The organism is Pseudomonas frigoris (genome assembly GCF_047758635.1).
GTDB lineage: Bacteria > Pseudomonadota > Gammaproteobacteria > Pseudomonadales > Pseudomonadaceae > Aquipseudomonas > Aquipseudomonas frigoris.
Genome location: NZ_CP180479.1, coordinates 3,141,592 through 3,256,934, shown reverse-complemented (window position 1 = coordinate 3,256,934; position 115,343 = coordinate 3,141,592). Strand labels below are relative to the sequence as shown.

86 protein-coding genes and 12 pseudogenes (2 of these 98 only partly in view) are annotated in these 115,343 nt (G+C 59.5%); 66 read left to right on the top strand and 32 right to left on the bottom strand.

Annotated features, from left to right (window positions below; genetic code table 11):
• Both ACMXYH_RS14910 and ACMXYH_RS14905 read left to right on the top strand, forming a co-directional pair.
• Positions 1–285, top strand: the end of a protein-coding gene (locus ACMXYH_RS14910) for an ABC transporter ATP-binding protein (RefSeq protein ID WP_415767547.1). 480 nt of this gene lie to the left of the window's left edge; the window shows 285 of its 765 coding nt (coding positions 481–765); its start codon lies beyond the left edge, outside the window; it ends in the stop codon at positions 283–285.
• A 325-nt stretch (positions 286–610) separates the two neighbouring features.
• On the top strand, positions 611–1,531 hold the full coding sequence (locus tag ACMXYH_RS14905) for a MurR/RpiR family transcriptional regulator (RefSeq protein WP_134421518.1): 921 nt from the start codon (positions 611–613) through the stop codon (positions 1,529–1,531).
• 12 nt (positions 1,532–1,543) lie between these two features.
• Here the strand turns inward: ACMXYH_RS14905 and ACMXYH_RS14900 are convergent, their stop codons facing one another.
• A complete protein-coding gene (locus ACMXYH_RS14900) occupies positions 1,544–2,467 on the bottom strand; it encodes a helix-turn-helix domain-containing protein (protein WP_415767546.1) in 924 nt (307 codons plus the stop codon).
• Positions 2,468–2,628: 161 nt separating this feature from the next.
• Here ACMXYH_RS14900 and ACMXYH_RS14895 point away from each other — a divergent pair, with 161 nt between their 5' ends.
• The 7 genes from ACMXYH_RS14895 to ACMXYH_RS14865 all read left to right on the top strand — a co-directional run bounded on the left by ACMXYH_RS14895 (position 2,629) and on the right by ACMXYH_RS14865 (position 10,245).
• Complete coding sequence (locus ACMXYH_RS14895; protein ID WP_415767545.1) at positions 2,629–3,987, top strand: glutamine synthetase family protein; 1,359 nt, start codon at positions 2,629–2,631, stop codon at positions 3,985–3,987.
• Positions 3,988–4,168: 181 nt separating this feature from the next.
• Positions 4,169–5,257 (top strand): polyamine ABC transporter substrate-binding protein, encoded by a 1,089-nt coding sequence (locus tag ACMXYH_RS14890; protein ID WP_415767544.1) that lies wholly within the window; start codon positions 4,169–4,171, stop codon positions 5,255–5,257.
• On the top strand, positions 5,254–6,555 hold the full coding sequence (locus ACMXYH_RS14885; RefSeq protein WP_134421522.1) for an NAD(P)/FAD-dependent oxidoreductase: 1,302 nt from the start codon (positions 5,254–5,256) through the stop codon (positions 6,553–6,555). The genes ACMXYH_RS14890 and ACMXYH_RS14885 overlap by 4 nt, the downstream gene beginning before the upstream one ends.
• Positions 6,556–6,781: 226 nt before the next feature.
• Positions 6,782–7,378, top strand: coding sequence for a paraquat-inducible protein A (locus ACMXYH_RS14880; RefSeq protein WP_129443993.1), 597 nt, complete (start codon positions 6,782–6,784; stop codon positions 7,376–7,378).
• Complete coding sequence (locus ACMXYH_RS14875) at positions 7,375–8,031, top strand: paraquat-inducible protein A (RefSeq protein ID WP_129443991.1); 657 nt, start codon at positions 7,375–7,377, stop codon at positions 8,029–8,031. The genes ACMXYH_RS14880 and ACMXYH_RS14875 overlap by 4 nt, the downstream gene beginning before the upstream one ends.
• Positions 8,012–9,667 carry an intermembrane transport protein PqiB gene (locus ACMXYH_RS14870; RefSeq protein WP_415767543.1) on the top strand — a complete coding sequence of 552 codons (1,656 nt, stop codon included), beginning with the start codon at positions 8,012–8,014 and terminating at the stop codon, positions 9,665–9,667. The genes ACMXYH_RS14875 and ACMXYH_RS14870 overlap by 20 nt, the downstream gene beginning before the upstream one ends.
• Positions 9,668–9,684: 17 nt before the next feature.
• On the top strand, positions 9,685–10,245 hold the full coding sequence (locus ACMXYH_RS14865; protein ID WP_415767542.1) for a PqiC family protein: 561 nt from the start codon (positions 9,685–9,687) through the stop codon (positions 10,243–10,245).
• A 5-nt stretch (positions 10,246–10,250) separates the two neighbouring features.
• On the opposite strand, the gene ACMXYH_RS14860 is transcribed toward ACMXYH_RS14865, so the two are convergent.
• Positions 10,251–11,522: a sensor histidine kinase gene (locus ACMXYH_RS14860; protein ID WP_129443985.1), complete on the bottom strand. Its 1,272-nt coding sequence runs from the start codon at positions 11,520–11,522 to the stop codon at positions 10,251–10,253.
• 237 nt (positions 11,523–11,759) lie between these two features.
• Between ACMXYH_RS14860 and ACMXYH_RS14855 the strand changes: the two genes are divergently transcribed.
• The gene (locus ACMXYH_RS14855; protein ID WP_415767541.1) at positions 11,760–12,440 is read left to right on the top strand and encodes a histidine phosphatase family protein; all 681 of its coding nucleotides are present in this window, start codon (positions 11,760–11,762) and stop codon (positions 12,438–12,440) included.
• 174 nt (positions 12,441–12,614) lie between these two features.
• Positions 12,615–14,336, top strand: a complete 1,722-nt coding sequence (gene arnT, locus ACMXYH_RS14850) for a lipid IV(A) 4-amino-4-deoxy-L-arabinosyltransferase (RefSeq protein WP_415767540.1) — start codon at positions 12,615–12,617, stop codon at positions 14,334–14,336.
• 142 nt (positions 14,337–14,478) lie between these two features.
• Here the strand turns inward: arnT (ACMXYH_RS14850) and ACMXYH_RS14845 are convergent, their stop codons facing one another.
• Positions 14,479–14,760 (bottom strand): hypothetical protein, encoded by a 282-nt coding sequence (locus ACMXYH_RS14845; RefSeq protein WP_415767539.1) that lies wholly within the window; start codon positions 14,758–14,760, stop codon positions 14,479–14,481.
• On the opposite strand from ACMXYH_RS14845, the gene ACMXYH_RS14840 reads away from it, so the two are divergent.
• The 6 genes and pseudogenes from ACMXYH_RS14840 (at position 14,759) to ACMXYH_RS14815 (ending at position 20,027) form a co-directional block, all read left to right on the top strand.
• Positions 14,759–15,163 (top strand): hypothetical protein, encoded by a 405-nt coding sequence (locus tag ACMXYH_RS14840; protein ID WP_415767538.1) that lies wholly within the window; start codon positions 14,759–14,761, stop codon positions 15,161–15,163. The two genes, ACMXYH_RS14845 and ACMXYH_RS14840, sit on opposite strands and share 2 nt — an antisense overlap.
• Positions 15,164–15,313: 150 nt before the next feature.
• On the top strand, positions 15,314–15,760 hold the full coding sequence (locus tag ACMXYH_RS14835; RefSeq protein WP_415767536.1) for a sensor histidine kinase: 447 nt from the start codon (positions 15,314–15,316) through the stop codon (positions 15,758–15,760).
• Positions 15,744–16,148 (top strand): annotated as a pseudogene (locus ACMXYH_RS14830) (ABC transporter ATP-binding protein); the annotation flags it as partial. The gene ACMXYH_RS14835 and the pseudogene ACMXYH_RS14830, both read left to right, overlap by 17 nt.
• Positions 16,149–16,344: 196 nt before the next feature.
• Entirely contained in the window at positions 16,345–17,358 is a 1,014-nt protein-coding gene (locus ACMXYH_RS14825; RefSeq protein WP_415767535.1) for an iron ABC transporter substrate-binding protein, read from the top strand.
• 3 nt (positions 17,359–17,361) lie between these two features.
• A complete protein-coding gene (locus ACMXYH_RS14820; protein WP_415767534.1) occupies positions 17,362–18,960 on the top strand; it encodes an ABC transporter permease in 1,599 nt (532 codons plus the stop codon).
• Positions 18,957–20,027, top strand: a complete 1,071-nt coding sequence (locus ACMXYH_RS14815) for an ABC transporter ATP-binding protein (protein ID WP_129443975.1) — start codon at positions 18,957–18,959, stop codon at positions 20,025–20,027. The genes ACMXYH_RS14820 and ACMXYH_RS14815 overlap by 4 nt, the downstream gene beginning before the upstream one ends.
• A gap of 10 nt (positions 20,028–20,037) precedes the next feature.
• Here the strand turns inward: ACMXYH_RS14815 and ACMXYH_RS14810 are convergent, their stop codons facing one another.
• Positions 20,038–20,976, bottom strand: a complete 939-nt coding sequence (locus ACMXYH_RS14810; RefSeq protein ID WP_371928194.1) for a site-specific integrase — start codon at positions 20,974–20,976, stop codon at positions 20,038–20,040.
• A gap of 391 nt (positions 20,977–21,367) precedes the next feature.
• On the opposite strand from ACMXYH_RS14810, the gene arnB reads away from it, so the two are divergent.
• The 11 genes and pseudogenes from arnB (at position 21,368) to ACMXYH_RS14755 (ending at position 33,066) form a co-directional block, all read left to right on the top strand.
• Complete coding sequence (arnB, locus tag ACMXYH_RS14805; protein ID WP_415767533.1) at positions 21,368–22,516, top strand: UDP-4-amino-4-deoxy-L-arabinose aminotransferase; 1,149 nt, start codon at positions 21,368–21,370, stop codon at positions 22,514–22,516.
• On the top strand, positions 22,513–23,532 hold the full coding sequence (gene arnC, locus ACMXYH_RS14800) for an undecaprenyl-phosphate 4-deoxy-4-formamido-L-arabinose transferase (protein ID WP_129443969.1): 1,020 nt from the start codon (positions 22,513–22,515) through the stop codon (positions 23,530–23,532). The genes arnB and arnC overlap by 4 nt, the downstream gene beginning before the upstream one ends.
• On the top strand, positions 23,529–25,520 hold the full coding sequence (gene arnA, locus ACMXYH_RS14795) for a bifunctional UDP-4-amino-4-deoxy-L-arabinose formyltransferase/UDP-glucuronic acid oxidase ArnA (RefSeq protein ID WP_415767532.1): 1,992 nt from the start codon (positions 23,529–23,531) through the stop codon (positions 25,518–25,520). Before arnC ends, arnA begins: the two co-directional genes overlap by 4 nt.
• The gene (gene arnD, locus ACMXYH_RS14790; protein WP_129443965.1) at positions 25,520–26,404 is read left to right on the top strand and encodes a 4-deoxy-4-formamido-L-arabinose-phosphoundecaprenol deformylase; all 885 of its coding nucleotides are present in this window, start codon (positions 25,520–25,522) and stop codon (positions 26,402–26,404) included. Before arnA ends, arnD begins: the two co-directional genes overlap by 1 nt.
• Positions 26,401–28,050 (top strand): lipid IV(A) 4-amino-4-deoxy-L-arabinosyltransferase, encoded by a 1,650-nt coding sequence (gene arnT / locus ACMXYH_RS14785; RefSeq protein WP_415767531.1) that lies wholly within the window; start codon positions 26,401–26,403, stop codon positions 28,048–28,050. Before arnD ends, arnT (ACMXYH_RS14785) begins: the two co-directional genes overlap by 4 nt.
• On the top strand, positions 28,047–28,391 hold the full coding sequence (gene arnE, locus ACMXYH_RS14780) for a 4-amino-4-deoxy-L-arabinose-phosphoundecaprenol flippase subunit ArnE (protein ID WP_415767530.1): 345 nt from the start codon (positions 28,047–28,049) through the stop codon (positions 28,389–28,391). The genes arnT (ACMXYH_RS14785) and arnE overlap by 4 nt, the downstream gene beginning before the upstream one ends.
• Complete coding sequence (arnF, locus tag ACMXYH_RS14775) at positions 28,388–28,789, top strand: 4-amino-4-deoxy-L-arabinose-phosphoundecaprenol flippase subunit ArnF (protein WP_415767529.1); 402 nt, start codon at positions 28,388–28,390, stop codon at positions 28,787–28,789. The genes arnE and arnF overlap by 4 nt, the downstream gene beginning before the upstream one ends.
• A complete protein-coding gene (locus ACMXYH_RS14770; protein WP_129443957.1) occupies positions 28,786–30,165 on the top strand; it encodes a UDP-glucose dehydrogenase family protein in 1,380 nt (459 codons plus the stop codon). Before arnF ends, ACMXYH_RS14770 begins: the two co-directional genes overlap by 4 nt.
• The gene (locus tag ACMXYH_RS14765) at positions 30,162–31,757 is read left to right on the top strand and encodes an ArnT family glycosyltransferase (protein WP_415767528.1); all 1,596 of its coding nucleotides are present in this window, start codon (positions 30,162–30,164) and stop codon (positions 31,755–31,757) included. The genes ACMXYH_RS14770 and ACMXYH_RS14765 overlap by 4 nt, the downstream gene beginning before the upstream one ends.
• A 112-nt stretch (positions 31,758–31,869) precedes the next feature.
• Positions 31,870–32,365: pseudogene (locus ACMXYH_RS14760) on the top strand (Hcp family type VI secretion system effector).
• Positions 32,353–33,066 carry a DUF4225 domain-containing protein gene (locus ACMXYH_RS14755; protein WP_415767527.1) on the top strand — a complete coding sequence of 238 codons (714 nt, stop codon included), beginning with the start codon at positions 32,353–32,355 and terminating at the stop codon, positions 33,064–33,066. The pseudogene ACMXYH_RS14760 and the gene ACMXYH_RS14755 overlap by 13 nt, the downstream one beginning before the upstream one ends.
• A gap of 522 nt (positions 33,067–33,588) precedes the next feature.
• Here the strand turns inward: ACMXYH_RS14755 and ACMXYH_RS14750 are convergent.
• Positions 33,589–33,716, bottom strand: a pseudogene (locus tag ACMXYH_RS14750) (LysR family transcriptional regulator); the annotation flags it as partial.
• A gap of 15 nt (positions 33,717–33,731) precedes the next feature.
• On the opposite strand from ACMXYH_RS14750, the pseudogene ACMXYH_RS14745 reads away from it, so the two are divergent.
• From ACMXYH_RS14745 to ACMXYH_RS14720, 6 genes and pseudogenes are all read left to right on the top strand, one after another.
• Positions 33,732–34,006 (top strand): annotated as a pseudogene (locus ACMXYH_RS14745) (glycosyltransferase); the annotation flags it as partial.
• A gap of 115 nt (positions 34,007–34,121) precedes the next feature.
• Positions 34,122–34,274 (top strand): annotated as a pseudogene (locus ACMXYH_RS14740) (GNAT family N-acetyltransferase); the annotation flags it as partial.
• A gap of 264 nt (positions 34,275–34,538) precedes the next feature.
• Positions 34,539–35,717: pseudogene (locus ACMXYH_RS14735) on the top strand (MFS transporter).
• A gap of 159 nt (positions 35,718–35,876) precedes the next feature.
• Positions 35,877–36,572 carry an HPP family protein gene (locus ACMXYH_RS14730; RefSeq protein ID WP_415767526.1) on the top strand — a complete coding sequence of 232 codons (696 nt, stop codon included), beginning with the start codon at positions 35,877–35,879 and terminating at the stop codon, positions 36,570–36,572.
• A 145-nt stretch (positions 36,573–36,717) separates the two neighbouring features.
• Complete coding sequence (locus ACMXYH_RS14725; protein WP_415767525.1) at positions 36,718–37,824, top strand: enoyl-CoA hydratase/isomerase family protein; 1,107 nt, start codon at positions 36,718–36,720, stop codon at positions 37,822–37,824.
• 3 nt (positions 37,825–37,827) lie between these two features.
• Positions 37,828–38,979, top strand: coding sequence for an acyl-CoA dehydrogenase family protein (locus ACMXYH_RS14720; RefSeq protein ID WP_129443945.1), 1,152 nt, complete (start codon positions 37,828–37,830; stop codon positions 38,977–38,979).
• Between the two features lie 140 nt (positions 38,980–39,119).
• Here the strand turns inward: ACMXYH_RS14720 and ACMXYH_RS14715 are convergent, their stop codons facing one another.
• The 6 genes from ACMXYH_RS14715 to ACMXYH_RS14690 all read right to left on the bottom strand — a co-directional run bounded on the left by ACMXYH_RS14715 (position 39,120) and on the right by ACMXYH_RS14690 (position 46,243).
• The gene (locus ACMXYH_RS14715; protein WP_123361197.1) at positions 39,120–39,893 is read right to left on the bottom strand and encodes an enoyl-CoA hydratase; all 774 of its coding nucleotides are present in this window, start codon (positions 39,891–39,893) and stop codon (positions 39,120–39,122) included.
• A 128-nt stretch (positions 39,894–40,021) separates the two neighbouring features.
• Complete coding sequence (locus ACMXYH_RS14710) at positions 40,022–41,149, bottom strand: acyl-CoA dehydrogenase (protein ID WP_415767524.1); 1,128 nt, start codon at positions 41,147–41,149, stop codon at positions 40,022–40,024.
• Between the two features lie 164 nt (positions 41,150–41,313).
• Entirely contained in the window at positions 41,314–42,507 is a 1,194-nt protein-coding gene (locus tag ACMXYH_RS14705; RefSeq protein ID WP_415767523.1) for an acetyl-CoA C-acyltransferase, read from the bottom strand.
• A 12-nt stretch (positions 42,508–42,519) separates the two neighbouring features.
• Complete coding sequence (locus ACMXYH_RS14700) at positions 42,520–43,281, bottom strand: SDR family NAD(P)-dependent oxidoreductase (RefSeq protein ID WP_033054749.1); 762 nt, start codon at positions 43,279–43,281, stop codon at positions 42,520–42,522.
• A gap of 16 nt (positions 43,282–43,297) precedes the next feature.
• Positions 43,298–44,962, bottom strand: a complete 1,665-nt coding sequence (locus tag ACMXYH_RS14695; protein ID WP_415767521.1) for an AMP-binding protein — start codon at positions 44,960–44,962, stop codon at positions 43,298–43,300.
• Between the two features lie 264 nt (positions 44,963–45,226).
• Entirely contained in the window at positions 45,227–46,243 is a 1,017-nt protein-coding gene (locus ACMXYH_RS14690; RefSeq protein ID WP_415767520.1) for an AraC family transcriptional regulator, read from the bottom strand.
• Positions 46,244–46,397: 154 nt separating this feature from the next.
• Here ACMXYH_RS14690 and ACMXYH_RS14685 point away from each other — a divergent pair, with 154 nt between their 5' ends.
• The 6 genes and pseudogenes from ACMXYH_RS14685 to ACMXYH_RS14660 all read left to right on the top strand — a co-directional run.
• Positions 46,398–48,101: a molecular chaperone HscC gene (locus ACMXYH_RS14685; protein WP_415767519.1), complete on the top strand. Its 1,704-nt coding sequence runs from the start codon at positions 46,398–46,400 to the stop codon at positions 48,099–48,101.
• Positions 48,098–49,777 carry a J domain-containing protein gene (locus ACMXYH_RS14680; RefSeq protein WP_415767518.1) on the top strand — a complete coding sequence of 560 codons (1,680 nt, stop codon included), beginning with the start codon at positions 48,098–48,100 and terminating at the stop codon, positions 49,775–49,777. The genes ACMXYH_RS14685 and ACMXYH_RS14680 overlap by 4 nt, the downstream gene beginning before the upstream one ends.
• The gene (locus ACMXYH_RS14675; protein ID WP_415767517.1) at positions 49,774–50,781 is read left to right on the top strand and encodes a DUF3829 domain-containing protein; all 1,008 of its coding nucleotides are present in this window, start codon (positions 49,774–49,776) and stop codon (positions 50,779–50,781) included. Before ACMXYH_RS14680 ends, ACMXYH_RS14675 begins: the two co-directional genes overlap by 4 nt.
• Before the next feature lie 117 nt (positions 50,782–50,898).
• Positions 50,899–51,237: pseudogene (locus ACMXYH_RS14670) on the top strand (FTR1 family protein); the annotation flags it as partial.
• 5 nt (positions 51,238–51,242) lie between these two features.
• Positions 51,243–51,769 (top strand): annotated as a pseudogene (locus tag ACMXYH_RS14665) (Dyp-type peroxidase); the annotation flags it as partial.
• Positions 51,767–52,132: pseudogene (locus tag ACMXYH_RS14660) on the top strand (imelysin family protein); the annotation flags it as partial. The pseudogenes ACMXYH_RS14665 and ACMXYH_RS14660, both read left to right, overlap by 3 nt.
• Positions 52,133–52,237: 105 nt before the next feature.
• On the opposite strand, the gene pssA reads toward ACMXYH_RS14660, so the two are convergent.
• Positions 52,238–53,581: a CDP-diacylglycerol--serine O-phosphatidyltransferase gene (gene pssA, locus ACMXYH_RS14655; protein WP_415767516.1), complete on the bottom strand. Its 1,344-nt coding sequence runs from the start codon at positions 53,579–53,581 to the stop codon at positions 52,238–52,240.
• A gap of 217 nt (positions 53,582–53,798) precedes the next feature.
• Between pssA and ACMXYH_RS14650 the strand changes: the two genes are divergently transcribed.
• Both ACMXYH_RS14650 and ACMXYH_RS14645 read left to right on the top strand, forming a co-directional pair.
• Positions 53,799–54,362 carry a TetR/AcrR family transcriptional regulator gene (locus ACMXYH_RS14650; protein ID WP_415767515.1) on the top strand — a complete coding sequence of 188 codons (564 nt, stop codon included), beginning with the start codon at positions 53,799–53,801 and terminating at the stop codon, positions 54,360–54,362.
• Positions 54,363–54,418: 56 nt separating this feature from the next.
• A complete protein-coding gene (locus ACMXYH_RS14645; RefSeq protein ID WP_008152708.1) occupies positions 54,419–54,895 on the top strand; it encodes a DUF1348 family protein in 477 nt (158 codons plus the stop codon).
• Between the two features lie 119 nt (positions 54,896–55,014).
• On the opposite strand, the gene sfnG is transcribed toward ACMXYH_RS14645, so the two are convergent.
• Positions 55,015–56,109: a dimethylsulfone monooxygenase SfnG gene (gene sfnG, locus ACMXYH_RS14640; protein ID WP_415767514.1), complete on the bottom strand. Its 1,095-nt coding sequence runs from the start codon at positions 56,107–56,109 to the stop codon at positions 55,015–55,017.
• 383 nt (positions 56,110–56,492) lie between these two features.
• Here sfnG and ACMXYH_RS14635 point away from each other — a divergent pair, with 383 nt between their 5' ends.
• Together ACMXYH_RS14635 and ACMXYH_RS14630 are read left to right on the top strand one after the other, a co-directional pair.
• The gene (locus ACMXYH_RS14635; protein ID WP_415767513.1) at positions 56,493–57,731 is read left to right on the top strand and encodes an acyl-CoA dehydrogenase family protein; all 1,239 of its coding nucleotides are present in this window, start codon (positions 56,493–56,495) and stop codon (positions 57,729–57,731) included.
• A 197-nt stretch (positions 57,732–57,928) separates the two neighbouring features.
• Positions 57,929–58,708, top strand: coding sequence for a TSUP family transporter (locus ACMXYH_RS14630; RefSeq protein ID WP_046046975.1), 780 nt, complete (start codon positions 57,929–57,931; stop codon positions 58,706–58,708).
• On the opposite strand, the gene nudC is transcribed toward ACMXYH_RS14630, so the two are convergent.
• Together nudC and ACMXYH_RS14620 are read right to left on the bottom strand one after the other, a co-directional pair.
• Positions 58,676–59,506 (bottom strand): NAD(+) diphosphatase, encoded by an 831-nt coding sequence (nudC, locus tag ACMXYH_RS14625; RefSeq protein ID WP_415767512.1) that lies wholly within the window; start codon positions 59,504–59,506, stop codon positions 58,676–58,678. The two genes, ACMXYH_RS14630 and nudC, sit on opposite strands and share 33 nt — an antisense overlap.
• A 6-nt stretch (positions 59,507–59,512) precedes the next feature.
• Positions 59,513–60,325 (bottom strand): crotonase/enoyl-CoA hydratase family protein, encoded by an 813-nt coding sequence (locus tag ACMXYH_RS14620; RefSeq protein ID WP_129443916.1) that lies wholly within the window; start codon positions 60,323–60,325, stop codon positions 59,513–59,515.
• 562 nt (positions 60,326–60,887) lie between these two features.
• Here ACMXYH_RS14620 and glgA point away from each other — a divergent pair.
• From glgA to ACMXYH_RS14570, 10 genes and pseudogenes are all read left to right on the top strand, one after another.
• The gene (gene glgA, locus ACMXYH_RS14615) at positions 60,888–62,474 is read left to right on the top strand and encodes a glycogen synthase GlgA (protein ID WP_415767511.1); all 1,587 of its coding nucleotides are present in this window, start codon (positions 60,888–60,890) and stop codon (positions 62,472–62,474) included.
• A 13-nt stretch (positions 62,475–62,487) separates the two neighbouring features.
• Positions 62,488–64,284, top strand: a complete 1,797-nt coding sequence (treZ, locus tag ACMXYH_RS14610) for a malto-oligosyltrehalose trehalohydrolase (RefSeq protein ID WP_415767509.1) — start codon at positions 62,488–62,490, stop codon at positions 64,282–64,284.
• Positions 64,281–66,359 (top strand): 4-alpha-glucanotransferase, encoded by a 2,079-nt coding sequence (gene malQ, locus ACMXYH_RS14605; RefSeq protein WP_415767508.1) that lies wholly within the window; start codon positions 64,281–64,283, stop codon positions 66,357–66,359. Before treZ ends, malQ begins: the two co-directional genes overlap by 4 nt.
• Positions 66,356–69,142, top strand: coding sequence for a malto-oligosyltrehalose synthase (locus ACMXYH_RS14600; RefSeq protein ID WP_415767507.1), 2,787 nt, complete (start codon positions 66,356–66,358; stop codon positions 69,140–69,142). The genes malQ and ACMXYH_RS14600 overlap by 4 nt, the downstream gene beginning before the upstream one ends.
• A 21-nt stretch (positions 69,143–69,163) precedes the next feature.
• Entirely contained in the window at positions 69,164–69,481 is a 318-nt protein-coding gene (locus ACMXYH_RS14595) for a DUF2934 domain-containing protein (RefSeq protein WP_129443906.1), read from the top strand.
• A 114-nt stretch (positions 69,482–69,595) separates the two neighbouring features.
• Positions 69,596–71,755: a glycogen debranching protein GlgX gene (gene glgX, locus ACMXYH_RS14590; RefSeq protein WP_134421559.1), complete on the top strand. Its 2,160-nt coding sequence runs from the start codon at positions 69,596–69,598 to the stop codon at positions 71,753–71,755.
• A gap of 259 nt (positions 71,756–72,014) precedes the next feature.
• Positions 72,015–72,773 carry a PIG-L deacetylase family protein gene (locus ACMXYH_RS14585; protein ID WP_415767506.1) on the top strand — a complete coding sequence of 253 codons (759 nt, stop codon included), beginning with the start codon at positions 72,015–72,017 and terminating at the stop codon, positions 72,771–72,773.
• Positions 72,774–73,031: 258 nt separating this feature from the next.
• On the top strand, positions 73,032–73,832 hold the full coding sequence (locus tag ACMXYH_RS14580; RefSeq protein ID WP_046053575.1) for an endonuclease/exonuclease/phosphatase family protein: 801 nt from the start codon (positions 73,032–73,034) through the stop codon (positions 73,830–73,832).
• Positions 73,833–74,372: 540 nt separating this feature from the next.
• On the top strand, positions 74,373–74,741 hold the full coding sequence (locus ACMXYH_RS14575) for a DUF6124 family protein (protein WP_415767505.1): 369 nt from the start codon (positions 74,373–74,375) through the stop codon (positions 74,739–74,741).
• 49 nt (positions 74,742–74,790) lie between these two features.
• Positions 74,791–75,120 (top strand): annotated as a pseudogene (locus ACMXYH_RS14570) (autotransporter outer membrane beta-barrel domain-containing protein); the annotation flags it as partial.
• Here the strand turns inward: ACMXYH_RS14570 and ACMXYH_RS14565 are convergent.
• Positions 75,072–75,215 (bottom strand): hypothetical protein, encoded by a 144-nt coding sequence (locus ACMXYH_RS14565; RefSeq protein WP_415767504.1) that lies wholly within the window; start codon positions 75,213–75,215, stop codon positions 75,072–75,074. The pseudogene ACMXYH_RS14570 and the gene ACMXYH_RS14565 overlap by 49 nt on opposite strands.
• A gap of 229 nt (positions 75,216–75,444) precedes the next feature.
• On the opposite strand from ACMXYH_RS14565, the gene ACMXYH_RS14560 reads away from it, so the two are divergent.
• Positions 75,445–76,518, top strand: a complete 1,074-nt coding sequence (locus ACMXYH_RS14560) for an autotransporter domain-containing protein (RefSeq protein WP_415767503.1) — start codon at positions 75,445–75,447, stop codon at positions 76,516–76,518.
• A 134-nt stretch (positions 76,519–76,652) separates the two neighbouring features.
• Here the strand turns inward: ACMXYH_RS14560 and glgB are convergent, their stop codons facing one another.
• The 3 genes from glgB to ACMXYH_RS14545 form a co-directional block, all read right to left on the bottom strand.
• Positions 76,653–78,884, bottom strand: a complete 2,232-nt coding sequence (gene glgB / locus ACMXYH_RS14555) for a 1,4-alpha-glucan branching protein GlgB (RefSeq protein ID WP_415767502.1) — start codon at positions 78,882–78,884, stop codon at positions 76,653–76,655.
• A gap of 2 nt (positions 78,885–78,886) precedes the next feature.
• Positions 78,887–82,228 (bottom strand): maltose alpha-D-glucosyltransferase, encoded by a 3,342-nt coding sequence (treS, locus tag ACMXYH_RS14550; protein ID WP_415767501.1) that lies wholly within the window; start codon positions 82,226–82,228, stop codon positions 78,887–78,889.
• A gap of 162 nt (positions 82,229–82,390) precedes the next feature.
• The gene (locus ACMXYH_RS14545; protein WP_415767500.1) at positions 82,391–84,388 is read right to left on the bottom strand and encodes an alpha-1,4-glucan--maltose-1-phosphate maltosyltransferase; all 1,998 of its coding nucleotides are present in this window, start codon (positions 84,386–84,388) and stop codon (positions 82,391–82,393) included.
• A 229-nt stretch (positions 84,389–84,617) separates the two neighbouring features.
• On the opposite strand from ACMXYH_RS14545, the gene ACMXYH_RS14540 reads away from it, so the two are divergent.
• Positions 84,618–84,782, top strand: a complete 165-nt coding sequence (locus ACMXYH_RS14540) for a hypothetical protein (protein WP_165353285.1) — start codon at positions 84,618–84,620, stop codon at positions 84,780–84,782.
• Positions 84,783–84,850: 68 nt separating this feature from the next.
• Here ACMXYH_RS14540 and ACMXYH_RS14535 read toward each other — a convergent pair whose 3' ends face one another.
• A complete protein-coding gene (locus ACMXYH_RS14535; protein WP_129443892.1) occupies positions 84,851–85,351 on the bottom strand; it encodes an MgtC/SapB family protein in 501 nt (166 codons plus the stop codon).
• Between the two features lie 121 nt (positions 85,352–85,472).
• Here ACMXYH_RS14535 and ACMXYH_RS14530 point away from each other — a divergent pair, with 121 nt between their 5' ends.
• The 3 genes from ACMXYH_RS14530 (at position 85,473) to mapR (ending at position 88,904) form a co-directional block, all read left to right on the top strand.
• Complete coding sequence (locus ACMXYH_RS14530; protein ID WP_415767499.1) at positions 85,473–85,706, top strand: DUF3203 family protein; 234 nt, start codon at positions 85,473–85,475, stop codon at positions 85,704–85,706.
• 195 nt (positions 85,707–85,901) lie between these two features.
• On the top strand, positions 85,902–87,347 hold the full coding sequence (ccoG, locus tag ACMXYH_RS14525; protein WP_415767498.1) for a cytochrome c oxidase accessory protein CcoG: 1,446 nt from the start codon (positions 85,902–85,904) through the stop codon (positions 87,345–87,347).
• Positions 87,348–87,494: 147 nt separating this feature from the next.
• A complete protein-coding gene (mapR, locus tag ACMXYH_RS14520; RefSeq protein ID WP_129443886.1) occupies positions 87,495–88,904 on the top strand; it encodes a GntR family transcriptional regulator MpaR in 1,410 nt (469 codons plus the stop codon).
• A gap of 138 nt (positions 88,905–89,042) precedes the next feature.
• On the opposite strand, the gene ACMXYH_RS14515 is transcribed toward mapR, so the two are convergent.
• The 7 genes from ACMXYH_RS14515 to tpx form a co-directional block, all read right to left on the bottom strand.
• The gene (locus ACMXYH_RS14515; RefSeq protein WP_129443884.1) at positions 89,043–89,789 is read right to left on the bottom strand and encodes an SDR family oxidoreductase; all 747 of its coding nucleotides are present in this window, start codon (positions 89,787–89,789) and stop codon (positions 89,043–89,045) included.
• 93 nt (positions 89,790–89,882) lie between these two features.
• Entirely contained in the window at positions 89,883–91,964 is a 2,082-nt protein-coding gene (locus tag ACMXYH_RS14510) for a putative bifunctional diguanylate cyclase/phosphodiesterase (RefSeq protein ID WP_415767497.1), read from the bottom strand.
• 320 nt (positions 91,965–92,284) lie between these two features.
• On the bottom strand, positions 92,285–93,766 hold the full coding sequence (locus tag ACMXYH_RS14505) for an efflux transporter outer membrane subunit (RefSeq protein ID WP_415767496.1): 1,482 nt from the start codon (positions 93,764–93,766) through the stop codon (positions 92,285–92,287).
• Complete coding sequence (locus tag ACMXYH_RS14500) at positions 93,763–96,870, bottom strand: efflux RND transporter permease subunit (protein ID WP_415767495.1); 3,108 nt, start codon at positions 96,868–96,870, stop codon at positions 93,763–93,765. The genes ACMXYH_RS14505 and ACMXYH_RS14500 overlap by 4 nt, the downstream gene beginning before the upstream one ends.
• Positions 96,867–99,971, bottom strand: coding sequence for an MdtB/MuxB family multidrug efflux RND transporter permease subunit (locus ACMXYH_RS14495; protein ID WP_415767494.1), 3,105 nt, complete (start codon positions 99,969–99,971; stop codon positions 96,867–96,869). Before ACMXYH_RS14495 ends, ACMXYH_RS14500 begins: the two co-directional genes overlap by 4 nt.
• A complete protein-coding gene (locus tag ACMXYH_RS14490) occupies positions 99,968–101,284 on the bottom strand; it encodes an MdtA/MuxA family multidrug efflux RND transporter periplasmic adaptor subunit (protein ID WP_129443875.1) in 1,317 nt (438 codons plus the stop codon). Before ACMXYH_RS14490 ends, ACMXYH_RS14495 begins: the two co-directional genes overlap by 4 nt.
• A gap of 442 nt (positions 101,285–101,726) precedes the next feature.
• Positions 101,727–102,227, bottom strand: coding sequence for a thiol peroxidase (gene tpx / locus ACMXYH_RS14485; protein ID WP_008150862.1), 501 nt, complete (start codon positions 102,225–102,227; stop codon positions 101,727–101,729).
• Between the two features lie 317 nt (positions 102,228–102,544).
• Between tpx and ACMXYH_RS14480 the strand changes: the two genes are divergently transcribed.
• Both ACMXYH_RS14480 and ACMXYH_RS14475 read left to right on the top strand, forming a co-directional pair.
• Positions 102,545–102,970, top strand: coding sequence for a YciI family protein (locus ACMXYH_RS14480; protein WP_129443873.1), 426 nt, complete (start codon positions 102,545–102,547; stop codon positions 102,968–102,970).
• A 423-nt stretch (positions 102,971–103,393) separates the two neighbouring features.
• A pseudogene (locus ACMXYH_RS14475) lies at positions 103,394–103,609 on the top strand (DUF1254 domain-containing protein); the annotation flags it as partial.
• Positions 103,610–103,633: 24 nt separating this feature from the next.
• Here the strand turns inward: ACMXYH_RS14475 and ACMXYH_RS14470 are convergent.
• Positions 103,634–104,077 (bottom strand): annotated as a pseudogene (locus tag ACMXYH_RS14470) (DUF3313 domain-containing protein); the annotation flags it as partial.
• A gap of 109 nt (positions 104,078–104,186) precedes the next feature.
• Between ACMXYH_RS14470 and ACMXYH_RS14465 the strand changes: the two are divergent.
• Positions 104,187–106,538 carry a tetratricopeptide repeat protein gene (locus tag ACMXYH_RS14465; RefSeq protein ID WP_415767699.1) on the top strand — a complete coding sequence of 784 codons (2,352 nt, stop codon included), beginning with the start codon at positions 104,187–104,189 and terminating at the stop codon, positions 106,536–106,538.
• Positions 106,539–106,762: 224 nt separating this feature from the next.
• Here ACMXYH_RS14465 and ACMXYH_RS14460 read toward each other — a convergent pair whose 3' ends face one another.
• Positions 106,763–107,122 (bottom strand): DUF6124 family protein, encoded by a 360-nt coding sequence (locus ACMXYH_RS14460; RefSeq protein ID WP_415767493.1) that lies wholly within the window; start codon positions 107,120–107,122, stop codon positions 106,763–106,765.
• A gap of 540 nt (positions 107,123–107,662) precedes the next feature.
• Here ACMXYH_RS14460 and ACMXYH_RS14455 point away from each other — a divergent pair.
• Both ACMXYH_RS14455 and ACMXYH_RS14450 read left to right on the top strand, forming a co-directional pair.
• Complete coding sequence (locus ACMXYH_RS14455; protein WP_415767492.1) at positions 107,663–109,204, top strand: T6SS phospholipase effector Tle1-like catalytic domain-containing protein; 1,542 nt, start codon at positions 107,663–107,665, stop codon at positions 109,202–109,204.
• Positions 109,204–109,860, top strand: coding sequence for a DUF2931 family protein (locus ACMXYH_RS14450; protein ID WP_415767491.1), 657 nt, complete (start codon positions 109,204–109,206; stop codon positions 109,858–109,860). Before ACMXYH_RS14455 ends, ACMXYH_RS14450 begins: the two co-directional genes overlap by 1 nt.
• A gap of 112 nt (positions 109,861–109,972) precedes the next feature.
• Here the strand turns inward: ACMXYH_RS14450 and ACMXYH_RS14445 are convergent, their stop codons facing one another.
• A complete protein-coding gene (locus ACMXYH_RS14445; RefSeq protein WP_415767489.1) occupies positions 109,973–110,941 on the bottom strand; it encodes a hypothetical protein in 969 nt (322 codons plus the stop codon).
• A gap of 262 nt (positions 110,942–111,203) precedes the next feature.
• Here ACMXYH_RS14445 and ACMXYH_RS14440 point away from each other — a divergent pair, with 262 nt between their 5' ends.
• Positions 111,204–111,704, top strand: coding sequence for a hypothetical protein (locus tag ACMXYH_RS14440; RefSeq protein WP_415767488.1), 501 nt, complete (start codon positions 111,204–111,206; stop codon positions 111,702–111,704).
• Between the two features lie 51 nt (positions 111,705–111,755).
• Here ACMXYH_RS14440 and ACMXYH_RS14435 read toward each other — a convergent pair whose 3' ends face one another.
• Positions 111,756–112,238 (bottom strand): DUF934 domain-containing protein, encoded by a 483-nt coding sequence (locus ACMXYH_RS14435; protein WP_415767487.1) that lies wholly within the window; start codon positions 112,236–112,238, stop codon positions 111,756–111,758.
• The gene (locus ACMXYH_RS14430; protein ID WP_415767486.1) at positions 112,235–113,905 is read right to left on the bottom strand and encodes a nitrite/sulfite reductase; all 1,671 of its coding nucleotides are present in this window, start codon (positions 113,903–113,905) and stop codon (positions 112,235–112,237) included. Before ACMXYH_RS14430 ends, ACMXYH_RS14435 begins: the two co-directional genes overlap by 4 nt.
• A 425-nt stretch (positions 113,906–114,330) precedes the next feature.
• Between ACMXYH_RS14430 and ccoN the strand changes: the two genes are divergently transcribed.
• On the top strand, positions 114,331–115,343 hold the 5' portion of the coding sequence (ccoN, locus tag ACMXYH_RS14425; protein WP_415767485.1) for a cytochrome-c oxidase, cbb3-type subunit I. The gene runs 415 nt beyond the window's last position; only the first 1,013 of its 1,428 coding nucleotides appear in the window; it begins with the start codon at positions 114,331–114,333; its stop codon lies beyond the right edge, outside the window.

Below are 115,343 nucleotides of genomic sequence, written 5' to 3'. Positions count from 1 at the left end.
GCCCGGGCGCTGGCCATGGAGCCGGAAGTGATGCTGTTCGATGAGCCGACCTCGGCACTCGACCCCGAACTGGTCGGCGAAGTGCTGAAAGTCATGCAGGACCTCGCCCTCGAAGGTCGCACCATGGTGGTCGTTACCCACGAAATGGGCTTTGCCCGCGAGGTTTCCAATCAACTGGTGTTCCTGCACAAGGGTCAGGTCGAAGAACGTGGCGACCCGCGCGAAGTGCTGGTCAACCCGCAGTCCGAACGCCTCCAGCAGTTTCTTGCCGGCAGCCTGAAATAACCGGCCCGGCCTAATGCCAATCAGTTAAGCCGTAACGCGTTCCGTGTAGCAGCTGCCGAAGGCTGCGTTCGGCTGCGTAGCAGTCGTGAAATCAGGTAATGCGGTTCCTCAGGACTACCTCGCGGTCAGGTTTTACGACTGCTGCGCAGCCGAACGCAGGCTTCGCCAGCTGCTACAAAGTATGCGTTGTGGCTGAAATGGCTTAACTGATTGGCATTGCCCGACCGGCCCGATCACCGACCCTTGGCAGCCGCTGCACACCGAGGTGTCGGCTTCGGATACACTCCCGCCAGCTTATTAACCCTCAGGAAATGTTGAGCCGGATATGCCGACCCCATCGAAAAACACCACGGTCTATGCCGCACCGGTTATGCGCAAACTGGCGGAGATCGTTGGCGATTTGCAGCCGTCACTGCGCAAGGTGGCGGACTTTATTCTGCGTCACCCACTGAGGGCCGCGACGCTGACCATCGAGGAGATGGCTCACGAAACGTCCACCTCGCCAGCGGCGGTCAACCGTTTGGCCAAGGCCCTGAACCTGGGTGGCTATACCGGCATGAAGGCCGAACTGGTCGCGACATTGCAGCAAATGGTGTCGCCGGTCGACAAACTGCGCAACGAACTGGCACATCGTCCTGGCGGCGCGTTTGGCCTGCATGAGCAAATTCAAAGCGCCAGCAGCAACCTCGCCACGGCGGCGACCAACAACCATGCAGACACCTTTGAAGCCTTCGTCACGCGCCTGACCACCGCGCGAAAAATCTACATCCTGGGCTTTGGCAACAGCGTCTACTTCGCCGGCCTCGCCGCCTCGACCCTGATGCCCTTCTGCGCCGACGCCACCGCCATCAGCATGGAGGGTGGCAACGAAAACGCTGCTTACCGTCTGGCCGCGATTACCGATCAGGATGTGTTGCTGGCGATCTCCCTGCCGCGCTATTCCCTCGACACCCTGCAACTCGCCCGTTTCGCCAATGAGCGGGGTGCCTCGGTGCTGGCAATCACCGATTCACCCGCCTCGCCGCTCACCAGCATTGCCGAACATGTGCTGTTTGCTCCCGCTGACCATCCGGTATTGACCAGTTCCAACATCGCGGTGCTCGCCTTGATCGAAGGCTTGGTGGCGGGCGTCATGGCGCGCAACAAGGAAGCCGTCAAACTGGCGACCGAACTGACCGAAAGCGTGATGGCTTACCTGCACATGCCGGGCAACAGCAAATCGGCGAAAGCCACAAAGCCGCGCTGACGTGTCCCCGGCTTACCCGCGACCTGTTGGGCCACAGGGTTTACGGGCGAGCGTCTGACTGGGAAGTTCGTTGAACAACGCCCGATAGCTGCTGGAAAATCGCCCTAAATGCCAGAACGACCAATGCATTGCCACTTCGGCAACGGTGGTGTCCATCGCTGTGCGGCTGAGCAATTCGCGGCGTGCGCTATTGAGTCGGCGCAAGCGCAGCCAATGGGTCGGGGTCATCTCGGTATAAGCCTTGAACGCATGCTGCAACTGACGCAGTGAAACCCCGGCGACCTGCGAAAGTTCCAGCAGATTCAGGGTGTCTTCCGGGGTATCAGCCGCCCATTCACCGATGCGTTTCATCACTGCACGCTCTTCGGCGCGGCGCTGTAAACCTCCGCGATCAAGGCAAACACACGCGTTGTCGAGGATGTACAGGCAGTCTTCCAGCAACTGCTGGGTCAACGCCTCTTTACTCGGCGGATCAAGCGTCTGCGCCAATCGGGTCAACGTCCCGCTGAGCCAGCGACTGAACAACGCGTTCTGTTCCGAGTTCAGTGGCGCCATGAACAGGCCTTCGAGCCTGGCCACATTCAAACCGTGACGCTGCACGAACGCCGGACCGAACACCACGGCGATTTCCTGGTAGTTCTCCGGGGTGATCCAGATGTTGCGGCTTTCGCCATTCAACACATACAGCGCGTTGTCGCTTCGATCGAAACAGAACGCCAGCGCACCTTCGGGCGCGCTGAAATTCTGCTCGACCCGGGTGTTCATCTGTTCCTCGTAAATTTCCACGCCGTGCAGGTCCAGGTAGCGCACGCGCCCGGCGAAATGCCCCGGTGACATTTGCTGGTAATGCTGCACCCAACCCGGCGTGGCGCGGATTTGCTCGGCTACATCGGCGGTGTTGAACGCTTGGACTTGCAGGGGGTTGCACGTTGTCATGGGTGACCTTACGCACTCGTTTGGTGCGTTTTGGTGCTGCTGAAAGTGGATAGATGGAACGTCAAGGCTCGCCCAAGATAGTCGTCAACGCGCCACAGGGGAAGTGTGTGGTGGATGAAACCAGCCTCCCCGGCGTTAATAAAACCAATAACGAGGTCTTTATGAATGTCCCTTTCGATCAGCTGCTCACGTGGCTGAAAGATCACAAGATTACCGAAGTCGAGTGTGTGGTCAGCGACTTGACCGGCATCGCACGCGGCAAAATTGCACCCACCAACAAGTTCCTGCATGAGCGAGGCATGCGCCTGCCGGAAAGTGTGCTTTTGCAAACGGTAACCGGGGACTTTGTCGACGACGACATCTACTACGACCTGCTCGACCCGGCCGACATCGACATGGTGTGCAAGCCCGTTTCCGACGCGGTGTACGTGATTCCATGGGCCATCGAGCCCACCGCTATCGTGATTCACGACACCTTCGACAAGTTCGGCAACCCGATCGAGCTGTCGCCGCGCAACGTGTTGAAAAAGGTCCTGCAGCTGTACACCGACAAAGGCTGGCGGCCGATTGTCGCGCCGGAAATGGAGTTCTACCTGACCCAGCGCTGCGAAGACCCGGACTTGCCGCTCAAGGCACCGCTGGGTCGTTCGGGCCGTGCGGAAAGTGGTCGACAGTCGTTTTCCATCGACGCTGCCAACGAATTCGATCCGCTGTTTGAAGACGTGTACGACTGGTGCGAGCTTCAAGGCCTGGACCTCGATACCTTGATCCACGAAGACGGCCCGGCGCAGATGGAAATCAACTTCCGTCACGGCGACGCGCTGGATCTGGCCGACCAGATCACCGTATTCAAACGCACCCTGCGCGAAGCGGCGCTCAAGCACAACGTCACCGCGACCTTCATGGCCAAACCGATTGGCGATGAACCCGGCAGCGCCATGCATATCCACCAGAGCGTCGTGGACATCGCCACCGGCCAGCCGATCTTTGCCGATGCCGACGGGCAGATGAGCGAGCTGTTCCTGCACCACATCGGCGGCCTGCAAAAGTACATCCCCAAAGTGCTGCCGATGTTTGCACCGAACGTCAATTCGTTCCGCCGCTTCCTGCCGGACACTTCGGCGCCGGTGAACGTCGAATGGGGCGAAGAAAACCGTACTGTGGGTCTGCGTGTGCCGACCTCTACGCCGGACGCGATGCGCGTGGAAAACCGTTTGCCGGGTGCCGACGCCAACCCTTATCTGGCGATCGCAGCAAGCCTGTTGTGTGGGTATCTGGGGATGGTCGAACGCATCGAACCGAGTGCTGCGGTCCAGGGTCGTGCCTATGAGCGCCGTAATCTGCGCCTGCCGATCACCATCGAAGACGCTCTGACGCAGATGGAAGAATGCGAAACCGTCGGGCGTTATCTGGGCAGCAAATTCGTCCGCGGATATGTCGCGGTCAAGCGCGCCGAACATGAGAACTTCAAGCGCGTGATCAGCTCGTGGGAGCGTGAGTTCCTGCTGCTCAGCGTTTAGAAACCTCGCTCCCCCATGGCATCACACATCCCCTGTGGGAGCGGGCTTGCCCGCGATGGCGGCCTGTCAGTCAACCGAGATGTTGAATGTGCCGGCCTCTTCGCGGGCAAGCCCGCTCCCACAGGGATAGAGAACACCAAACAATCACCTGAAAAATCCAATAACTCAAAGAGGTGTCGATATGCGTCTATTGAAATCCGTGGTTCCAGTCGCTTTGGCGTTATTGTTCAGCGCTGTTGCGCAGGCTCAGCCAACCGTCAGCGTCTACAACTGGACCGACTACATCGGCGAGACCACCCTCGCCGACTTCCAGGCGAAAAGCGGGATCAAGGTGATCTACGACGTGTTCGATTCCAACGAAACCCTGGAAGGCAAATTGCTCGCCGGTCGCACGGGATATGACGTGGTGGTGCCGTCCAACCACTTCCTCGCTCGCCAGGTGAAAGCCGGCGCGTTCCTGAAGCTCGATCGTTCGCAGCTGCCCAACTTCAAGAACCTCGACCCGAAACTGTTGGCGCTGCTGGAGAAAAACGATCCGGGCAACGAACACTCGGTCCCATACCTGTGGGGCACTAATGGCATCGGCTACAACGTCGACAAGGTCAAGCAAGTGCTGGGCATTGACCGTATCGATTCCTGGGCCGTGTTTTTCGAACCTGAGAACCTGAAGAAACTCAGTCAGTGCGGCGTGTCGATGATGGATTCGGCCGATGAAGTGTTCCCGGCGGTCCTCAATTACATGGGCATGGACCCGCGCAGCGAAAATCCTGAGGATTACAAAAAGGCTGAAGCCAAGCTGTTGAGCATCCGCCCATATGTCACCTACTTCCACTCCTCGAAGTACGTTTCAGATTTGGCCAACGGCGACATCTGCGTGGCTTTCGGTTACTCGGGTGACGTGTTCCAGGCCGCGAACCGGGCCAAGGAAGCCAAGAACGGCGTGAACATCGCCTACGCGATCCCCAAGGAAGGCAGTAACTTGTGGTTCGACCTGTTGGCGGTTCCCGCAGACGCCAGCAACCAGAAAGAGGCGCATGCTTTCATCAATTACCTGCTCGATCCGCAAGTGATTGCCAAGGTCAGTGCGTCAGTCGGTTACGCCAACCCGAACCCCGCGTCCAAGCAAGATATGGACCCTGAACTGGTCAACAATCCTGAGGTTTATCCGCCTCAGGCAGTCCTCGACAAGCTCTACATTTCGACCACCCCGCCCCAGGCAATCATGCGTTTGATGACCCGTTCCTGGAGCAAAGTGAAGTCCAACCAATGAACCAGTACAGCAACGAACATGCTCGCTCCTATTACGCGGCGTCGGCCAATGGAATGGCGCCCTACCCTACACTGGCCGCGGACCTTGAAGCCGATGTCTGTGTGATCGGCGGCGGCTTTACCGGCGTTAACACGGCGATCGAACTGGCGCAGCGCGGGCTCTCGGTCATTCTGTTGGAGGGCCGGCGGATAGGCTGGGGCGCCAGCGGGCGTAACGGCGGGCAGTTGATCCGCGGCATCGGCCATGACGTCAGCGGTTTTGCCCGTCATGTCGGTGAAGAAGGCGTGCGCTACCTTGAGCGTGCGGGCGTCGAGTCGGTAGCGCTCGTGGGCAACCGCATTCGTGAACACGGGATTGATTGCGACCTGCGCTGGGGGTTCTGTGAACTGGCCAATACTAAAGCGCAGTTCGCGGCGTTCAAGGCTGAGCAGCAAGGCCTTGCCGAATCGGGTTACGCCCACGAAACCCGACTCGTCGGGCCCGAGCAGATCCGTCAGCAGGTGGTGAACTCCGGCGTGTATGCCGGTGGTCTCGTCGATATGGGCTCGGGTCACTTGCACCCGCTCAATCTGGTCCTTGGTGAAGCGCTATTGGCGCAATCCTTAGGGGTGCAGATTTTCGAGCAGAGCCCGGTGCTGGAGTTGATCCATGGCAGCACCGTGCAGGTTCGCTGTGCCGGCGGCACGGTGCGCGCCGGCAGTCTGGTGCTGGCGTGCAACGCTCACCTGGAAGAGCTCGAACCGAAACTGAGCGGAAAGGTCCTTCCGGCGGGCAGCTATATCATCGCCACCGAACCATTGGCGCCCGACGTTGCGGCGCAATTGATCCCGCAAAACCTGGCGCTCTGCGACCAGAAAGTCGGCCTGGATTACTACCGGCTCTCGGCGGACCGACGCTTGCTGTTCGGCGGCGCCTGCCATTATTCCGGGCGTGATCCGGCGGACATCGAAGCTTACATGCGCCCGCACATGATCAAGGTCTTCCCGCAACTGGCCAACGTGCGCATCGACTATCAATGGGGCGGCAAGATTGGCATTTCCGCCAATCGCTTCCCACAGGTCGGGCGCTTGAGCCAGCACCCGAACGTGTTTTACGCCCAGGGTTACTCCGGTCATGGCCTGAACGTGACCCACTGGTGCGCAAAGCTATTGGGCGAAGCGATCCACGTCGGACACAGCCAGGGCTTTGACGTGTTCAGCGCGGTGCCGCACATGACCTTTCCCGGTGGGCCGATGCTGCGCTCTCCGCTGCTGGCCCTCGGCATGTTCTGGTATCGCTTGCGCGAACTGCTCGGCTGACCGCCCCCCACTTTAGATCAAACGCCATTCCCCTGTAGGAGCTGCCGAAGGCTGCGATCTTTTGACCTTGATCTTGAAGATCAAAAGATCGCAGCCTTCGGCAGCTCCTACAGGAGATCACCGTCCGTCCGCATCTCATTGAACAGCCTTTTAATTTGCTCAATTGCCCGGCGCTTCTATATTGAGGAGGTGCTCTGACTTCCCTGCGTCCTGGCGAGTGCAGCCTATGGCTACGACTGACCCACTGATCATCTGCGAGCACTGCGACTGCGTGTACGAAAAAGTCACGCTCGCCAAACATCAGAAAACCCTGTGTACACGCTGCGGCGGCGTGCTTCAGCGCTATAACGGCCTGACGGTGGAACAACGTCTGGCGTTGACCTTCACCGCGTTGATGCTGTGGATTTTCGCCAACTTCTATCCCGTCATGAGCATCAGCCTCAAAGGCCTTAAAAACAGCGCAACACTCTGGGATTCGGTGCTTGCCCTGAGTCTGGGGCCGATCACTTTCATCGCCATGGTGGCGGCGATCTCGATGATCATCGCGCCGATTTTCCAGCTGTTGCTGCTTATCTGGGTGCTGAGCTTCGCCCTCGCCTCCCGTCGCTCGCCCGGTTTCAGGTTCTGCATGCGCTGGCTGGAAACCCTAAGGCCCTGGAGCATGCTGGAGGTCTGTCTGCTGGGGGCGATGGTCGCGGTCATCAAACTCGCTGGATTGCTGGATGTGCTGCCCGGCATCGGCCTGTTTGCCCTGGCCATTCTCAGTCTGATGATGATCCGCATTGCCGGGCGCGACATCCGTGATCTATGGGACATCTTATGAACAGGCCGCCGGTGGCGAGTGAACTCAACCTGTGCCTGTGTCATAGCTGCGGCCTGGCCTGTGACATGACCGATGAACCTCACGAATGCACACGGTGCAGCGCGCCGCTGCATCGGCGCAAAACCAACTCACTGGCCCGGACCTGGGCCTACATGTTCACTGCCCTGGCGTTTTACGTCCCGGCTAATCTGCTGCCAGTGATGAACACCAAGATGGTCGGCAACGGCGCCGATAGCACGATCATGAGCGGTGTACTGGAGTTCTGGCAGCACGGAGCCTGGGACATTGCCCTGATTATTTTCATCGCCAGCATCGCGGTGCCGGGCATCAAGTTCGTCGCCCTGACGCTGTTACTGGTGACCGTTCAGCGCGACAGCCAATGGGCGAGTAAGCAGCGGTCAACGCTGTACCGTTTCGTCGAGCTCATCGGTTACTGGTCGATGCTCGATGTGATCGTGGTCGCCCTGGTGGCCTCACTGGTGAAGTTTCAAGCCCTGGCCGATATCGAACCGCGCCCGGGCATTCTGTTCTTTGGCCTGGTGGTGGTGTTCACCATGCTGTCGGCCATGAGTTTCGACCCACGCCTGATCTGGGATAAAGAAGAGCGGAATCACCCAAACGAGGAGGTCATGGATGAAGTCGCAAACCACTGATGGGCCGCAAGCCCCCGGGCAAGCCCCTGTCAAGACCCGCCGCTTCAGCGTTTCGCTGGTGTGGATCGTACCGATCGTCGCGGTGCTGGTGGGGATTTCCCTGGTTGTACACACCATGTTGCAGGAAGGTCCGACCATCACCGTCACGTTCAAAACCGGCAGCGGCCTGACCGCCAACAAAACCGAAGTCAAATACCGCAACGTGGTGATCGGCCATGTCTCGGACGTGGAACTGAGCAATGATCAGAAGAGCGTCAACGCCACCATCAAACTGTCCAAACAGGCGGAAAGTTTTACCCGCGAAGACTCGCAATTCTGGGTCGTGCGTCCACGCATTGGCGCTGGCGGGGTGTCGGGGATCGATACCCTGCTGTCCGGTGATTACATTGGCGCCGACATCGGCCAGGCCAACGCCCGCGCCAAAAACTTTACCGGCCTGGAAAACCCGCCGCCGATCACCTATGGCGAGCCGGGTAAGCGCTTCACCCTGCACACCGAAGACCTCGGTTCGCTGGACATCGGCTCTCCGGTTTACTACCGCAAGATTCCGGTGGGTCAAGTGGTGGCCTATGCTCTGGACGCCGACGGTAAAGGGGTCAACATCGAAGTGTTCATCCACGCGCCCAATGATGCCTACGTCACTGAAAACACCCGATTCTGGAACGCCAGCGGCATCGACGTAAATGTCGGCGCCAACGGCTTTTCGGTAAAAACCGAATCGCTGTCATCGATCCTGGTGGGCGGTATCGCCTTCCGCGCTCCGGAATACAGCCCCAATGATCAACCGGCCGCAGAGGACAAAGCCTTCGATCTGTTCGAAGACCAGCTAACCGCCCTCGCTCCGCCCAGTGGCAAGGGGCAATTCTTGAGTTTGCGTTTCGATCAGGCCTTGCGCGGGCTCAAGGTCGGTGCACCGGTGGAATTCCTTGGCATCGAGTTCGGCAGAGTCGTGGCGGTCAATCTGGATTTCGACGCGAAAAAACGCAGTTTTCCGGTCAATGTCGGCATCGTGATCTACCCGCAACGACTCGGCCAGGCCCACATCAAAATGCTCGAGGTCTTGAAGCATGACCCCAACGACGAAGCCGCTGGCGTACGCCTGATCGGCAGCTTCATCGACAACGGTCTGCGTGCCCAGGCCCGGAGCGGCAATCTGTTGACCGGTCAGCTCTACATTGCGCTCGACTTCTACCCCAAAGCGGAGAAAGTCGTGTTCGATCCGACCGCCCGTCCAGTCTCTATCCCAACCGTTCCTGGCAGCCTCGAACAATTGCAGGAAAAACTGGAGGGCATGGTCAACAAGATCAACCAACTGCCGATCGAGCGCATTGCCGGCAACCTGGACAGCAACCTCGTCGAACTGCGTAAAGGCCTCACACAGTTCAACGCCAAGACCCTGCCCGGCGTGCAGACCACGCTGGCGGACGTCAGCAAGACCCTGCAATCGGCCAGTTCGACCTTGGCCGAAGACTCGCCGCAACGCGAACAATTAGGTCAGACCCTGGACGAACTCGGGCGCATGTCGCGCTCCTTGCGTGAACTCTCGGATTACCTGGGCCGGCATCCGGAATCGCTGATTCGCGGTCGTCCCGACAATGCTGCGCCGATGGACCTGCAGGGACCGCCGCGCAAATGACCACAGGAGCATCACTTATGGTTTATCCGCTGAAGATCAGCTTGGTCACTGCATTGTTGCTACTCGCCGCTTGCCGCAGTGATCCGATTCAATTCCACACCCTGACCCCGGCCCAACCGAGCGGCAATTCAAGGACCAGCGCTGCGGATATCCAGATCGAGAGCCTCAGCGTCCCTCCTCAGGTCGACCGCCCGCAGATCGTCATTCGTCAGGGCAACAGCGGCCTGGCCATCCTCGAAACACAATGGTGGGGCGCGAGCCTGTCGGATGAATTGCGCACTGCCCTGGCGGACCAACTGGTCAACAGCAATCCCCAGCGCAAGGTATCGGTGCGGCTGGACGTGCAACGGTTTGACTCGATCCCCGGCCAATACGGGTTGATTGACGTCAAATGGCGTCTGCGCAATCTTGGCGAAAGCGATAACGCGCTCGTCACTTGTCGCAGTACGTTGCAAACACCTTCAGGGCCGTCCATCGATGAACTGGTAGCGGCTCAGCAGCGCAACGTCAAACGCTTGGCCGCGTTGATCAGTCAGGCCACCGCCGGAACACCGAGAGGTTGTCCATCGGCCCAGTAAAAAGTTTACTCGCGGTCCAGCTCAACGGTGAAACAACAACCGTTGGGCTGGCGGCTACTGAGTTGTACTCGCCAGTTCTGATTGCTGCAGATCCGTTGTACCAGTGAAAGGCCCAACCCCAACCCTTCACCTCGACTCTCGTCACCGCGCACGAACGGCTGAAATATCGCATCGCGTTCTTCTTCCGGGATGCCTATGCCGCTGTCTTCGATAATGAAGCCGTGTTCACGCAGGGTCAGTCGGATGTGGCCTTGATCCGTGTAGTGCCAGGCATTTCGCAACAAATTGCCCATGACCGATTGCAGGAACGTCAGGTTATGACGATCCGACGAAACGTGCTCGATGTCGTAAATGAATTCGATGCCCTTCTCCCGGATCAGTCGACCCCAGATATCCACCAGCGCATCGGCGACTTCTTTGAGGGTGGCATTCGCCTCCGAAGCGGAATCCTCTCGAGCGCGAGCCAGCATCAAAAACGTTTCGACCAATTGACGCATTTCGTCGGTGGCCCGGGCGATTCGGCTGACCTGAGCCACGGAACGAGGGTCCAGCGAGGGATTGCTCAGCAAAAGCTCACAGGAGCTGCCCAGTACCATCAGCGGTGTACGCAATTCGTGACTGACATCACTGGTGAAGAGTTTTTCCCGGCCCAGTGCTGCGCGCAGACGTCCCAGGGTCTGGTCAAAGGACTGCGCCAGCTCTCCCACCTCATCAGCCGCATAGTCGGGACGAAGCGGCGACGCGAGGTCCAATAGTTGATCGCGATGACGCACCTGGCGCGCCAGGCGAATCACCGGAGCCATCACACGCCGGGCCAATAACCGGCCGAGCAGAATCGCCAGCAGAATGCTCAAAACGAAACTGACCATGACGACAGCAAACAACATCCGCTCGCGCTGTTCGAGGCTTTGCTGATCGCGCAGCAACACATACTTGCGTCCATCCACGACCTCGACCATCGCGTAGAAATCGGCGCCGTGATACAGGATTTCCTGAAATCCAAGACGTAGCGATTCCAGCTGCGAATCAAGCGCCATGAGGCCCTTCCCGCCCTGGGTAAAAAACAGCTCGTCTTTTTCCGGTTGATGGGTCCACTGACCGGGATTGTCCATCGACAGCAGACGGTGCATCCCTCCTGCCAATCGCGTCGTCGTGAGCTTTCGGTCAACCAGGTGCACTGTTGCGACGATGCCCACCGCAAATACGCCCGCCACCAACGCGCTCATCAGGGCGAATACGATGACGATCCTTTTCGTCAGGCTCTGTTTGAAATCCATTCTTTGTTTCCACTAGCAAGGTGTAAAAGATAAGAGTTCGCAAACATAAACTATCTAGGAGCTGCCCATAGGCCGTGCAAATTTTTCACATCCATTTCACTTGCCCCACACCTGTCGATATTTAGCCTCTCTTATACCACCTCAATTTTGAATCCGCGCTCTGGCCTGACTGATATGTTATTCGGCATGGGCGTATTGTAAGTTATTCGCTATTGCGTACTGACGGATAAATAAAACGTGATTAAATCTTCATTGCGCAAGCAGTTACCCAGGCGAGTCTTGAGCCCGCGGCTGACCAGGCTGACGTTGTCGGCGGTGGCACTCATCGCTGTAGCGTTAGTGACGGGTTTTGTCTTGTGGCCAAGATCGCCGGTAAATCTGGGCACGACCGGATCCGACGCTACCACGCGCTTGATCAATCAGTGGCAAGCGGGCGAGATCATCGTACTGGTTCGCCATACCGAGCGCTGCGACCGCTCGGCCAATCCTTGCCTGGGCCCGGCCGACGGCATTACCCGAGTCGGCAGCGATGCCGCCGTGGCCGTGGGTCAAGGGTTCCAGCGTCTGGGTATGGACCAGACCGATGTCTTGAGCAGCCCGGTCACCCGTACGGCACAAACCTCGCATTCCATGTTTGGCAAAGACGCAATGACCCAGGAATGGTTGGCCAGCTGTGGCAAAACCCTGCGTAATGATGTGGTGGCGCACAAACGTGCCCAGCACAATCTGGTGCTGGTGACGCACAGCGGTTGCATCAGCGATTTCGAAACCCAGACCGGTTTTAAACACGCGGTTTCGAGTGAGTATGGTAGTTCGTTATTTGTCCGCATTGATGCCAATGGCCAGCTGCAAGTACTCGGCATACTTAATGCCGGTGATTGGCACTCCTTGTTTAAAGACCCGTGGACCAAGCAATAAGTTTGCAGCCTTGATGAGCGGCCCCTCCCTAAAAGCTCTCAGCGCCCGCCGCAACTAACAGATACTTGCAGTTCGGATCACTATTGATTTGCGACATAGATTAAGTTCCGCGCATGCTGAAATGCACTGCGCATGTCCCCCTCCGAGCAACCTCTGCTGCGCCAAGGTCGAATCATGACACCTGATAACTTGCGGTCCTACGCTGCTGACGATTTACTGCGCCCCGCTGTCCAGACCTCCACCCTCACCGAACGCTGGGCCCTACCTGCGTTGCTGCTGGCGTTTTTGGTGTTTTATCTCTTGCCCCTGATGTCCCATGGCCTGTGGACGCCAGACGAAACCCGTTATGGCCAGATCAGCCAGGAAATGCTGCTGAGCGGGAACTGGACCTCCCCGCATTTCATGGGCATTCGCTACTTCGAGAAGCCGATCGCCGGGTACTGGATGATCGCCATCGCGCAGGCCATCTTTGGCGACAACCTGTTTGGGGTACGTATCGTCTCGGCACTGAGCACAGGACTGAGTGTCTGGCTGACTTACCTGATGGCCAGCCGCTTATGGGGCGAGCGGCGCAAAAGCGTTGCCTGCGCAATGCTGTACATGAGTTTCGGGCTGATCAGCGGTCAGGCCGGATATGCCAACCTCGATCCACAATTCACGTTCTGGGCCAACCTGAGTCTGGTCTCACTGTGGTTCGCCATTGATAGCCGTTCTTTGAGTCGTCGCCTCGGCGCCTGGGCGCTGTTGGGCGTTGCCTGTGGGATGGGTTTCATGACCAAGGGCTTTCTGGCGTGGCTACTCCCTGTGTTGATCGCCCTGCCCTGGATGCTCTGGCAACGACGCATGGGTGAGCTGTTGCGCTACGGGCCGTTGGCGGTGCTTGTCGCAGTGGTGGTTTGCCTGCCGTGGGCGCTCGCGATCCACCATCAGGAACCGGATTTCTGGCGGTTTTTTTTCTGGAACGAACACATTCGCCGTTTTGCTGCCGATAATGCTCAACACGCTCGTCCATGGTGGTTCTACCTGCCGCTGCTGGTTGCCTCGAGCCTGCCATGGGCTGCGTTATTGCCCACGACATTCGTCCAGGCCTGGCAGCAAAAACGCCAGCCAGCGATCGGTTTCCTGTTGCTCTGGCTGCTGTTGCCACTGGGGTTCTTCAGCCTGAGCAGCGGCAAGCTGCCGACCTATATCATGCCGTGCCTGTTACCCCTGGCGTTGCTGATGGGCCATGCTCTGACCGAGTCGCTGAACAACGCGCGCGGCCGAGCGATTCGTATCAACGGAATGCTCAATGTCGTCATTGCTACCATAGCCCTGATCGTCCTGCTCTATCTGCAGACCACCAAAGAGATCTACGAAAACACTGAAATGTTCAGCCTGTCGCTGGTGTTTTTCGTGCTGATTGGCTGGATCATCGCTAACGCGTTGCAAGTCTTGCGTCCATTGATGTTCTGGGCCATGCCGGCGTTGGGCATCTGGCTGCTGGTCGCATTGCTGCCGGCGGCGATGCCCGGCCAGATCGTCGATAGCAAGATGCCCGATCAGTTCATTGCCGAGCATCTGGATGCCTTGAGTCAGACCACCTCGCTGCTCAGTAACGATTTGGGTGCGGCGGCGGCGTTGTCCTGGCGCCTGAAGCAGCCGCAGATCGCTCTTTACAACACCATCGGCGAGCTGAAGTACGGTCTCGATGATCCCTCCATGGCCTCAAGAATAGTCACGATGAAAAGTATTGGGCAATGGATGACCGAGGCCCGCAAAAAAGGCGCGGTCGGCGTGGTGATGCGGGTCAACAGTGTCCAGGAAGTGCAAGAAGTCGAGTTGTTGCCCATCGATGGCAAGCGTTATCAGCGCGGCAATCTGGAGATTCTGATTTTCCCGCAGCGCCAACCCTGACAAGGACGGCGCTCAAAAAAAGAGAGGCCCGAGGGGCAATGCCAGTCAGTTAAGCCGTAACGCGATCTGCAGCTGCAAAGAGTGTCGCGGCTGAAATTGCTTAACTGACGGGCCTCTCTATTCAATCGCGTTCAATGTTCCGTCAGTGCGTATTTTTACTGTCGATTTTCGTCGACAACGTGATCAGCGCCTCGGTACACGCGGCCAGATCCGGCGACCCCGTCCTGACCTGCTTCAACGCCCGGTCCAATGACTTGTCGATCGAGGTCCAGCCTTCAGGGTCGATCGGACGCAGTTTTTCCTCGGCCTGATCCCAGGCACTCTCCAGGTCGGTAATCCGTGCACGGGCACCTTTCATGTCGCCGCTGGCGAGCAGCTGTTGAGTGTCGGACAGAATAACCTTCAGGTAAGACAAATCGCCCATGGACCCCGCGGTCGCGGCCACCCCTGAGGGGGCGGCACTGCTCTGCTTGGTTTCCAGCTTCGCCAGCAGGGTTTTCAACGCCTCTGCACAGGCTGCCGGATCTGGCTTGCCCGAGCGCAATTGCGACAGCGCGCTGCTGCAAGACTCTCAAGGCCCGACTCCACCCATGCGCGAAGCACTTCGCCGCGCGATGAATCAGGTTCGGGCGGGCGGCGAAGAAACGTTCCTGTTCGACGTCGGTTACGAAAAATGGATTGCGCAGGTGGGCGACCTTGAACGCAATAGCCCCGAGGGGCCGATGAAGGCCAAACTGCTGGTGGCTACCAACGCACAACCGGTACTTGATGCGGTCGCCGCCTTCAAACACGTGGTGGCGCTTGCCGCTCGGGAATACTGCTGCTGACCACGCTCGGCAGCTTTTTCGTGGTGTCGTACTCCACTCGAAACCTGCGTAGCTTCGCCCGACAACTGCGCACATTGAAGCCGCCGGAGTTCACCCGTCGAGTGGTGTTCGAGCCGCATTCGGCGGAAGAAAAACTGCTGTTCGACAGCTATGCGCAAATGGAAACCGCAGTCCAGGAGGTGTTGGAGCGCCAACGGCTGTTTATCGCCAACGCCTCCCATGAACTCAAGACGTCCGGAGCAATGGGAGGTGGTCTTCGGCAACTTGCTCGACAATGCCATCAAGCACACCTCCATCGGTGGTGCCGTTGACGTCACGCTGGAAGAACAGCCGGACAGCAGCTTTACCATTTGCATCACCGATAACGGTGCAGGCATGTCTGCCGACGAGGTCCGGCAGTTGGGGCAAGTGTTCTTTCGTGCCGACACCGCACGCTCGCAATCGACGTCGTTCGGACTTGGGTTTGCCCACTGCCAACGGATTATCGAAAGACTGGGTGGGCACCTGTCGATTCAAAGTACGCCGCTGGCGGGCACTCGTGTAACCATCGCCATCATGCGGCATAAGCCGGTACTCTCGCGCCCTGGGGATCACTGAACTATCCTTCCGCAACCTTGGGGAACTGAGCGGCGGCCAGCAACAACTGGTGTCGATTGCCCAAACCCTGGTGCGCGAGCCGGAAACTCTGCTGATGGACGAACCGACCAGCGCGCTGGACATGCATCGCCAGGTGCAAGTGCTGAACTTCATGCGCGCACTGGCGCGCAGACGCGAAGTCATTGTGTTCATCGCGATCCATGACCTGAATCAGGCGCTACGCTTTGCCGATCAGGTATTAGTGATCGCCAATGGCACCAGCCAGGGCAGCGGGCCCAGCGATCAAGTGATTACGGTGAAGATGCTTCGCGATGTCTACGAGGTTGAGGCAAGGGTCGAGCAATGCAGCCGTGGCCAACGCCACATCCTGATCGACGACATCGTTTGATACCCGATCCACCGCGCAATGGGCTGAGGTGCTGCTAATCTGAATGAAAATGACATGTATTAACGGTTTCTTTAACGTTTTTTTCTCATTTTGTTCTCTACATTCGCTGCAACTCAAAACATGCCAATGATTCGCATTGTTCTAGCAGCGAATCTACGTGCATGACTTCTAAAAAAGAACAGGAGCTGCCCACAGAATGAATGCCCGTATCCCTTCTTTCCTGAAAAAAGCATTGCTGGCCACCGCGCTGCTGAGCGCCGGTCACGTGTATGCCGCGGATGCCGATGGCATCGTAGTCTACAACGCCCAGCACGAAAGCCTGACCAAATCCTGGATCGAGGGCTTTACCAAGGAAACCGGGATCAAAGTCACCGTGCGCAATGGCGACGACACCGAGATGGGCAATCAGATCGTACAGGAAGGCGCTGCCTCCCCGGCCGACGTGTTCCTGACCGAAAACTCCCCGGCCATGGTGCTGGTCGACAATGCGGGGCTTTTTGCGCCGGTTGCGCCGGCCACCCTGGAACAGGTCGGCAATGCTTACCGCCCGGCCCATGGCAAATGGGTGGGGATCGCCGCGCGCTCCACGGTGTTTGTCTATAACCCGAGCAAACTGCCCGAAGCCGAACTGCCCAAGTCGCTGATGGACCTCGCTGGCCCGAGCTGGAAAGGTCGCTGGGGCGTTTCACCAGCCGGTGCCGACTTCCAGGCTATCGTCGCCGCCGTGCTGGAACTCAAGGGTGAAGCCGCCACGCTGGAATGGCTCAAAGGGTTGAAGGCCAATGCCACGATCTATCGCGGCAACAGTGCGGTACTGAAAGCGGTCAACGCCGGGCAGGTCGACAGCGGCGTGATCTACCACTATTACAGCTTCGGCGACCAGGCCAAGACCGGCGAAAACAGCAAGAACACCGCCCTGCACTACTTCAAGCACAAGGATCCGGGCGCGTTTGTCAGCGTCTCCGGTGGCGGCGTTCTGGCATCCAGCAAACACAAGGAACAAGCCCAGGCGTTCCTCAAGTGGATTACGGGTAAAGATGGCCAGGCCATCCTCAAAACCGGCAAATCGTTTGAATACGCGGTGGGCAAGAACGCTGAATCCAACCCAAAACTGGTGCCTTTGCAGCAACTTGACGCGCCGACAGTCGATGCTTCAAAACTCGACAGTAAAAAAGCCGTGGAGTTGATGACTCAGGCGGGACTGCTCTAATTGATGCCTGAAACCTTACCAGCGGGTGTCGCCGAGGCGATACCCGCGAATTTGCGACGACGATCCCGCGGCCTCTTCGCGGGGCGTGGTGGCGCGTGGGTGATCAGTTTGTCGGTGCTGGTGTCGCTGCTGTCGCTGCTGCCGATTGCCTTCGTCATCGGCGTATCGTTTCAGACAGGCTGGGCGACCCTTGTGCCGCTGGTATTCCGGCCGCGGGTCGCTGAACTGTTGATCAACACCGTTTTACTGGTGGTGATCACGATTCCGTTGTGCGTCACGTTAGGCCTGTCTCTGGCCTGGCTGACAGAACGCACCAACCTGCCGGGGCGGCGCTGGTGGTCTTTGCTGGCGACCGCGCCGCTGGCGGTGCCGGCGTTCGTGCACAGCTATGCGTGGGTGAGTCTGGTCCCGCCGATTCACGGCCTGTTTGCCGGGGTTCTGGTCTCGGTTATCGCCTACTTCCCGTTCCTGTACTTGCCGATTGCTGCGACCCTGCGCAGGCTCGATCCGGCCATCGAAGACGTTGCCGAATCGCTGGGGCTAAAACCCTGGGCGATATTTTTCCGCGTGGTGCTGCCGCAATTGCGCCTGGCTATCTGCGGCGGCGCTTTGCTGGTGGGCCTGCACCTGCTGGCCGAATATGGCCTGTACGCGATGATCCGCTTCGACACCTTCACCACGGCCATCTTCGATCAGTTCAAATCCACCTTCAACGGCCCCGCCGCCAACATGCTGGCCAGCGTTCTCGCCCTGTGTTGCCTGGTGATGCTGACTGCAGAATCGGCCGCTCGCGGCACGGCGCGTTACGCCCGCATCGGGTCGGGAAGCGCTCGCGAACAGCGGGTGGTGCGCCTGAAATCTGGAACCACCCTCCTCGCGCTGACTGTGCAGGTCGCGACCTGCGCGCTGGCGCTGGGCGTGCCACTGGTGACTTTAGGTAACTGGCTGATCGCCGGCGGTACGCAGGTCTGGCAGATGGACGAGCTTCTGCCGGCGCTGGAACAGACGCTGCTGCTCGGCGTTGCGGGCGCCGCCCTGACCACCTGCGCCGCCATCCCGATTGCCTGGCTGTCGATTCGCTCTCCGGGCCGGTTGCAACGTGTGCTGGAAAGCTGCAACTACATCACCAGTTCGTTGCCGGGGATCGTCGTGGCCCTGGCATTGGTGACCGCCACCATCCATTTCGCCCGGCCGATTTACCAGACGACTATCACGGTGCTGCTGGCGTACCTGCTGATGTTTTTGCCCCGTGCCCTGGTGAGCTTGCGCGCCGGGATCGCCCAGGCGCCGGTGGAGCTGGAAAACATGGCCCGCAGCCTCGGCCGCTCCCCCGCCCGGGCATTGTGGCTGATCACCCTGCGCCTGGCCGCGCCCGGCGCTGCCGCTGGCGCCGCGCTGGTGTTTCTGGCGATCACCAATGAGTTGACCGCCACCCTGCTGCTCGCCCCCAACGGCACACGCACCCTGGCCACCGGATTCTGGGCCATGACCAGCGAAATCGATTACGCCGCGGCTGCGCCCTATGCCTTGCTGATGATTTTGCTGTCGCTTCCCCTGACCGGACTTCTTTATCACCAATCAAAACGAACGGCTGGCCGATGAACGCTCTTGAACTCCATTCCATTTCCAAGTCCTACGGCTCCCATCAAGCGCTGGAGAGCATCAACCTGTCGGTGCCAACGGGCAGCCGAACGGTCATCGTCGGCCCGTCCGGCTCAGGAAAAACCACGTTGTTGCGGATGATCGCCGGCTTCGAATTCCCGGACGCAGGCCGACTATCACTCAATGGCCAAACGCTCGTCGACGACACCCACGAAGTCCCGGCGCATCAGCGTTTGATTGGTTATGTTCCGCAGGACGGCGCCCTGTTCCCGCACATGACTGTGGCCGCGAACATCGGTTTCGGGCTTTCGATCAAGGGCGGTGCAAAACATGAGCGAGTCGCAGAGCTGATGGACAGCGTGGCGCTGGATGCGAACATGGCCAACCGTTGGCCCCATGAACTGTCCGGTGGCCAGCAACAACGCGTGGCGCTGGCGCGGGCGCTGGCGCAACAGCCACGCTTGATGTTGCTGGACGAGCCGTTTTCGGCCCTCGACACCGGCCTTCGAGGCGCCATGCGCAAAATGGTCGCACGGCTACTGACCGACGCCGGCGTGACCACCATTCTGGTCACCCATGACCAGAGTGAAGCCTTGTCGTTTGCCGATCAGCTGGCGGTGATGCGCGATGGTCGGCTGGTGCAGTCAGGCCATCCGCTGGACCTTTACCGCTACCCCGAGGATGAACAAACCGCGCTGTTTCTGGGGGATGCCGTGGTCATGCCCGCCAGAATCGAAGCCGGCTGGGCCCATTGCGATCTCGGTCGCATACCGGTGAACAACCACCGGAACAACAAATCGGCGCAGATCATGCTGCGTCCCGAGCAACTGCAACTCGTCAGCATCCAGCCCAGCCCAACCGAGGCCGCCGGGTGTCGTGCCGTTGTGACCGAGAGGGATTTCAGCGGCAATACCTGCACATTGACGGTGGAATTGGAGGCTTTGGCTTCCGGGCAACAGCCTGGTCGATCATTGATGGTGCGCAGTTCGGGCCTGTATGCGCCACCCGCCGGCAGTGCGGTTCACGTCTCGACGATCGGCCATGCCCACGTACTGAGCGAATCTTGAACCCCGTCCATCAAAGATCGAACCGGTCCACGGCCCGACGCCGTTCGTTGTCATCGCGCACATCGTAGTTGGCCGTGGTCTGGATGTTGCTGTGGTGGGCGAGTTTCTGGGCGATCGACAAGTCGTACTCCTCAATCACTCGGGTAATGAACGAACGTCGAAAATCATGCGGCATGATTTTCACCCCGACCTGCGCGCCCCGCTGTCTGGCGATGTAATAGATCGCATGTTTGGTGATGCGCTCGCGGGTGATGTGACTGCCGCGGCGGATGCGATTGAACAGGAACGAATCGTCCACTTCACCCTCCTTCAGTAGCGAGCGCCGCAGTTCCAGCCAGTCATTGAGTTTGGCGAACGCCCAGGCCGGAGCGTACTTGATCAATTGCTTATTGCCCTTGGCGGTCACACGAAGGCTGCGCTCGGTGAAATCGACCTGGTTCAGGTCCAGGTTCACCGATTCCGATTTGCGCATGCCCGAGCCATACAAAATCCCGATGATCGCTGCATCCCTCAACCCCTGTGGCCGAGGATCGGCGGCGCAGACCGCCATCAATTCCTGGATCAGCGTGCGCCTGAGGTTTCGCCCCTGAGACAATCGCGTGCCGGCAATCCCCTTCACCGAACGCATTTTCAGCAAGTGTTCCTGACTGATCAGGCTCATGCGCCACGCCTCGTTCATCACCCCGCGCACCGCGTTGACGTACAGCGAAGAGGTGTTCGGCGCGTAGCCGTCGGTGCGCAAGGTGGCCACCAGTGCAATGACATCTTCGGGTTGCAGGTTGTGCCAGGGAATCTCCTCGACGTTCATGTCTTCGAAGCCCAACCGGTCAGCGGCGTCCTGCAAAACATAACGCATGGTCAGTTGGCTGGAGGGTGCCAGACGCGCCAGATACAGGGTCAACGGATTGGTCTTTGAGGGAGTTGAGTCGGTAGCGGGTAAGTCGATCAAACGAAACGGCCTTCAGTGGAAACAGTTCATTAAACAACTAAGGATTGAAACACCCTTCCTGTAAAGCAGGACACTTCTGTAGGAACTTTCTACTGGAAAACTCGATGAGCGGCAGAATTCTGAACCGTGGCTGTATGGCCTCCAGATAAACGATTCGCCGACCGGTTTTTCATATTCCTTTCACAAAATCGGGAATAACCTCAATGAGTCCGGCCTGTCTCTTTGCGAGGGACCAACCTGCCGACCATGGCAGAAAATGTCAACCTATCTAAATCGTCAGGTATTTCGAGTAACCAATTGATGCAGCTTTTGTTTTTAGCGTCTACGCTTGCAATGGATCCAATTTTTTTTTAGCCTCACCGGCTATTCACTCTTCAGCCCCGAGGTGCCCATGAGTCAGGCTTTTCTCCCCTTCTCCCGCCCCAGTATCGGCGATGAAGAAATTGCCGCCGTAGAGCAAGTATTGCGCTCCGGCTGGATCACTACCGGGCCGAAAAACCAGGAACTGGAAGAGCAATTCGCCAATTACGTGGGGTGCCGTCATGCCGTGGCACTGTCCTCGGCCACCGGCGGGATGCACATCACTTTACTGGCATTGGGAATTGGTCCGGGCGATGAAGTCATTACGCCGTCGCAGACTTGGGTGTCCACCGCCAACATGATCTGCCTGTTGGGCGCGACACCGGTGTTCGTCGACGTTGATCGCGACACGCTGATGAGTGACCTGGCCAGCATCGAAGCAGCGATCACGCCGCGCACCAAAGCCATCATTCCGGTGCATTACGCCGGTGCCGCGTTCGATCTCGATCCGCTTTATGCGCTGGCCGACAAACACGGCATCCCCGTTATCGAAGACGCCGCTCACGCCGCAGGCACCTTCTACAAAGGTCGTCACGTCGGCGCGAAAGGCACGGCAATCTTCTCGTTCCACGCGATCAAGAACATGACCTGCGCCGAGGGCGCCATGTTTGTCAGTGACGATGAAGCCCTGGCCAGTCGTGTGCGCATGCTCAAGTTCCATGGCCTCGGTGTCGATGCCTATGACCGCCTGAGCCACGGCCGCAAACCTCAGGCTCAGGTCATGGAGCCCGGCTTCAAGTACAACCTGGCCGACATCAATGCCGCCATCGCCTTGGTGCAGCTGAAGCGACTGGACGAAATCAACGCCAAACGCACGGAGCTGGCCGGTACTTATTTGCAGCGACTGGAAGGTTTGCCGGTGCAACCCCTGGCCCTTCCAGCCTATGCGCAGCAGCACGCCTGGCACCTGTTCATCCTGCGTATCGACACCGAGCGCTGCGGGCTGGACCGTGAAGCGTTCATGAAGGCCCTGCAAGCGCAGAACATCGGCACCGGTATTCACTTCATCGCCACTCACCTCCACACCTACTACCGCCAGCGCTTCCCCAACATCTATCTGCCCAACACAGAATGGAACTCGGCACGGCTGTGCTCGATTCCGTTATTCCCCGACATGACCACCGATGACGTCGATCGTGTGGTCGGTGCCATTGAAAACGTTTTGGACGCAAGCCTGTGAAACCTTACCCGATCCATTGCGTGTCGATCGTCATCCCGGTCTACAACGAGCAAGACAGCCTGCCCGAGTTGCTCCGGCGTACTGAAGCGGCGTGTCAGCAATTACGCCACAAATACGAAATTGTGCTGGTCGACGACGGCAGTCGGGACGAATCGGCGCAAATATTGGAACAGGCAGCATCGCTCAAAGGCAGCCCGTTCGTAGCGGTCATTCTCAACCGCAACTACGGCCAGCACGCGGCAATCATGGCCGGTTTCGAGCAGTCTAAAGGCGATGTGGTCATCACTCTCGACGCCGACCTGCAAAACCCTCCCGAGGAGATTCCGCGGTTAGTGGCTCAGGCCGAGCTGGGTTATGACGTGGTCGCCACCGTGCGCAACAACCGTCAGGACTCGGCGTTACGGCGCTGGCCGTCGAAGCTGATCAACCTGGCCGTGCAGCGCTCCACCGGCGTTGCCATGACCGACTATGGCTGCATGCTCCGCGCTTACCGGCGAACCATTGTCGATGCCATGCTCGCCTGCCGTGAACGCAGCACCTTCATCCCGATCCTCGCCAACAGCTTCGCCCGGCACACCACGGAAATTCTCGTGCCCCACGCCGAGCGCGAACACGGGGTATCGAAGTACAGCCCCATGCGCCTGATCAATCTGATGTTCGACCTGATCACCTGCATGACCACCACGCCCCTGCGTTTGCTGAGCATCGTCGGCTTCGGCATGGCGGCCCTCGGCGTGCTGTTCGCCATTACGCTGATCGTGCTGCGCCTGGCCTTCGGCGCCCATTGGGCCGGCGACGGGACATTCGTGCTGTTCGCCGTGCTGTTCATTTTCACCGGTGGCCAGTTCATCGGCATGGGCCTGTTGGGCGAGTACCTGGGTCGCATGTATGGCGACGTTCGCGCCCGCCCCCGGTTCTTTATTGAAAAAGTGCTGCGTAACCAACCCGCTGCCCCCGCTCCCGTTGTCACCGTTGACGGTCTCACCTCCATTTCTTCAGATCAGGTTCACTCATGAGTGCAAAAGCTGTTGTCTTCGCCTATCACGATATTGGCTGTGCCGGCATCGAATCCCTGCTCAACTCGGGCTTTGATATTGCCGCGGTGTTTACTCATCCTGATGATCCCAAGGAAAACGCGTTCTACGGCTCCGTTGCGCAACTGTGCGCACGCAAGGGCATCCCGGTGCACGCCCCGGAAGATGCCAATCACCCGTTGTGGATCGAGCGCATCAGCAAGCTCAACCCGGATTACCTGTTCTCGTTCTACTACCGCAACCTGTTGAGCGAACCGCTGTTGGCCACCGCCAGCAAAGGCGCCTTCAACCTGCACGGTTCGTTGTTGCCGCGCTACCGTGGTCGTGCGCCGGCCAACTGGGTGCTGGTCAACGGTGAAACCGAAACCGGCGTGACCCTACACCGCATGGTCAAACGGGCCGATGCCGGCGCAATCCTCGCCCAGAAAACGGTGGCGATCGAGCGCAGCGACACGGCGCTGAGCCTGCACGAAAAACTGCGTCTGGCCGCTAGCGACTTGCTGCGTGACACGCTACCGGCATTGCTTCAAGGCAAAGTCAACGAAACCCCACAGGACGAATCCAAAGCCACGGTGTTTGGCCGGCGCACGCCAGCCGACGGCAAACTGGTCTGGAACAAACCGGCGGAAGAACTGTTCAATCTGGTTCGCGCCGTCACCCAGCCTTACCCGGGCGCCTTCTGCGCCGTGGGCGAGCACAAGCTGATTGTCTGGAACGCAGAAGTCGCCCAAGGCAATGAAGGTCAGGCACCGGGGCGCGTCATCAGTGTCGACCCACTGCGCATCGCCTGCGGCGAAGACTCCCTGGTAATCACCGCCGGCCAGCGTAACGACAACGGTTTGTACCTCAGTGGCCCGCAATTGGCCAACGAACTGGGTCTGGTGGACGGTTCCGTGCTGCGTGGCGCCGAGTCCGGTCGCGCCCCGCGTCGCACTCGCGTGCTGATCCTCGGCGTCAACGGCTTCATCGGCAATCACCTGTCCGAGCGCCTGCTGCGCGACGACCGATACGAGGTGTATGGCCTGGACATCGGCTCGGACGCCATCGAACGCCTGCGCAGTCACCCAAATTTCCACTTCGTCGAAGGCGACATCAGCATCCACTCCGAGTGGATCGAATACCACATCAAGAAGTGCGACGTGATCCTGCCACTGGTGGCGATCGCCACGCCGATCGAGTACACCCGCAACCCGCTGCGCGTATTCGAGCTGGACTTTGAAGAGAACCTGAAACTGGTTCGCTACTGCGTCAAATACAACAAACGCGTGATCTTCCCGTCGACCTCCGAAGTGTATGGCATGTGCCAGGACCAGAACTTCGACGAAGACACCTCCAACCTCATCGTCGGTCCGATCAACAAACAGCGCTGGATCTACTCGATCTCCAAGCAACTGCTCGACCGGGTGATCTGGGCCTACGGCCAGAAAGGCCTGAACTTCACGTTGTTCCGTCCCTTCAACTGGATGGGCCCACGCCTCGATCGCCTGGACTCGGCGCGTATCGGCAGTTCCCGCGCGATCACCCAGTTGATCCTCAACCTGGTGGAAGGCACGCCGATTCGTCTGTTCGATGGCGGTGAGCAAAAACGCTGCTTCACCGACATTGCCGATGGCGTGGAAGCGCTCGCGCGGATCATCGACAACGACAACGATGCCTGCAACGGCCAGATCATCAACATCGGCAACCCGGACAACGAAGCCAGCATCCGCCAGTTGGGCGAAGAGCTGTTGCGTCAGTTCGAAGCGCACCCGTTGCGCGACAACTTCCCGCCGTTCGCCGGGTTCCGCGATGTCGAAAGCAAAGCGTTCTACGGCACCGGTTATCAGGACGTGTCGCACCGCAAACCAAGCATCGCCAATGCCAAACGTCTGCTTGACTGGACCCCGACGGTTGAAATGAGCGAGACCATCGGCAATACGCTGGACTTCTTCTTGCGCGAGGCCATGCTCGAAATCGCGGACAAGCGCTGATGCGGGCAGGTCTGCGGATTGATGTCGACACTTACCGAGGCACCCGTGAGGGGGTGCCGCGGCTGCTGGAAATCCTCGATGAAGCGCAGGTCAAGGCGACGTTTTTCTTCAGTGTCGGGCCGGACAATATGGGGCGTCATTTATGGCGCCTGATCCGCCCGCAATTTCTCTGGAAAATGCTCCGTTCCAACGCGGCAGGCCTGTACGGCTGGGACATCTTGCTGGCCGGCACCGCGTGGCCCGGCAAACCGATCGGCCGTGATCTTGGGCATTTGATGCGTCAAACCATTGCAGCCGGGCATGAAGTCGGGCTGCACGCCTGGGATCATCACGGCTGGCAGGCCAATGCCGGGCGCTGGAGTGACAAGCAGCTGATCGAGCACCTTCGTCGGGGTGTCGACACCCTCGCCGACATCCTCGGGCAAAACGTCGAATGCTCGGCGTCCGCCGGGTGGCGGGCAGACGAGCGCGTGATCGAGGCCAAGCAGGCGTTCAGCTTTCGCTACAACAGCGATTGCCGGGGCCAGAGCCTGTTCCAGCCGAGATTGTCCAATGGTGGTTTGGGTGCGCCGCAGATTCCGGTGGACCTGCCGACCTTCGATGAGGTGGTCGGCCCCAGCGTGGCGGCCAAGGACTTCAACGCCTTTATTCTTGATTGCTTCAGCCCCGAAAAACTCAACGTCTACACGATCCATGCCGAAGTAGAAGGGATTCTGATGGCCCACGATTTTCGTCAACTGCTGGCCGATGCGCGCCAGCGAAACATCCATTTTCAACCCTTGGGCGATCTGCTGCCCGAGGCCCCCGACACCTTGCCGGTTGGCCGGGTACTACGCGGCACCCTCGAAGGACGCGAAGGCTGGTTGGGAGTGCAAGGTGTATGAGCCAGCGTTGGGCATTGCCGTTGTTGCTGGCCATCTTCGCTCTGGCGTATCTGCTGCCGCTGGGCAGCCATGGCTTATGGATTCCCGACGAAACCCGCTACGCCCAGATCAGCCAGGACATGCTCCTGAGCGGCAACTGGGTGTCGCCGCATTTCATGAGCCTGCGCTATTTCGAAAAACCGGTGGCCGGTTACTGGATGATCGCCGCCAGCCAAGCGTTGTTTGGCGACAACCTGTTCGGCGTGCGGTTTGCTTCCGCGATGAGCACCGGGTTGAGTGTGTTGCTGTGCTACCTGATCGCCCGTCGGCTCTGGAACGAACCACGCAAGAGTTTTGCCTGCGCGCTCTTGTACATGAGTCTCACCGTCATCGCTGGCGCCGCGGGCTACGCCAACCTCGATCCGCAATTCACGTTCTGGGTCAATTTGAGCCTGGTTGCCTTGTGGTTTGCCCTGGACAGCGTCAGCCGTGGCCAGCGCCTGATCGGTTGGGCGGTGTTGGGCCTGGCCTGCGGCATGGGGTTCATGACCAAGGGCTTTCTCGCCTGGCTGCTGCCGGTGCTGATCGCCCTGCCCTGGATGATCTGGCAAAAACGCTGGCGTGAACTGCTGATCTACGGTCCGCTGGCGATTGTCGTGGCCATCGCCGTCAGCTTGCCGTGGGTCTTGGCGGTGCACGCGCAGGAGCCCGATTACTGGCGGTTCTTCTTCTGGCACGAACACATTCGCCGCTTCGCCGGCGATGACGCCCAGCATGATGCGCCGTGGTGGTTCTATTTGCCGTTGCTGGTGGCGTTCAGTCTGCCGTGGGTGGCGTTGCTGCCGTCGGCGCTGAAACAGGCGTGGGACACACGACGCCAGGCCAACATCGCTTTCCTGCTGCTGTGGCTGCTGATGCCGCTGATTTTTTTCAGCCTCAGCAAAGGCAAATTGCCCAGCTACATCCTGCCGTGCCTGCTGCCGCTGGCGTTGCTGCTGGGCCACGCACTGGTGGACCGCTTGAAGCTTGAGCAAGGCCGGGTACTGGGCATCAATGGTCTGCTGAACCTGCTGCTGGGCCTGACGATCCTGGTGGCCCTGGTCTACCTGCAACTGAAAAAACCGCTCTACAACCATGAACTGCACAACCTGGTGCTGGTGTTCATCGGTCTGACCGGCTGGATCATGGCCAACCTGCTGCAAGCCTTCAGACCTTTGCAATGCTGGGCGGCGCCAGCCTTCGGCAGTCTGCTGCTGATCGGCCTGTTGCCGGCCGGGATGCCCGAGTCGGTGGTCGCCAACAAGATGCCCGATCAATTCATCCTCGAGCATGCCCAGGAGCTCGGCCAGACCGACCAGTTGCTGAGCAACGACCTCGGCGCCGCCGGGGCGTTGGCCTGGCGCCTGAAACGCCCGGACGTGGCGTTGTACAACACGATAGGCGAATTGAAATATGGCCTCGCCTATCCTGACGGCGCACAGCAGCAAGTCGACCCGCACCAGGTTCAAACGTGGATGCGCGACGCCCGCCAGAGCGGTTCGGTCGGCGTGGTCATGCGCATCAAGGGTGACGACGAACTGCGCGAAATCGAACTGCTGCCCAAGGATGGCAAGCGTTATGAACAAGGCAACATTGTGATTCTGATTTTTCCTCAGGAGGCGTCATGAGCCTGTTACTGCTCTTGGCCGCCTGCCTGCTGACCTGTCTGGGCCAGATCGCCCAGAAATACGCTGTGGAAAGCTGGCGCGACAAGGCGTCGGGCTGGAGCGAGAAACTGCGTTCGCCGTGGTTGTGGCTGGCGCTTGCCTCTCTGGGATTGGGCTTGCTGGTGTGGCTGCTGGTGTTGCAGCGCCTCGAAGTCGGCATTGCCTACCCGATGCTGAGCCTCAATTTCGTACTGATCACCCTGGTCGCCCGCTTCGTTTTCCACGAAACCATCGACCGTCGCCACTGGTTGGGTGTGGCGCTGGTGATCGGTGGCGTGGTGCTGCTGGGGCAACACACATGAACCTGCGTCGCGGAATTACCTTCGCGCTGGGCAGCGTGTTGCTGGTCAGTGCCGCGCAATTAGGCATGCGCTGGAGCATGAGTCGCCTGCCGCCGCCCGAGCACTGGTTCACCACCAGCATCGATCTGTCCGCTGTCGCCGTGGTGCTGGTCGCCATTTTCGCTTACGCCCTGTCGATGCTCAGCTGGCTTGCCGCCCTGCGGGATTTACCGCTGGGCCGGGCTTATTCGCTGCTGAGCATCAGCTACGCGCTGGTGTACCTGCTGGCCGCCAGCCTGCCGCTGTTCAACGAAGCATTCAGCCTTTCAAAAACCATCGGGGTGGCCTTGGTCATCCTCGGTGTCATTACCATTAACTCTCGGCCTGCTCGCGCGCGCGAACTCAGGAGTGCCCCATGAAAATCAGTGTATTTGGTAGCGGTTACGTTGGTCTGGTGCAAGCCGCCGTCCTGGCAGAAGTTGGCCACGACGTGGTCTGCATGGACATTGACGAGAAGAAAATCGAGCTGTTGCAACAAGGCCACGTGAGCATTTTCGAACCGGGGCTGGCCAGCCTGGTGCGCGAAGGCCTGGACGCCAAACGTCTACAGTTCACCACCGACGAAAAACTCGCCGTGCAGCATGGTCAGGTGTTGTTTATCGCGGTCGGCACACCGTCCCGGGACGACGGTTCGGCGGATCTGAGTTATGTGCTGTCGGTGGGAGAAGCCGTGGCGCGTCATCGTGAACAACCGGTGATTCTGGTGGAGAAATCCACGGTACCGGTGGGCACGGGTGACACCTTGCGCGCGCATATCGACAAGTGCCTGATCAAGGTCGGCCGCTTGCTGCAGTTCGATATCGTCTCCAACCCGGAATTTTTGAAAGAAGGCTCGGCCGTGGCCGATTGTCGGCGCCCGGACCGGATCATCATCGGCTGCGAACGCGATGAAGTGCGTGACGTGATGCGTGACCTCTACGCGCCCTTCAACCGCAACCATGACCGGGTCATGTTCATGGACCTGCGCAGCGCCGAGCTGACCAAGTACGCCGCCAACTGCATGCTGGCGACCAAGATCAGCTTCATCAACCAGATCGCCGAACTGGCCGAACACCTGGGCGCCGACATCGAATCGGTGCGCCTGGGCATCGGCGCCGATTCGCGCATTGGCTATCACTTCATCTACCCCGGTTGCGGTTATGGCGGCTCGTGCTTTCCCAAGGACATGCGCGCGCTGATCCACAGTGCTGAAGAGGCGCATTGCTCCAGCGATCTGCTGCAAGCGGTGGAAGCGATCAACCAGCGTCAGAAGCACAAGCTGTTCGAACGCATCAACGCGTTCTACAAGGGCGATTTGCGCGGCAGGACCTTTGCCGTGTGGGGCCTGGCATTCAAACCGAACACCGACGACATGCGCGATGCACCGAGTCGGGTGCTGCTGGAATCGCTGTGGGCCGCCGGGGCCAACGTCCGCGCGTTCGACCCGGAAGCCATGCAGGAAACCCAGCAACTGTATCCCGATGAACCCAAGTTGATGCTCATGGGCACACCGGAATCGGTATTGTCCGGCGCTGACGCGTTGATCATCTGCACCGAATGGCAGCAGTTCAAGGCCCCGGATTTCAGCCTGATCCAGCAGCGGCTTAACGCACCGGTGATCTTCGACGGACGCAACCTCTACGACGCCGATCGCCTCGCTCGCGCCGGCTTCAAGTACTTCCCGATGGGTCGCGGTGAATCGCGCAATCTGCCGATTCCGCATCAGCAGTGGCCCGCTGCTTCGGTCATCGCTTGATTTCGATATCACCCGGTATCCGCCGACAGTCTCTAGGCATAGGGCTGTTGGCGCTGCTGCTGTTCAGCGCCGGGGTGTATCAACAGACAGCGATTGGCTTCGATTCGCGTTTTGTGCTGTTCGCTCAGGAAATGTTGCGCCACGGGCCGTCCTTTTTTCCGACTACCTATGGCCAGCCGTATGCGGACTATTCGGCGCTTTCGACGCTTTTCACCTGGCTGCTGTCGCTGCCGTTCGGGCAGGTCAACAGTTTGACTGCCTGGTTGCCGAGCGCCATAGCCGGGGCGGTGATCGTCACGTTGATGTACCGGCTACTGGCGCCCTACTCCCAGCGCTGGGCGTTGCTGAGCATCGCCCTGATGACACTGACCAACACCTTTGTCACCGAAACCCGTGCCGTGTCCCTGGATCTGATGCTCGCGGCGGTGGCTTTTTCAGTGTTCTACCTGGGTTATGCCGTCGATCATTTCGCCGCAAAGCGGCGATGGTGGCTGATCGTTGCCATGTTGCTGCTGGGCTTCGGGATTCGCGGACCGATCGGGCTGGTGATTCCCACGGGCATGCTGTGCAGCTATTTCTTGCTCAATCGACAATGGCGGAAATTTTTTGGTTTTGGCCTGATGGCGTCGGTGCTGCTGGCCGTGTGCGTTGGCGTGCTGCTGTGGCTGGCGGAAACCATCGGCGGCCCGGACTTCATGCACGACGTGGTGCGCATGCAGTTCATGGGGCGCATGGACGGTAGCGAAGGCGTCAGCGGTTCGCTGTATTACTTCACCGGCTCGGTGGGCAACTATGCGCTCGCGTATCCGTTGGCGTTGCTGGTACTGGCCGCCGTCTGGCTGACAACGCCTCGGCAGGCGGGTCCTGCGTTGCGCCTGTTGCAGTACTGCACGGCCGCCGGCCTGATCGTGATGGTCGGGCTCTCGATCCCCCAGGCAAAAAAGGCCCGCTACCTGCTGCCGATGTTGCCCATGGCGGCGATCATTGCGGCGTATCCGTTTCAGGTGGCGCAAGGTCGGGTATTCGAGTGGTTGCGGGGGTTGATGCAAGGGCTGTGGCTAGTGGTCCCTGCCCTGTTGATTGGCGGACTGCTGGTCGCCCAGCGACGGTTTCCCGATGAACTAACAACGCTGACTTCGATACTGATCATTCTCGGTGTGCTGCAAGTCATTGCCTTGGCGGTGCTTGTACGACCGCACTGGCGGGCGCAAACACTTGCCTTTTGCGCAGTCCTGGCGCTGTGGTCGGTCTACATTCTGGTATTCGAACCGGTCGAACGCCGACTCTACGATACCCGGACCTTCAGCCGTGCGGCATTTGCGCTCGTACAAAAAGACCCGGCACCGCTGGTGTTGCATGTCATGGGTAAAGACGCCAAGGCGATCAAGTTCATGGTCAACATCGAGCAGGACTTACAGCCGGTTTTCACCGAATCGACCCAAGAACTGGAAAACCTTCAGGGGCCGCATTGGCTGATGATGGATGAAAACGACTACCGCGCCCTGCAGGGCACGCCGTTGGGTGCGTTGCCGCCCCTTTTGAGCGGCCGTTTCGATAAAAACGATTACGTGTTGCTGCATTCCACCTTGTAACGCGTTACACCCGCAGATTCGCTCTCGTCCTACCGAACACCCGGAAACGCCCTACATATACTCGGAAACATTTTCAATAAGGTGCCGCATCGACAAAAGGAGCGGCACCTACATGGCTAATCACGGTTACATGACCATCACAGGAAAGACTCAAGGACTGATATCGGCGGGTTGTTCAACTCAAGACTCTATCGGCAACAAATGTCAAACAGCACATACCGATGAAATCATCGGTGCTGTCTTACAGTCACAACATGTCCAATATAGGAAACATCAATAAGCCTACACACCGCCCGCTCGTCATCACAAAAAATGTCGACAAATCATCTCCATTGCTCGCGCAAGCGCTATCTAGCAGAGAGGGAATTAGCTGTGCGATAAGTTTCTACCGGATTTCTTCGTACGGTCTTCAGGAGAAATTCTTCAGCATTGAAATTGAAGGCGGCATTATTGCCGACCTGACACTTGATATGCCCCATGTGGTTTTACAAAACGACGCCGCCCCCCAGGAGCATGTCGCTATTCGTTATCGTGAAATCACGTGGAGACACCACCTCGCAGGAACCAGCGGGTACGCTTCATGGGGAAATAACGAATGGGAGGATTAAATAGTCGCTGCGAGTCAAGTAGTTGTGACTATTGGGCGGTTAGTAAGGCGGCGGGCAATTTGACCAATCAGGCCTGCACGTTGGGCGCACGACATATAAATGACGGGGCGTTGCGTCTGCAATTCAATCGCGAAGTGTCTTACTACGCGAGAAGTATTGTTAATGATGTAGCTCAGGGACGTAAAAGTGCTGAGCAGGGTCTAAAGGAGATCAAGAACGAACAGAGTAGTTTGCTGAGTCAGTCGTGGGAAGTAGCCCAAAAAGGCGCGGGCGCTATTGCTGGGGGGATGCAAATATTGACAGGTGCGGGGATTTGCTATGGCTCCGCGGGTACTTTGTGCCTTTTCCTTGGTGGACCGATGATGCTCCATCGTGCGAATAATGTTTATGAAAATGGGCGTAGCCTTTTGGAGGACCGCACTGATACGGAGGGGCCGACCCGCAAGGTTTATCAAGCGATAGCTAAGGTTGTTGGACAGACTGAAAGAGAGGGCAATATTGCGTATGGGTCGTTGGATATTGGGATGTCCGTGTATGGACTTACTCGAACTGTACTAAAACCGGATGCTTGGCGATTGTTTAGATATATCAAAACGGACTACGTCCGCGCATACAAAACCATCGCACCTCAAACACTTATACTAGAAGGACAGATTACCCTTCAGACAGGAAAGCAAGTATATGAAGAGATGGAAAAATGATTGTTTGGCTTTTTCCATTAATAGCAGCCTGCTCCGTTAGCGCAGCCTATTTTTTAAAAATACGCTTGTCCGGTGAAGATTTAAATCACACAAAGCTTTATTTCGGCCTTGCATTCAACGCCCTATTCGCCGTGCCTTATATAGATATTGTTCAATCTAATAACTTTCCATTTCTCGGTTATCGCCCGGACATAATTTCGGAGCATCCGTTTATTGGCCGGATTGCATTCATATGTATTTTTTTTCACTCATTTGTATGCCCTATGAAGTGGAAAATCAAATGTTGACTCTCGAAAAAATACTCGCTGCAGCGACAATGTATTTATTTATTATTGCCTGCTCCTGCTTTCATACAGCCTGGATCTCACTATTAATATTTTATTTTTTCGAGATGGACGTTTTAACGGCAAGAATAGTGGTAGTTATGTGCTTTGTTGTTGTGTCAGGTTTCGGTTTGAAAATTATTCCAAAAAAGCTTCTAAAACTTGACGGAGAATAAAGTCTTTTACTCCCATTAGCCCTTCAACCTACCACCCTCAAATCAATCCTCAGCGCCTGGACAAACGCCTTCACCAATGGGCTACGCACAGTGTTATGACGCAAATCAAATAGAACGGCGTGTCGAAGTGAATCGACGCCGGGCGCAGGGCCGCAGTTGCCCTGGGGTTTACATTCTGGTGTTCGATCCGGTTGAACGTCGCCTCTACGGCACCCAAACCTTCAGCCGTGCGGCGTTCGCTTTGGTCCAGAAAGACCCTGCGCCTCTGGTGCTGCACGCCATGGGTAAAGACGCCAAGGCGATCAAGTTCATGCGTGGTTGATGATGGATGAAAACGACTACCGCGCCCTGCAGGGCACGCCGTTGGGTGCGTTGCCGCCCCTTTTGAGCGGCCGTTTCGACAAAAACGATTACGTCCTGCTGCACCTCAATCCCCTGTAGGAGCTGCCGAAGGCTGCGATCTTTTGATTTTGATCTTCAACAATAGCTGAGGCGCTAAAAGAATAAGATCAAAAGATCGCAGCCTTCGGCAGCTCCTACATGAACCGTGATTAACATGATGATTACCTTGCGCCGTGCCCGATCTATCGACGCCACTGCCCTCCCCGCTATCGAACGTTCGGCGGCCGAGTTGTTTCGCTGCGACCCTTCGCTGGCCTGGCTTGCCGATGCGCAGGTGACCGATGCCGAACAACATCGCCGGGCAATCGAGACGGATGAGGGGATCAGGCGCAAGAACTGCTTGACCAGTTGTGGCGGTTGGATGAGCTGGAATCGGCTAGGGCTCTGGATCGGTGGCTGACTTGAACATTGCGTTGCCTGATCCGGCCTCTTCGCGAGCAAGTCGAGTCGTCGCACCGCCGCTCCCACATTTGGAATGCATTCCCCTGTGGGAGCGGGCTTGCTCGCGAATGGTAGCGACTCGGTTTTACGTCGAACACTGCAGAATCTAAATAAGGATATTTGCCCCACCGTGGCCACTTACTCACTCGTTATCCGCCGGTTGATGATCGTTTCGCTGACCATCGTCGTCAGCCGCGCCATCACCAGCCCGCTGCTGACGTTGTTCCTGAGCAACAAACTCGGCCTCAACCAACAGGATGTTGGCTTGCTGCTGGGCATCGCGGTGTTTATCGCCACCCTGCTCGCGCTCTACGGCGGTTACATCATCGACCGCCTCGAGAAGCGCCGGCTGCTGATCCTCGCGATGCTCTCCAGCGCCATCGGCTTTGTGCTGCTGACCTTCGCCGAAAACCTCTACCTGACCACCGCCACCCTGGTGATCACCGAAACCGCCTCGGCGCTGTTCCTGATCGGCTCGAAGGCGATCCTCAGCGAAAACCTGCCCATGGGCCAGCGCGCCAAGGCGTTTTCCCTGCGCTACACCTTGACCAACATCGGCTACGCCACCGGCCCGATGCTGGGCGTGGTGATTGCCGGCGTGTACCCGATTGCAACGTTCCTGATCGCCGGTGGCATCGCGTTCTTCAGTATTTTCCTGATGATCGGGATACCGAAGGACTCGGCCCAGGCACCCGCGATTGGCCAGCCCGCGAGTTTTCTCAAGACGCTGGTCACCCTGAAAAACGACCGCACGCTGATCATGTTCACCTGCGGCTGCCTGCTCAGTACCGTGGTCCACGGCCGTTTCACCTTGTACCTGTCGCAATATCTGCTGGTAACCCATGACTCCAAACGGGCACTGGAAACCATGGCCGCCCTGCTCGCCTGCAATGCGATCAGCGTGATCCTGCTGCAATACCAGATCGGCCGTTTCCTCAAGCGCGAACAATTGCGTTACTAGATCGCGGGCGGTACCAGCCTGTTCATCGTCGGGTTGATCGGTTTCAGCCTGGCTGACAGCCTGGTGTCGTGGTGCGTGGCAATGTTCATCTTCACCTTCGGTGAAATGATCATTTACCCCGCCGAATTCCTCTTCGTCGACACCCTGGCCCCGGAAGAACTGCGCGGTAGTTATTACGGCGCGCAAAACCTCGCGGCCCTCGGCGGTGCCCTGAGCCCGGTGATTTGCGGTTTCCTGCTGATGCACACCCCCGCGCCAACGATGTTTTATGCCCTGAGCGCGCTGACCGCCATGGGCGGTTTCCTGTGTTTCATGAGCGGTCGCCGGGTGGCATTACAGCAAAATTAATGCACTAAAACTGCATTAATATGAATTTGTCAGCATCAGGAATGAACGGCACACTGTGCCCGTTCCTCCCCCAATAGTTGGAACAACTTCAAGGGCTTTCTGGGTATCCCAGCTAAGCCTTTTTTTTGCCTCGGTTTTTTTCAACGGATCGTCTGCCTCATGTTTGCTCGCTGGTTTCCCGCCGCCATCAACACTCGCCCCTCCGAATGGAGCCGCGCCGCGATCGGCATGTCCTTGGGCACGATGTTCAGCGTCTGGCTCTGCAGCCAGGTATTCGGCATGCAAGTGGCGCAGCACCTGATCGGTCCCCTGGGTGCATCGGCCGTGTTGCTGTTCGCAGTGTCCTCCGGCGCCCTCGCCCAGCCCTGGTCGATTCTTGGCGGCTACCTCAGCGCCGGGGTGGTTTCGCTGCTGGTCGCTCACGTGCTCGGACGAACCCTCGGCAGCGCTTGCCTGGCGGCCGGCATGGCGCTGATTCTGATGTGCTGGTTGCGTTGCCTGCACCCACCGGCCGGGGCGCTGGCACTGCTTTTAGTGTTGGCAGACCCGGCGACCATTGCCCTGGACTGGAAAGCCCTCGGCCCGGTCATGCTCAGCGGATCGACCATGCTGCTCAGCGCCCTGGCCTACAACAACCTGACGCGCATTGGTTACCCAAAACGCGCCGTCGAGCCTGCGCCAATGATGCCGTCGGCGGACAGCCAGGCGATCACCGCCCAGGACCTTAAACGGGCCCTGGCGGACATGGAAGCCTTCTTCGACGTCACCCCCGAAGACCTCGAACAGCTGATCCACGCGAGCGAACTGCATGCCAGACGCCGCAGCATTGGGGATGTGTTTTCCAATAAGGGTTGAAGATCTTTTGATTCTGCCTTATCGCAAAAACGCAAACTAACCCTGCACATATGCTGGTTGTACATCACAAATTTGCACTGTTACGATCCAGCATCGCTCGCGCGCGAGCTTCTCTATAAAGAACAATAAAAGCAGGGAGTTAGTGATGACTGCTCAGGTTTCATCGAAGGGGACTTCGTCCATGGATGCCACGCAAAACGAAGTGCTGGCCGAGGTTCGCAACCACATCGGTCACCTGACCCTCAATCGCCCCGGCGGCCTCAACGCCATTACCCTGGACATGGTGCGCAACCTGCAGCGTCAGCTCGACGCCTGGGCGCTCGATCCGTACGTACACGCGGTGGTCTTGCGCGGTGCTGGCGAGAAGGCTTTCTGTGCCGGCGGCGATATTCGCTCGCTGTACGACAGCTTCAAAAACGGCGACACGCTGCACGAAGATTTCTTCGTCGAGGAATACGCCCTCGACCTCGCAATTCACCATTACCGCAAACCTGTGCTCGCCTTGATGGATGGTTTTGTCCTGGGCGGCGGCATGGGCCTGGTGCAAGGCGCCGACTTGCGAGTGGTCACCGAGAAAAGCCGCCTGGCGATGCCGGAAGTGGCGATCGGTTATTTCCCGGATGTCGGTGGCAGCCATTTCCTGCCGCGCGTTCCCGGTGAACTGGGTATTTACCTCGGCGTCAGCGGCGTGCAGATCCGTGCGGCCGATGCGCTCTATTGCGGCCTGGCCGACTGGTACCTGGAAAGCGACAAGTTGAGCACTCTGGACGAGCAACTCGATCAACTCGAATGGCCCGAAACACCGTTGAAGGACCTTCAAGGTCTGCTGGCGAAACTCGCCGTGCAACAACTGCCGGCACCACCTTTGGCGGCGTTGCGCCCGGCCATCGATCACTTCTTCGCCCTGCCCGATGTGCCGAGTATTGTTGAGCAACTGCGTGAAGTAACGGTCGCCGACAGCCACGAGTGGGCCACGACCACCGCCGACCTGCTGGAGAGCCGTTCACCGCTGGCCATGGGCGTGACCCTGGAAATGCTCCGTCGCGGCCGGCACTTGAGTCTGGAAGACTGCTTCGCCCTTGAGCTGCACCTGGACCGTCAGTGGTTCGAGCGCGGCGACCTGATCGAAGGCGTGCGCGCCTTGCTGATCGACAAAGACAAGAAACCGCGCTGGAACCCGCCGACCTTGCAGGCGCTGGACGCCGAGCACGTCGCGAGTTTCTTCACGGGTTTTGACCAAAGCGGGAGCTGAGCCATGCACGATATCGAATTGAGCGAAGAGCAAGTCATGATCCGCGATATGGCCCGGGACTTCGCCCGCGGCGAAATCGCCCCCCACGCCCAGGCCTGGGAAAAGGCCGGCTGGATCGATGACGGTCTGGTGGCGAAGATGGGTGAGCTGGGTCTGCTGGGCATGGTGGTGCCCGAGGAATGGGGCGGCACCTATGTCGATTACGTCGCTTACGCCTTGGCCGTGGAAGAGATTTCGGCCGGCGACGGCGCCACTGGCGCACTCATGAGCATTCACAACTCCGTGGGCTGCGGTCCGGTCCTCAACTACGGCACTGAAGAACAGAAACAGACCTGGCTGCCGGATCTGGCCAGCGGTCAGGCGATCGGCTGCTTCTGCCTGACCGAACCCCAGGCCGGCTCCGAAGCCCACAACCTGCGCACCCGCGCCGAACTGCGCGACGGCCAGTGGGTGATCAACGGCGCCAAGCAATTCGTCAGCAATGGCAAACGGGCGAAACTGGCCATCGTGTTTGCGGTGACCGATCCGGATCTGGGCAAGCGCGGCATCTCGGCGTTTCTGGTGCCGACCGATACAGCGGGTTTCATCGTTGATCGCACCGAGCACAAGATGGGTATTCGCGCGTCCGATACCTGCGCGGTGACCCTGAGCAACTGCACGATTCCGGAAGCCAACCTGTTGGGTGAGCGCGGCAAAGGACTGGCGATTGCCCTGTCGAACCTCGAAGGCGGCCGCATCGGCATCGCGGCGCAGGCGTTGGGCATTGCCCGCGCGGCGTTTGAAGCGGCGCTGGCCTACTCGCGGGATCGGGTTCAGTTCAACAAGCCGATCATCGAGCACCAGAGCATCGCCAACATGCTGGCCGATATGCACACCCGGTTGAACGCGGCACGACTGCTGATCTTGCATGCTGCGCGGTTGCGCAGTGCCGGCAAACCGTGTCTGTCGGAGGCTTCACAGGCCAAATTGTTTGCTTCGGAGATGGCCGAGAAAGTGTGTTCGTCGGCGATGCAGATTCATGGCGGGTATGGGTATCTGGAGGATTATCCGGTGGAGCGTTATTACCGGGATGCGCGGATTACGCAGATTTATGAAGGGTCGAGCGAGATACAGCGGATGGTGATTGCTCGGGAGCTGAAGCACTACCTGGTGTGATGCCCCAAAAGCATCGTCGGATCGCCGCCCGGAGACAAGCTCGCTCCCACAGGGTTCTCTGGTATACACAAGATCTGTGCGCACTGGAGATCCACTGTGGGAGCGAGCTTGCTCGTGATAGCGTCAGCGAAAACGCCGCATTACTTACCTTGGAACTCAGCCTCACGCTTGGCAATAAACGCCGCCATCCCTTCCTTCTGATCCTGCGTCGCAAACGCCGCATGGAACACCCGGCGCTCAAAGCGCACACCTTCCGACAGGCTCACTTCAAACGCGCGGTTGACGCTTTCCTTGATCATCATTGCAATCGGCAACGACTTCTTGGCAATCAGCGCCGCGACTTTCAACGCTTCTTCCAGCAACTCATCGGCCGGAACAATCCGCGCCACGATACCGCAACGCTCCGCTTCCACCGCATCGATCAGTCGACCGCTGAGGCACATTTCCATGGCCTTGGCCTTGCCCACTGCGCGGGTCAGGCGCTGGGTGCCGCCCATGCCCGGCAGTACGCCGAGGTTGATTTCCGGCTGACCGAACTTGGCGTTGTCGCCGGCCAGGATGAAGTCGCACATCAGCGCCAGTTCACAACCACCGCCCAAGGCGAAACCGTTGACGGCGGCAATGATCGGCTTGCGGCGGTTAGCCACGCGATCGCTGTCGCTGAACAGGTCGTCGAGGTAGATCTGCGGGTAGGTCAGCTCAGCCATTTCCTTGATGTCGGCACCGGCCGCGAAGGCCTTTTTCGAGCCGGTCAGCACGATGCAGCCGATGTTCGAATCGGCTTCCAGGCCATCGAGAGCGTGGTTCAGCTCGCTGACGATCTGCGCGTTCAACGCATTCAGCGCTTGGGGACGGTTCAGGGTAATCAGGCCGACGCGACCGTGGGTTTCCAACAAAATTGTTTCGTAGCTCATATATGACTCCTGATAAACACTCGATCCCCCGGAGCTGCCGCAGGCTGCGATCTTTTGATCTCGATCTTCGGTGATTTCAAGATCGCTGAAGATCGCAGCCTGCGGCAGCTCCTACCGGGGGTTCATTCTTAGAGACTTCGTGAAATAACCATGCGCTGAATATCGCTGGTGCCTTCGTAGATCTGGCAGACCCGCACGTCGCGGTAGATCCGCTCCAGCGGGAAATCGTTCAAGTAACCGTAACCGCCGAGGGTTTGCAACGCCGAGGAACAGACTTTCTCGGCCATTTCCGAGGCGAACAGTTTGGCCATGGACGCTTCGACCAAGGCCGGTTTACCGCTGTCTCTTAACGCCGCCGCGTAATGCACCATTTGCCGAGCGACGGCGATTTGGGTTGCCATGTCCGCCAGGCGGAACGCGACCGCTTGATGCTCGATGATCGGTTTGCCGAAGCTTTCACGCTCGCGGGCGTAGTCGCGGGCTGCTTCGAACGCAGCGCGGGCCATGCCCACCGATTGCGAAGCGATGCCGACACGACCGCCTTCGAGGTTGGCCAGGGCGATTCGATAACCTTCGCCCTCCTCGCCCAACCGGTTGGCCACCGGCACTTTCACGTCCTCAAACAGAATCTGGCAGGTGTCGGACGCGTGCTGGCCGAGCTTGTCTTCGACCCGTGCAACTTTGTAACCCGGCGAATCGGTCGGCACGATCAGCGCCGTGATGCCACGCTTGCCGGCACTCGGATCAGTCACGGCGAACACGATCACCACCCCGGCGTTCTGCCCGGAGGTGATGAACTGCTTGCAGCCGTTCAACACGTAGTGATCGCCTTCCAGACGGGCACGGGTTTTCAGGCCACTGGCGTCGGAACCGGCCTGCGGTTCGGTGAGGGCAAAAGCCCCGAGCATCGAGCCGCTGGCCAACGGTTTGAGGAAGCGTTCTTTCTGGTCGTCGTTGCCGTACTTGAGAATCGGCACGCAACCCACCGAGTTGTGCACGCTCATGATGGTCGAGCAGGCGCCATCGCCGGCAGCAATTTCTTCCAGGGCCATGGCGTAGGCCAGGTAACCGGTGTCGCAACCGCCCCACTCTTCCGGCACCAACATGCCGAAGAAGCCCAGTTCCGCCATCTCGCCGATGGCTTCCTTGGGGAAGCGATGCTCGCGGTCCCACTCGGCGGCGAACGGTTTCAGCCGTTCCTGGGCAAACTGCCGGGCCGCGTCGCTGATCTGAAGTTGTTCGTCATTGGGAATCATGCCAAATCCTTAAAAATTGAGCCTATCGCACAAAATACCTGGTTGAAACGCTGGACCTGTGGGAGCGGGCTTGCTCGCGAAAGCGGTGTGTCATTCAACATTGATGTCGACTGACACGGCCTCTTCGCGAGCAAGCCCGCTCCCACATGGGGATAGCGTCAGTTTCAATACAGGCATTCAACGGCCATGGCCGTGGCTTCACCGCCGCCGATGCAGATCGCTGCAACGCCGCGTTTCAGGCCTTTCTGGCGCAGGGCCGAGAGCAAGGTCACAAGGATCCGCGCACCAGACGCACCGATCGGGTGGCCGAGGGCGCAAGCGCCGCCGTGAACGTTGATCTTCTCGTGGGGGATTTCCAGTTTGGTCATGGTGACCAGACTGACCACGGCGAAGGCTTCGTTGACTTCGACCAGATCGACTTCGTCCAGCGACCAGCCGGTTTTTTTCATCAGCTTCTCGATCGCGCCCACCGGTGCCACCGGGAACAGGCCCGGGGTGTCGGCAAACGCCGCGTGACCGTGAATCACTGCCAGCGGTTTCAGGCCGCGCTTTTGAGCTTCGGAACGGCGCATCATCACCAGTGCCGCAGCGCCATCGGAGATCGAGCTGGAGTTCGCCGCCGTCACCGTGCCGCCTTCGCGGAACGCCGGTTTCAAGGAAGCGATCTTGTCCAGTTTGGCTTTCGGTGGTTGTTCGTCGTTGCTGATCAGCACCTGCTCTTTACCGACAGTCACGGTGACCGGCACGATCTCGTCTTTGAAGCTGCCGTCCTTGATCGCCTGCTGCGCGCGGGTGGTCGAGGCAATGGCAAACGCGTCCTGAGCTTCACGGGTGAAACCGTTGGTTTCCGCGCAATCTTCGGCGTAGGTGCCCATCAGGCGACCTTTGTCGTAAGCGTCTTCCAGCCCGTCGAGGAACATGTGATCAAGCACGCGACCGTGGCCCATGCGGTAACCGCTGCGGGCGCGGTCCAGCAGATACGGCGCGTTGGACATGCTTTCCATACCGCCAGCGACAACCACGTCGGCGCTGCCGGCCACCAGCATGTCGTGAGCCAGAATGGCCGCTTCCATGCCCGAACCGCACATTTTGTTCAGGGTGGTGCAGCGGGTCGATTTATCCAGCCCGGCGCCCAATGCAGCTTGACGCGCAGGGGCTTGGCCGAGGCCGGCGGACAGGACGCAACCGAACAGCACTTCTTCAACCGAGTCTGGCGCCACACCGGCGCGTTCAACGGCGGCGCGAATTGCGGCAGCACCGAGTTGCGGTGCGGTCAGGCTTTTCAGTTCGCCTTGGAAACCGCCCATCGGGGTGCGGACGGCGCTGACGATAACGATTGGATCGTTGGAAGTAGTCATGACAAATCCTCCTTATTTGGCGGCCATGCGCAAGGCGCCGTCGAGACGGATCACCTCGCCATTGAGCATGCTGTTTTCAATGATATGCCTGACCAGCCCGGCATACTCGCCTGGTTTACCCAGACGCGGTGGAAACGGCACGCCAGCTGCCAGGGACGCACGGACTTCCGGGGTCATGCCGGCCATCATCGGGGTTTCGAAAATGCCCGGGGCGATGGTCATCACGCGGATGCCGAAGCGCGCCAGTTCACGGGCGGCGGGCAAGGTCAGGCTGACGATTGCGCCCTTGGAGGCGGCATACGCGGCTTGGCCGATCTGGCCATCATAGGCTGCGGCCGAGGCGGTGTTGATGATCACGCCGCGCTCGCCATCGGCATCCGCTTCGGTTTCGGCGATTGCCGCAGCCGCCAGGCGCAGCATGTTGAAACTGCCGATCAGGTTGACGTTGATCACCTGGCTGAAATTGGCCAGCACGTGGGGGCCGTTCTTGCCGAGGATCTTCTCACCGCGCACGATGCCGGCGCAGTTGACCAGACCATTCAGGCCACCGAAAGCTTTGACCGTCGCCTGCACAGCAGCTTCCGCCGCGGCTTCGTTGCTGATATCCGCCACCACGCTTTGTGCGCCGAGACGTTCAGCCTGGGCCGCAACGGCCTCGGCGTTCATGTCCACCAGCATCACTTTGGCGCCCGCCGCGACGAGCATTTCAGCAGTGGCCGCACCGAGGCCGGACGCACCGCCGGTGACGAGAAAAACCTTGTTTTCGATCTGCATCATTGTTTCCTTGGATTCAAGCTGAAACGTTCTTCGCGGCGGCCTCTTGAGCCTTGGCGATTTCCTGGTTGCGCAAGATAAAGCGCTGCAATTTGCCGCTAGGGGTTTTCGGCAATTCGCTGACAAATTCAATTTCACGGGGGTACGAGTGCGCGGCCAGTCGTTTGCGCACGTGTTGGCGCAGCTCTTCGGCCAGCTCCGGCGCAGCACGGTATTGCGGGCTGAGCACGACAAAGGCTTTGACCAGTTCGGTGCGCTCCGGATCGGGTTTGCCGACCACGGCCGCTTCGACCACGGCCGGGTGTTCGATCAACGCGCTTTCCACGTCGAACGGACCGACGCGATAACCGGAGGTGGTGATCACGTCGTCGCTGCGACCGACGAAGCTGATGCTGCCGTCCGGGTTCCACTCGACGGTGTCGCCGCTCAGGTAATAGTTGCCGACGAAGGCCTTGGTCGGTGCGCCTTCGTAACCGGCGAACCAGCACATCGGCGATTGGGTGCGATCGATGGCCAGAATGCCCGGCTGACCGACGCCGAGTTCTTTGTACTCGTCATCCAGCACCACGATGCGGTGGCCCGGCGAAGCGAAACCGGCGGCGCCCATGTGGATCGGATGCTCCAGGCCGTGGTGATTGCACAGGACCATGCCCAGTTCGGTCTGGCCGTAATGATCGTGAATGACCACGCCGAGGTTGTCGGCGAACCAGCGAATCACTTCCGGGTTCAGCGGCTCGCCGGCGCTGCTGACGATGCGCAGCTTGCCCTTGATCGAGCGGGCGAACTCGTCGCCACCCGCGATCAACAGGCGATAGGCCGTCGGCGAGCCGGTGAGGTTGGTGATCCCGTATTTGTTGATCACCCGGCAGGTGCTTTCGAGGGTGAACGGACCATCGTAAAAGGTGATCGGATGCCCCATGGCCATCGGCCCGGTAACACCGAAATAGATGCCATAGGCCCAACCCGGATCGGCGACGTTCCAGAAGGCGTCTTCAGGGCGCAAGTCCACGGCGTCACGGGTGTAGCTCTGGAAGGCGACGATGGCCTTGAGCGGAACGGACAGCGCTTTCGACGGACCGGTGGTGCCCGACGTGAACATCAGCAGAAACGGGTCTTCTCCGGTCAGCAGGACCGGTTCGCACTCAGCAGAATAATTCGCTAGTTCGGCCCAGAAGCTGTAATCGCCGCGGACAACGCCTTGGCCTTTTGGACCGGCGACGGTGACGATGGTCGGGCAGTCGGCGACTTCAGTGAGTTTGGAACGATTGCCCGCGTCGGTGACCACCACTTTGGCGCCAGAGCAGCTGAGGCGATGCTCGATGGCTTTCGGGCCGAATGCCGTGAACAGCGGCTGGTAGACCGCGCCGATGCGCCAGGTGGCGAATACGGTGATCAAAAGTTCGATGTTACGTGGCAGGAGACCGGCAACCTTGTCGCCTTTTTTCACGCCTTGGCCCAGTAGGAAATTGGCTAAACGCGCAGCTTTGTCCTGCAAGTCGCTGAAGGTGTAGGTCGCGCTGGCGCCATCGCGACCTTCCCAGAACAGCGCGATGCGCCCCGGCAAGGCATGCCGGTCGCAACACTCGACACAGGCGTTGAGGGCAGTCAAATCGCCGTCGAGCGCGGCGTCGACGGTGTGCTGATAATTGAACTGTGAGGTAGCAGACAAATAATCGCGCATTGCCAGAATCCCTTTGTATTTTTATTAGGTCGGGGGAACCGTAATTAACAGGGAAATACTCGCTCTGCGCGGGGTGCGGGACAATGGTCAAAGCTATCAAGTTGCGTGACTGGTTTGGCCAAGATTCAAGAGGTGCGTCGTCAGGAATGGCCTCTTCGCGAGCAAGTCGAATCGTCGCACCGCCGCTCCCACAGGGGAACGCATTCCAAATGTGGGAGCGGGCTTGCTCGCGAAGGCGCCCGACCAATCAACACAAAATCCGAATCAGCTCGCTTCGTTGAGGATCAAACTCCGGTAGTGCCCCGGATTTGATCCCGACCACTTGCGAAACGCCTTGTAGAACGAGCTGGTATCGGCAAACCCTAAACGCGTGGCAATCTCGGCGAAGCTGATGGCAGGCTCGGCGAGCCAGACAATTGCCAACTCCTTGCGCACGCTGTCCTTGAGCCCTTGGTAGGTCTGACCTTCTTCCGACAACCGCCGACGCAACGTCGAAGCCGACATGCACAGCTGTTGTGCCAGGGGTTCGGTTTCCGGCCAGTGTTCGGCGGGCAGTTGCCGCAAATCGTGCTTGATCCGGCTGGCCAGGCTCTCCGGGTCCCGGTACTTGACCAGAATATTGGCCGGCGCATGGGCCAGGAAACGCTTGAGTTCTTCCGGGCTACGCTTGATCGGCAAGTCCAGGCACTCGGCCGAGAAAATCATCCGCGTGCGCGGCCGGTCGAAACGCAGGTTCTCGGAGAACATCACCTGATAGTCATCGCAGAAGTCCGGTGCCGGACAGCGCAACTCGATGGCCAGGATCGGAATCCGTCGCCCCGCCAGCCAGCAGGCGACGCCGTGGACGATCATCCAGTAAGTGAAATAAGTGAAGGCGCGGCGTGGGTCCTGGTCGTCTTCGAGCAGGACGATTTCCGCCAGGCTTTGCTGACGAACCAGTTGCGCGGGCAGGTGTTCGAGCATCAACGACAAAAAGCTCAAACCCGAGGTAAGGCCGGCGGCCAGGCTCGGCTGGACCATAGAGCAGCGACAGAGAAACTCCAGGCTGCCGGATTTGAGTTTGCGCGGGTCCATGCCAAAAAACTCATCGTCCCGGCGCCGGGCCAATAAACGCCACAGCCTTGCATAAGCCGTGGCCGGTACGCGTGCATCGCTGCTTTCGAGCAGTGCCGGATCGATGCCGACTGTGCTCATTACCTCGTCAGTGGTGCCTCCCGGAGCACAACTTTGCAACAGCGCTTCACGCACCAGTTGAATGGAGATGGTGTCTTTTTCCGACATAAACGTCACTCGGGTGCACTGATTAATCTGTCGGCCATCTTAGGCAGCACGGAGTAAAAAGCCAGTCTTGCGCAAAATCCGGCTCAATTACCTGGCCCTGTGGCCGATAGGCTGTTGCTGGGAATTCCCGAATAGACATGGAGTTGCAAACGTTATGATCGTCGGCATTGATTTGGGCACCACCAATAGCCTGGTTGCCGTTTGGCGCAACGGCGCGCCCGAACTGGTTCCCAACGCTCTGGAAAGTCTACTGACCCCAAGCGTGGTGGGCCTTGACGACGAAGGTCGAGTGCTGGTCGGTCAGGCTGCAAAGGAACGTTTGCAGACTCATCCACAGTTGACGGCGGCATTGTTCAAACGACACATGGGCAGCGCTCATGAACTTCGTCTCGGCACCCGATCGTTCCGCCCGGAAGAGCTGTCGGCACTGGTGTTGCGCAGCCTGAAGGAAGACGTCGAACGCCTCTACGGAGAAACTGTCACTGAAGCAGTGATCAGCGTACCCGCCTATTTCAACGACGCTCAACGCAAAGCCACGAAAATCGCTGGCGAATTGGCCGGCCTCAAGGTCGAACGACTGATCAACGAACCGACTGCCGCGGCCCTCGCTTATGGACTGCATCAACGCGACAGCGCCAGTTCGTTTCTGGTGTTCGACCTCGGTGGCGGCACCTTCGATGTGTCGATCCTCGAACTGTTCGACGGCGTCATGGAAGTGCGCGCCAGCGCTGGCGACAACTTTCTCGGCGGCGAAGACTTCGACACCGTGCTGGTTCAGGCCTTTGTCGCCGCACACGCCAACTGTAGCGACATGCCCTCACCGACGGAACCGACTATCGCCCATCGCCTGCGCCGCGAATCCGAGCGCGTGCGCCATGCCCTTGGCCAGGCCGACAGCGCGACCTTCGTCCTGCGCCATGGCTCCGGTCAATGGGAGCAGACGTTCACCCAGACACAGTTGGCCGAACTCTGCGCGCCGCTGCTCGTGCGTCTGCGCACACCGATCGAAACCGCGCTGCGCGACGCGCGTATTCGGCCATCGGAGCTGGATGAAGTCCTGCTGGTGGGCGGCACGACCCGCATGCCAATGATCCGGCGGATGGTGGCCGGGTTGTTCGGTCGGTTCCCTTCGATTGCGCTTAACCCGGACGAATCGATTGCACTGGGCGCAGCGGTGCAGGCAGCCCTGAAGGCACGGGATGCCGCACTCGAAGAGGTGGTGTTGACCGATGTTTGCCCCTACACCTTGGGCATCGAAGTCGCGGTCAGCGTCGGCGAAAGTACGCAAGCGGGTCATTACCTGCCAATTATCGAGCGTAACTGCGTGGTCCCGGTGAGCCGGGTCAAAACCGTCTCGACCCTGCGCCACCATCAGCGCGTTGTGCAGTTGAAGATTTACCAGGGCGAAAGTCGTTGGGTAAAAGAAAACATTTATCTGGGGGAAATGGACATCGAGGTGCCCGTGGCGCCGGCTGGCGAGATCAGCATCGATGTACGCTTCACTTACGATAACAACGGCCTGCTCGAAGCCGAGGCGCTGATAAATCGTACCGGTGAGCGTCGGACCCTGGTGATCGAAAACAATCCCGGTGTACTCGCCCCTAAAGAGATTCAGCAACGCCTGACTGCGCTGGCCAACCTCAAGGTTCACCCGCGCGAGCAACAGGTCAACAGCCTGCTAAATGCCCGTCTCGAGCGCCTCTATCAGGAAAGCCTCGGCGATTTGCGCCAACGGCTCGATCACATGGCCAACCGTTTCCAGCAGATGCTCAACACCCAGGACGAACGAGCGATACGCGAACTGCGCTTGCAACTGACGCAACAGCTCGATGAACTGGAACAGGGGCTGTGGCGGTGAATTGCTGGGCCATTCTGGGGCTGGAAGCCGATGCTGACTCACGCAGCATCAAACGCCAATACGCAACGCTTCTCAAGGTACACCGCCCGGATGAAGACCCGACCGGTTTTCAGCGTCTGCGCGAAGCCTACGAGCAGGCGATGGAGTGGAGCCGCCGCGAACCCACGGTTGTACGACAGGCTCTTGCTCCGTCACTTGAAGCGGAGCTCAGTTTCGAGCTGGAACATGTACGGTTTGAACAGCGCGCCGGAGCGCAACAGGCCGAGCAGTTACTGGCAGACGTTACGGTAGAGCGGCTCGATGAACGTCTGGCGCAGGCACGGGTGTCTCACTGCGCCCGAGAGTTCGAAGATCAGTTGTTGATGATGTGCCTGTCACCGCGCGACGACGGGATGTTGCTGGCCGCCTGGGGGCTGGTGCAGTTCAACTGGCTCAGTGCCTGGCAACGCCTGGATTTATCCTCGCAAGCGCTGGAGTTGCTGCTTCGCGCTTACTGTAAGCATGTGGAAAAGGACTTGCGCGAGTTGCTTGACGCGGGCCAGGTCGACGCGTTCATCGAGCGCTTTGTGGCGCTCAAACAGGCCGACTGGTTGCAGCCGTTCGAACGCCACGACTGGTTTAATGAAACCCTGGCCCGTTTACTGGTGGATTCGAGCTTCTGGTCGGTCCACGTGTTCGAAACGCTGTGTTCACATCAGCACTGGTACGTCGCCGCGAACGAAGCCGAAATCGAAGGGCGTTGCCCGCCACCTTATTGGACGGCACTGTTGCAGCGCCGAGATGACCAGGTTTTTGTTGAAACCCTGGAACGTCTGGCCGACCTGAATGATCGTGAGCCCCAGAGCCGCGCAGCACGCTTGTTACTGACGCCAATGACCGACACCGAGCGAAGCGCCTTCGCCCGGAGGTTTTTTGAAGCGGACTGGAATGCCTGCCGCACCCTCAGCGAGAAGCTCCAGCGCCTGGGCCCGGCCCGATGCCGCCAAATGCCAAACGGCGATCCATTTTTCTGGAAGCCCCTTGTGCAGCCCCGCCAGACCTGGCCCATGTTTGCCGGGTTGCTGGGGGCATCACTTACCTGGGCAGCCGGTGAATACCTCAGTGATAAATCGGGTATCGGCGCAAGCTTTGCCGCGATGCTGTTCTGGCTGTGCGTGTTGGCTACGCCGAGCGCGGCATTGTTGTGGGTCTGGTGCCCGACGGCGGACCGGTTCTGGTCATTGGACGTGCGTTTGAGTCGCGCTGTTTCGCCTCGACTCAGCCTCAAACGCCCTGCGCCGCTAGTGCTGCGCGAGTTGCTGCCCTGCTGGTTGATGGGGGCGCTGACATGGGCCTGTTGTGGCGCGGCGGCATTTGCCAGCTACACCGTGGTGGTGCTAGCGCTAGGAGGATTGAGTCGTATCGCCTGGCCGGAAACGCTGCACATCAAGCCTCCCAAGGTTCGGCTGCCCGCTTTGGGACGCGCACCGTCGATTGCTCTGATGATTGGGGTCATTGGTCTGACGCTCCTGTTTTACACCATTGCCAGCAGTCAGTTGATGGGCCCGGATCAAGGATTACAACCTTTTTCCAAACGCAGTTGCAGTGGGCCCCTCGACAGCCGTCAGGAATGCCGGATCGCCCCCACGCAGGAGCAATGGTATGGGCAATCACGCGCGCAGGAGGGTCATCGATGAACAAACGCGTTAAGGCAATCGCAATTACCGCCGTGCTGACAGTCACCTTTCTCGGTATGTTGAGAGAGCATCAAAGCACCCTCCTGACCCCAATTCAGCGCTGGATCCATGAACCCGACCTCGCCGAACGGGAAAAGGCTAGCGCCCTGCGTCCGTTGATTGCCTGCCTGAACTCAGTCGACAGCCGCTGGCGTCACGCCTACACCACCTACCTGAACCGGGACCGCAAAGCCGATCCAACCTTGAAAGCGCGTTTTCCCGAAGACTTCGACCCGATGGTCAGCCTCCGCGAGCGGCTCAACTACCGGAGAGCCAACGATGTTTACATTTGCCGGTTGGACCCAGTGCGAAAAGAGAATCTTCAGAGGTCGGCACCTGAGTTGATACCGTTGCAAAATCGCTTTGAAGCGTCGCTGACGGCGGCCAACCAAGCGGCCGAGAAATTCGATTTTTTCAGCCCCACGCCGCTCTATTCGGTCAGCCCTGCAGATAAGGCCGAGCGCGACAACCTGTTTATCCCGCTAGCCAACGACTACCTCAACGCCTCTGACCACCTGCGCCGTGCGCTTGATACCCAGGATCAAGGTTTGCGACAGGTCCAGCTCGAACAACTAAAGACTCGGGATCAACTCAAGTACGCGCACATCCTCACCTACATGCTCGAAGCGCGAACCCTCATGCTCAAGCTCGACAGCCGTGTTCGCGAACAGACCTTTACCTCCAGTGACCTGAGCGACGCGACACTCAAGCTTCAACAGGCCTGGGACGACGGCACCCGTTACTTGCAAGCCAACCCGGCAACCAGCAACGCCGATTACCCGGAAAACATCTGGAACTATGTGCGTTCACCCGGCAAGAACTATCTGGATGCCGTTAACAGGCTGCGCGACGACTGGGCGGCCAACGCCTCGCCACAACAGCTGAGTGATGACTTCGAGCGGATCGGCCGCCGCTATGATCAGTTGATCGAGGTGTACAACGATCGGGTGAATCCGCTGTTTTGACGACGCATTGAACAATGCGTTCAGGTTAGGCTCAGGTAAATGCCAATAAATGCCATTTGGGAATGAGCGTCATTATGTTGCAAATTAGCACCCCATCTAATGACGCCGCGGTGCTGAATGCTTGTTCCTTTTCTGATCATGCTGCGCGAAGGCATTGAAGCCGCGCTGATCGTTGGCATCATCGCCAGCTACCTCAAGCAGACCGGTCGAGGTCAGTGGATGCCGGCGGTGTGGATCGGCGTATTTCTTGCCGCGGCCCTCGCGCTGCTAGTGGGCGGGGGCCTGGAACTGGTCAGTGCCGAGTTCCCGCAGAAGCAACAGGAACTGTTTGAAGGCGTGGTCGGCCTGGTCGCCGTGGGCATTCTCAGCTCCATGGTGTTCTGGATGCGCAAAGTCGCGCGTTCGATCAAACAGTCGCTGCACGTTTCTCTCGATCACGCGCCGACCGGTTCCAAACCGATTGCCGCCACGGCGACCTCAGTGTGCAGTTCTGCTCCAACACCACCGACACCAACATCCACGCCCTGCGCGACATCGTGAAAAACCTACCGGACTTACTGCTGGTGCGTTGGAAACAGGAAGGCTGCGTGCCGCCCCAGGCCCCGGCAAAACCCGGAATGCCTGCGCAAAGTGCGCGCAACTTTCTCGGTTTTCGCGACGGCTCGGCCAACCCCGATTCCAACAATGCCAAGTCAATGGACAGCATCGTCTGGTTTCAGCCCGGCAGCGACGAACCAACCTGGGCGGCCAATGGCAGCTAACAGGCCGTGCGGATCATCCGCAACTTCGTCGAGCGCTGGGACCGCACGCCGCTGCAGGAACAGCAAAGCATTCTCGGCCGGGTCAAGAGCACCGGTGCGGCGATGGGCGGCGATGGGCGGCGATGGGCGGCGATGGGCGGCGATGGGCGGCGATGAGCGGCGAGCATGAAACCCAGGTCCCGGACTATGCCAAGGACCCTGAAGGCAAGTTGACCAAGCTCGACGCCCCGGAAAAAGTGGTTGGCGGCGCCGCTGCACTGCTTGAAGAAGTCGCGGCGACCAAGATCTCCGGTGAAGAAGATCGTTACAGCCACACGGACCTTTATGACTTCCAGGGCAACATCGACGGCGCGAAGAAAATCGTCGACCTGTTCCGTCCGCAAATCGAAAAGCAGGACGCGGTCTTCATTGCCAAAGTCGACAAGAACTTCGCGACGGTGACCAAGACGCTGGCCAAGTACAAAACCCAAGACGGTGGTTTCGAGACGTATGACAAGGTGAAGGAAAACGACCGCAAGGCGCTGGTAGGGCCGGTGAATACGCAGGCTGAGGACTTGTCGACGTTGCGTGGGAAGTTGGGGTTGAACTAAACGTCGGCGTTGTCTGCAAAAAGATCGCAGCTTCCGGCAGCTCCTACGGGTGTACGTCGTCCCACTGTAGGAGCTGCCGGAGGCTGCGATCTTTTGCTTTAAGCCTTACAGAATGCGATAGAGCAACCGCTCGATCCGCACCCGACTCACGCGTTTGAGAAACTTGGCCACCCCCGCCGGGTATTCCAGCAGCGTTTCCAGTTCCTGGTAACGCTCGATGCGGCGAGTGTTCTCGAAAATCTCCGCCAACTCTTTACGACGCGGCTCCAGCAGTTCGCCTTTCGGATCATCAATCAGCAAGGCGTTTTCCAGGTCGAGACGGAACGCCCGCGGGTTGAGGTTGTTGCCGGTCAGCAAGGTGTAGCGCTGGTCGATCCACATGCCCTTGAGGTGATAGGTGTTGTCGCCGTCACGCCACAGATGCAGGTTCAACTGGCCGCTGTCGACGCTGCGATGATGACGCTTGGCGAAACGCCGCAGGCTGATTTCGTAAAGGTACGGCAGCGCCGAAATCACCTTGAACGGTTCGCTCGGCGGGATGTAGAAGTCGTTGGCCGTCTTGTCGCCGACGATGATGTCGATCTTCACGCCCCGCGCCAGTGCCCGGTTGATTTCCCGGGTCACGGGCAGCGGCAGGTTGAAGTACGGCGTGCAGATGGTCAGTTGATGATGAGCGCTGGCGATCAACTCGCAAATCACTCGGCTCAACGGGTTGTTCTTGCCGACACCGAGCAATGGGCTGACTGACAAACCGCCCTTTTCCGTGGTGCCTGTCGTGGTGTCGTACGCCGCGTGCTTGAGGCGGCTGCGCAAGTCGCCGATGTCGTTGCGCAGGCTACGGGTGGTCGGCAGGTTCGGCAAATCGAGACGATGCACTGCTTTGGAGGCGATCAGACCGTGCTGAATCAGGTGCTGCATCGAATCGGCCAGCGCGCTGTTATTTAGCAGGTGATAACGGTCGTAGCGGTACTTGTCGAATTTGTGCAGGTAAACGTTGTTCAGGCTCGCGCCGCTGTAGATCACGCAGTCATCGATCACGAAGCCTTTCAAATGCAGCACGCCGAACAACTCTCGGGTCTGCACGGGAACGCCATACACAGGCACTTCACTGGCATGAGTGCGGGTGGCTTCCTGATACCAGGCCGAGTTGCCTGGCTGCTTGCCGGCGCCGATCAAACCGCGCTGGGCGCGCAGCCAGTCAACGACCACCACCACGTCCAGTTCCGGACGCGCCAGTTTGGCCGCGTGCAAGGCATCGAGAATTTCCTGGCCGGCTTCATCCTGTTGCAGATAGAGCGCGACGATATAAATGCGCTGGGTGGCGCTGGCGATCTTTTCCAGCAGGCACCGGCGAAACTCGGCAGCGCCAGAGAGGATGGTGACGGCATCGGCGGTCAGCGGAAAACTGCGCAGTTTGGGCAGCAGAGAGCGTTTGAAAAGCGACGGCATAGGGCTCGCAAAAAGGTCGAATCCGAAGAACCCGAGAGCTTACACCATGGATTGCCTTGGGTCTTGTTAGTGTCTGTAAAGGCCCCTTCGCGAGCAAGCCCGCTCCCACAAGGGAACGCATTTCAAATGTGGGAGCGGGCTTGCTCGCGAAAGCGGTTTTTCAGGCGACAAAAATATCTGCTTGACCAAGGAGAACGATCGTTCTACTGTTCGCCGCATGAACGAAATCACCAGCAACGACACACGCGACATCATTCTGGATATCACCGAAAAGTTGATCTACAAAAGTGGCATCGCTGCCACCGGGATGGATCTTCTGGTGAAAACCGCCGGCGTCTCCAGAAAGAGTATTTACCGCTACTTCGCCAACAAGGAGGAGCTCACCGTCGCGGCCCTGCAACGCCGTGATGTGCGCTGGATGCATTGGTACAGAAGCGAAGTCGACCAGGCTGAAACACCGGCCGACCGGTTGCTTAACCTGTTTACCGTGCTCAAGGCCTGGTTTGCCTCCGAAGGCTTCCGTGGCTGTGCATTCATCAATACCAGCGGCGAAACCGGCGACCCGCAAGACCCGGTTCGCCTAGTTGCCAAAGACCATAAACAGAAGCTGCTCGACTACGTGCGCGAGCTCTGCACCGAACATGGCGCCACAGACCCGGAGACGCTGGCCAAACAGCTGCTGATCCTGATCGACGGTGCCATTACCGTGGCGCTTGTCATGGGTGATCACAGTGCCGCCGATAATGCGCAATGCATGGCGCGAAAGTTATTGGACCTGTAACACTTAAACCAAGCCCGACAACTTGCTAGAACTTTACTTTGATAGGGAGACTATTAATGTCTAATGCCGAAGTTCGTCCGCCATTGCCGCCATTCACCCGTGAATCGGCCATCGAGAAAGTACGCCTGGCCGAAGACGGCTGGAACTCCCGTGACCCGGAACGGGTGTCGCTGGCCTACACCCTGGACACCAAATGGCGTAACCGCGCCGAGTTCGCCTACAACCGCGAAGAAGCCAAAGGTTTCCTGACGCGCAAATGGGCCAAGGAACTGGATTACCGCCTGATCAAAGAACTTTGGGCCTTTACCGGCAACCGCATCGCCGTGCGTTATGCCTACGAATGGCACGACGACTCGGGCAACTGGTTCCGCTCGTACGGCAACGAAAACTGGGAGTTCGACGAGAACGGTTTGATGGCCAATCGGTTTGCCTGCATCAACGACATGCCGATCAAGGAAAGTGACCGCAAGTTCCACTGGCCGCTGGGCCGTCGCCCTGACGACCATCCAGGTCTGTCCGACCTCGGCCTGTGAGCTCACACAGTTCAAATGTGGGAGCGGGCTTGCTCGCGAAGGCGGAGTGTCAGTCGACATCATTTTGCCTGATACACCGCTTTCGCGAGCAAGCCCGCTCCCACAGGGTTTTGTGGTGTTCAGGCTACCGCGGCCTGCTGCTTGGCCGCTGCTTTTGCTTCCAGCTCACGTACCAACGGCAACACCCGCTTGCCGAAATACTCCACCTCTTCCTGAAAGTGCAGAAACCCCGCCAACACCAGGTCCACGCCCACCGCTTTCAGCGCAACGATCCGCTCGGCAATCTGCTGCGGCGTACCGATCAGGTTGGTCTTGAAGCCGTCGTTGTACTGCACCAGATCCTCGAACGTCGACTTGGCCCAGTTGCCCTCGCCCTCAGGTGAAGCCCTGCCCGCCTGCTTCGCCGCATCGCCAAACGCATTCACCGCCTCGGGGTCTGCCTGATCGATGATTTGCGCCAGCACGGCTCGCGCTTCTTCTTCGGTGTCGCGGGCAATGACAAACGCGTTCACGCCGACTTTCACCGAATGGTTGTTCACCGCAGCCTTGGCGCGGATGTCATCGACCTGGGCCTTGATGCCTTCCGGGGTGTTGCCGTTGGTGAAGTACCAGTCCGAAACCCGTGCCGCCATGTCCCGAGCTGCGCGGGAACTGCCACCCTGGAAGATTTCCGGCTGACCCAGCGGTTTGGGTTTGAGGCTGTAGTTGTCGAAGCGGTAGAAGTCACCGCGAAAAGTAAAGTTGTCCTGGCTCCAGATGCCCTTCAGCGAGCGGATGAATTCTTCGGAGCGGCGATAACGTTCGTCGTGTTCCAGCCAGTGTTCGCCAATCGCCTGGAACTCACCCTTGAACCAGCCGCTGACGATATTCACCGCCACCCGGCCGTTAGTCAGCTGGTCGATGGTTGCCAATTGCTTGGCCGCCAGCGCCGGTTGCCAAGGGCCGGGCAGGATGGCGGCGATCACTTTCAGTTTGGTGGTGGCGGCCAGCAGCGCATGGCTGAAGGCGACGGATTCGTGCTGGTACTCGGCGCCGTAACCGGCGGTGAAGCGGATCTGCGTCAAGGCGTATTCAAACCCCGCCTCTTCGGCCAGTTGCGCCAGTTTGCGGTTGTAGTCGATGCCCCAGTGGGTGCGTTGCTCGATCTTGCTGACCACCAGCCCGCCGCTGACGTTCGGCACCCAGTAGGCAAATTTGACGGCTTGCTGACTCATTGGCATGTCCTCGGGACTTTAGGGATGTCCTGGGGTGAGAGCAGCAACCGTGCCAGCGCAGAATCGCGACGTGTGACACGACGGCCTTGAGCCGAGCGAGATCCTTGTGGGAGCGGGCTTGCTCCGGGCGGCGTTCCGACGAAAGCGGTGTGCCATTCAACATCTTCGTTGGCTGACATACCGCTTTCGTCGGAACGCCGCCCGGAGCAAGCCCGCTCCCACAGGGATCCGGGTGTGTCTGGGGCAATTTGCTGATGCACTGTTGGCGCTGCAACAGTTGCAGTCGGGGCAAAACCGTGCAAGCCCGTAATGACAGGCCTTTGAATTCGGCATGGACCGTGCAATCCCCCTTGGCACTCACTGCCGAATCAAGGAGCCGTCCCATGACCGAACACCAGGCAATCAATCCGCTGTCCATTGGCACCGACTACGAAGCGCTGGCCGCAAGGTTCCGGCCGATTTTCCAACGCATCGCCGCCGGTGCCGTTGAGCGAGAACAGTCCCGCACCCTTCCTTACGAGCCGATTCAGTGGCTCAAGGACGCCGGTTTCGGCGCCGTACGGGTGCCGGTTGAATACGGCGGCGGTGGCGCCTCCCTGCCACAACTGTTTGAGCTGCTGATCGAATTGGCCGAAGCCGATTCCAACGTGCCTCAGGCCTTGCGCGGGCACTTCGCCTTTGCCGAAGATCGCTTGAACTCGCCACCTGGGCCGGGCCGGGATCTGTGGTTCAAGCGTTTCGTCGACGGTGACATCGCCGGCAATGCCTGGACCGAAATCGGCAGCGTCGCCATTGGCGATGTCATCACCAAAGTCTCATCGCACGGCGATCAGTGGCGGCTCAACGGCGAGAAGTTCTACAGCACCGGTAGCCTGTTTTCCGACTGGATCGATGTGTACGCGCAACGCAGCGACACCGGCGGCGACGTGATTGCCGCGGTCCGGACCCGTCAGCCGAGCATCGTGCAGAGCGACGACTGGGACGGTTTCGGCCAACGCACTACCGGCAGTGGTACTTCACGGTTTATCGATGCCGACGTGGAGGCCGAGAACATCATCGACTTCGCCACCCGCTTCAAATACCAGACTGCGTTTTATCAGTTGGTGCTGCTGGCGACACTGGCCGGGATCGGTCGTGCGGCGTTGCGCGATGTGGCTCACCAAGTACGCGGACGCAAACGCATCTACAGTCATGGCAATGCGCAGCACGTCAGTCAGGATTCGCAGGTGCAGCAGGTGGTCGGTGAGATTGCGGCACTGGTGTATGCGGCCGAGGCCAGCGCCTTGAGGGCTGCACAACCGGCGCAGCGGGCTTATCTGGCGCGATTCTCGGGTGATGAAGCCTTGGAACAGGCGGCGAATGTCGCGGCGGAAATCGAATCGGCCAAGGCGCAGGTGGTGGTGTCGGAGCTGATCCAGCGAGCGACCACAGAGCTGTTCAATGCACTGGGGGCTTCGGATACTCGGGTGGGTAAATCGCTGGACCGGCACTGGCGCAATGCGCGGACGGTGTCGTCGCACAATCCGGTGATCTACAAGGCACGGATTGTCGGGGATTGGGCGATCAACGGGACCGAGCCGCCGTTTGTGTGGCAGATCGGGAATGGGCCTGACCGCAAGTGATGTAGCGCAAGGGAGGACGCCTTCGCGAGCAAGCCCGCTCCCACATTTAACCGTGTTCCCACAGAAGAATGCGGTCAAATGTGGGAGCGGGCTTGCTCGCGAAGGGGCCGGACGGGTCGCCGCAAAGGGTGGATATGCGTAAGATATCGGCCCTTCCCCGCAGCCCTTTCCTGCACCCCGCCGAATAAGCCGATTCCATGCCTTTCGAACTCAGTGTTGACCTCACCACCCTGGCCATTCTGGCCCTCGTCGCTTTCATTGCCGGTTTCATCGACGCCATTGCCGGCGGCGGCGGTCTGTTGACCACCCCGGCGCTGCTGACCGCAGGCCTACCGCCACACCTGGTGCTGGGCACCAACAAACTCAGTTCAACGTTTGGCTCGGCCACCGCCAGTTTCACCTTCTACCGACGCAAGCTGTTCCATCCAAGGCAATGGATGCACGCGATTGTCGGCACGTTGGTGGGCGCGCTGACCGGTGCTGTGGTCGCTCACTACCTGCCCGCGGAATGGCTGAACAAGATGCTCCCGGTGATCGTTTTTGGCTGCGGCGTCTATCTGTTGTTTGGCGGCACGCCGAAAGCGCCGCTGGACAGCGACGCACCGATCAAGAAAAAGTGGCAATCGACCCAAGGCTTCGGCCTCGGGTTCTACGACGGCGTGGCCGGTCCCGGCACGGGTGCGTTCTGGACCGTCAGCACGATGCTGATGTACCCCATCGATCTGGTGAAGGCCAGCGGCGTGGCGCGCAGCATGAACTTCGTCAGCAACATTGCCGCACTGTCGGTGTTCGTATTTTCCGGGCAGGTGGACTGGATCATCGGCCTGAGCATGGGCCTGTCGGTGATGGTCGGGGCGTTCTTCGGAGCTCGCACCGCCATCAGCGGCGGTGCGAAGTTCATTCGCCCGGTGTTCATCACCGTGGTGCTGGGCTTGACCGTGCGGTTAGCCTGGCAACACTGGTTCAGCGTGGCCTAAGCGCCGCGCCACATAGACGTCGATCAGGTAACGGGCAATCGAGCGTGACGCCGGCAACGGCGGCAGCTCGTGGACGTTGAACCACTGGGCGTCTTCGATCTCGTCTTCCTGACACACGATTTCGCCGCCGGCGTATTCGGCATGGAAACCCAGCATCATCGAATGCGGGAACGGCCAGCACTGGCTGCCCATGTACTGGATGTTCTTGACCTCGATCTGCACTTCTTCGCGGACTTCGCGAATCAGACAGTCTTCGGCCGATTCGCCCGGTTCGGCAAACCCTGCCAACGTGCTGTAGACCCCGGTGACAAAGCGCGGCGAACGCGCCAGCAGGACTTCATCGCCCCGGGTCACCAGCACGATCATGCTCGGCGAAATTCTTGGGTAATAGCGCAAATCACACGGCTCGCAGTACATCGCCCGCTCACGCGGAACTTGCGTCGCCGCCTGACCACAGTTGCCACAAAAGCGATGCTCGCGGTACCAGGTGCCAATCTGCGCGGCATAACCGAGCACCTTGTAGACCGTGTGGTCGCCTTCGAGCATGAACGCCCGCAGGCCTTTCCAGTTACAGCCCGGCACGGCGCTGTGACTGCGCAGCTCCAGCAAATAGACCGGTTCGCCGTCCAGGTGACCGATGCCATGTTCAGCGAGGATCGACAGGTCCTGGCGCTTGAGCCATTCGCGGGGAAACAGCGCGCCATTGTCATCGAACAGAAAGCCTTCGGGGCTGCGCGCCACCGCCCAGCCGCCGGGCTGGTCGGTGTCCAGTACTGCAGTGGTCCAGCGTGAAGTCATTTTTAATCAATCCAGAAATTCGGGTTTCTGTTTGCTCATATGGGCGGCCATGGCCACGCGCAGATCGGTGGATTGCAGCATGGCAGCGTTCCAGGTGGCGACGTATTCGAGGCCGTCGTCGATGCGATGGTCGCGCATGTAGCTGATCATCTCTTTGGTGCCGGCGATCGCAATCGGCGACTTGCTGGCGATCTCGCGAGCAATACCCATGACACCGTCGAGCAGGCTGGCGGTGTCGCTGTAAACGCGATTGACCAGGCCCATGCCACGCGCTTCTTCGGCACCGAACGTGCGACCAGTGTAAGCCAGTTCACGCAGCATGCCGTCACCGATGATCCGCGGCAAGCGTTGCAAAGTGCCAACGTCGGCGGCCATGCCTATGTCGATTTCCTTGATCGAGAATTGCGCGTCTTCGGCGGCGTAACGCATGTCGCAGGCCGAAATCAAATCAATGGCGCCGCCCAGGCAATAACCCTGAACCGCCGCCAGTACCGGCTTGCGGCAATTGTCGACGGCATTGAAAGACGCTTGCAGGGCGAGGATCTTGCGGCGCAGCAGGCGCGCGTTGCGCCCCACGTCCTTGCCCAGTTCATTGGCCACGCCGGCCAGCATCATCAGGTCGATGCCAGAAGAAAAATGCTTGCCCGCACCACTGAGCACCACCACCCGGACTTCGTCGGTGTCGTCGACCCACTGGAAAATCTCGATGATCTCGCTCCAGAACGCGGCATTCATCGAATTGATCTTTTCCGGCCGGTTGATCTGCACATGGGCGATTTTATCGGCCAGTTCGACGGTGAACGCAGTGTACTGAGACATGGCAGTGATCCTTTTACCGGGCAGAAAATGAGGCCCGGACTATAACAAGGCATCAAGGCGCACCGTAAGGCAGCGGTTCGGCCAAAGACGGGACTGGCCACTGCGCACCACAACGGTGCGCGAGCCTTGCCGCGCTTCGCACATTCATGTGACATCTCGACTTTCTTTTTGAGGCAAAACGGTAAAAAAACATGCCCTTCGTCGGTGCGTTGCTCCCTCGAAGCGGTACGTCCGTACCTCTTAAACCGATTGTCGAACAATTTTGCCATCTGGCCTCCCCCGCTCTAAGTTCTGGCCTAGACTCAGTTCCGCGGGGCGAAACCGGCGGGTCACAAAGCGGAAAGAAAGTCTAAACTTTTGCCGCTCGTGACGGGTCAGGTTAAAGGGAGGTGCGTTGCGACTGGTGCAATCCTTGCAATGTCCACTTCAGCCATTCTGCTTCAACGCATTGGCAGCGTTTGCTCACCGATGCGTAGCGCGTTTGCGCCCGGCCACAGGAATTGGCCACGAACCACCGTTTGTGCCAGACCTAAGAATTAGATCAACAACACGGGAGATTCATATGATCAGTGCGGCTTTAGATATTCAGGGAGAACGTGCTCATCAGCAGGTCGGCGAAACGAGCGCTGTGAGCGCCCCCAGTCACCAATCGATCAGCGTCCCCGGCACCAGGACGCTGGCACCGGTGCCGAGTCAGAATCCCAACAAGAAGAAAGTGCTGTTCGTCACCTCGGAGATCGCCGATCTGGTGAAAACCGGTGGTCTGGGCGACGTTTCCGCAGCACTGCCGCGAGCCATGGCTCACTTGCACGATGTGCGCGTGTTGATCCCCGGTTACCCGCAAGTGCTGAACAGCGAAAACCCGATTCATATCATTGGTGAGCTCGGTGGTCACGCCGCGTTGCCCCCCTGCAAGATCGGGCGCATGGACATGCCTGACGGTCTGGTCATTTACGTGTTGATCTGCCCCGAGCTCTACGAGCGCGAGGGTTCGCCTTACGGCGCCAACAACGGCCGCGACTGGCCGGACAACCACATTCGTTTCGCCCGTCTGGGCCTGGCAGCCGCCGATATCGCCGCCAACCTTGCACAAATTCACTGGTGCCCGGACCTGGTGCACGCCCATGACTGGCCTGCCGGTCTGGCACCCGCTTACATGCACTGGCGTGGACAGCGTACCCCGACGCTGTTCACCATTCATAACCTCGCCTATCAGGGCGTGACCAGTCTTGGTTCGTGCCCGGAACTGGGTATTCCCCTGCATGCCTTGCAACAGGAAGGCATGGAGTTCTACGGCAAGATGTCGTTCCTCAAGGCCGGCATGGCTTATTCGAGCCACATCACCACCGTCAGCGCCACCTATGCCCAGGAAATCACCACCCCGGCCTTCGGCTGCGGTCTCGACGGTTTTCTTGCCGCCAAGACCCAGCAAGGTCTGCTCAGTGGTATTCCCAATGGCATCGATGAAAGCTGGGACGCCGCCACCGACCCGCACCTGTTCTGCCCCTTCAAAATTGGCGATTGGAACGGCAAAGCGGTCAACGCCGCCCACGTGCGTAACCTGTTCGGCCTGGACGCCTGCGAAGGTCCACTGTTCGCTGTGGTTTCGCGACTGGTCTATCAGAAAGGCCTGGACCTGACCGAAGCTGTCTCCGAGTACATCGTCAAATCCGGCGGGCAGATCGCGATCATCGGTCGTGGCGAGCCGGAAGAAGAACAAGCCATGCGTGAACTGGCCCTGCGCTTTCCAGGCCAGATCGGCGTGCGCATCGGTTTCAACGAAACCGACGCCCGTCGCATGTTCGCCGGCAGTGATTTCCTGCTGATGCCTTCGCGTTACGAGCCTTGCGGGCTGAGCCAGATGTACGCCCAGCGCTTCGGTTCGTTGCCGGTGGCTCGCAACACCGGGGGTTTGGCCGACACCATTGAAAACGGCGTGACCGGTTTCCTGTTCGACGAATCCACGGCCGAGAGTTATCAGGAAGCCCTGAGCCGGGCCTTCAAGGTTTTTGCCTTCCCCGACCTGCTCAATGCCATGCGCTGCCGGGCCATGGCCGCGCCTTTCAACTGGTGCAAGGCGGTCGAACCGTACGCCGAACTCTACGAAAAACTGGTGACCAAGGCGCTGGGTAAATCGGGCAAACATTAAGAGGTTTTCAAAGATGCCGTTACGGACCCTTGAGACCTGGCCCCACGGCGCAATCATGCTGGACGCAGAGCACACGCGTTTTGCCTTGTGGGCGCCAGATGCGTTTTACGTCAGTGTCGAACTGGAAGATGGACAATCCTTGCCACTCCTGCCTCAGGCGGATGGCTGGTTCGTGATCAACACCCGCTGCCCCGCCGGCACGCGTTACCGCTACAACATCGACGGCGAGCTGGAGGTGCCCGACCCGGCCTCCCGCGCGCAGGCCGGTGATATCGACCGCCACAGCGTGGTGGTCGATCCACTTGCGTATCAATGGCAACACAGCGCCTGGCTCGGGCGGCCGTGGAATGAGGCGGTGATCTACGAATTACACGTCGGTGCGCTCGGCGGCTTCAGCGAAGTCGAGCAGCACCTGGCGCGCCTCGTGGAGCTGGGCATCAGTGCGATCGAATTGATGCCGCTGGCGCAGTTCCCCGGTGATCGCAATTGGGGTTACGACGGGGTTCTGACCTACGCGCCCCAAGCCTCCTATGGCACTCCCGAACAACTCAAACACCTGATCGACACCGCCCACGGCCATGGCCTGGCGGTGATTCTCGACGTGGTCTACAACCATTTCGGCCCGGACGGCAATTACCTGCATCGCTACGCCAAGGGCTTCTTCCGCGAAGACAAGCACACCCCCTGGGGTGCGGCCATCGACTTCCGGCGACGCGAGGTGCGGGACTTCTTCATCGACAATGCGCTGATGTGGTTGCTGGAGTACCGCTTCGATGGCTTGCGTCTGGACGCAGTACACGCCATCGAAGACCCTGACTTTCTTCAGGAACTGGCGCAAAAGGTTCGCCAGCAAACCGATCCGGCCAGGCATGTGTGGCTGACCGTTGAAAACGAACACAACCAGGCCAGCCTGCTCGAAGAAGGTTTCGACGCGCAATGGAACGACGACGGCCACAATGCCTTGCACGTGCTGCTGACCGGCGAAACCGACGCCTATTACGCCGACTATGCGCAAAACCCCACCGAGCAACTGGCTCGCTGCCTGAGCCAGGGCTTTGTGTTTCAGGGCCACGTGACCCGTCACGGTACAACCCGTGGCGAGCCCAGCGGTCATTTGCCGCCCTGTGCTTTCGTGCTGTTTCTGCAAAACCACGACCAGATCGGCAACCGCGCCTTGGGCGAACGGCTGCATCAACTGGCCAACCCCGATTCGCTCAAGGCAGCCACCGCATTGCTGCTGTTGTCACCGATGATCCCCCTGATGTTCATGGGCGACGAGTTCGCCGCCGAGCAACCGTTCCTGTTCTTCACCAGCCATCACGGTGAACTCGCGGAGCTGGTCCGCGAGGGACGACGTAACGAGTTTGCCGCCTTCAGCGCGTTTGCTGATCCGCACAAACGCGAGCAGATTCCCGACCCCAACGCGCGCCAGACCTTTGAGGCTTCACGCCCCGAGCTGACACCAACCCGACAATCCGCCATACACGACCTGTATCGCCAACTGTTGCAGATCCGTCATCAGCAGATCATTCCCCGCCTCCCCGGTGCTCAAGCATTGGGCGCGGACGTACTGGGCGCAGGCGCAGTAACGGCGCGCTGGCGACTGGGCGATGGCAGCCTGCTGTGCATTGACCTGAACCTCAGCGACACACCTGTGGTCCACACCCCACAGGCCGACGCTTCGTTGTTGTTCGAATACCCGCCACAGTCAGCCGGCCTGTTGGATCAGGGCACGCTTGCCCCGTATTGCGCGCTAGTCAGCCTCACGGCCGCAGCCCCTTTGCTAACCCCGGATGGAGAGCGCCAATGAGCGATGCGCAACTGGAAATACTGGCCAGCCGAGCTGGCCTGGCTGTCGATTGGATCGACGCCAACGGCCGCCCACAGAAAGTCGCTCCATCAGTGTTACGCAACGTCCTCATCGGACTCGGTCACCCGGCCGGCAGCGCTCAGGAAATCGACGCCAGTCTGCTGGAACTGCAGCAGGTGCAACAGACCCGACACCTGCCGCCGCTGCTGACCGCCGACTTCGGTGTTGGCCTCAGCCTGGCGCATTACTTTGAGCCTGAAACACCGTGCGAGATCCACCTTGAAGATGGCTCGCGACTCAACCTGAAACTGGATGCCGAGGCGATGCTGCCCGGCCTGGTCCCGGTCGGTTATCAACACATCAGCATCGACGGGCAGGAATTTACCTTGGCCGTTGCACCGACGCGCTGCTACAGCGTCGGCGATGCCGTCGACAGTCCGATCCCGCGCGCCTGGGGCCTGAGCGTGCAGCTGTACTCGCTGCGTCGTCCGGGCGATGGCGGTTTCGGCGATACCCAGGCGCTGGAAGACCTGGCCCGTGTAGCCGGTGAACGCGGTGCCGAAGCGTTGGCGATCAGTCCGCTGCATGCCATGTTCGGCAGCGATACCCAGCGCTACAGCCCGTATTCGCCGTCCAGCCGTTTGTTTCTCAACAGTCTGTACGCCGCACCGGGCGCGATCCTGGGTGACCGAGCGTTGCGGACCGCGATTGATTCCACAGGCCTGGCGGCAGAACTCAAGCACCTTGAAGCCTTGCCCTTGGTTGATTGGCCGGTAGCGGCCGAAGCCAAACACCGTCTGTTGCAGGCGTTGTACGAAGGCTTTGTCCAGGGTGAACACCCGTTGCATGCCGACTTCAGCAGCTTCCGCCACGCCGCTGGCGAGGCCCTGGAAAACCACTGCCGCTTTGAAGCCATTCAAGAAGCCCGCGCCGCCAAGGGTGAAAGTCTCGACTGGCGGCATTGGCCCGAGCAATGGCAAAACCCGCGCAGCGCTGCACTGGCCGAATTTGCCGAAGAAAACGCCGGACGCATCGGCTTCTTTGCCTTCTGCCAATGGCTGATTACGCGGTGCCTGGAACGCGCACAAACCGCCGCCCGCAGCGCCGGCATGAGCATTGGCTTGATCGCCGATCTGGCGGTGGGTGCCGATGGCGGTGGCAGTCAGGCCTGGAGTCGTCAGGACGAATTGCTCGCCTCGCTGACCGTGGGCGCACCGCCCGACATCCTTAACCGCACCGGTCAGGGCTGGGGGATTTCCGCGTTCTCGCCCGAAGGTCTGGTACGCAATGGCTTTCGTGCCTTCATCGAAATGCTCCGCGCCAATTTTGCCCACGCCGGTGGCCTGCGCATCGATCACGTCATGGGCCTGCAACGGCTGTGGGTGATCCCCAATGGCGCGTCACCCGCCGACGGCGCCTACCTCTATTACCCGGTGGACGACCTGCTGCGTTTGCTGACCCTCGAGTCCCATCGCCATCAGGCCATCGTCCTCGGTGAAGACCTTGGCACCGTGGCCGATGGGTTGCGAGAAAAGCTCATCGCCCGTTCGATCCTCGGCATGCGCGTGCTGCTGTTCGAACAGGACAACGCGCACTTCAAAACGATTCTCGACTGGCCGGACAACGCCCTCGCGACCACCAGCACCCATGACCTGCCGACGCTCAATGGCTGGTGGCATGGCCACGATATCGACTGGAACGCCCGACTGGGCCTGGTCGACGCCCCCGGTGAAATCGAATGGCGCCACCACCGTGAACGCGAGCGCGAAGGCCTGCGTCGGGTGTTGAGCGAGGACCCGCAGAACTTTCGCGAAGAGTCCCACGAAACCGATCAGGTGCTCGACGCCGCAATACGTTTCCTCGGTCATACCCGTGCGCCGCTGGTGTTGCTGCCGCTGGAAGATGCCCTGGGCATCGAACAGCAGGCCAACTTGCCCGGCACCACCGACACGCACCCCAACTGGTCCCGACGCTTACCCGGCGACAGTGAAGCCTTGCTCGATGACCCGGACGCCGCCCGGCGCCTGGAACTGCTCGCCTGCGCGCGGCTTCAGGCGGCCGAGCGTGACCAATGAAGCAAACGCTTATCCAACCGCTGCGGGCTACCTTGCGGCTGCAGTTCCATAAAGACTTCACGCTGGACGATGCGGTACCGCTGGTGCCGTACTTCGCCAGCCTCGGCATCAGCCATGTCTATGCGTCACCCCTGCTGAGCGCCCGCGCCGGCTCCATGCATGGCTACGACGTCGTGGACCCGACCACGGTCAACCCGGAACTGGGTGGCGAAGCGGCGCTGCGGCGTTTGGTCAGCGCATTGCGCGAGCAGAACATGGGGCTGATCCTCGACATCGTCTCCAACCACATGGCCGTCGGCGGTGGCGATAATCCCTGGTGGCAGGATTTGCTGGAATGGGGACGCCTGAGTCCTTATGGCGAGTTCTTCGATATCCAGTGGCATTCACCCGACCCGTTGATGGAAGGCCAGTTGTTGCTGCCCTTCCTCGGCAGCGACTACGGCATCGCCTTGCAGGACGGCACCCTGCCCCTGCGCTTCGATGCGCAAAAGGGCGCGTTTTATGTCGAGCACTATGAACATCACTTCCCGATCTGCCCGACCCATTACGGCGAACTGCTCAGAACCGATGACCCGCTGACCGCCGAATCGCTCAAGTCGCTGGCAGACCGTTTCAGCACCTTGAGCTACCAAACCGACGCCCACAGTCTGGCGATGCCGCTGAAAACAGAGTTGCGTGAACTGGCTAGCGATCCGGCGATTCTCCAGGCCATCCAGCAAAACCTCAGCGCTTACGACTCGCTCACCGCCGAAGGTTTCCAGCACCTGCACCAGTTGCTTGAACACCAAAGCTATCGCCTGGCCAGTTGGCGCACGGCGGCCGATGACATCAACTGGCGGCGTTTTTTCGATATCAACGAACTGGGTGGCTTGCGGGTTGAACGCCCCGCTGTGTTCGAAGCCACCCACGCGAAAATCTTCGAGCTGGTAGCCGAAGGCCTGGTTGACGGTTTGCGCATCGACCACATCGACGGTCTCGCCGACCCTCGGGGTTACTGCCGAAAATTGCGGCGGCGGGTCGACAGCCTGTCGCCGGATCGGCACCTGCCGATCTACGTCGAGAAGATCCTCGGCGAAGGTGAAACCCTGCACCGCGACTGGTCGGTGGATGGCACCACGGGTTACGAGTTCATGAATCAGCTGTCGCTGCTGCAACACGCGCCCGAAGGCGCCGACACCTTGGGCGAACTGTGGAATCGTTACAGCGAACGGCCCGCCGATTTCCGTCAGGAAGCGCAACTGGCCCGCCAGCAGATCCTCAACGGTTCCCTCGCCGGAGACTTTGAAAGCGTCGCCCAGGCCCTGTTGCAAGTGGCCCGGGATGACCTGATGACCCGCGACCTGACCCTCGGTGCGATCCGTCGGGCGTTGCAGGAACTGATCGTGCATTTCCCGGTGTACCGCACCTACATCAGCCCCCGTGGGCGTTCGGCTGAAGACGATGTGTTTTTCCAGCAAGCCATGGACGGTGCCAGGCAAACCCTCGGCGAGGCCGACTGGCCGGTGCTCGATTGCCTGGCCAACTGGCTGGGCGGTGAACCCTGGCGCAAACACCCGTTGGGCCGGCCGCGCAAGATGCTCAAGCATGCCTGTGTGCGTTTTCAGCAACTGACGTCGCCGGCAGCGGCGAAGGCTGTGGAGGACACCGCGTTCTATCGCTCGGCGACATTGTTGTCGCGCAATGACGTGGGCTTCAGCACCGAGCAGTTCAGCGCGCCGGTGGCCGATTTCCATGCGGCTTGCACCCATCGCCTCGAAGCATTCCCCGATAATTTGCTGGCCACCGCGACCCACGACCACAAACGCGGCGAAGACACCCGCGCACGCCTCGCGGTGCTGAGCGAGCGCAGTGCCTGGTACGCCGAGCAAGTCCCGCTCTGGCAGGCCCTCGCCCGCCCCCTGCGCGACGACGACCAGATGCCGACTGCGGGCGATGAGTTGATCCTCTATCAAGCGATCCTCGGCAGCTGGCCGCTCGATTTGCGCAGTGACGATCAAGCAGCCTTGGAGAACTACACTCAACGAGTGTGGCAGTGGCAACAGAAAGCCTTGCGCGAAGCCAAGTTGCAAAGCAGCTGGAGCGCGCCAAACGAGGCTTACGAACAAGCGGTTCACCAATTCCTGCAACGTCTGCTTCTGAGCCCCGAAGGTGAACTGCTACGCGCTGCCCTCGGCAAAGCAGCCAAGAGCATCGCCGTCCCCGGCGCGCTCAATGGATTGGCGCAAACCTTGCTGCGCATGACCGTGCCGGGGGTACCGGACCTGTATCAGGGCAACGAGTACTGGGACTTCTCGCTGGTCGATCCGGACAACCGCCGGCCGGTGGATTACGCCAGCCGTCAGCAGTCGATGCAGACGCCATTGGAACTGCCAGAATTGTTGGCTAACTGGCGTGACGGGCGCATTAAACAAGCGCTGATCGCTCATGTGTTGAACCTGCGGCTGGAGCACACCGAACTGTTTCGGCGAGGGACGTATCAAGCCCTTGAAGTCGTCGGCAGCCAGGCTCACCGGGTGCTCGCATTTGCTCGCTCGCTGGAAGGAAAACGCGCCATCGTCATCGTGCCGATACGCTGCGCCGAACTGCTGAAAAACAGTGCCGAACCCCGGATTGGCGCGCCGCTGTGGGGCGATACACGGGTCAAATTACCGTTCACCGCCCCTGATGAAAATTTAGAGGGACTTTTTTCAAGCACACCAGTCACACCCCAAAGGGAACTGAACATCAGCACCGCGCTGGGGGATTTCCCGATCAATCTTTTTATCCAAACTACCCACACTTGAGTTCAGTTCAGGAGCATTGCGATGAGCACTAACGATAAACGCATCCGCGAATTCGCCTATCAGATCTGGGAATCGGAAGGAAAACCCGAGGGTCAGGAAGCCCGCCACTGGGAGATGGCCCGCAAACTGGCTGAAGCCGAAGCCCTGGCACCGAGCAAATCGCCAAAAGCGGCTGGCAGCAAAACCGCCGGCACCAAGGCCCCTGCCAGCAAAGCCAATGGCAAGGCTGCCGAGCCAAAAGCCAAAGCCAAGCCCGCCGCGGCTTCGAAGGTGATCCCGCCGGGCGAAAAAGCCAACGAGAAAAAACCTCGAGCAGCGCGTAAACCGCCCGCGGTCTGACGCCTCTCACCTTTGTCCTGATTGACCTCGTGGCGAGCCTTCTCGCCACCGAGGGCTCGCTCGCCCTCAAAAAAAACCAGAGCCAAGAACTGAACCCCCTTTGCAGGAGCACCTATGACCAGTCCGAAGAAAGCCGCGCCAGAACCTCAGATCGAGGCCTCGCGAATCCGTGAAGGCTTGCCCTTCCCGCTGGGCGCGACCTGGGATGGCCTGGGGGTCAACTTTGCCTTGTTTTCCGCCAATGCCACCAAGGTCGAGCTGTGCATCTTCGATGATGCCGGCGAGGTCGAACTGGAACGCATCGAACTGCCGGAATACACCGACGAGATCTACCACGGCTACCTGCCCGACGCGCATCCGGGGATGATCTACGGCTACCGTGTCTACGGCCCGTACGACCCGGCGAACGGTCATCGCTTCAACCACAACAAACTGCTGATCGACCCCTACGCCAAACAACTGGTCGGCCAGTTGAAATGGTCCGAAGCGCTGTTCGGCTACACCATCGGCCACCCCGACGCCGACCTCAGTTTCGATGAACGGGACAGCGCGCCCTTCGTGCCCAAATGCAAGGTGATCGACCCCGCCCACACCTGGGGTCACGACCATCGGGTCAGCGTGCCGTGGGACAAGACCATCATTTATGAGACTCACGTGCGCGGTATCAGCATGCGTCACCCCTCCGTCCCCGAGAATGTGCGCGGCACCTTCGCCGGGTTGATGGTCGATGATGTGCTGGAACACATCCGCAAGCTCGGCGTGTCGACGGTGGAATTGCTGCCGATTCATGCCTTCGTCAACGACCAGCATCTGTTGCACAAAGGCATGACCAATTACTGGGGCTACAACAGCATCGCGTTCTTCGCCCCCGACCCGCGTTACCTGGCCAGCGGCAAAATCGCCGAGTTCAAGGAGATGGTTGCGCACCTGCACGAAGCCAATCTTGAAGTGATCCTCGACGTGGTCTACAACCACACCGCCGAGGGCAATGAGCAAGGCCCGACCCTGTCCATGCGCGGCATCGACAACGCCTCCTACTACCGCTTGATGCCCGACGACAAGCGCTTCTACATCAACGATTCCGGCACCGGCAACACCCTGGACCTGAGTCACCCGTGCGTGCTGCAAATGGTCACCGACTCCCTGCGCTACTGGGCTTCGGAAATGCACGTGGACGGATTCCGCTTCGACCTGGCAACCATTCTCGGGCGCTACCACGACGGCTTCGACGAACGTCACAGCTTTCTTGTGGCCTGCCGTCAGGACCCGGTGCTGCGCCAGGTGAAGATGATTGCAGAAGCCTGGGATTGCGGCCCCGGTGGCTATCAGGTCGGTAACTTTCCGCCAGGCTGGGTCGAATGGAATGACAAATTCCGCGACACCGTACGTGCGTTCTGGAAAGGCGACGACGGCCAACTGGCGGACTTCGCCAGTCGCATGACCGCCTCCGGCGAGATGTTCAATCAGCGTGGCCGGCGGCCGTACGCCTCGGTGAACTTCGTCACCGCCCACGACGGTTTCACCCTCAACGACCTGGTGTCGTACAACGACAAACACAACGAAGCCAACGACGAGAACAATCAGGACGGCAGCAACAACAACCTGTCCTGGAACCATGGCGTCGAAGGCCCGACCGACGATCCCGAGATCAATGAGCTGCGTCAGCGCCAAATGCGCAATTTCTTTGCCACGCTACTGCTGTCCCAAGGTACGCCGATGCTGGTGGCCGGCGACGAATTCGCCCGAACCCAGGAAGGCAACAACAACGCCTATTGCCAGGACAGCGAGATCGGTTGGGTCAATTGGGACCTGAGCGAAGACGGCAAGGCCCTGCTCAAGTTCGTTAAACGCCTGATCAAGTTGCGCCTGACCTACCCGATCCTGCGTCGCGGCCGGTTCCTGGTGGGCAATTACAACGAGGACATCGGCGTCAAGGACGTCACCTGGCTCGCGCCGGATGGCAGCGAAATGTCCATCGAACAATGGGAGGAAGGCCATGGCCGCTGCCTCGGCATGCTGATGGATGGCCGCGCCCAGGAAACCGGTATCCGCCGCAAGGGCGGTGACGCGACCCTGTTGCTGGTGGTCAACGCGCACCACGATATCGTCAATTTCACCTTGCCGGAAGTACCTGACGGCTATCACTGGACGTGCATGATCGACACCAATCAACCGTCGATTCGCGGGCAGGAACGCTTCGAGTTCGGACACGAATATTCCGTCACCGGTCGTTCTCTGCTGCTGTTCGAATTGCAGCATGAGGAAGAAGAGTGAAATGGACCTTCAGGGGTTTCTCGATCGACAGTCACCGGATTACGCCGATACTCAGGCGTTAGGCCGGTGCCTGCAAGCCGCCTAGACCCCGGCGCAACATGAGTTGGTTTCGCTGCGGGACATGGCGCAGGTCGGATAAAAAAACGTACCGGATGGAGCATCGAGGCGACGAATAGCGTGTCATGAGCAATACTCTGCTCGCGGCAATCCAGGGTTTGGAGCGCTGCACATTGCTATCAACGAGAACAAGGACGTAGCCATGAAAACGGTCACCATCAGTGAAAGCATCCCGCCAGTACAAATCTGGAACAGCGCCCCGCAACTGGACAACATTCCTGTCATCAGCACTCAGACCTTGGTCCCCGCCGGCGCACGCGCTGTAGTGATTGCCCCACACCCTGGCGATGAAGTCGTGACCTGCGGCGGCCTGCTGCAGTTGCTCAGCGCCCTGGGACATCCGCTCCAGTTAATCTCGATTACCGACGGCAGCGCCAGCCATCCGGGCTCGCAACAGTGGTCGGAGAAACGCTTGAGCGTGTTCCGCCCCCAGGAAAGCCTCGAAGCCTTGCGCCGGCTCGGGTTGCCGATGCACAGCCTCAAATGGATTCGTGGCGGCTTCACCGACAACGCCCTGGCCGAACGGGAATTTCAGATGACTCAATTCATTGCCCGTTATTTACGCCCCGGGGATGTGGTGTTCAGCACCTGGCGCGAGGATGGCATTGTCGACCATGACGCCGTCGGCCGGGCTAGCGTCAAGGCCGCGGCCATGGTCGGGGCGGCGTTCAACGAAGTACCGGTCTGGGCCTGGCACTGGCCAACGCGTGATCGAGGGCTCATCCCGTGGCATCGCGCGCGCAAGATTCGCCTGGACACCTGGACCGTCGCGCGCAAAAGCCACGCCACCCACGCCTATGCCAGCCAGCTCGACGGCGAGCCGGCCATCGGCCTCGCCCCGCTGCTGCCCCCGGTGCTTCTGGAGCGGATACGGTTGCCTTATGAAATTGTCTTCGTCTGACGCAGCGCTGGTAGCAGCCTGTAGCAGCTGTCGAGCCTGCGAGGCTGCGTTCGACTGCGCAGCAGTCGCCATCCAGAACATGGAGTTTGCCTGACACACCGCGTTGCCGGTCTTACGACTGCTACGCAGTCGAACGCAGCCTCGCAGGCTCGACAGCTGCTACATTCTGGCGTGAAGGCTGCTTGCGACGAATCACTCTGAACTGCCCGCCGCTGCATCAGTCGCATACATAAGCAGTCCTGATTCAGAGGAGTGAACGTGACCAGTGATTCCAAGTGGCAGGCCGTCGAATCATCTCCATTGAACACGCCCCCGGCGATTCATCGACTGAGAGTGCTGACGGTCAACACCCACAAGGGTTTTACCGCACTCAACCGACGTTTCATTCTCCCGGAACTGCGTGAAGCGGTACGCAGTACGTCGGCGGACCTGGTGTTCCTGCAGGAAGTCGTCGGTGAACACGACCGCCATTCCACTCGCTACAACGATTGGCCGCAGACCTCACAATACGAGTTCCTGGCCGACAGCATGTGGAGCGACTTCGCCTACGGTCGCAACGCGGTCTACCCCAACGGTCACCACGGCAATGCCCTGTTATCGAAATACCCGATCCGCGAACACCGCAACCTCGACGTCTCGATCACCGGCCCCGAACGCCGCGGCCTGCTGCATTGCGTTCTGGATGTACCGGGGCACACTGAAGTCCATGCGATCTGCGTTCACTTGAGTCTGCTGGAAAGCCATCGCCAACTACAGCTCCAGCTACTCTGCCAACTGCTCGAATCGTTACCCGACGATGCACCGGTGATTATCGCCGGCGACTTCAACGATTGGCAGCTGCAAGGCAACACCGCCCTCGCCCGACGCGACTACCTGCATGAAGCCTTCGAGCGTCACCACGGCCGCCCGGCGAAAACCTATCCTGCGCGTTTTCCGCTTCTGCGCCTGGATCGGATTTATTTGCGCAACGCCAGCAGTCATGAGCCGCGAATACTGGGGCACAAGCCCTGGACGCATTTGTCGGATCACTTGCCATTGGCGGTGGAAGTGCATCTTTGAAACGCCATTAGCTTCGTAGACTGCTGTGCCGGCCTGCGCCTATGGGGCAACCGCACCGCGGCCTGGCCCAGCGTCACCCACATGCGCAAATTCGGAAACGTGCGCCGCACCAAACACGTCGTCGACGAATCAACCGGCATCGCACTTAATGTCGGACGCTTCCTCGAATTTTTAGACGCTTTCATGCGTTTAGCGGACGCGTTTAAAGACACTCGGTGTTACGTCCTAACGGCTACAACGCCTTGCGTCGTTACCTACACGTGCGCCAGAATCCGCCGGCTTGTGCGGCTTGATGCCGGGCTATATCGTTTGCTGGTCACTGCAAAACAGTGATCGGGTTTGGTAGCCCGGATATAAGGAATGCACAGCATCACCATTCGCGGCGTTTTTTTCGTCTCGGCACTATGGTGGTCATGCGCAGGGCACCTTCGGGTGCGCCGGTTTCCTTATGTCCCGGTCTACCAACCTGCGTATGGCCACCACCCTTCGTTTGGTAGCGAGGTTGGTTGGCTCTTATTCACGGCATAAGGAGTTCTAACTATGTTCAAGGTAACGCCCAACCCCCCTAACACCGGTCCGGTACCCTACGACGCCTTTATTGATCTTGACCCCAAGAAAATGAAAGAGGCGGCCGACCGCGCACTCAGCTTCTACCTCAACCCCGGGGCGTCGAAAACGCAGATACCGCCCTACAAGCCCAGCACCATTTTCACCATCGACGCAGCGGTGGATGACGAAACGTTGCTCGTCGAGGCCTGCGAATCGTTGGCATCAGCCAGCGCCATGGTCAACGATCTCACCGCCTTGACGGATGGCCCACGACGCCAAACGATGCTGGTGCTGCAAAGGATGATCATGTTGGGTGAGTTAGCGGTCAATCGAGTACTGGATAACCACAAGCCTGGGTAGTCGCCAGGCGGGTAGCGAGGGCGCCTGCGTCCTCGCTGTTTAGCAGCATTCAAAGGTCTCATTCGACTCCGACGGTGCCTGGACCGGTCGCCTCGGCGCTCGACTCAAAGGCCGCTACCAAGTCAGTGGACGACCACTGGAACCTTATATACGAGCCAATCTGTGGCACACCCTTTCCGGTACCGACTCGGTAACCTTCGACGGCGCGGACCGGATCGATACCGAGCAAAAATCGTCATCGGCCGACCTCGGTGTCGGCTTTGTGCTTAGCCTCGCGAAAACCGTGAGCGTGTATGGCGGAGTCGACTACACCAGCAATATCGACAGCAATCAGCTGCGCGCAATTGCCGCAAATGTCGGTGTCAGGGTGAGTTGGTAGACCGGTAGCCAACTATCAAAACCGCTCTGGAACGCGGATTTTTTGACGATTTTTCGAACAAACAAGACCTTAGATGTGCGGCGTAAATCAGTCACTTGCAAGTCCTAAAATACACATACCATTTATCGGCCATTTTCTTGACGCGATGTCAAGGGTCTTCTTAGCTACACGTTACTACCCCCGGAAATACACCATGGGGCAAACCCCGAGACACCCGCAAAATCGGGCGGCCAGAGGCTTGCCCCACTATATTCGGTCGCCCCTCATTCGGGGTAGGAGAGACGCCAGAGCGAGATACCGCACGCGATTGCAAGGTAGACCTCCATGAAAACTTCTTTCACCCAACATGAGATCAAAGTTACTTTTTGCACTGTCTCGAGTTCACTACTCCTGTGCTCGTCCATGGAAGTACAGGCAGGGCCGGCAGAGGATGAAACCACGCCTTGGTATCGTCAGGATGTTCCGGTCATGACTTTACCCGCCGTCACTTTCTCCGCCCCCTCCTCCGGCCGTTTCAGCGCCGCCTCCGATCCACGAAGTTCGCGCTTGACCATCGAGGACACTGCGCCTTCGGCCTGGGATCAGGTGTATGGACAGGCCTCGCGGCAGGCGCAAACCGATGTTCTGGCTCAGGGATTTGCTATCCCTGGCAGTAGCGAATTCAAAGGTCCGGCGATCCTGACTCTGCAAAGCGGTAGCGGTCATACCCAGCGGGTCGGACTGGTCGGCGGCATGACACAGTTACAAGGCAACAGCGACGGACTGCTGACCGGTCGCGCCCTTGCTGACCCCGGCAACGACACCCTCAACCTCGAAGGCCAGAGCCTCGGCGCTTACTGGAGTCTGACCGGGCCACAAGGCTGGCATGTGGACTTGACGGCCAGCGGCGGCCGCGTCAACGGCTTTAGCCGCAATGACCAGGGCGCCCGACAAGCAACCGAGGGCAGCGCGGTGACGCTGTCGGTAGAAGGTGGTTTCCCCATTGGCCTTAGCGATCACTGGGTAGTCGAACCCCAGGCGCAATTAATCAATCAACGCATTACCCTGGACACCCCGTATGCCGGGTCAGGCAATGCCTCGTCCAGCGATCTGACGTCCTGGAGCGGCCGGGTCGGTGCACGGTTGAAAGGTAATTACGACATCAACGGCCTGGGGGTTGAACCCTATGTGCGAACCAACGTGTGGCACACGGTCTACACCAGCGATACCGTGAACCTCGATCAGGTCGAGAAGATCAGCAGCAGCCGCTATTCATCGACCGTCGAAGTGGGTTTGGGCTTGGTGGCCAGAGTGACACCTGCCGTGAGTCTCTACGTCAGCGCCGACTACAGCAGTAGTGTGGATGAGAATGATTTGAACGGGTTGATTGGGAGTTTGGGTGTGCGGATGCGGTGGTGAGCGTCTGACCTCAAGAGGTGTTTTGTTTCGGCTGACGCCTTCGCGAGCAAGCCCGCTCCCACATTGGTTTTGTGTACGACATAAATCCAAAGTGGGAGCGAGCTTGCTCGCGATGGGAGCGACTCGGTGCTAGATCAACCCTCCGGACGCAGCATCAACACCGCCAGCGGCGGCAGGTTCAATACCAACGAGAGTGCCTGGCCATGGCTCGGCTCCTCCTCGGTAAACGCCCCGCCGCTGTTGCCATAGTTCGAACCGGCGTAAGTGGCCGCATCGCTGTTGATCACCTCGGTCCAACGCCCGGCAAACGGTACGCCGATGCGATAACCCTCACGCGGCACCGGCGTGAAGTTAGCCACCACCAACACCGGCCGCCCCTCCCTGCTCCAGCGCATGAAGGCGTAAACGCTGTTGATTGCATCATCACCGATCAGCCACTGGAAGCCTTGCGGCGCGTCGTCCTGATCATGCAGCGCCGGCTCTTCGCGATACAGCCGATTAAGATCGCCGACGAGTTTCTGCACACCTTTGTGTTCCGAGTACTGCAGCAAGTACCAGTCCAGTTGCTGATCGTGGTTCCACTCACGCCACTGACCAAACTCGCAGCCCATGAACAACAGCTTCTTGCCCGGATGCGCCCACATGAAACTCAGGTAGGCGCGCAGGTTGGCGAATTTCTGCCAGCGGTCGCCGGGCATCTTGTCGATCAGCGAGTGCTTGCCGTGTACCACCTCGTCGTGGGAGATCGGCAGGATAAAACGCTCGGACCAGGCATACACCAGGCCGAAGCTCAGTTCGTTGTGATGATGAGCGCGGTACACCGGGTCCTGCTGGATGTAGTGCAGCGAATCGTGCATCCAGCCCATGTTCCACTTGTAGTCGAAGCCCAGTCCGCCCTGTTGCGTGCCCTGGCTGACACCCGGCCATGCGGTGGATTCTTCGGCAATCACCAGCGCGCCAGGGGCTTCGAGGTCTACCACGTCATTGAGATGGCGCAGGAAGTCGATGGCTTCGAGGTTTTCCCGACCGCCGTGACGGTTTGGCACCCATTCGCCGGCCTTGCGCGAGTAATCGCGATACAGCATCGAAGCCACGGCATCGACCCGCAGACCGTCGACGTGGAAATGTTTGAGCCAGTGCAGCGCCGAGGCCAGCATGTAGCCGTGCACTTCGGTGCGACCCAGGTTGTAGATCAGCGTGTCCCAGTCCTGATGGAAGCCTTCTTGCGGGTTGCCGTATTCGTACAGCGCGGTGCCGTCGAATTGCGCCAGGCCGTGGGTATCGGTCGGAAAATGTGCCGGCACCCAGTCGAGGATCACGCCAATGTCGGCCTGGTGGCAGGCATTGACGAACGCGGCGAAGTCATCCGGCGTACCGTAGCGGGCGCTCGGGGCGAATTGCGACAGCAACTGATAGCCCCAGGACCCGCCGAACGGGTGTTCCATGATCGGCATCAGCTCGATGTGGGTAAAACCCAGATCCTTCACGTAAGGAATCAGCCGCTCGGCCAACTCATGCCAGGTGTACTGGCGGGCGACCTCGCCCAGATCATCCAGCTCACATTGCCACGAGCCAGCGTGCAATTCGTAGATCGACAGCGGCGCACTCACCCGATGACGGTCGCCCCGGGATTGCATCCACTCCTGATCCTGCCACTCGATGTTCAGCGGCGAAGCGACTTTTGACGCGGTGTCCGGCGGCAGCGAGGTGGCCAGCGCCATCGGGTCGGCCTTGAGCGGCAGAATGCCGTGGGTACCGAGGATTTCGTATTTGTAGGTTTCCCCCGCTTGCATGCGCGGGACGAAAATTTCCCATACGCCGGTAGGATGACGCAGGCGCATCGGGTGCCGACGACCGTCCCAGTTGTTGAAGTCACCCACCACCGACACCCTTTTGGCGTTCGGTGCCCACACGGCGAACCGCACGCCATCGACACCGTCGACCGTTTGCAGCTGCGCGCCCAGGCAAGCGCTGAGATCGCGGTGATTGCCTTCGGCGAACAGGTACAAGTCCATCTCGCCGAGCAACGGGCCAAAGCTGTAAGGGTCCTCGGAAACCTGTTCGCCGCCGGCCCACCGGGTTCGCAGCAGATACGCCTGCGCCCGATCGAAGTGCCCGACGAACAGCCCCGGCGTCTGGGTCGCCTCAAGGGTGCCGAGTTCCTCCCCGGAGTCCTTGGCCAGTACCTGCACGCTCAAGGCGTCCGGCAAATAGGCCCGAATGAATTGCCCGCCGGCACCATCGCCGTGGGGGCCGAGAATCGCAAAGGGGTCGTGATGTTCGGCGCGTACTAGCGCATCGATATCCCGTGCTCTGGGCAGCAGCGCTTCTTTAGCGTGACCCTGCTCCTTGTTCGAGAAACTCATAACTACTCTCCACCAAGATCGGAAAAGGGTTTAAGCCCACTCAATAGTCCATACAAACCGTGCAACGGCACGGGCAACCAGGTGGGGCGATTTTCTGCCTCATAGGCCACTTCATACGCTGCCTTCTCCAGGCCGAACAACGCCAATGCGGCGTCCTCGCCTTCCGGATCTTGCCATGCATGAGCAAGACTAGCTGCCGCCAGCCGATAAGCGTCGACAAATGCTTGTCTTGCTTCATTTAAATAGCGATCAGCGACACGTTGACGAGCGGCTTGGGCATCGGCCGTGTTGTCGACGTTGTGCACATTGATCGCCATCGCCGCAGCGTAGTCAAAGGAGCGCAATACGCCACTCACATCTTTGGACGGGCTGTGTTTGCCCCGTCGTTCGTGCAGCGGCCGCGCCGGCTCGCCTTCGAAGTCGATCAGGTAAGCGTCGCCCTTGATGACCAGCACCTGGCCCAAGTGCAAATCACCGTGGACGCGAATCCGCAGACCACCGACGGCTTTTTTACCCAGCTCCTGAACATGGCTGAGGATGGTTTTTTTGTTGTCCAGTAAACGACTGACCAAGGCTTTGTCTGCCGGATTCAATTCGCTTTGATGCTGCTTGAGCAACTTCAGCGCGTACTCCAGTTGCGCCGCCACGTCCTTGGTCGAGGCCAAGGCATCTTTCTGGGAGGTAACCTGCGGGGCGAAGTCCGGGTTGTCGCTGGGCGCCGCCAGCAGCTGGTGCATTTCGCCCAGACGCTGACCGAGCATGCCGGCGAAGTCTCTCAATTCACCCAAGGCGTTGTAGTGTTGCTCCTGCTCGGACATGGCGTCGGCCAGTTCGTCGCGCAGCGCCCGTTCGAGGTTATTCTGGGTCCATTCCCAGGCGTCGCCCTGATTGCTCAAGTAGCCTTGGGCAATCATCAGCAGATTGTCCTCGCCCGCCGGATCACGGCGCACCACCGAACCCAGCAGTGGCGAAATATTGCGGAAACCGGCGTTGGTCAGGTACGCGCTCATTTCCAGTTCCGGGTGCACCCCAGACGCGACTTTGCGGATCAGTTTCAGCACCAGGCTGTTGCCGATCACCACCGAACTGTTGGACTGTTCGGCGGACAGGTAACGCACTTCCGATTCCCCGGTCAGGCCGAGTTTCGCCAGTTCCGCCGTCGGCTCAAAGTGAATCTCGCCCGCGCTGGATGGCAATACGGAATTACTTTGTATGCTGTGCAAGACCGTATGCACAAAGGTGTCGAGGCTGAAGGCGTCGGTGATCAAACCGACCTGACGCACGCGCCGGACCCGAGACAAGGCCAGTTGCTGAGGCAGCGCGGCACCCACCTGATCTTCGGAGATAAAGCCGAACGGCAACTGATAGCGGCTGGTCTGGCCGCCACTGGTGACATCGATTTCACTCAACAGCACGGGGTGCATCGGATCGCCGAAGCGCACGCCGTAAGCGATGTTGACCTGTTCGATGGCCGCGTCCTTGCCGGCAAACCAGCGGCGATTCTGTAGCCAGCTCGGCAGGATGCTCTGCTCCAGCGTGCTGCGGGACGGCGCTTCGAGCAGTTCTTCCATGCGTTTTTTCAGCACCAGCGTGGTGAAGTCCGGCAGGCTTTGCGCCGGTTCCACGTGCCAGCTTGGCATCTGGTTTTCCGCCGCCAGTACGAACCAATAGAAGCCGTAAGGCGCCAGGGTCAGCAGGAAATTCAACTGACCAATAGGCGGAAAGGCGTTACCGCCGAGCATTTCCACCGGCACCATGCCGACGTAGGCCGACAGGTCCAGCTCCGCCGCTTGCGCGCTGCGGGACACGTTGGCCACGCACAAGATGATTTCGTGCTTGCCGTCCGGTCCGGTGAATTCCCGGGTGTAGGCCAGGATCCGCCGGTTGCTCGGCGAGAGCATTTTCAGTGTGCCGCGACCGAAGGCCTTGGACTGTTTGCGCACGGCGAGCATGCGCCGGGTCCAGTTCAGCAGCGAATGCGGGTCGCCGGCCTGGGTTTCGACGTTGACCGACAAGTAGCCATATTGCGGGTCCATGATCGGCGGCAGTACCAGGCTGGCCGGGTCGGCGCGGGAGAAACCGCCGTTACGGTCAATCGACCACTGCATCGGCGTGCGCACGCCATCACGGTCGCCGAGGTAGATGTTGTCACCCATGCCGATTTCATCGCCGTAATACAGGGTCGGCGTGCCGGGCATCGACAGCAGCAGACTGTTCAGCAACTCCACACGACGACGGTCGCGCTCCATCAGCGGCGCCAAGCGGCGGCGAATGCCCAGGTTGATCCGCGCCCGACGGTCGGCCGCGTAGTAATTCCACAGGTAATCGCGCTCCTTGTCGGTGACCATTTCCAGGGTCAGCTCATCGTGGTTGCGCAGAAAAATCGCCCACTGACAGTTGGCGGGGATCTCCGGGGTCTGACGCAGAATGTCGGTGATCGGGAAACGGTCTTCCTGAGCCAGCGCCATGTACATGCGCGGCATCAGCGGGAAGTGAAACGCCATGTGGCATTCGTCGCCGTTCAGGCCTTTGGCGTCGGTGTCGCCGAAGTACAGTTGCGTGTCTTCCGGCCATTGGTTGGCCTCGGCCAGCAGCATGCGGTCCGGGTAATTGGCGTCGATTTCGGCACGGATCTGCTTGAGGACGTCGTGGGTCTCGGGCAGGTTTTCGTTGTTGGTGCCGTCGCGTTCGATCAGGTACGGAATCGCGTCCAGACGCAGACCGTCGATGCCCATGTCCAGCCAGTAGCGCATCACCGACAGCACGGCTTTCATGACTTGCGGGTTATCGAAATTCAGGTCTGGCTGATGGGAATAGAAACGGTGCCAGAAGTACTGGCCGGCCACCGGGTCCCAGGTCCAGTTGGATTTTTCGGTGTCGAGAAAGATGATGCGGGTGCCATCGTACTTTTGATCGTCATCGGACCAGACGTAAAAGTCCCGCGCCGCCGAACCGGGTTTGGCTTTGCGCGCCCGCTGAAACCAGGCGTGCTGGTCAGAGGTGTGGTTGATGACCAGTTCGGTAATCACCCGCAGGCCACGTTTGTGGGCTTCCGAGATGAACCGCTTGGCGTCGGCCATAGTGCCGTAGTCGGAGTGCACGCCACGGTATTCGGCAATATCGTAGCCGTCATCGCGTCGTGGCGAGGGATAGAACGGCAACAGCCATATGGTGTTGACGCCCAGATCGGCGATGTAATCGAGTTTGGCGATAAGACCGGGAAAGTCGCCGATCCCGTCATTGTTGGAGTCGAAAAAAGACTTAACGTGAACCTGGTAGATCACCGCATCCTTGTACCAGAGCGGGTCCTTGATAAAGGTGGCTGCCTTGGGTTTCTTCGCCATTTGAAACTCCTGAAAAACTCTGGAAAAACATCAACTGCCTGAAGAAATGCGATCAGTGTGGGAGCTGGCTTGCCTGCGATAGCGATGTGTCAGCGAGTATGTTCGGCGCTGACCCGCCGCTATCGCAGGCAAGCCAGCTCCCACATTTGATCTTCGTCAGGCTCAGGAATTGGTAATTCGCCAAATCCCGAACGGTTGATTCGCCGGGTCGATCCGCATGAATTGGTACTTGCCGTGCCAGGTCCAGCGATGACCGCTCATCAAGTCTTCGCCCTGGGTGCTGGCGTCGTCGGGCAAGCCCATTTCCCACAGCGGTAATTCGAAATTCGCTTCCTGGACGTTAAGCGGATCAAGGCTGACAGCCACCAGAATGAAATTGCTGCCATCCGCGCTGCGTTTGCCGAAATACAGAATGTTGTCGTTCCAGGCGTTGTAGACCTTCAGGCCCAGATGCGTCTGCAGCGCCGGGTTCTGCCGGCGGATGCGGTTGAGCTGGGCGATCTCGGCAATGATGTTGCCCGGCGCGTTGAAGTCCCTTGGGCGGATTTCGTACTTCTCGGAATTGAGGTATTCCTCCTTGCCCGGCACCGGTGCCGCTTCGCACAGTTCAAAGCCTGAATACATGCCCCACAGACCGGAGCCCATGGTGGCCAGCGCGGCTCGGATCAGAAAACCGGCGCGTCCTGACTCATGCAAAAACGCCGGGTTGATGTCCGGTGTGTTGACGAAGAAATTCGGCCGGAAGCATTCGCGCCACGGTGACTCATTGAGTTCGGTGAAATAGGTGGCCAGCTCGGACTTGTTGTTGCGCCAGGTGAAATAGGTGTAGCTCTGGGAGTAACCGACCTTGCCCAACCGCGCCATCATCGCCGGGGTGGTGAAGGCTTCGGCCAGGAAGATCACCTCGGGGTACAGCGCCCGCACATCAGCGATCAGCCATTGCCAGAACGGCAGCGGTTTGGTGTGAGGGTTGTCGACTCGAAACAGTTTCACGCCCTCCTCGACCCAACCCACCACGATGTCGCGCAACTCGACCCACAGACTCGGTATCGCATCGCTGGCATAGAAATCGACGTTGACGATGTCCTGGTATTTTTTCGGCGGGTTTTCGGCGTATTTGATCGTGCCGTCCGGCCGCCAGTTGAACCAGCCCGGATGCTGCTGCAGCCATGGGTGATCCTGGGAACACTGAATCGCGAAGTCGAGGGCGATTTCCAGTCCATGTTCCGCGGCCGCCGCGACAAGTCGGCGGAAGTCTTCGCGGCTCCCCAGCTCGGAATGAATGGCTTCATGCCCGCCCTCTTCGCTGCCGATGGCATACGGACTGCCCGGATCGTCCGGCCCGGCGGTCAAGGAGTTGTTCGGACCTTTGCGATAACTGCGGCCGATCGGGTGGATCGGTGGGAAGTACAGCACATCGAAGCCCATGTCCTGGATCATCGGCAGCCGCGCATGCACATCGTTGAAAGTGCCATGACGGGCCGGATCGTCAGTGATCGAACGCGGAAACAATTCATACCAACTGGCGAACTGCGCCAGGTCCCGTTCGACGTCGAGCGGGTACCCGGGGCTGATGCTCAAATAGGTACGATGATCGGCCTGCGTCATCAGCTCGGCGCTACGCTGGTGCAAAAACAACTCGACCTGCTCGATTTCGAGCAGACCCGACAATTCATGGTGCAGCGCCGCCAGCTGTTCACTCAGCTGCCCTTCGGTGCGTTCGGCGGCTTGCTGGACCAGCGTTCGCCCCTCCTGCAACTCCAGGCTGATCGGCACCCTGGCTGCGTGTTTTTTCTCCAGCTCATAACAGAAGCTGGCGAACTGATCGATCCAGGCTTCGATGCAAAACACATAACGGCCCTGGCGCGCGACCCGGAACTGGCCCTGCCAACCGTTATTGCCCAGGTCGGCCATGACTTCGCTTTGCCAGGTTTCCTCGCCCTCGGCGTGCCAGCGCACTCGCACGGCCAACTTGTCGTGACCGTCGGCGAACACTTTGCTGGTCACCACCACGTCCTGACCCACCACGGCTTTGACGGCGAACTGCCCGCCATCGAGGGTCGGCATGGTGTTTTCGATTGCGATGCGCGGTAGCAATAAAGCCTGCGACAGCGGCATATGAGGGTTGTAGTTCAGCTCTGTCGGTTTTTCAGCAGTCATCGAGCATCTCTCCTTTACGCCCCATGGACGCTCTTGTGTCTGTGGCTTGTAACTGGATAGCCATCCCGCAGGATCGTCCGCCCCGGAATGAACTCACTTAGGTTCCGAGCGACAGGCACCGGTAAAGTTCACGAGGATTTGCCTGGGTCTTCGGGGGAATCAATTCCTTTGCATGGTGGTCAACACACTTAAGCACGACTTACGCCATGTGCCACTGGAGACTGAATTTATGAGCATTCCGATCCCTGCCGAAACGCCTGATCCAAACATCGACAGCCCGACCATTCCGCCGACCGAACCTACGCCTGTGCCTGAGCAAGATCCGCCCGGCACCACCCCGCCACCGCGGGAAGAACCGCCAGAGACGATGCCGCCGGTGATCGTTACACCGTAGGAGCTGCCGAAGGCTGCGATCTCTTGATTTGCTTTTCAAGATCAAAAGATCGCAGCCTTCGGCAGCTCCTACGGGGTGTGATCCCTCTCCAGTAATCGCACGATCCTTGGCATCACACTGAAAATAGCCAACGCCAGCAACGTACTAAACACCGCCGTCGCCTCTCGCCCCAACCCGGCCGAGACGCCGATGGCGGCGGTCATCCACAACCCCGCGGCGGTGGTCAGGCCTTTGACGTGCCCCTCGTCGCCCTCGTTGTTTTTCAGAATAGTCCCTGCGCCAAGAAAGCCGATCCCCGCGATCACACCCTGCACCACCCGGCTCATGGCATCGGCCTGCGAGCCTGACATTTGCGGCACCAGCACGAACAGCGCGGCGCCGAGGGCAACCAGCATGTGGGTGCGGACCCCGGCGGCCTTGCCCTTGTGCTCGCGTTCGAAGCCGAGAATCCCGCCCAACACCGCCGCCATCAGCAAGCGCACGGTAATGCGCGTCAGTTGTGAAGCGTCGCCAATGTCGGCGAACTCCGCTTGCAGGGTCACCCAAACCTCATGCCACCATGCGTTCATGGCGTTGTCCTTGTTAAAGGTCGTTTCAGGATGGATCGCGTCGACCATTAATCGGTTGCACAGAACGATGATCCTCGGCTGTGCCCTAACACCTTAGACCCGCAGAAAAAAGGACACCTCCATGACTGTGCGCATCGAAAACCAGACCTGCTTCTTCATTACCGAGAACGGCGAAGAAATTCGTCTGTGTCCCGACGTCACCATCATTACCGACCCGGAAAAAGCCATGTCGGCGGTGGAGCTTGATGGCCAGCGCTTCTACATTACCGAAGCAGAAGCCGACGCATTGACCGTAGCAGGCGCAGTTGACGGGCGTAAGCATTTGAAGGCCACCGACAGTGATTCGGTGATTTGACTGACCCGGATCAATAACACCCGTAGATGCTTGATATAGGCGTCTGCGCCCCGCTTCTGCGGGTGCATCAACTTGTCGCAGGCAGCGGATCAATGTCCATCTGATCCGCTTTTTATTGCATTAGGTGAGTCTGTTATGCAAACAGATCGCCGCTCATAGTGTTCAGGCCTGATGGAGGCTGATGAGCGAAAGACCATGAGCGAAAGAATCCCCGTCCGAACCGTAGAAACCGCCCCTTTAATACAGAACCCTTCAGTGCAGAGCTATGAGCCTTCGCGTCCAAAGATGAAGGCCAAGTCCAACGACAACCTGATCCACACCCGCAGCTTCACCGGTTTATTCCGTACCCTGCGCATGAGCGGCGCGGGGTTTCTGTTTCTGCTGTTCTTCGGCACGGTGTGGTTGAACTGGGGCGGCCGTCAGGCTGTGCTCTGGGACCTCTCCGAAAGCAAATTCCACATCTTCGGCGCAACCTTCTGGCCGCAGGATTTCATCCTGCTGTCGGCGCTGCTGATCATTGCCGCGTTCGGCCTGTTTGCGATCACCGTGTTCGCCGGGCGAGTCTGGTGCGGTTACACCTGCCCACAGAGTTCCTGGACCTGGATCTTCATGTGGTGCGAGAAGCTCACCGAAGGCGAACGCAACCAGCGGATCAAGCTGCAAGCCGCACCCTGGGGCCTGAACAAACTGATCCGCCGCTCGGCCAAGCACACCTTGTGGCTGGCCATCAGCCTGTTGACCGGCCTGACCTTTGTCGGTTACTTCACCCCGATCCGGCCGCTGGCCGAAGAACTGCTGACCTTGCAGATGGGCGGCGTCAGTCTGTTCTGGGTGCTGTTCTTTACCGGCGCGACTTACATCAACGCCGGTTGGCTGCGTGAAGCGGTGTGCATGCACATGTGTCCGTATGCACGATTCCAGAGTGTGATGTTCGACAAAGACACCCTGACCATCTCCTACGACGTCGCCCGTGGCGAAAACCGTGGCCCGCGCAAACGTGACGTGGCACCGGCTGAAGTCGGCCTCGGTGATTGCATCGACTGCCAGTTGTGCGTGCAGGTCTGCCCGACCGGCATCGACATCCGCGACGGCTTGCAGATGGAATGCATCGGCTGCGCCGCGTGTATCGACGCCTGTGATTCGATCATGGACAAAATGGGCTACGCCCGCGGGCTGATCAGCTACACCTCGGAGCATCAATTGCAGGGTGGCAAGACACATTTGTTGCGGCCACGTTTGATCGGCTACACCGCGGTCCTGCTGGTGATGATCGGTGCACTTGCCCTGGCGCTGGTGGAGCGGCCGATGGTGTCGCTGGACGTGAGCAAGGACCGTGGCCTGTTTCGCGAGAACAGTCAGGGGCAGATCGAAAACATCTACAGCCTGAAAGTCATCAACAAGACCCAGCAACGTCAGGACTACCGTCTGACCCTGGTCGACGGCGACGGCTTCCTGCTGCAAGGCAAGACCGAACTGAGCCTGGCCCCGGGCGAGATTGTGGATGTGCCGGTGTCGGTGGCAATGACTACGGAACGGCCGAGCAGCAGTTCGCAGACGATCAGCTTCAAGATTGTCGACAGTGATGAGCCAGAGATCTATAGCGTGGCAAAAAGCCGGTTTGTTGCGCCGATGAATCGTTGAGCCTTTAAGATGCAAAGCCAAAGATCGCAGCCTCCGGCAGCTCCTACAGGTGTACGCCGATCCATTGTAGGAGCTGCCGAAGGCTGCGATCTTGGCGACCTGACTGCCACCCATTTTTTCAATGAATGACACCCATCCAGGCACTCGATGAAACGCTACGAAAAATTCGCCGACGACATCGCTGAACTGATCCGCTCCGGTGTCCTTGGCCCCGGCCAGCGCGCCCCTTCCGTGCGTTACGCCAGCCAGACTTACGGGGTCAGCCCGTCCACGGTGTTTCAGGCCTACTACCTGCTCGAACGCCGCGGCCTGATCCGCGCTCGCCCGCGTTCCGGCTACTTCGTCAACGCGCACGCGCCGAGCCCGTTCTCGGAGCCGGTGATCAGCAGCCAGGTCAATGAGTCCACCGAAGTCGACGTCAGCGAACTGGTGTTCTCGGTCCTTGACTCGATCAAGGACCCGAACACCGTGCCCTTCGGCTCGGCCTTCCCCAGCCCGACCCTGTTCCCGCTGCAGCGCCTGTCCCGCTCCCTGGCCAGTGCCGCCCGCGAGATGGACCCGCGCATGGTCGTCACCGACATGTCTCCGGGCAATCCGCAACTGCGTCGACAAATCGCCCTGCGCTACATGGTCGGCGGGCTGATGCTGCCCATGGAAGAACTGCTGATCACCAACGGCGCGCTGGAAGCGCTGAACCTGTGCCTGCAAGCGGTCACCGAGCCCGGCGATCTGGTGGCCATCGAAGCCCCGGCGTTCTACGCCTGCCTGCAAATACTGGAACGGCTGAAGCTCAAAGCCGTGGAAATCCCTGTGCATCCGCGCGATGGCATCGACCTTGGCGTACTCGCGCAAACCCTGGCACGGCACCCGATCAAGGCTGTCTGGTGCATGACCAGTTTCCAGAACCCGATGGGCGCGACGATGCCCGAGGCGAAGAAACAGGAACTGGTTGAGCTATTGCGTAGCCATCAGGTGCCGTTGATCGAGGACGACGTCTACGCCGAACTCTATTACGGCCAACAAGCGCCGAAACCGGCGAAGGCGTTTGATACCGAAGGGTTGGTGATGCACTGCGGTTCGTTCGCCAAAAGCCTGGCCCCCGGCTACCGCATCGGTTGGGTCGCCGCCGGGCGCTATGCGCAGAAGATCGAACGACTGAAACTCATGACGTCGCTGTGCGCGTCGATGCCCGCCCAGGCAGCCATTGCCGATTACCTGCAACACGGTGGCTACGACCGGCACCTGCGAAAACTGCGCTACGCCCTTGAAGAACAGCAAAGCGCCATGCTCGCCGCCATCGCTCGCTACTTCCCGGCGCAAACTCGCGTCAGCCAACCGGCCGGCGGTTACTTCCTGTGGCTGGAGCTGCCACCGCAGATGGATTCGCTGAAGTTGTTTCAGATGGCGTTGGCGCAAGGGATCAGCATTGCGCCCGGGCCGATTTTTTCACCGACCCAGCGCTTCAGGAATTGTATCCGGCTGAATTACGGCAGCCCCTGGGATGAGACAGCCGAGAAGGCGATGGAGACGTTGGGCCGGATTGTGCGATCGTTCTGAAGGTTTGATGGCGTCACGACTGACGCCTTCGCGAGCAAGTCGGATCGCCGCACCGCCGCTCCCACAATTGAACGCATTCCAATGTGGGAGCGGGCTTGCTCGCGAAGAGGCCAGATCAGACAACAACGAATCTATAGGTTAACGCCCGCCACCGAGGTCAACGAATGTCCCGGTCGCATAAGAAGCCTTATCCGACAGCAACCACACAATTGCTTCAGCCACTTCCTCCGGACGCCCGCCCCGAGCCATCGGAATCGCCGACTCCAGCTTGCTGACCCGATCCGGGTCACCGCTCAACGCATGGAAATCGGTGTAGATGTAACCAGGACGCACCGCGTTGACGCGGATGCCTTCGCCAGCCACTTCTTTGGACAGGCCGATGGTGAACGTATCCAGCGCACCTTTCGATGCTGCGTAATCAACGTATTCACCGGGAGCGCCCAAGCGTGAGGCCACCGAGGACACGTTAACGATGCTGCCACCCTGCCCGCCATGCTTGGGCGACATGCGCAGGATCGCGTGTTTGGCGCAGAGGATCGGCGCCAGGACGTTGGTTCTGAGGATTTTGAGAATACGGAATTCGGACATTTCATCGACTCGGGACTTATGCCCGACGGTGCCGGCGTTGTTCACCAGTGCCGTGACCCGGCCCAACTCAGTGTCCACGCGGTGGAACAGCGCGATCACTTCATCTTCAATGCTGACGTCAGCGCGCACTGCGATGGCTTGGGCGCCGAGAGCGCGGACTTGCTCCAGCACAGTTTGCGCAGCGGATTCGTCGGCCAGGTAGTTGATGCAGATCCGATAACCTTGTTCGGCGGCCAACAGGGCTGTGGCAGCGCCGATACCGCGGCTGCCGCCGGTGATGACGATGACTTTGTCCATGCGAATTTTCCCCCATTCCAAGCGTTAGCGGTCGAGGGCAAGAATAACCGTCATCGCTGGCTTTTGCATGGGCTCACATCAATCACATTGTTATCAACTCACCGCCAATTGCTCTGCACGCAGAATATCGACCATGAAGCGTTCGGCCGGCAACGGGTGCCCGAGCAGATAACCCTGCAGCGAATCACAACCGAGTTGCGTCAGGAAGTCTTGCTGCGAGTCGGTCTCCACCCCTTCGGCGACGATCCGCAACCCTAGCGCCTGACCTAGGGCGACGATGGCGGAAACGATGGCGGCGTCATCGCTGTCACGCTCCAGATCGCGGACAAAACCCCGGTCGATCTTCAGTTCGTTGGCCGGCAAGCGTTTGAGGTACATCAAACTCGAATAACCGGTGCCAAAGTCATCGATCGACAGGTCGACCCCCATTGTCGACAGCTCCTGAAGCACCGTCATGCTCGCATCGGCATCGCTCATGGCGGTGGTTTCCGTGATCTCGAGGGTCAGGCTGTTGGCCGGCAAATGGTGAGTGGCCAAGGCTTTGGCGACGCTCTGGACCAGGCCCGCGTGGCAGAACTGCAAGGCTGAAAGGTTCACTGCGATGCGCCAGTCGGTGTACCCGAGCACGTACCACTCGCGCATCTGACGGCAGGCTTCGTTGAGCACCCATTCGCCAATCGGAATGATCAGCCCGGTCTTTTCCGCCAGTTCGATGAACTTGTCCGGGAGCAACATGCCCTGGGTCGGATGCACCCAGCGCAGCAGCGCCTCGGCACCGACCGGCCGGCCATTGTTGGCATCGAACTTGGGTTGGTAATAGAGACTGAATTGTTGCTGATCAATGGCGATACGCAAGTCTTGCAATAACTGCAGCTGTTTGCGCGCGTTGCTGTTCATCGAGGCATCGAAGAAGCTATAGCCGTTTTTCCCGGCACCCTTGGCGTGATACATCGCCGCGTCGGCGTTCATCAGCAATTCCTCGGCGGTTTCACCGTTGCCCGGATAAATCGCGATGCCGACGCTGGCGGAAATCTGCAAGTCATGTTCAGCGACCCGGAACGAACGCCCGATCACCCCAACTTGACGGGCCGCCAGGCTCAATGCGTCATTCTGCTCGCCGAGTTGCACCAGCAATACGAACTCATCACCGCCGATCCGTGCCAGGGTGTCCTGGCTGCGCAAATCCTCGCGCAGGCGCAAGCCGACCTCACGCAACAACAGATCGCCCATATGGTGCCCAAAGGCATCGTTGACCGGTTTGAAACCGTCCAGATCGATGAACATCAACGCGAAACAACCGCCCTGCTCGCGCACCATGGACATCGCCTGATCGATGCGGTCAGCCAGCAACACGCGATTCGGCAGGCCGGTCAGGGTGTCATGCAGCGCCAGTTGGGTCAGTTCGCGGTTGGCCTCGGTCAATGAGTGGGCAAGGCCTGCGGTGCGGGCCTCAAGGCGCGCATCGAGGATCGAGGTCAACAAGGCAAGGCTCAACACTGCCAGGGTGGTGATCAGCACCAGATTGTCCAGGCCCTTGCCGTTCAGGCCGCTGACGGCCGCGCCACAGAAGCTGCCATCCGGGAAACGCGCTGCCGCCATGCCGGTGTAGTGCATGCCGACGATCGCGAACCCCATGATCACCGCCGCACCGCCACGGATCAGGCCGACATAAGGTGTGTGCTGGCGCAGGCGGAAAGCGATCCACAACGCGGCGCCCGAGGCGACTACGGCGATCAGCAGCGAGGCGCCGAACAGCGTCGGATCGTAATCGATACCCGGCTGCATGCGCATAGCGGCCATGCCGGTGTAGTGCATGGCGCTGATCCCGGAACCCATGACCAGCGCGCCGAACGCCAATTGCCACGCTGGCAATTGTGGCTGGCTGACCAGCCACAGGGCAAAGCCGCAGGACAGGATGCCAATCAACAGTGACAGCAATGTGATGCCGACGTCGTAACCGAGGTCGATGGGCAATTTGAACGCGAGCATGCCGATGAAATGCATCGACCACACGCCAACCCCCATGGCAAAGGCGCCGCCAGCCGTCCATAGATGCACAGCCCGGCCCTTGGCCGTGGCGATGCGTTCGGTCAGGTTGAGCGCGGTATAGGAGGCGAGAATCGCCACAAAAAGCGAGATGATAACCAGCGTGGGGGAATAGCTACCGATAAGCATGAGACTACTCGCGACAGCCCTCCGTTCTCGGGGGGCAAATCGGGCGATTGTACTGATTACGCAAAAGAACGCACTGACAAAATAAGCAAATGGCCATCAAGCCGATGAAACACTTGTTTGATACCTCGCGGCGGCCGCGTTCACCTGCAGCTGCCGGGCCTGCGAGGCTGCGTTCGGCTGCGAAGCAGTCGTAAACCCGGCACACGCGGTCTTCCTGAAACACCGTGTCGTCTGATTTCACGACTGCTACGCAGCCGAACGCAGCCTCGCAGGCTCGACAGCTGCTACGGAGTCTCGACTTGCCGTCAGAGAATGTGTCGCTATTCTTTGTCGCTCACCTGTAGCTGACCATCCCAGCCACCGCCCAGTGCCGCGATCAACTGCACACTGGCAATCAACCGGCTCTGCAACAGGCTCAGCACGCTGCGTTCATTGTTCAACGCTGTGGCCTGAACGACCACCACGCCCAGATAAGCGATCACACCGGCTTTGTACTGGTTCTGGGTCAGGCGCAAGGACTCTCGCGCCGCGTCCAGTGCTTCCTGGCGCACGCCCGCTTCGTCTTCCAGGACCTTGAGCTGCACCAGATAGTTTTCCACCTCACGGAAACCATCGAGCACGGTCTGGCGGTACTTGGCCACGGTCTCGTCGTAGGCCGCTTCGCTGCGGTCAACTTCCGCGGAGCGCTGACCGCCGTCGAACACGGTCATGGCCAATTGCGGTCCGACCGACCAGAAGCGGTTCGGCACGCTGATCCAGTTGGCATAGGTGCTGCTGCTATAGCCGCCGTTCAGGCTCAGGGTCAAATCCGGGTAATACGCAGCCTTGGCCACGCCGATGTTGGCGTTGGCCGCCATCACCGAACGTTCAGCGGAGGCGATGTCCGGGCGCCGCTCGAGCAATTGCGAAGGCAGGCTCAGCGGTATCTCGGGCAACGCAGGGATGTCTTTGGTTTCTGCCAGGCTGAACTCGGCCGGCGGTAGCCCGATCAGTACGGCAATGGCGTTCTCGAATTGAGCGCGCTGCCAGATCAAATCAACCATGTCAGCCTCGGTGCTTTTGAGCTGAGTCTGAGCCTGAGCCACCGCGTCCTTGCCGGAGACACCGGCGCGGTATTGGTTTTCGGTCATTGTCAGCGAGCGCTGATAGGCCTCGACCGTCGCTTCCAGCAGGCGTTTCTGCTCGTCGATCACGCGCAGTTGCAGATAGTTCTGCACCAGTTCCGACTGCTGGCTCAAGCGCATCGCCGCCAGATCGGCAAAACTCGCCTCGGCGTTAGCAGTGTCGGCTTCAAGGCCTCGGCGCAGCTTGCCCCAAATGTCGGCTTCCCAACTCACCCCAGCCTGTGCGGTGTAAGTGTCGCGAATCCCGCTGGAAGAACTGGTCAGGCTCGAACTGCTGCTGCCGGTGCCCTGGCTGGAGCGGTTTTTCCCGACGGTCAGGTCCACGGTCGGGAAAAACGCGCCACGGGCACTGCGCACCAAGGCCTGGGCCTGACGGTACTGGGCTTCGGACTGCGCGACGGTCTGGTTGGAACTGTTGAGTTTTTCGATCAGGCCATTGAGCCTCTGATCGCCATACAACTCCCACCAGGCGCCACGAGCCAGAGAATCGCCGGGATTGGCCTGACGCCAGCCTGCCGCTTCCTTGTATTGCGCCGGCGCAGCCGCTTGCGGGCGCTGGTAATCCGGGCCGATGGCGCAGGCGCTGAGCATCGCCACGCACAGCGCCAGGCTCAACAAACGCGAGCCTCGGGCCGTTACCAGCGGTGCAGCCAGAGTGATAAGCGAACGGTCAGTCATAGCGGAGTTTCCAGAGCAGCATCGGTACGCACCCCACGCCAGTGGTTGAAACGATGGCGCAGTTTGTCGAGATAGAGGTAAACCACCGGGGTGGTGTAAAGGGTCAGCACCTGGCTGAAGATCAGCCCGCCGATGATGGTCAGGCCCAGCGGCTGACGCATTTCCGCACCTTCGGCGCGGCTCAGTAGCAACGGCAACGCGCCGAGGATCGCCGCCAGGGTGGTCATCAGAATAGGCCGCAGACGTTGCAAGCAAGCGCTGCGAATCGATTCCAGCGGCGCCATGCCCTGATGCCGTTCCAGCTGTAACGCCAGGTCGATCATCAGAATGGCGTTTTTCTTCACCACGCCGATCAGCAGGAACAGCCCGAGCAACGAGATCAGGCTGAACTCACCGCCCAGCGCATAGATCGACAGCAACGCACCGACCCCGGCCGACGGCAAGGTCGAGAGAATGGTCAGCGGATGGATATAGCTTTCATACAGCACACCGAGCACCAGATACACCGCCACCAGCGCGCCGAGAATCATCCAAGGCTGGCTCTTCTGGGTCGCGGCGAAGGCGTCGGCGGTGCCGGCCATTTTCACGATCACGTCTTCCGGCATACCCAGTTTGGCGATAGCCCGCTCGATGGCCGCTGTGCCCTGCTCCACCGTCACGCCTTCGGCCATGTCGAAGGAAATGCTCTCGGAAGCGAACTGGCCTTCGTGGCTGACGCGGTCGTCTTCCAGGCTGTTTTCGTAATGAGCGATGGTCGAGAGCGGAATCCGCGCGCCGTCAGCGGTGATCACCTGAACCTGTTTGAGGGTGATCGGGTCCTGGGCATATTTCGGATTGACCTCCATGACCACCTGATACTGGTTAAGGCTGTCGTAAATCGTCGAAATCTGCCGCTGGCTGTAGGCGTTGTTCAGCACTGCGGTGACCATGTCCATGTCGACACCCAGGCGTTTGGCCTGATCACGATCGACGATCAGGGTCACCTGCTGGGCGCCACGGCCTTCACGGGCATCAATCGCCGTCAGCTCCGGCAACGCCTTGAGTGCGGTAACGACTTTCGGATACCACTCGCGCAACTCGCCAAGGTCGGCGCTTTGCAGGATGTAGGAATACTGGGACGTGGTCTGTTCACGACCGCCACCAAACTGCAGGTCTTGATCGGCCATCAGCATCAGCTGCGCACCGGCGACCTTGGGCATTTCCTTGCGCAGGCGTTCGATGACCTTTTGCGCAGAAATGTTTCGCTCCTTGATCGGTTTCAGCCGCACCAGCATGAAGGCATTGTTGGTGCCGTTGGTGCCGCCGATGAAGCCGGCGACACTTTGCACCGCGTCATCCTTGAGCACGGCACGGCGGAAGGTTTCCATTTTCGGCTGCATCACACTGAATGACAGCCCGTCGTCGCCGCGCACGAAACCGATCAGCTGGCCGGTGTCCTGCTGAGGTAAAAATGTTTTAGGAACAACGATATACAGCGCAATGTTAACGCCGACTGTCACTATCAGGGTAAGCAAGGTCAACCGGCGGTGACGCAGCACCCAGTCGAGGCTTGTGGCGTATTTGCCGACCATCCACTCGTTGGCGCGCTGACTCCAGCGCTGCAAACGGTTTTCCTCACCGGGTGTATGCGGCTTGAGCCAGCGGGCGCAGAGCATCGGGGTCAGCGTCAAGGAGACCACCAGCGACACCACGATGGACGCCGCCAACGTGATGGAAAACTCGCGAAACAGGCTTTCGACAATCCCGCCCATGAACAGGATCGACAGGAACACCGCCACCAGCGAGACGTTCATCGACAGCAAGGTGAAGCCGACTTCCTGCGCCCCGAGGTACGCGGCCTTCATCGGCGGTACGCCTTTGTCGATGTGCCGGGAAATGTTCTCCAGCACCACTATGGCATCGTCCACCACCAGCCCGGTGGCCAGAATCAGCGCCATCAGCGACAGGTTGTTCAGGGAGAATCCGTAGAGGTACATGACCGCAAAGGTGCCGACCAGGGACACAGGCACCGCAAGGGTCGGAATCAGCGAGGCGCGGAAGTTACCGAGGAACAGGAACACCACCAGAATCACCAGCGCCACGGCAATCAACAGGGTCATTTCCGCTTCGTGCAAGGTCGCCTTGATCACCGGCGACCGGTCCATCGCCACGTTCAGCTTCACGCTGGCCGGCAACACGGCCTGCAACGCCGGCAGTTGAGCCTTGATTTCGTTGACCGTCTCGATGATGTTGGCGCCGGCCTGACGGTTGATCACCAGCAGTACCGCCGCGTCGTTGTTGAAGAAGCCGCTGTTGTAGCGGTCTTCGACGCCGTCGCTGACCTTCGCCACGTCCTTCAAGCGCAAGGCCGCGCCGTCCGCGTAGTGAATGATCAGCGACTCGTAATCCTTGGCTTTCTCGAGTTGATCGTTGGCCTGAACCTGCCACAACCGCTGGCCATCTTCGACCGACCCTTTTGGCCTGCGTACGTTGGCGTTGGCGATGGTGTTGCGCACATCGTCCAGCGCCACGCCGTACTGGTTGAGCGCCTGCGGCTCGAGTTCGATGCGCACCGCCGGCAAGGAACTGCCGCCGATCTGCACTTCGCCGACGCCCTGCACCTGAGACACGCTCTGGGACAGAATCGTCGAGGCCAAATCGTAGAGTTGGCCCTTTTCCAGTACGTCGGAGGTCAGCGACAGCACCATGACCGGCGCCTGGGACGGGTTGACCTTCTTGTAGGTCGGCATGCTGCGCATCCCGCTCGGCAGCAAATTGCGCGAGGCGTTGATTGCCGCCTGCACTTCCCGCGCCGCGCCGTTGATGTCGCGGTCCAGGTCGAACTGCAAAATCACCCGGGTCGAGCCCTGGCTGGAGCGGCTGCTCATGGTATTGACCCCGGCGATGGCGCCGAAGGAGCGTTCCAACGGCGTGGCCACCGTCGAGGCCATGACCTCTGGGCTCGCACCGGACAGACTCGCCTGGACCACGATCACCGGGAAGTCCATCTGCGGCAACGGCGCCACCGGCAACAGGCCGAAGCTCACGCCGCCCAGCAGCAGGATCGCCAGGCTCAGCAACATCGTCGCGACCGGGCGCTTGATGAAAGGTCCGGACAGGTTCATGGCTGTTCTGCCGCTTCCACGGCTTCAGGCTTGCGACCCCAGCGCCGACCGAGGCGGTCGAAATACAGATAGATGACTGGAGTGGTAAACAACGTCAGCACCTGACTCACCAACAAGCCGCCCACCATTACCAGACCCAACGGTTGACGCAGTTCCGCGCCGGAGCCGGTCGCCAGCATCAGTGGTACTGCGCCGAACAACGCGGCCAGTGTGGTCATCAGAATCGGCCGGAAACGCAGCAGCGCCGCCTGATAGATCGCCGTTTCCGGGTCCATGCCCTGATTGCGTTCAGCGTCGAGGGCGAAGTCGATCATCATGATCGCGTTCTTTTTCACGATACCGATCAGCAGGATGATGCCGATGATCGCGATCATGCCCAGGTCATTGCCGCTCAGCAGCAACGCCAGCAAGGCGCCGACCGCCGCCGAGGGCAAGGTCGAGAGAATGGTGATCGGGTGGATGTAGCTCTCGTAGAGCACGCCGAGCACGATGTACATGGTCACCACTGCCGCCAGAATCAGGAGCAAGGTGCTCGACAGCGACGCCTGGAATGCCTCGGCCGCGCCCTGGAACTGGGTCTGCACGCCAATCGGCATGCCGATGTCTTTCTGCACCTGGTCGATGATCTCCACCGCATGCCCCAACGCCACGCCGGGCGCGAGGTTGAAGGACATCATCACTGCCGGGAACTGACCGATATGAGTGATCGCCAGCTGCGCCTGACGCTCCTCGATGTGCGCCAGACTGGACAGGCGTACTTGTCCGCCGTCGGTGGTTTTCACGTGAATCTGATTCAGCGCATCCGGGCCGATCTTCTCGCCGGCCTGCGATTGCAGCACCACGCGGTATTGGCTGGCCTGGGTGTAGATGGTGGAAATCTGCCGCTGACCAAAGGCGTCGTACAGCGCATCGGTGATGTTCGACACCGACACACCGACCCGCGACGCCGCATCGCGGTCGATCACCAGATAGACCTGCAAGCCCTTGTCCTGCAAATCGCTGGCGACGTCGGTCAGCTCTGGCCGTTGGGCCAGGGCTTCCACCAGACGACCACTCCATAGACTGAGCAGCTCGGAATCCGGCGACGACATGCTGAACTGGTATTGAGTCCGGCTGACGCGGTCTTCGATGGTCAGGTCCTGCACCGGCTGCATGAACAGGCGAATGCCGATGAGTTTGTCCAGTTCCGGTTGCAGACGTGCAATCACCTCGGTGGCGCTCAGGTCGCGATTGCTGTGGGATTTTAGGTTGATCAGTAGACGACCGCTATTGAGCGTCGAGTTGTCACCGTCGACGCCGATGTAGGACGACAAGCTCTCCACCGCCGGATCCGCCAGAATCACTTTGGCCAGTTCCTGCTGACGTTCACTCATGGCCGCAAAGGAAATCGACTGCGGCGCCTCGGAAATGCCCTGGATCACCCCGGTGTCCTGCACTGGAAAGAAGCCCTTGGGCACCACCATGTAAAGGAACACGGTCAACGCCAGCGTGCCGATGGCCACCAGCAGGGTCAGCGGTTGATGCTTGAGAACCCACTTTAACTTGCGCCCGTAAGCCGCGATCATCCAATCAATTGTGGCGCCGCTGGCACGGTAAAAACGCCCCTGTTCTTCTTCCTTCGGTTCACGTTTGAGCAAACGCGCGCACATCATCGGCGTCAGGGTCAGGGACACCACCAGGGAGATCAGGATCGCCACCGCCAGGGTGATGGCAAACTCGCGGAACAACCGCCCTACCACGTCGGCCATGAATAGCAGCGGAATCAGTACGGCGATCAGCGACAGGGTCAGGGAGATCAGGGTGAAGCCGATCTGCTTGGCGCCCTTGAGCGCCGCATTCAGGGGGCTGTCGCCCTCTTCGATAAATCGGGAAATGTTCTCCAGCATGACAATCGCATCGTCCACCACGAAACCGGTGGCGATGGTCAGTGCCATCAGGGTCAGGTTGTTGACCGAGAAACCCGCGAGGTACATCACGCCGAAGGTGCCGATCAGCGACAGTGGGACCGCGACCGACGGAATGATCGTGGCGCTGGCCCGACGCAGGAACAGGAAGGTCACCATCACGACCAGCGCAATGGCGATCAACAATTCGTGCTGCACGTCGGTGACCGAGGCGCGGATGGTCTGGGTACGGTCGGTCAGCACGGTGACTTCGAGACCGGCCGGCAGGTTGTCGGTGATGCTCGGCAGCAGGGCTTTGATCCGGTCGACCACTTCGATGACGTTGGCGCCAGGCTGACGCTGGATGTTCAACAACACCGCCTGGTTTTCATTGGCCCACGCCGCCAGACGCTCGTTTTCCGCGCCATCGACGATCTCTGCCACATCCTTGAGCCGCAACGGCGCGCCGTTGGCGTAGGCGAGGATCAGGTTGGCGTAGTCCTTGGGCGAGGTCAGTTGATCGTTTGCATCGAGCATCGACACCCGGGTCGGGCCGTCGAAGTTGCCCTTGGGCTGGTTGACGTTGGACGCGCCGATCAAGGTGCGTACGTCCGACAGGTTCAAGCCATTGGCCGCCAGCGCCTCGGGGTTGACCTTGATCCGCACAGCCTGACGCTGGCCGCCGGCAATGCTGACCATGCCGACGCCGCTGATCTGGGCAATTTTCTGCGCCATGCGCGTGTCGACCAAAACATTGAGCTTGGGCAGCAGCATGGTCTTGGACGTAATGGCCAGGGTCAGCACCGGGGTGTCTGCCGGGTTGACCTTGTTGTACACCGGCGGCGCCGGCAGGTCCTTGGGCAGCAAATTGGTCGCGGCGTTGATCGCCGCCTGCACCTGCTGCTCGGCGACATCCATGTTGATGTCGAGGCTGAAACGCAGGGTCAGCACCGACGCGCCGCCGGAACTGGTCGAAGCCATCTGGGTCAGGCCGGGCATCTGCCCGAATTGACGCTCAAGGGGCGCTGTCACGGCGCTGGTCATGACATCCGGGCTGGCACCGGGGTACAGCGTCATGACGCGGATGGTCGGGTAATCGACCTGAGGCAATGCCGACACCGGCAACAGCCGATAGGCGATCACGCCGGCCAGGATAATGGCCAGCATGCTCAGGGTCGTGGCGACCGGGCGAAGGATGAACAGCCGCGAGATGTTCATGCGCCGCCCTTTTTCGCCTTGTCGGTGGTCGTCGCGTCAGGCACCGTGGCGGCCGATTTGCCTTGCAGGTGCTCGGTCGGGGTGGTCGGTACATCCTTGGTGTCGTTGACCACTTCCACTTCGCTGCCTTCCTTCAAGCGGTCGGTGCCTTCAAGGACCACGCGATCCCCGGGGGCCAGGCCTTCGGTAATCACGGTGTTTTCACCGTCACTGGCGCCGACTTTCAACTGACGAATCGCGACTTTCTTGTCGCCGTCCAAGGCGTAGACAAACGTGCCGTTGGTGCCGAACTGAATCGCTGCCGAAGGTGCAAGCACCACGTCTTTGAGGGTGTCGGCCAGCAGGTGGACGTTGACGAACTGGTTCGGGAACAGCGCCTGATCGCGGTTCTCATAACGAGCCTTGAATTTCAGGGTGCCGGTGGTGACGTCGATCTGGTTGTCCAGGCTCTGCAAGACGCCGGTGGCCTGCAACTTGGTGTCGCCACGGTCCCAGGCTTCGGCGGGCAGTTTGGCGCCGGTGCGATAACGGGCCAGCACGGTCTCCAGGCTGTTTTCCGGCAAGGTGAACGCAACGCTGATCGGTTGGGTCTGGGTGATGATCACCAGCGCGGTGGTGTCGTTGGCCGCCACCAGGTTGCCGACATCCAGCTGACGCAAGCCCACACGCCCGGCAATCGGGGCGCGGATCTTAGTGAATTCCAGATTGAGCTTGGCGTCGTTGACCGCCGCCTGATTGGTTTTGACCGTGCCCTGATACTGGCCCACCAGCGCTTCGGCGGTGTCCAGGGTCTGCTTGGCAATACTGTCTTCGCGATACAGGCCGCGATAGCGTTCCACATCGACCTGGGCGTTTTTCAGTTGTGCCTGGTTCTGCAGCAACGTGCCTTCAGCCTGAAGCAAGGCGTTCTGGTAAGGACGCGGGTCGATTTCAGCCAGCAGATCGCCAGCCTTGACCATCTGCCCTTCCTCGAAGGAGATCTTCATCAGCTCACCGCCGACGCGGCTGCGCACATTAATGGTGTTCAGCGCCGTCACGGTGCCCAGCGCCTTGTAGTACAGCGGGAAGTCGCCCTTGACTGCTGGCGCGACACGCACTGGAACAGGTCCGGTCGCCCCGCCGAAACCTGGACGCATCCCCCCCGACCTGCCGGTATGGCCGGCAACGGCTTTTTGCCCTGCGCCCTCTTTTTGGGCAGTGCCGGCGGGCCAGAATTTCCAGCACAGGCCAGCGATGACCAACAGGACAAGCAGGCCGAACAGCCAGCGACGGGGACTACGGGAAACGGAGGATTGCATGGAATGATCAACCATTGGGCGCGTGGGCTTCTTCTACAGGAGGCTGAACGATAAGCACTGGCGGGCATTAAGCAAAGCGGCTTTACCGGCAATTTACCTTTGGCTTACGTAACAGGATGTTTTGCCAAGACACTGAATCACAAATGAAAACGGCCTGGACAGAGGGGGCGTTCTCACTGAATTCCCCCGTCGCGCCGGGTCTGCTGTTGTGCAGGGCAAGGCGCGAGAAGCGTGGTTTGGTCATTCCAAATAAGCTTCGAGCAACGCAGCCCTGCACAACAGCAGGCCCGGCCCTTCGGGTTGTGCCTTAAAGCGGGCCAGCCTGCGTTGCAGGCCTTGGGAAGGGAACAACCATTACCAGCGGCCTGCGCCTTGCCTGGCCCGCTTTAAGGCGACAACGCGGCGGGGAAATTGAGTGAGAACGCCCCCTAGGCCGTTAACAATTGTAAAACTACTTTTACTTCAGAACGGCGAGTGCTGCTTCGTAGTTCGGTTCTTCAGCGATTTCCTTGACCAGTTCGCTGTGCAGAACGTTGTCGTTTTCGTCCAGAACCACGACGGCACGGGCCGTCAGGCCTTTGAGCGGGCCGTCAGCGATGGCAACGCCGTAGTTCTCGATGAACTCGGCACCGCGCAGGGTCGACAGGTTTTGTACGTTTTCCAGGCCTTCGGCGCCGCAGAAGCGCGCTTGAGCGAACGGCAGGTCAGCGGAAATGCACAGCACGACAGTGTTGGCGACATCACTGGCCTGGGCGTTGAACTTGCGAACCGAAGTCGCGCAGGTCGGGGTATCGACGCTTGGGAAGATGTTCAGCACTTTGCGCTTGCCGGCGAAGCTCGCCAGGGTCACGTCGGACAGATTGCCGGCAACCAGGGAAAAGGCTGGCGCCTTGGAACCGGCTTGTGGCAGTTGGCCGTTGACTTGAACCGGGGAGCCTTTAAGAGTGACTTGAGCCATGAACGGAGTCCTTCTGAACGTTGTTGTAGAGAATTTTGAAGAGGCCGAAGTTAACCACGAAATGGCCCGACGACCTATGCCCAGATACAAATTGTGAAGTGTCGCCCCCTAAATTGGATACAACTCTAACAATCAACACAAAACCTGTGGGAGCGAGCTTGCTCGCGATAGCGGACTAACAGTCGACTGGTACACCGCTATCGCGAGCAAGCTCGCTCCCACAGGATCGGATGCATGCAAGGCAGCCAGCGCTGTCGATTCAAGCGACGGCCATTCGACTAACCTGTGAATCACTCACATCCAGCGGAGATAAGACCATGCGATTCATGATCATTGTGAAAGCCAGCCAGGATTCCGAGGCCGGTGTGATGCCCAGCGAGGAACTGTTGACCGCGATGGGCAACTACAACGAGGAGCTGGTCAAAGCCGGCATCCTCATCGAGTGCGATGGCCTGCAACCCAGCAGCAAGGGCGCCCGGGTGCGATTCTCGGGTGAAAAGCGCACGGTGATCGACGGCCCGTTCGCCGAAACCAAGGAACTGATCGCCGGCTACTGGATTTGGCAGGTGAAGTCGAAACAAGAGGCAATCGAGTGGGTCAAGCGCTGCCCCAACCCGATGCCAGGCACCGACGCCGAGATCGAGATTCGCCAGGTGTTCGAGGCCGAAGATTTCGGGGCTGAGTTCACACCGGAGTTGCGAGAGCAGGAGGAGCGACTTCGCGAGCAGGCGAAAAAACGCTGAATAATCCAATCAATGTGGCAAGGGGGCGTGTCCCCCTCGCCACATCGGCAGTCCATGGATCTCTACCCCCTGTTTCCCAACAACTTTTTAGTACACGGAACTCACGCAAACGTGTACAAAAAACCAAGGATTCCCCCTTCGGCTGGCGAACCCGGCGTCAGCTGCTAGCTTCAACAGAGTGTCCTACAGGCCCGGTACCCACCCTCCAGGATGACTACACGCCCGCGCCTCACGACACCAATATCCACACCAATGACGTTCTAATGCGTGGCACTTAACCCTCGCTCCCGGCGATATGCTGCGCGCCACCGTGCCAATCAACACTCGCCCCCACCCAAACGGCGGCTACAGCAACGGCGATGGCCTACTGCAATTCGCACAGCTCGCCGGGACCAACGTCACCTTCGGCATGAGGACTTTGATATGCACGTTGCAATTCGCGCAGCCGGTTTCAGCCTGATGACGATGTTCGTCAGTTGCGGCGTCGGTGCTCGGGACCTCGATATGCGGATCGGCAAGATCGCGATGGCAGGCGAATCGCCGACCCAAGAATCGATCGCCAGGCTTTACGCCGAGCTGGATTTCCAACAGGCGACCCAAAGTTATCTGTGGGCCTTGCCGCTGGTTTCCTACGCGCTGTGACAGGAAGAACTCCGTGACAAACTCGGCGTTCAGGCGGCGACCTGTCGGTGAGTGATGCAGCGCCTCCACGATCATTCCCACGAGTGCCTCAGTGGCTAGGTCGGTTTCCTGAGCGCGAATGCCACTGGCCGTGTTCACAGCCGCTGCCACCAGGGCGATCGAGATCACTTCATAGGGCTTCAGGCTTTCAGTCTTGCTGCTCACGGCGGTGATGGCGGCGCGCACCACGATCACACCCGGACCAGGACCTGCGGCCAACGGCAGGGATTTACCGATTTCGCGCTTGAGTGCCTGATCGTAGTAACGGGTGATTCCGTTCAGGGTCGCCTGAGGGATTTTCACGGTCGGTTGAGGTTTGGGATAGAGCTGGGTCGGTTCGATGTAAACACTGGTGAATTTGTTGATGTCGAGTTTGGGGTCCACCCAGCGCATCACCATGACCGTGGCACCCGAGGGTGGCAACGCTACACAGTAAATCACAACCGTCATTTGACAGACGCCGGCCATCCGGCAAAGTTGCGTCGAGCTTGAACGCGCGCCTGACGGCAAACGCACCCGGACTATGGAAGTCGCAATACCGAAACATAAAAATAAAGCGGTACAGACAAACCCTGATTCGCCACCGACCTTGATCAACCGTTACCTGTTTCTCGTCACCCTCGGCGTCTTGCTATTGGCCGTCGCGGGCATCGGCTGGTTTCTGTTCAGCAGCAAACCGGCCCCCGTGACTTATGCGCCTGTCAGCGCTCCGGTCGCTCAGCCGGCCAAACCGCAACCGGTCGCCGTGGCGCAGGCAACGATGGTCGATGAGCAACAATGCCAAGGCTGCCACAGCGAGCAGGTCAAGGACTGGCAAGGCTCCCATCACCAATTGGCAATGCAGGAAGCCAATGCCGAGACGATGCTGGGCGACTTCAATAACGTCTCCTTCAAAGCGGAAAATGAAACCACCCGTTTCTCGCGCAAGGGCAACGAATTCTGGGTTAACACTCCCGGCATTGACGGCAAGAATGCCGACTTCAAGGTCGCCTACACCTTCGGCATCGCGCCGTTGCAGCAATACCTGATCGAGGTCGGCGAAGGTCGGTTGCAGGCCCTCGGCGTGGCCTGGGATACCGAGAAGCACCGCTGGTTTCACCTCTATCCGGGCCAGGGTGTGAACTTCAAAGACCCGTTGCACTGGAGCAAGCCGAGCCAGAACGCCAACTTCATGTGCGTCGAGTGCCACACCACCGGTTACAAACGCAATTTCGATGCCGCGAAAAACACCTTCGACAGTCACTGGAACAGCCTCGGTGTCGGCTGTCAGGCTTGCCACGGTCCGGCCTCCAATCACCTGGAATGGACGGCAAAAAAAGGTGACCTGGTCCATGCCGGCTTTGCCGTCGACCTGAAGGACAAGAACGCCACTGTCGAAATCGAAACCTGTGCCCGATGCCACTCGCGCCGTGCCCCTTTGGGTGACGGCTTCACCGCCGGCAAGCGCCTGATGGATGACTACCTGCCGAGCACCCTGACCCGCGAGTTGTACGCGCTGGACGGCAAGATCAAGGACGAAGTGTTCGAACACGGCTCCTTCGCCCAGAGCAAAATGTTCGACAAAGGCGTGCGCTGCAGCAACTGCCACAACCCGCACAGCACCGAGCTGAAGGCACCGGGAAACGGTGTCTGCCTGCAATGCCACAACACCGCCGGCAAGACTTCGGTGGACGGCGTCGACGGCAAAGGGCTGCAAGCGAAGAACTACGATTCCATCGAACACACCCGCCACACCATGGGCCAGCCGGGTTCGCAGTGCATGGATTGCCACATGCCCGGCAAGTTCTACATGGGTAATGACTTCAGGCATGACCACAGTTTCAGCATCCCCAACCCTGAGCGGGCGAAAAAACTCGGCACGCCGGATGCTTGCCTGACCTGTCACCAGGGCAAGGCAGGCGACAAGGTCACCGAGCAATTCAAGCTCTGGAACACCACCATCGCGCAGGGACCGCGTTACGACGAAAGCCTGTGGCTGATTCGCAACGGTCAGCCCGGCGCCGCACAAGCCTTGTACGAGCAGCTTCAACGCAGCAATTTGCCAGCGATTCAGCGCGCGACCCTACTCGCCGAGTTGCCGCTGTACCCAAGCGAACAGGCGTTAAAACTGGCCACCAAGGACTTGAACAACCCGGCCCCACAAGTGCGTGAAAGCGCCGTTCGGGCGATCACCGCGTTCCTGCCGCCACCGGAGCGCGCGCCGCTGTTGACGCCGTTGCTGGGCGACCCGGTGAAGGCTGTGCGGATTGTCGCGGCTCGGGACCTGCTGAGCGTGGCCCGTAATGGATTAGGCAGCGCCCAGACCCCCTGGAATGCAGCCATCGCTGAATACGAGGAAGTCCAGAAGAGCCTGGCCGAACGCGCCGAAGCCAACCTCAACCTGGCCATGCTCTATCAGGCCAGCGGTCGTAGCGACGAAGTCGAAGCGCTGCTGCGCACCGCACTCAAACGCGATCCGGATTTCTACCCGGCGCTGGTGACGCTGGTGCAATGGCTGGAGGAGAACGGACGCAGTCAGGAAGCTCAGACGCTGCTGGAGCAGAGCCTGAAAGAACATCCAAATGCCGCCCTGCTGCAACACACGCAAGGCCTGTCGCTGGTGCGCGCGGGCAAATCAGCCCAGGCCATGCCGGCCCTGCGCAAAGCCGCACAACTGGAGCCTCAGAACGCCCAATACGGTTACGTGTTGGCGGTGGCGTTGCACGACAGCGGCAAGGTCGATGAGGCCTGCCAAGAGCTGGAGCGGCTGCTGAAAGTGCAACCGGCCAATCGCAATGCCCGGTTGTCGTTGATCCAGTACTACCTGGATAACGGGCAGGAACCGAAGGCACAGGTGCTGTTGCAGGGCTGGAAGAAAATGAACATGGGGGATCCGGCGTTGAAGTAATTGATGGTGTGCATCCTTGAAATCCACCCCTCACCCTAACCCTCTCCCCAGCGGGTGGAGGGGACTGAAGGAAGTGGGTATTGGAATGGAGTTCGTGCTTAAAGCGGACGAAGCGATACGCAACATGTGACCGAAGTGACGGCAAACACGCTGGGCCGAGCAGCGGCCCCAAAAAAGGGTTGCTGCGTAGCCCAACGTTACTCACTCACCACAGCAGACCGCACCTAAGCAGGTGGATCAATTTTATCCAGCACCCGGTTCGCAGTGATCTCCGCCACCATGATGCTGTTTGAAATGCCCAGCAGCGCATAGCGCGACCCACCCTCTAGATGATCCACTAACTGATGGACCATCACATCGACCGAGGCCAGCGTCTCGACCAAAAAAACCGCCAGGGTTTCGGTAGTCGCCTCGGGGTCCACGGAAAACAGGGTGCTGCGCGTTCGCGGTGTGGCTTTGATGTCGGCATTCGACGGGAAGTGGAAGTTCAGAGCCCGCTCGGCGGCCTCGTTGAGCTTCTTTGAATCGGGTTCGTACGGGGAGACCGGATCGGTGTCCGGCGGATTGGGTGTGACCTTGAACATGGTGAAACTCCTAGAGAAAAGGAGCTGCCACCATTCGCTGCGAAACGAAAAAAGGTGGCAACTGTACGCGGGTTCGCAGACCAGGACTCTAGGAACCCGGCAGACCCTAAGGCCTCCCACGCACAGCCGCCATGACATGAATGACAGACCTAATGAAGCGTCTGCTCACGGGCGGTAGACGTTGTGCGTCTAGAGTTTACCCGGGCTGCGAAACCCGATCACTGATGGGCAGTGACACGAATCAAGTTACCGAGCGGCCCTAAGGCGCACAAGCCGGCGGATTCTGGCGCAGCCGTAGGCAACGGCGCAAGGTCTTGTAGCTTTCAGGACGTAACCATTAGGGCGCTTAAACAAGTACTCTTCAGCGATGTTTAATCAGCGGGCGCTCACGCTCAAAGGCGAGCTAACAATATAGTCGCCACATTAACTTTTCTTTCTGATTGCAGATCTATTTTGGGCAATGTGCCATCCGTTGATTCCTCGCCCCCCAAGTGTCACCCTGCGCGCGTTAATCAAGGATCAGGCCCAAGGAATCAAGGAATGAGTGGCTACGTACCCAACCCGCCTAAAAACCACCGTTACGAAGAAGCCAAACCCGTCGATATACACGCCCAACGCTGGGCGGAATACGAAAAGCACGGTAAAGAACCCGCATCTGCGCCTCAGAAAACCGGCATAGCCTTACGGATCGGCGTCTTCTTCGATGGCACCGGCAACAACGCCAACAACGTCGAGGCGGGTCTTCTCTGCGGTGCCCATCACCCCATTGCGCCAAAAGACATCGATGCCAGTTGCAAGCCGTTCATGAGTGATCCGGACAGCAGCTATGGCAACGACACCAGCAATGTGAAAAAGCTGAGTGATCTGTATAGCGTGACTCAACAAGCAGAAGGGGAAGGCTCGCAAAAAAGCGCCTCGCGCATCGTCTATGTCGAGGGCATCGGCACCGAAGCCGATGAAAAAGACAGTGTCCTGGGTGCAGGCGCCGGACGTGGTGATACCGGTGTTGCAGGGCGCGTCCAGTCCTCGTTCGCACTGATCAAGCAGCGCATCAATGAAGTGTTGGTAGACAACCCCGCAAGTGAAATCACCTCACTGACGTTCGACACCTTTGGCTTCAGCCGTGGCGCCGCAGCTGCTCGGCACTTTGCCAATGAAATCGTACGCGCCAAGCAGGGCCCTTTAGGGGATGTCCTGCGCAGCAACCCCAACGCCTACAGCGCAACTTTCAACGACCAATACAAAAGCGGCATTCACATGGGCTTTATCGGCCTGTTCGATACCGTGCCATCGATTGCCGGGTGGTCCAATTTGGGGAATATCAAAAGCCCCATCGCAACAGGCATCAAACTCTACCTCGATCGTCGTTTTTTCACAGACGTCGTCCAACTGGTCGCACGTGACGAATGCCGAGCCAACTTTGCCCTCAGTCGAATCAAACCCGCATTCCCAGAAATTAGGGTGCCCGGCGTCCATTCAGACATCGGCGGCGGCTACCTCGAAGAGGCACAAGAGTGTGTGCTGATCAGCCCCATGCAGGCGCTCGAAGTACCACTCAATACAGATGTCGTCACCACGTCGATTTACCGGGATGCGGCGAGTGTAAAAAGCCTGTGGGTCTCCCAAGGCTGGCCATCGCAGTTACTGGAGATTGTCACACCCGCTGCGTTCGAATTACCGAATGCCCCGCAAGACCGGCTCAGCCCAGGAACAAAACGTGTCTACGCTGCGTTGCAGCTCAAGCGTCCCGTGAGTGGCATGCTTTCAAGGGTGTATCTGCGAGTGATGCATCACTTGGCGAAGGAAAAAGGCGTTCGTTTCAACGATATCCCTGATTCGCCTGATCTGGCGGTTCCAGCTGAACTTCAGGCGCTGTGTGACAGGTTTGTCGCGGGCGACTACAGCACCACACCGCAAGATGAACGACTGCTGCAACTGAAGTACATCCATACGTCCGCCAACTGGAACCACCCTTTAGGTAGAAACGATGGTAGCGGTCTAAACGCTGTTTACATTAATGCCCCCACGCAGGACGCGATCCGCGTGCAACACCCTCATGTACCTGACTGGACGCTTTGGTAATGAAACGACTCATCATGCTACTGGGCATTTTGCTCATTGCCGGTTGCCAGGCTGCGGAACCGCTTTCATCAAAAAATGACCCTAAGTCTCAATGGTGGGAACTCGCGTTTACCGAACCCCACTACATGAAGGTCTGGGTGGAGGACAGTTCCGTAGAAGACATAAATGGCAAGGTGTTTCAACACACCGGCGCAGGTTCGGCCTCGGGCGGCGAACCAGAAGACGGCACAGAATCCGCCAAAGGTTGGCGAGGCGTCGGCGGCTCTGGAAAAGCGGTGGTCGGCGCCGATCTACCCAAACGTATTTTCGTGCGCTGGCAGTCCATCGTAGAGCCACAGACTTACCAGGTCTGGGTGGACATCCCCGAGCAGGCCAGACAACTTATGCGTTCATCGATCACGCAGCGCTGCCCGGCAACCCCTGAACAAGAGGCCCGGTACATGGCCTCTATCTACCTGGGCCTGGCCCCCGGTGGCGTCGTACAGATATGGGTCAGAGATTCATGCCACCGTCCCGTCGAGGTAGCGCAAGCCAAAGCAGAGATTGAGCCGTTGGGTCCAAGCCAAGGCAAGAATGACGGCCGTTATGCATACCCCGTGAGTGAAAATTCTAAGCACTATATCCAGAAGTTTGGAATACCTTACGGCAGCTGGTGAGTGTCCAAACTGTCTTGCTCTGGAGAATCGCAGCCAGGTCGCTTTACGAGGCATAAACAGCGGCCAGCCACCCACAACCCCAAGGGGTGGATATAAATGACACCCCACATCTTCACCATGACGACCCGCTCTTCAACGCCAACTCCCGCCGACTATTCGCCCGCATCGCCTTGATCAACGACACCGTCCCCACCAGCAAAATCGCCGCGCCAAACAGGAAGTCGATGTTGTACAGATGAAAGTCCTGCAACGGCCCGACCAGCAATATCCGGACTGCACCGATACTCACCAGCGTGGCGAGAAAATCGATGCCCGGCTCGTCGCGATAAAACACATGCATCAGCGGCAGGCAAATCACCAGCAGCAACAGCAAGACGATCACTTTGAACGAGCCTTTGCGCTCGACGCTGAACGCACATTCGTTGACGGCGTAAGGCTTGTAATCCTCGTCACGCACCAACGCGTTTTTCTCGTTGATGTACTCGGCCCGGTTGTACTTCTGAATGGGTGTAAAGGTGTTCGACATCTCCATCACCGTGGTGATGTGGCGAAAGCGCAAGTCGATGCGCTCATTGCCCTTGAGGTAATACAGCACCGGTTTGTAGCCGTAGCGGTAGGTGTCGAAGGGAAACTCGCTGGCGCGTCCCTGTACGCCGATCGGTCGCGGCTCCAGCTCCGCGTATGCACTTTTGTTGTCTGAGGCGAGGTTACGGCTCAGGGGTTTGATCCTGACCTGTTCGAGAAAAATCGGCGTGGCGCCGTAGGACCATTGCAGCGGTTCCAGGCGCAAGCGCAGCTCGTTTCGGCCCAGGTCGTAGCGGTTGAAAGTGCGCTCGGAAACAATCACCGCGCCGCTAAGCATGAACTCGCCACGCAGGTTGTTGGTGATGCGCAGGGTCAGCTGATCCTTGCCCAGCGACAGCGCATCGGCGGCCGGTGGCGTGCCGCACCAGGCATAACTGTCGAACGCACCACCCAACTGCCCGCCGCGGTTTTCCTGGAACACATAAAAGTAACCGCCCCACAGGGTCAACATCAGCAGAAACGCGGTTAACCCTAAAATCTTCTTGCCCACACTCAAACCAGACTCCTTTCGGTACGACTTCCTTATGAAATGCGGACTCTACCAAAGTGCCATCATCGACCCAAGTACAAATGCCTTGCGCCACCACACAACATTTCCCAAGGCGTGCGACTACACCGAATTAATTTAAATTCTGGATGATGGCTCACTGCCATTAGTGCTAGAGTCCGCGCCGGGCAGTCAGCCCCCAATACTCACAACGAGGCGACATGAAGCGTACCTCGGCCAATGACGGCAATCCCGGTCTCAAGGATCATCAATGAAAGCTCTCCGCACGCTGTTCACCGTTACAGCCCTGACCGCCACACTGCTGACTTCGGGCTGTGCAAGCATCGTAGGCGACAGCAAATACCCAGTGAACGTGTCGAGCACTCCAAGCGGTGCCGACTTCACCATCAAGAACAAGGACGGAGTCATCGTTCATAACGGTTCCACGCCCAATACCGTTACCCTGCCTTCAGGTCGTGGCTACTTCAAAGGTGAGGCCTACACCATCACCTTTAAGAAAGAAGGTTATGCCGATACCAGCGCTACGCTGGAAACAAGCATGAGTGGCTGGTATTGGGGCAACCTGTTGTTGGGTGGGTTGATTGGCATGCTCGTTGTCGATCCACTCACTGGCGCGATGTACAAACTTCCCGCCGATGCTGCGGGCAATCTCGGCAGCCCACTGCCTGGTGAAGCGCCAAAAAGCCTGACACTGCTCGAAATTGATCAGCTTTCTCCAAGCGATCGAGCTGCTCTGGTCCGTATCAACTGACCGCGCTAGGCGCATCCAGCTCTACAGGATGCGCCGTCCTCACCGGGGTTTCTACTGACGCCGTCGAAACAACGGCCGCGGCTCAATTACCGAACGCCCATACAGCACACTCATCCCGGCCAGCCCCTTGAGCGCTTCTTCAACCGACTTGTCCTCACGCACCGCAAAGCTGTCGAACCCGCATTGGCGCATGTGGCTAAGTTGATCGCGCAGTACGTCGCCGACCGCGCGCAACTCGCCCGTCCAGCCCAATCGAGTGCGCAGCAAGTACGCCTGGCTGTAACCGCGACCATCACGGAAACTCGGAAAGTCCAGGGCGATCAGCGGCAGGTGTGAAAACCACGGCTTGAGGCTGTCCACTTCATCGTCCGGCCCCAACCACACACCCTTTTGCGGTGGACCTTCAAGCCAGCGGGCCAACGGCAGAATCACTGCACCCGCCGGCCATTCATCGTTGACATCCCTGACCAGGGTCCATGGATCATCAGCGACAATCCGCGCCACACCCTCCTCCAGCCGTAGCACATTGTTCATGCCGACACCTCCAACAGCTTCGGATAGACCTGCTCTTTGAACGGTTCCAGACCGATGCGCTGCAAGGTGTCGACGAACACTTCCTCACTCTCGCGGTAATTGACGAACGTGGCGATGATCCGCTCGATCACCCCGGGCACTTCGGCGGCGCTGAAGGACGGGCCGATGACTTTGCCCAATGCGCTGTTCTTGCCCTGAGCCCCGCCGAGGGTGATCTGGTACCACTCGCTGCCGTTCTTATCGACCCCCAGAATGCCGATGTTGCCGATGTGGTGGTGGCCGCAGGCGTTCATGCAGCCGGAGATGTTCAGGCTGATGTCGCCCAGATCATGCAGATAGTCGAGGTCTTCGAAGCGTGCCTGAATCGCTTGCGCGATAGGGATCGACTTGGCATTGGCCAGCGCGCAGAAGTCGCCGCCGGGGCAGGCGATGATGTCGGTCAGCAAACCGATGTTGGCGCAGCCCAGGCCCTGTTCGCAGGCGCGACTCCAGAGCGTGTAGAGATCAGTCTTGGGCACGTCGGGCAACACAATGTTCTGTTCATGGGCGATGCGAATTTCGCCAAAACCGAACTGCTCGGACCAGTCGGCCACGGCCTCCATTTGCTCGGCCGTGACATCACCCGGCGGTGAGGCGATGCCCGGTTTGGTCGACAGCACCACGCTGGCGTAACCCGGCACTTTGTGCGGCTGAAGGTTGCGCGACACCCAACGGGCGAAGGCCGGGTTTTCGGACAGGCGTGTGCCGAAATCGAGATCGGTGTCCGCCAGAGCGCGGTAATCCGGCGGTACAAAGGCACTGGCCACGCGCTCATATTCGACTTCAGTCAACTGCGCCGGACCGTCCTTGAGGTACTGCCACTCCTCCTCCACTTCCCGGGCAAAGGCTTCGATGCCCAGCGCCTTGACCAGAATCTTGATCCGCGCCTTGTACTTGTTGTCGCGCCGACCGTGGCGGTTGTAGACCCGCAGCACCGCTTCGACGTAGGACAGCAGGTGTTGCCACGGCAACCCTTCGCGAATCTGCAAACCAAGGATCGGCGTGCGCCCCAACCCTCCGCCGACGATGACCCGCAGCAGCATTTGCCCGTCGGTTCCCGGGGAAAGATAGAGGCCGATGTCATGCATCATGATCGCCGCCCGGTCCTGTTCCGCCGAGCAGATGGCGATCTTGAACTTGCGCGGCAGGAACAGGAATTCCGGGTTGATGGTCGACCATTGCCGCAGGATTTCCGCCAGCGGTCGTGGGTCGATCATTTCGTCCGCCACCCCGGCAAAGGCTTCGGTGGTGATGTTGCGCACACAGTTGCCGGAGGTCTGGATCGCGTGCATTTCCACTTGCGCCAGGCGCTCGAGAATGTCCGGCACCTGGGCCAGTTCGATCCAGTTGAACTGCATGTTCTGCCGGGTGGTGAAGTGGCCGTAGCCACGATCGTAATCCCGGGCGATGCTCGCCAGCGTACGCATTTGCGGCGCGCTTAACGTGCCGTAAGGAATCGCCACCCGCAGCATGTAGGCGTGCTTTCGCATGTACAGGCCGTTTTGTAAACGCAGCGGCAGGAATTCTTCTTCGCTCAACTCATCCGCCATGAAGCGTTCGATCTGATCGCGAAACTGCGCGACCCGCTCAAAGACCAGGGCCCGGTCATAGTCATCGTACTGATACATGTGGCTACCTCATCAGGATTGATCGCACGCTCTACATACCCTGTAGCAGCTGTCGAGCCTGCGAGGCTGCGTTCGGCTGCGAAGCAGTCGTAAACCCTGTGCACACGGTTCACCTGACAGACCGAGTCGCTTGGTTTGACGACTGCTTCGCAGCCGAACGCAGCCTCGCAGGCTCGACAGCTGCTACAGGGGATTGGCGGTGCTTGTGGTGTTGACTATGGACCTGTGGCGCAGCACGTTACAGATTCACCTGAATGGTAAAAAACCGTATCAGACTGCGGCTGATCACCGCAGGCATGCGCTTTATCTGATCCGCATAAACTCGGTTTTTCTGAGTCTGTTTTGTTTCCGGCAGGGTTTCTACAGTGCACGACATGCCAGTCCGGGTGGCCTGGCAAGACTTTGCAACCGTGGAAGCATTGACCATGAGCACAGCAACAATCGGACTGGCCTATAACTACAAGGTCGTCCGCCAATTCGTCGTGGCAACCGTGGTTTGGGGTGTCGTGGGGATGGCGATGGGGGTGTGGATCGCCTCGCAACTGGTGTGGCCACAGATGAACCTCGACCTGCCGTGGACCACCTTCGGCCGCTTGCGCCCGCTGCACACCAGCCTGGTGATTTTCGGCTTTGCCGGCAGCGCGCAATTCGCCGCCAGTTACTACGCGGTACAGCGTACCTGCCAGGTGCGGCTGTTTTCGGACAAGCTCGCGGCATTCACCTTTTGGGGCTGGCAGTCGGTAATCGTGGTGATGCTGATCACCCTGCCGCTGGGCTACACCACCACCAAGGAATACGCCGAGATCGAATTTTCCGGCGCGGTGTGGATGACGGTGGTCTGGGTCGCTTACGCCATTGTGTTCTTCACCACCGTGGTGCAACGCAAGACCAAACACATCTACGTCGGCAATTGGTTCTTCGGCGCGTTCATTGTGGTGATCGCCATGTTGCACGTGGTCAATCACCTGGCGATTCCGGTGGACTGGTTCAAGTCTTATCCGGTGTATTCCGGGGCGACCGACGCCATGGTGCAGTGGTGGTACGGGCACAACGCAGTGGGTTTCTTCCTGACCACCGGGTTCCTGGGGATGATGTACTACTTCGTGCCAAAACAGGTCGGGCGACCGGTGTATTCCTATCGGCTGTCGATCGTGCACTTCTGGGCGCTGATCACCCTGTACATCTGGGCCGGCCCGCACCACTTGCATTACACCGCGCTGCCGGATTGGGCGCAGTCGCTCGGCATGGCCATGTCGCTGATCCTGCTGGCACCGAGCTGGGGCGGAATGATCAACGGCATGATGACCCTCTCGGGTGCCTGGCATAAATTGCGCACCGACCCGATCCTGCGCTTTTTGGTGTTGTCCCTGGCCTTCTACGGCATGTCGACCTTCGAAGGGCCGATGATGGCGATCAAGACGGTGAACGCCCTCTCCCA

Excerpts from the sequence above, each read along its gene's own strand:
- ACMXYH_RS14460 (WP_415767493.1), bottom strand. The coding sequence starts at position 107,122 with ATGTTCAAGGTCACACCCAATCCGCCGGACACCGATCCGGTCTCCCCG.
- ACMXYH_RS14720 (WP_129443945.1), top strand. The coding sequence starts at position 37,828 with ATGCACGATATCGAATTGAGCGAAGAGCAAGTCATGATCCGCGATATG.
- arnB (WP_415767533.1), top strand. The coding sequence starts at position 21,368 with ATGAGTCAGGCTTTTCTCCCCTTCTCCCGCCCCAGTATCGGCGATGAA.
- ACMXYH_RS14905 (WP_134421518.1), top strand. The coding sequence starts at position 611 with ATGCCGACCCCATCGAAAAACACCACGGTCTATGCCGCACCGGTTATG.
- ACMXYH_RS14895 (WP_415767545.1), top strand. The coding sequence starts at position 2,629 with ATGAATGTCCCTTTCGATCAGCTGCTCACGTGGCTGAAAGATCACAAG.
- ACMXYH_RS14725 (WP_415767525.1), top strand. The coding sequence starts at position 36,718 with ATGACTGCTCAGGTTTCATCGAAGGGGACTTCGTCCATGGATGCCACG.
- ACMXYH_RS14710 (WP_415767524.1), bottom strand. The coding sequence starts at position 41,149 with ATGATTCCCAATGACGAACAACTTCAGATCAGCGACGCGGCCCGGCAG.
- ACMXYH_RS14845 (WP_415767539.1), bottom strand. The coding sequence starts at position 14,760 with ATGGGCGATTTGTCTTACCTGAAGGTTATTCTGTCCGACACTCAACAG.
- glgX (WP_134421559.1), top strand. The coding sequence starts at position 69,596 with ATGACCAGTCCGAAGAAAGCCGCGCCAGAACCTCAGATCGAGGCCTCG.
- sfnG (WP_415767514.1), bottom strand. The coding sequence starts at position 56,109 with ATGAGTCAGCAAGCCGTCAAATTTGCCTACTGGGTGCCGAACGTCAGC.
- ACMXYH_RS14510 (WP_415767497.1), bottom strand. The coding sequence starts at position 91,964 with ATGCTTATCGGTAGCTATTCCCCCACGCTGGTTATCATCTCGCTTTTT.
- ACMXYH_RS14705 (WP_415767523.1), bottom strand. The coding sequence starts at position 42,507 with ATGACTACTTCCAACGATCCAATCGTTATCGTCAGCGCCGTCCGCACC.
- ACMXYH_RS14815 (WP_129443975.1), top strand. The coding sequence starts at position 18,957 with ATGAACGCTCTTGAACTCCATTCCATTTCCAAGTCCTACGGCTCCCAT.
- ACMXYH_RS14695 (WP_415767521.1), bottom strand. The coding sequence starts at position 44,962 with ATGCGCGATTATTTGTCTGCTACCTCACAGTTCAATTATCAGCACACC.
- ACMXYH_RS14770 (WP_129443957.1), top strand. The coding sequence starts at position 28,786 with ATGAAAATCAGTGTATTTGGTAGCGGTTACGTTGGTCTGGTGCAAGCC.
- ACMXYH_RS14495 (WP_415767494.1), bottom strand. The coding sequence starts at position 99,971 with ATGAACATCTCGCGGCTGTTCATCCTTCGCCCGGTCGCCACGACCCTG.
- ACMXYH_RS14600 (WP_415767507.1), top strand. The coding sequence starts at position 66,356 with ATGAAGCAAACGCTTATCCAACCGCTGCGGGCTACCTTGCGGCTGCAG.
- ACMXYH_RS14875 (WP_129443991.1), top strand. The coding sequence starts at position 7,375 with ATGAACAGGCCGCCGGTGGCGAGTGAACTCAACCTGTGCCTGTGTCAT.
- ACMXYH_RS14685 (WP_415767519.1), top strand. The coding sequence starts at position 46,398 with ATGATCGTCGGCATTGATTTGGGCACCACCAATAGCCTGGTTGCCGTT.
- ACMXYH_RS14715 (WP_123361197.1), bottom strand. The coding sequence starts at position 39,893 with ATGAGCTACGAAACAATTTTGTTGGAAACCCACGGTCGCGTCGGCCTG.
- treS (WP_415767501.1), bottom strand. The coding sequence starts at position 82,228 with ATGGCGAAGAAACCCAAGGCAGCCACCTTTATCAAGGACCCGCTCTGG.
- ACMXYH_RS14630 (WP_046046975.1), top strand. The coding sequence starts at position 57,929 with ATGCCTTTCGAACTCAGTGTTGACCTCACCACCCTGGCCATTCTGGCC.
- ACMXYH_RS14900 (WP_415767546.1), bottom strand. The coding sequence starts at position 2,467 with ATGACAACGTGCAACCCCCTGCAAGTCCAAGCGTTCAACACCGCCGAT.
- malQ (WP_415767508.1), top strand. The coding sequence starts at position 64,281 with ATGAGCGATGCGCAACTGGAAATACTGGCCAGCCGAGCTGGCCTGGCT.
- arnE (WP_415767530.1), top strand. The coding sequence starts at position 28,047 with ATGAGCCTGTTACTGCTCTTGGCCGCCTGCCTGCTGACCTGTCTGGGC.
- nudC (WP_415767512.1), bottom strand. The coding sequence starts at position 59,506 with ATGACTTCACGCTGGACCACTGCAGTACTGGACACCGACCAGCCCGGC.
- ACMXYH_RS14885 (WP_134421522.1), top strand. The coding sequence starts at position 5,254 with ATGAACCAGTACAGCAACGAACATGCTCGCTCCTATTACGCGGCGTCG.
- pssA (WP_415767516.1), bottom strand. The coding sequence starts at position 53,581 with ATGCCGTCGCTTTTCAAACGCTCTCTGCTGCCCAAACTGCGCAGTTTT.
- arnF (WP_415767529.1), top strand. The coding sequence starts at position 28,388 with ATGAACCTGCGTCGCGGAATTACCTTCGCGCTGGGCAGCGTGTTGCTG.
- ACMXYH_RS14820 (WP_415767534.1), top strand. The coding sequence starts at position 17,362 with ATGCCTGAAACCTTACCAGCGGGTGTCGCCGAGGCGATACCCGCGAAT.
- ACMXYH_RS14860 (WP_129443985.1), bottom strand. The coding sequence starts at position 11,522 with ATGGATTTCAAACAGAGCCTGACGAAAAGGATCGTCATCGTATTCGCC.
- mapR (WP_129443886.1), top strand. The coding sequence starts at position 87,495 with ATGAAACGCTACGAAAAATTCGCCGACGACATCGCTGAACTGATCCGC.
- ACMXYH_RS14840 (WP_415767538.1), top strand. The coding sequence starts at position 14,759 with ATGGACCCCGCGGTCGCGGCCACCCCTGAGGGGGCGGCACTGCTCTGC.
- arnT (WP_415767540.1), top strand. The coding sequence starts at position 12,615 with ATGACACCTGATAACTTGCGGTCCTACGCTGCTGACGATTTACTGCGC.
- glgA (WP_415767511.1), top strand. The coding sequence starts at position 60,888 with ATGATCAGTGCGGCTTTAGATATTCAGGGAGAACGTGCTCATCAGCAG.
- ACMXYH_RS14700 (WP_033054749.1), bottom strand. The coding sequence starts at position 43,281 with ATGCAGATCGAAAACAAGGTTTTTCTCGTCACCGGCGGTGCGTCCGGC.
- treZ (WP_415767509.1), top strand. The coding sequence starts at position 62,488 with ATGCCGTTACGGACCCTTGAGACCTGGCCCCACGGCGCAATCATGCTG.
- ACMXYH_RS14435 (WP_415767487.1), bottom strand. The coding sequence starts at position 112,238 with ATGAACAATGTGCTACGGCTGGAGGAGGGTGTGGCGCGGATTGTCGCT.
- ACMXYH_RS14540 (WP_165353285.1), top strand. The coding sequence starts at position 84,618 with ATGAGCATTCCGATCCCTGCCGAAACGCCTGATCCAAACATCGACAGC.
- ACMXYH_RS14755 (WP_415767527.1), top strand. The coding sequence starts at position 32,353 with ATGGGAGGATTAAATAGTCGCTGCGAGTCAAGTAGTTGTGACTATTGG.
- ACMXYH_RS14560 (WP_415767503.1), top strand. The coding sequence starts at position 75,445 with ATGAAAACTTCTTTCACCCAACATGAGATCAAAGTTACTTTTTGCACT.
- ACMXYH_RS14675 (WP_415767517.1), top strand. The coding sequence starts at position 49,774 with ATGAACAAACGCGTTAAGGCAATCGCAATTACCGCCGTGCTGACAGTC.
- ACMXYH_RS14455 (WP_415767492.1), top strand. The coding sequence starts at position 107,663 with ATGAGTGGCTACGTACCCAACCCGCCTAAAAACCACCGTTACGAAGAA.
- glgB (WP_415767502.1), bottom strand. The coding sequence starts at position 78,884 with ATGAGTTTCTCGAACAAGGAGCAGGGTCACGCTAAAGAAGCGCTGCTG.
- ACMXYH_RS14480 (WP_129443873.1), top strand. The coding sequence starts at position 102,545 with ATGCGATTCATGATCATTGTGAAAGCCAGCCAGGATTCCGAGGCCGGT.
- ccoG (WP_415767498.1), top strand. The coding sequence starts at position 85,902 with ATGAGCGAAAGAATCCCCGTCCGAACCGTAGAAACCGCCCCTTTAATA.
- ACMXYH_RS14575 (WP_415767505.1), top strand. The coding sequence starts at position 74,373 with ATGTTCAAGGTAACGCCCAACCCCCCTAACACCGGTCCGGTACCCTAC.
- ACMXYH_RS14880 (WP_129443993.1), top strand. The coding sequence starts at position 6,782 with ATGGCTACGACTGACCCACTGATCATCTGCGAGCACTGCGACTGCGTG.
- ACMXYH_RS14690 (WP_415767520.1), bottom strand. The coding sequence starts at position 46,243 with ATGTCGGAAAAAGACACCATCTCCATTCAACTGGTGCGTGAAGCGCTG.
- ACMXYH_RS14595 (WP_129443906.1), top strand. The coding sequence starts at position 69,164 with ATGAGCACTAACGATAAACGCATCCGCGAATTCGCCTATCAGATCTGG.
- ACMXYH_RS14535 (WP_129443892.1), bottom strand. The coding sequence starts at position 85,351 with ATGAACGCATGGTGGCATGAGGTTTGGGTGACCCTGCAAGCGGAGTTC.
- ACMXYH_RS14650 (WP_415767515.1), top strand. The coding sequence starts at position 53,799 with ATGAACGAAATCACCAGCAACGACACACGCGACATCATTCTGGATATC.
- ACMXYH_RS14430 (WP_415767486.1), bottom strand. The coding sequence starts at position 113,905 with ATGTATCAGTACGATGACTATGACCGGGCCCTGGTCTTTGAGCGGGTC.
- ACMXYH_RS14440 (WP_415767488.1), top strand. The coding sequence starts at position 111,204 with ATGAAAGCTCTCCGCACGCTGTTCACCGTTACAGCCCTGACCGCCACA.
- ACMXYH_RS14450 (WP_415767491.1), top strand. The coding sequence starts at position 109,204 with ATGAAACGACTCATCATGCTACTGGGCATTTTGCTCATTGCCGGTTGC.
- ACMXYH_RS14620 (WP_129443916.1), bottom strand. The coding sequence starts at position 60,325 with ATGTCTCAGTACACTGCGTTCACCGTCGAACTGGCCGATAAAATCGCC.
- ACMXYH_RS14870 (WP_415767543.1), top strand. The coding sequence starts at position 8,012 with ATGAAGTCGCAAACCACTGATGGGCCGCAAGCCCCCGGGCAAGCCCCT.
- arnA (WP_415767532.1), top strand. The coding sequence starts at position 23,529 with ATGAGTGCAAAAGCTGTTGTCTTCGCCTATCACGATATTGGCTGTGCC.
- ACMXYH_RS14585 (WP_415767506.1), top strand. The coding sequence starts at position 72,015 with ATGAAAACGGTCACCATCAGTGAAAGCATCCCGCCAGTACAAATCTGG.
- ACMXYH_RS14730 (WP_415767526.1), top strand. The coding sequence starts at position 35,877 with ATGTTTGCTCGCTGGTTTCCCGCCGCCATCAACACTCGCCCCTCCGAA.
- tpx (WP_008150862.1), bottom strand. The coding sequence starts at position 102,227 with ATGGCTCAAGTCACTCTTAAAGGCTCCCCGGTTCAAGTCAACGGCCAA.
- ACMXYH_RS14645 (WP_008152708.1), top strand. The coding sequence starts at position 54,419 with ATGTCTAATGCCGAAGTTCGTCCGCCATTGCCGCCATTCACCCGTGAA.
- ACMXYH_RS14500 (WP_415767495.1), bottom strand. The coding sequence starts at position 96,870 with ATGAACCTGTCCGGACCTTTCATCAAGCGCCCGGTCGCGACGATGTTG.
- ACMXYH_RS14505 (WP_415767496.1), bottom strand. The coding sequence starts at position 93,766 with ATGACTGACCGTTCGCTTATCACTCTGGCTGCACCGCTGGTAACGGCC.
- ACMXYH_RS14835 (WP_415767536.1), top strand. The coding sequence starts at position 15,314 with ATGCGCAAATGGAAACCGCAGTCCAGGAGGTGTTGGAGCGCCAACGGC.
- ACMXYH_RS14865 (WP_415767542.1), top strand. The coding sequence starts at position 9,685 with ATGGTTTATCCGCTGAAGATCAGCTTGGTCACTGCATTGTTGCTACTC.
- ACMXYH_RS14825 (WP_415767535.1), top strand. The coding sequence starts at position 16,345 with ATGAATGCCCGTATCCCTTCTTTCCTGAAAAAAGCATTGCTGGCCACC.
- ACMXYH_RS14545 (WP_415767500.1), bottom strand. The coding sequence starts at position 84,388 with ATGACTGCTGAAAAACCGACAGAGCTGAACTACAACCCTCATATGCCG.
- ACMXYH_RS14635 (WP_415767513.1), top strand. The coding sequence starts at position 56,493 with ATGACCGAACACCAGGCAATCAATCCGCTGTCCATTGGCACCGACTAC.
- arnT (WP_415767531.1), top strand. The coding sequence starts at position 26,401 with ATGAGCCAGCGTTGGGCATTGCCGTTGTTGCTGGCCATCTTCGCTCTG.
- arnD (WP_129443965.1), top strand. The coding sequence starts at position 25,520 with ATGCGGGCAGGTCTGCGGATTGATGTCGACACTTACCGAGGCACCCGT.
- ACMXYH_RS14515 (WP_129443884.1), bottom strand. The coding sequence starts at position 89,789 with ATGGACAAAGTCATCGTCATCACCGGCGGCAGCCGCGGTATCGGCGCT.
- ACMXYH_RS14530 (WP_415767499.1), top strand. The coding sequence starts at position 85,473 with ATGACTGTGCGCATCGAAAACCAGACCTGCTTCTTCATTACCGAGAAC.
- ACMXYH_RS14490 (WP_129443875.1), bottom strand. The coding sequence starts at position 101,284 with ATGGTTGATCATTCCATGCAATCCTCCGTTTCCCGTAGTCCCCGTCGC.
- ACMXYH_RS14890 (WP_415767544.1), top strand. The coding sequence starts at position 4,169 with ATGCGTCTATTGAAATCCGTGGTTCCAGTCGCTTTGGCGTTATTGTTC.